The organism is Arthrobacter sp. zg-Y20 (assembly GCF_030142075.1).
Taxonomy (GTDB): domain Bacteria; phylum Actinomycetota; class Actinomycetes; order Actinomycetales; family Micrococcaceae; genus Arthrobacter_B.
In genome coordinates this window covers 2,680,022-2,795,364 of the sequence record NZ_CP126241.1, presented here as the reverse complement: position 1 = coordinate 2,795,364, position 115,343 = coordinate 2,680,022, and the positions used below count along the sequence as shown (strand labels likewise).

Sequence of the window (115,343 nt, the reverse complement as noted above, 5' to 3'; positions counted from 1 at the left end):
CCCCCAACGGGACCGGCGCGTGGCAGGGCCGGGCGCGGTCCGACAGACCACAACTGCACAAGGAGAAAAAGCAGATGGCAAAGCGCAGCAAAGCATATGAAGCAGCTGCAGCCAAGATCGATGCGGACAAGCTGTACGCACCGGTCGAGGCTGTAGAGCTGGCCAAGGACACCAACCCGTCCAAGTTCGACGCAACCGTTGAGGTGGCTTTCCGCCTGGGCGTTGACCCCCGCAAGGCTGACCAGATGGTCCGCGGCACGGTCAACCTGCCCAACGGCACCGGCAAGACGGCCCGCGTCCTCGTTTTCGCAACCGGCGAGAAGGCTGAAGCAGCAATCGCTGCCGGCGCCGACTTCGTTGGTTCCGACGACATGATCGAAAAGGTCGCCGCAGGTTGGACCGACTTCGACGCAGCAGTGGCTACCCCGGACATGATGGGCAAGGTCGGCCGCCTGGGCCGCGTGCTCGGCCCGCGTAACCTCATGCCGAACCCGAAGACCGGTACGGTAACCCCGAACGTCGCCAAGGCCGTTTCGGACATCAAGGGTGGCAAGATCGACTTCCGCGTCGACAAGCACTCCAACCTGCACTTCATCATCGGCAAGGTGTCCTTCGATTCCCAGAAGCTGGCTGAGAACTACGCAGCCGCCCTGGAAGAAGTCCTGCGCCTGAAGCCGTCGGCTGCCAAGGGCCGCTACATCCAGAAGGCCACCGTGTCCACCACGTTCGGCCCGAGCATTGCCGTTGACCCCAACGTCACCAAGGTTCTCGCAGACGCATAGTCTTCGAGCATCTTCGGAAGGGTTTCCTTCTGCTTGAGGCGGCCGCAGCTTTTCGCTGCGGCCGCCTTTTTGCTGTCCGGCAGGGGCCGCGTTTTTGGCACCGGCGCCGTTCTCCGGCAGGATGTGGGCCATGACACAGATTTCCATCGAGCATGTTGCGGTCCCGGCAAGCCTGGACGGGCCGGGCGGCGCGGACTTCCTGGCCATCGCAGACCTGATGAATACCCAGCAGCGCGAGATCTGGGGCAATGATGATTTCTACGGAACGCCGCAGTCCCAGCTGGCAGGCCGGAGCGGCACTCCTACCCGGCGGCGCTTGATCCTGGCCGCACGGGCCGTGGAATCGCGAGAAATTCTGGGTGTGGTCCAGCTGAACCTTCCGCTCACCGACAACCTGCACACCGGAAACGTCAATGTTGTGGTCGCCCCGGATGCCCGGCGGCAGGGGGTGGGCACGCAGTTGTATTTCGCCGCCGAGCAGCTGGCCGCCGCCAACGGCCGCCGCATGCTGATGACGGAGACCGAGCACCTCGTGGGGGTCGGCAAAGCCGATGTTGACCCGGACCGTGAAGACTTGGCGGGCACCGATACGGCACGGTTCATTCCGAACGACGCCGCGGCCTCCTTCGCCGCCAAGCTCGGCTTCCGGCTGGAACTGGTGGACCGTGTCAGCCGCCTGGACCTCTCGGATTACGACGGCGGAAACGCGTTGCAGGAGCAGGCCGCCGCGGCAGCGCGCGCCGGCTATGAACTGGTGTTCTGGCGCGGCGCCTGCCCGCAGGACCTCGTCGGGGCGTATGCGCAGCTGCGGCAGAAGATGAGCACAGATGCACCCCAGGGCGGCCTGGATCTGGCCGAAGAGGCCTGGGACGAGGCGCGGGTGCGGGAGGCCGAGGCCCGGGAAGTAGAGATGGATTACGAGTCGCTGGTCTGCGCCGCCCGGCACGCCGGTTCCGGGGAGCTGGCCGGGCATACCGTCCTGGAGGTCTTCCGGAACAACCTTTCCGTGGCCTACCAGGACGACACCTTGGTGCTGGGAGGCCACCGGGGCCACCGGCTGGGGATGCTGATGAAGGCCGCGAATCTGGCGCGCCTGCGGGAAGCCGTTCCCGGGGCCGAGCGCGTGTACACCTGGAATGCCGAGGAAAACCGGTACATGCTCTCCATTAACGAGCAGCTGGGATTCCGTGCCGTCGGATACGCGGGGGAGTGGCAGAAACAGCTGGCCTCCGCCTGATCCGCCGGGATTTGTCCCCTGCCCGAATGTCCCGTACTCTTGAACTACCAAAGACCGTCGGTCGATGTGCATTCAATCCCACCGTGAGGCTGAACCTTCAGTTCTCTGCGTGTGGACTACGGTTGGAAATACATCCGAAAGTCCCTTGCCTAAAGGGCGGCCTGCGCAGGTGAACGAACTGCACTCCGGATTAGTCCGTAGAGTGAAGCCCCGTGCATCTGCCCGGGGCGTTTTTTATGTTCGGGACCCGATCCACCGGCACTATTTCCCCGGAAGGAGGGTTATGGCAACGCCAACAAAGGTGTCAGCAGTCGAGGAGATCACCACTGATTTCAAGGAATCGACCGCTGCTGTCCTAACCGAATACCGCGGGCTCACCGTTGCACAGCTCAAGGAGCTGCGTCGTTCGCTCGGCCAGGACACCAAGTACTCGGTCGTTAAGAACACCCTGACTGGCATTGCAGCCAAGGAAGCCGGCATCGACGCGTTCGAAGGCCAGCTTGCCGGACCTACTGCAATCGCCTTCATCAAGGGAGACGCAGTTGCAGCTGCTAAGAGCCTGACGGATTTTGCCAAGTCCAACCCGCAGCTCATCATCAAGACCGGTATCTTCGAGGGCAATGCCCTGGATGCCTCCGGTGTAGCCGCACTGGCTGCTCTTGAGTCCCGTGAGTTCCAGCTTGCACGCGTCGCCGGTGTCCTCAAGGCACCGATGTCCATGCTGGCACGCACGGCTGATGCACTGCGCCTGAAGCTCGAAGAGGAGAGCGGCACTCCCGCTGCTCCCGCTGCAGAAGAGGCTCCGGCCGCTGCAGAAGAAGCTCCGGCCGCAGAAGCAGCCACCGAAGAGTAAAACCTCTTCTCATCCAATCTCCGGTGCCTGCGCGCACCAACTATAGGAAGGACGCCACACCATGGCGAAGCTGACCAACGAAGAGCTCATTGAAGCCTTCAAGGAACTGTCCATCATCGAGCTCTCCGACTTCGTGAAGCTCTTCGAAGAGACCTTCGACGTTACCGCTGCTGCCGTTGCCGTTGCCGGTCCCGCCGCCGGTGCCGCTGAGGCCGCTGAAGAGAAGACTGAATTCGACGTCATCCTCGAAGCTGCCGGCGACAAGAAGATCGCAGTGATCAAGGAAGTCCGTGCCCTGACTTCCCTGGGTCTGAAGGAAGCCAAGGACCTGGTTGACAGCGCTCCGAAGGCCATCCTCGAAGGTGCCAACAAGGAAGCCGCTGACAAGGCCAAGGAAGCTCTCGAAGCTGCCGGCGCCACCGTCACCGTCAAGTAGTTTTCCTTTTCGCAGCCTCGGCTGTGAAACACAGAAAGACCCCGTCCTCCGGACGGGGTCTTTCTGCATCCCCAGTGTCCATATCCCCAGTGTCCATATGCCCGGTGTCCACCTACCAGCAGCCGCGGGAAGCGGCACGAAGCAAGGGAACCACTTACCAATGCGGCAGCTACTGATCCTGGGACCGCTGGCAGCGGCCGCGGCGGCGTGTGTGCTCAGCGGAGCGTTGCCGCCTGCCGAGTTCAGCGCGCTGATGGGCCGTATCGGTCCCATCATGGTGTTCGTGACGGCGGCGACCGTCGTGAGCTACCTTGCTGACGCCGCAGGACTCTTCCGGGTGCTGACCCGGTTCACTGCCCGGCTGGGGCGCGGCCGGACCTTTGCCCTGTGGGTGCTGGTCCTGGGCCTGACCTCGGCCTCCAGCATCTTCCTCTCATTGGACACAGCCGTTGTGCTGATCACTCCGCTGGTCGTGGCGCTGGCTGTGGAGGCCAGGCTCCCTCCCATTGTTTTCGCGCTCAGCACGGTCTGGCTGGCCAACACCGCGTCCATGCTGCTGCCCGTTTCGAACCTCACCAACCTGCTGGCCCAGGAAAAGGCCGATCTGCACCCCCTCGAATACGCGGCGACCGTCTGGGCTCCGGCGGCCGCCGGCATCCTGGTGCCCGCGGCGCTCCTGTGGCTTGCCTTCCGGCGCTTCCTGCGCGGCAGGTACACGGGCCCGTCCGAGCCGGTTACGGTGCCGGACCGCGGGCTTCTCGTGCTGAGCGGGGCAGTAGTGGCCCTGCTGCTGCCGGCTCTCGTCAGCGGCATCCACGTAGCCATTCCTGCCTCCGCCGCGGCCATCATCCTGGCCGCGGGATTCCTGGTCCGGCAGCGGAGCGCGTTTGCCTGGGACATGGTTCCGGTGATGCCGGTGGTCCTGGCCGTGAGCCTGTTCGTCCTGGTCCAGACGGCCCACAGCCACGGGCTGGCCACCCTGCTGGCGCAGGCCGCGGGCTCGGGGGAAGGCTTTGGCGATCTGCTGCAGCTGGCCGGTGCGGGTGCCGTTGCGTCCAACGCGGTGAACAACCTCCCGGCCTACCTTGCGCTGGAACCGGCGGCGGACACTCCCGTCCGCCTCGCCGCGCTGCTGGTGGGGGTCAATATGGGGGCGATCGTGACGCCCTGGGGTTCCCTCGCGACCCTGCTCTGGTATGACCGGATGCGCTCCATGGGGGTGGCCGTACGCTGGGGCCGTTTTATTGCAGCGAGCTCAGTTGCCGCCGTCGTCACCGTGACGGCGGCGACGGCGGCCCTGTCGCTGGCGGCCTAGGATTCTTCGCGGAACAGCAGGAGGGCTTCACCCTGCCCGCCGCCGCCGCACAGTGCGACGCCGGCCCGGCCGGAACCGCGCCGGAACAGCTCGTGTGCGGCGGTCAGGGCCAGCCGGGCACCGGACGCCCCGATCGGGTGGCCCAGGGCAATTGCCCCGCCGTGCAGATTGCACTGTTCCAGGTCCATGCCCAGTTCATTCAGGGACTGAACGGCCACAGCGCCGAAGGCTTCGTTGATCTCGATGAAGTCCAGGTCCGAGACGCTCCATCCGGCCCGTTCGAGCGCGGCGGAAAGTGCATTGGACGGCTGTGAATGCAGGGTGTTGTCCGGACCGGCGACCTGGCCGGGCAGTCCAACGGAGGCGAGGATTTCCAAACCGTTCGCCTCGGCGTAGCCGCGGGTGGCTAGGACCAGGGCCGCTGCGCCGTCGGAAAGCGGTGAGGAGTTGCCGGCCGTAATGGTTCCCTCCGGGTCGAAGGCCGGGCGCAGGTTCGCGAGGGTGTCCACGGTGGTGGCGGGGCGTACGCCTTCATCGAGTGTCAGCACCAGCGGCTCGCCCTTGCGCTGCGGAACGGTGACGGGGACGATCTCGGCGTCGAAGATCCCCGCTTCCATGGCCGCCGCCGCCCGTTGGTGCGAGGCCGCGGCCACTTCGTCCTGTTCCAGCCGCTTAATCGCCAGTTTGGTGTTGCCCCGCTCCGTGGAGATTCCCATGGAGTCGTTGTCGAAGGCATCGGTCAGGCCGTCGTGGGCCACGGAGTCAAGCGCGGAAATGTTCCCGTAATTCCAGCCCTGCCGGGCACCGGGCAGCAGGTGCGGGCCGCGGGACATGGATTCCTGGCCGCCGGCCACCACAACGGTGGCCTCCCCGCCGCGGATCAGGCGTGCGGCATCGATGACGGCGGCCAGGCCGGAGAGGCAGACCTTGTTCACGGTAACGGCGGGAACGTCCCAGCTGATGCCCGCCTTGATCGAGGACTGGCGGGCAGGGTTCTGCCCGCAGCCGGCCTGGACCACGTGGCCCATGATGACGCTGTCTACATCCGCAGCAGGGACGCCGGACTTCTCCAGCGCGCCGGCGATGGCGAAGGCGCCCAGTTCAACGGCGGTAAAGGGGGCAAGCTGGCCGTTGAGCCGGCCCTGCGGGGTGCGCGCTCCACCAACGATTACCACTTCGGTCACGGCTGCTGCCCCGGGGGCTGCGGAGTTGCTCATGGCTGGTTCAGTCCTTTGTGTTGTATTCGTCATCGAATGCTGGATCAAGGGTACGCCAACCGCCGGGCCGGGGAGAGGGATCTCACACGGTTAGGCGCCCGCCTGGGCCGGCGGGCGCCCCGGTGCGCCGGGAGGCACCCCCGGCCACCACATTCGGGGAATCTTGCGGTAAGGTATCTGTATCCGATGCGTGAACGGTGCGCCGGTGTCTTGTCTGTTACCGATTGTCTGTTACCGATTGTCGGTTACCGACTGTTGTTGGATTGCTATTGGTCTGTTCCGGACGGTTATTGCCTGTTACTCCCCGAATACACGGGATCCTAAGCGGGGTCCTACGCGAGGTTGCAGCCGGGATTGCGCTCCCGGTGCCATCCGACGCGGGTTGAGTGCAGCAGGCTTGACGAAACCGGGTAGACTTGTATGCCCATAATGCCCTATAGTGGATATTTGCTTCCTCCTGTTAACCTTCAGCCTTCATATAGCGGTGGGCTATGTTCCGTGCCGGGCAGTATCCGTAACCCTCGGATGTGCCCTTTGCCGGACACCGGGACGCACACGGACTCGGTCCGTGCAGTGCAGGGGAGGAAGCGCGAAACACGCCTGAAGGTCTGTGGAAGGATCCCTCTTGGTCGCCTCGAGCACCTCTAATAACGAAACCGCTACTAATCCGGAGAACGCAGCTTCCCGGATTTCATTCGCAAAGATTCACGAACCGCTTGACGTTCCCAATCTTCTTGCCCTGCAGACAGACAGCTTTGACTGGCTCGTCGGCAACGAGCGCTGGAAGGCGCGCGTGGAAAAGGCACGGGAGACCGGCGAACAGGGTATTGCCACCACCTCCGGTCTGGCTGACATCTTCGAGGAAATCTCCCCGATCGAAGACTTCCAGGGCACCATGTCCCTGAGCTTCTCGGAGCCGGAGTTCGCCGACCCGAAGTACACCATGGCCGAGTGCAAGGACCGGGACGCTACGTACTCGGCTCCGCTGTACGTGAAGGCCGAGTTCATGAACAACAACACGGGCGAAATCAAGCAGCAGACCGTGTTCATGGGCGACTTCCCCCTCATGACTGACAAGGGAACGTTCGTCATCAACGGCACCGAGCGTGTTGTTGTTTCCCAGCTGGTCCGTTCCCCGGGTGCCTACTTCGAGCGCACCGCGGACAAGACCAGTGACAAGGACATCTACACCGCGAAGATCATTCCTTCCCGCGGTGCATGGTTCGAACTGGAAATCGACAAGCGCGACCAGGTGGGTGTCCGCCTGGACCGCAAGCGCAAGCAGTCCGTCACCGTGCTGCTCAAGGCGCTGGGCTGGACCGAAGGACAGATCCTCGAGACCTTCGGCGAGTACGACTCCATCCGTGCCACCCTGGAAAAGGACCCCACGGAAACCCAGGAAGATGCCCTGCTGGACATCTACCGCAAGCTGCGTCCGGGCGAGCCGCCCACGGTCGAGGCTGCAAAGACGCTGCTGGAAAACCTGTACTTCAACCCGAAGCGCTATGACCTGGCCAAGGTTGGCCGTTACAAGATCAACCGCAAGCTGGGCATCGACAAGCCCCTGACGGACTCCGACGCATCGGTCCTGAACAATGACGACATTGTCGCCATGATCAAGTTCCTGGTGGCACTGCACGCCGGTGAGAAGACCGTTCCGGGCAAGCGCGACGGCAGCGACGTCGACATCCGCGTGGAGGTCGACGACATCGACCACTTCGGCAACCGCCGCATCCGCGCCGTCGGCGAACTGATCGAGAACCAGATCCGTACGGGCCTGTCCCGCATGGAGCGTGTGGTCCGCGAACGGATGACCACCCAGGACGTCGAGGCCATCACGCCGCAGACCCTGATCAACATCCGTCCCGTTGTGGCTGCCATCAAGGAGTTCTTCGGAACGTCCCAGCTCTCGCAGTTCATGGACCAGAACAACCCGCTTGCCGGACTGACGCACAAGCGCCGCCTGTCCGCGCTGGGCCCGGGTGGTCTGTCCCGTGACCGTGCAGGCATGGAAGTCCGAGACGTCCACCCGTCCCACTACGGCCGCATGTGCCCCATCGAAACCCCTGAAGGCCCGAACATCGGCCTGATCGGTTCGCTGGCTTCCTACGGCCGCATCAACGCCTTCGGCTTCATCGAGACTCCGTACCGCAAGGTGGAGAACGGCGTCGTCACCGACAAGGTCGACTACCTGACCGCCGATGACGAAGTTGAGCGCACCATTGCCCAGGCAAACGCTCCGCTGCGCGCCGATCAGCACTTCGAAGAGGACCTGGTCCTCGTCCGTGCCCGCGGCGGTTCCGGCGAGCCCGTCCTGGTCGAGCCCGACGAGGTCGAGTACATGGACGTCTCCCCGCGCCAGATGGTGTCGGTGGCCACGGCCCTGATTCCGTTCCTGGAGCACGACGACGCCAACCGCGCCCTCATGGGTGCGAACATGCAGCGCCAGGCTGTGCCGCTGCTCCGTTCCGAGCGCCCCGTTGTGGGCACCGGCATGGAGAAGTACACCGCAGTTGACGCCGGCGACTCCGTGACCGCCAAGAAACCCGGTGTTGTCACCGAGGTTTCCGCTGACCTCGTTACCGTCATGAACGACGACGGCACCGAGACCAGCTACCCGATCATGAAGTTCGAGCGCTCCAACCAGGGCAACGCCTACAACCAGCGCGTGCTGGTCTCCGAAGGCGCCCGGGTTGAGGTCAACAGCATCATCGCCGACGGTCCCGCAACGGACCAGGGTGAACTGGCCCTTGGTAAGAACCTGCTCGTGGCATTCATGTCATGGGAAGGCCACAACTACGAAGATGCCATCATCCTGTCCCAGCGCATGGTCTCCGACGATGTCCTGACCTCCATCCACATTGAGGAGCACGAGGTTGACGCCCGCGACACCAAGCTTGGTGCCGAGGAAATCACCCGCGACATCCCCAACGTCTCCGAAGAGGTGCTGTCCCAGCTCGACGAGCGCGGCATCATCCACATCGGTGCAGAGGTTGAAGCCGGCGACATCCTGGTTGGCCGCGTCACGCCGAAGGGCGAAACGGAACTGACCCCCGAAGAGCGCCTGCTGCGCGCCATCTTCGGCGAGAAGAGCCGCGAAGTACGCGACACCTCCCTGAAGGTTCCCCACGGCGAGTCCGGAACCGTCATCGGCGTGCGTATCTTCGACCGCGACAACGACGACGAGCTGCCCCCGGGCGTGAACCAGCTGGTCCGCGTCTACGTGGCGCACAAGCGCAAGATCACGGACGGCGACAAGCTGGCCGGCCGCCACGGCAACAAGGGCGTCATCTCCAAGATCCTCCCGATCGAAGACATGCCGTTCATGGAAGACGGAACCCCGGTCGACATCATCCTGAACCCGCTTGGTGTTCCGGGTCGAATGAACGTTGGCCAGGTCCTGGAAATCCACCTGGGCTGGGCTGCCAAGCAGGGCTGGAAGATCGAGGGCGAGCCGGACTGGGTCAAGGACCTGCCGAACCTGCCCCGCGAGACCGGCCCCACCACGGTTGCCACTCCGGTGTTCGACGGCGCGAGCGAGGATGAGATCGTCAACCTGCTCGACTCCACCAACGTGACCCGTGACGGCAACCGCCTGATCGGCGCCTCGGGCAAGGCCCGGATGTACGACGGCCGCTCCGGCCAGCCGTTCCCGGACCCGATCTCGGTTGGCTACATGTACATCCTGAAGCTGCACCACCTGGTGGACGACAAGATCCACGCACGTTCCACCGGGCCGTACTCCATGATCACGCAGCAGCCGCTGGGTGGTAAGGCACAGTTCGGCGGCCAGCGCTTCGGTGAAATGGAAGTCTGGGCCCTGGAGGCGTACGGCGCCGCCTACACGCTGCAGGAACTGCTCACGATCAAGTCCGATGACATCCATGGCCGCGTGAAGGTCTACGAAGCCATCGTCAAGGGCGAAAACATCCCGGAGCCCGGTGTTCCGGAATCGTTCAAGGTCCTGATCAAGGAAATGCAGTCGCTCTGCTTGAACGTGGAAGTCCTCTCCACCGAAGGCAACACGATTGAAATGCGTGACTCGGATGAAGAAGTCTTCCGGGCCGCGGAGGAACTGGGTATCGATCTGTCCCGCGCAGAGCCCAGCTCCGTCGAAGAGGTTTAGCTGGTAGATCCGCCCGGGAGTCCGTCGGGCGGTTCGGAACGGCGGCAACGAAATTCCTTGCTCGCAGAGCTTGCAGGAATATTAAAGCCGCCTAACCCGAACCGTCCGGCGGACGCAGGGTGGGTCACCTTCAGTCTTTTCCGCACCCGAGACATTCAGATTTAGAGAACAAGAGAGAACAGGGACCCATGTCCAACGATTCCACGTTCGGCCTCATGCGAATCGGCCTTGCCACCGCGGATGAAATCCGTGGCTGGTCTTACGGCGAAGTCAAGAAGCCGGAAACTATCAACTACCGAACCCTGAAGCCGGAGAAGGACGGTCTTTTCTGCGAAAAGATCTTCGGTCCGTCCCGTGACTGGGAGTGCTACTGCGGCAAGTACAAGCGCGTGCGCTTCAAGGGCATCATCTGTGAGCGCTGCGGCGTCGAGGTAACCCGTGCCAAGGTCCGCCGCGAGCGGATGGGCCACATCGAGCTCGCCGCTCCCGTGACCCACATCTGGTACTTCAAGGGTGTCCCCTCCCGCCTGGGCTACCTGCTGGACCTGGCACCGAAGGACCTCGAGAAGGTCATCTACTTCGCTGCCTACATGATTACCTCGGTTGACGAAGAGAACCGCCACGCCGAACTGCCGAACCTGCAGGCCGAGCACGACCTGGAGCGCAAGCACCTCGTCGACCAGCGCGACTCCGACATCGCTGCCATCGCCAAGGACCTCGAAGGCGAGCTTGCCCGCCTGGAAGGCGAAGGCGCCAAGGCTGCCGACAAGAAGAAGGCCCGGGACTCCGCCGACCGCCAGATGGCCAAGGTCCGCCGCGATGCCGACAACAACATCGAGCGCCTCGAGCAGGTCTGGGACCGGTTCAAGAACCTCAAGGTCGGCGACCTGGAAGGCGACGAAGGCCTCTACCGCGAACTGCGGGACCGCTACGGCCTGTACTTCGAAGGCTCCATGGGTGCCGAAGCCATCAAGAAGCGTCTTGAAGACTTCGACATGCAGGCCGAGTCGGAGAACCTGCGCGACATCATCCAGAACGGCAAGGGCCAGCGCAAGACGCGTGCCCTGAAGCGCCTGAAGGTTGTCAACGCATTCCTGACCACCTCCAACAGCCCGCTGGGCATGGTCCTGGACGCCGTCCCGGTCATCCCGCCGGAACTGCGCCCGATGGTCCAGCTCGACGGCGGCCGTTTCGCGACGTCCGACCTCAACGACCTGTACCGCCGCGTGATCAACCGCAACAACCGCCTGAAGCGCCTGCTGGATCTCGGTGCCCCCGAGATCATCGTGAATAACGAAAAGCGCATGCTTCAGGAAGCTGTTGACTCCCTGTTCGACAACGGCCGCCGCGGCCGTCCGGTCACCGGACCGGGCAACCGTCCGCTGAAGTCGCTGTCCGACATGCTCAAGGGCAAGCAGGGCCGCTTCCGCCAGAACCTGCTGGGTAAGCGCGTTGACTACTCCGGCCGTTCCGTCATCGTGGTTGGCCCGCAGCTGAAGCTGCACCAGTGCGGTCTGCCCAAGCAGATGGCCCTGGAGCTCTTCAAGCCGTTCGTGATGAAGCGCCTGGTTGACCTCAACCACGCCCAGAACATCAAGAGCGCCAAGCGCATGGTCGAGCGTTTCCGTCCGCAGGTCTGGGACGTACTGGAAGAGATCATCACCGAACACCCGGTGCTGCTCAACCGTGCACCCACCCTGCACCGCCTCGGCATCCAGGCCTTCGAGCCGCAGCTTGTTGAAGGCAAGGCCCTTCAGCTGCACCCGCTGGTCTGCGGCGCCTTCAACGCTGACTTCGACGGTGACCAGATGGCAGTGCACCTGCCGCTGAGCCCCGAAGCCCAGGCTGAAGCACGCATCCTCATGCTGTCCTCGAACAACATCCTGAAGCCGTCCGACGGCCGCCCGGTCACCCTGCCCTCGCAGGATATGATCATCGGCCTGCACCACCTCACCACCAAGCGCCCCGGTGCTGTTGGCGAAGGCCGTGTGTTCGGTTCGATGTCGGAAGCCATCATGGCCTTCGACATGGGCGAGCTGCACCTGAACTCGCTGGTGAAGATGCGTGTTGACGGCTTTGTCCCCAGCGCAAGCCAGCCCGCTCCGGAAGGTTGGGAAGAGGGCACTCCTGCCCTCATCGAAACCTCCCTCGGACAGGTCATCTTCAACCAGACGCTGCCTGCGGATTACCCGTGGGTGCCGGAAGTTGCGGACAAGGGCCAGCTCTCCGCGATCGTCAACGATCTCGCCGAGCGGTACCCGAAGGTCGTTACGGCTGCCACGCTGGACAACCTGAAGGACGCCGGTTTCTACTGGGCCACCCGCTCGGGCGTTACCGTCGCCATCTCCGACATCGCGGCTCCGATCGACAAGCCGGCCATTATGGAAGGCTACGAAGCCCAGGCCGCCAAGGTTGAAAGCCAGTACGGCAAGGGCCTGATCGCTGAAGACGAGCGCCGCCAGGAACTGATCGACATCTGGAACAAGGCCACCAACGAGGTTGCTGCTGCAATGCGGGCGAACATGCCCGAATTCAACAACATCAACCGCATGGTGTCCTCCGGTGCCCGTGGTAACTGGCTGCAGGTCCGGCAGATCGCCGGTATCCGCGGCCTGGTGGCTAACCCTAAGGGTGAGATCATCCCCCGCCCGATCAAGTCCTCTTACCGTGAGGGCCTGTCGGTGCTGGAGTACTTCATCGCCACCCACGGTGCCCGTAAGGGTCTTGCCGATACCGCCCTTCGTACCGCCAACTCGGGTTACCTGACCCGTCGCCTGGTGGACGTTTCCCAGGACGTTATTGTCCGCGAGGAAGACTGCGGTACCGAGCGCGGCCTGAACGTGACCATCGCGGTTCCGGATGCCAACGGCGAACTGCAGCTGCACGAAGAGGTCGAGAACTCGGCCTACGCCCGTACGCTGGCCACCGACGTCACCGATGACCAGGGCAACGTCCTGGCCAAGGGCGGCGACGATGTTGGCGACGTGCTGATCGCGAAGCTGTTCGAAGCCGGTGTCACCGACATCAAGGTCCGCTCCGTACTCACCTGTGAGTCCGCCGTCGGTACCTGTGCACTTTGCTACGGCCGCTCCCTGGCCACGGGTAAGACCGTGGACATCGGCGAGGCCGTGGGCATCATCGCCGCACAGTCCATTGGTGAGCCGGGTACCCAGCTGACCATGCGTACCTTCCACACCGGTGGTGTTGCTTCCGCTGAGGACATCACCCAGGGTCTGCCCCGTATCCAGGAGCTCTTCGAAGCACGTACCCCCAAGGGCGTTGCTCCGATCTCCGAGACCGCGGGCCGGGTCACCATCGAAGAGACCGACCGCCAGATGCGCCTGGTTGTCACTCCCGATGACGGCTCCGAGGAAATCGCGTACCCGGTCCTGCGCCGTGCCCGCCTGCTGGTTGCCGACGGCGACCACGTCGAGGTTGGCCAGCAGCTGGTCTTCGGTGCGGTGGATCCCAAGCAGATCCTCCGTATCCTCGGCCCGCGCAAGGCACAGGAGTTCCTGGTGGACGAAGTCCAGCGCGTGTACCGCAGCCAGGGTGTGGGCATCCACGACAAGCACGTCGAGGTCATTGTCCGCCAGATGCTGCGCCGCGTGACCGTGATCGAGTCCGGCGACTCCGATCTGCTCCCGGGTGAGCTGACCGAACGCCGCCGCTTCGAAAGCGAGAACCGCCGCGTGGTTTCGGAAGGCAAGAAGCCTGCTTCGGGCCGTCCGGAACTGATGGGTATCACCAAGGCCTCCCTGGCCACCGAGTCCTGGCTGTCCGCAGCTTCCTTCCAGGAAACGACCCGCGTCCTGACGCAGGCCGCCATGGAAGGCAAGAGCGATCCGCTGCTCGGCCTCAAGGAGAACGTCATCATCGGTAAGCTGATCCCGGCCGGAACGGGCCTGCCCCGTTACACCGAGGTCACTGTCGAGCCGACCGAAGAAGCAAAGGCCAACCTGTTCACCGGCCCGAGCGCCTTCAGCGACTTCGATTACGCCGGAGTCGACGGCGGCCTGAGCCCCGAGTTCCATGCCATCCCGCTGGATGACTACGACATGGGCAGCGACTTCCGCTAAGGAAAGCGCGCACTAACGGCAGGTCCCGCACCCTCAAGGGTGCGGGACCTGCCGCGTTTAACCCGGAGCTGCGCTGTACGGGGGAGCCACTTTGGCTCTCCCGTGTGCCCGCAGCCACACTTGGAGGTAGTGTCCGCTACAAGATTCCAAGGGAGTAATCAATGGGCGCAGGGCGCACTATCCTCAAGACGCAGGTCGGCATAGTGGGCGCAGGCCCGGCCGGGCTGATGCTCTCGCATCTGCTCTCCACCTCCGGCATCGGCTCCATAGTGGTGGACAAACGGGACCACGAAACCATCCGCACCACCCACCGGGCCGGCATCCTGGAACACGGCAGCGTCCGGATGCTTACCGAGACGGGCGTGGGCAGCGGGGTCCTGGATAAGGGCACCCGGCACGAGGGCATCGACCTGCGCTTCGGCGGCGAAAGCCACCGCCTCGACTTCGAGGACCTGGTGGGGGAGTCCGTCTGGCTGTACCCGCAGAACGAGGTCTTCACCGACCTGGCGGCGGCCCGGGCCCGGGACAACGGCGACGTCCGGTACGGCGTCTCTGACACCGCCGTGGCGGACCTGGCCACGGACGTCCCCAAGATCCGCTTCACCGATGCGGCGGGGACCGGGTACGAGATCCACTGCGACATCCTGGTTGGCTCCGACGGCTCCGGCGGGATCTGCAGGCGCTCCATTCCCGCCGAGGCACGCACGGACAACTTCATCGAGTACCCCTTCGCCTGGTTCGGAATCCTTACCGCTGCTCCGCCCAGCGCCCCGGAGCTGGTCTATGCCAACTCCGACCGCGGGTTCGCGTTGATCAGCCAGCGTTCGGACACCGTGCAGCGGATGTATTTCCAGTGTGATCCGGACGAGGATCCGGCGGCATGGAGCGAAGAGCAGATCTGGGATGAACTGCAGGCCCGGGTAGACGGCCCGGACGGTTTTGGGCTGCAGCGCGGATCCATTTTCGACAAGTCCGTGCTGAAGTTCCGCAGCTACGTCTGCGAACCGCTGCGGTACGGGAACCTGTTCCTTGCCGGCGACGCCGGACACACTGTCCCGCCCACCGGTGCCAAGGGGCTTAACCTGGCCCTGGCCGATGTCCGGGTCCTCTTCGAAGCCGTCGATTCCTTCTACGCAACCGGCTCGCGGGATCTGCTGGAGGGCTACAGTGACAAGGCCTTGCAGCGGGTATGGCGGGCGCAGAACTTCAGCTACTGGATGACGTCCATGCTGCACACGCGGGCTGACGCCGGCCCGTTCGAACGCAAGCGTGCGCTGGGTGAACTGGGCGGCGTCGTCGGCTCCCGGCACGGCAGCGCCTATCTCGCCGAGGCGTACACCGGCTGGCCCAACGCCTAACCCGTTCGCATTGCGAACACCTGTACTTGAAGTGAACAGACAGTGTAGTGTGGTCCCCACCACGTGGATGCTTGGAGAATAGCCGGAGCGCGACGGTGCGTTCCACCGAAAGGAAAACCATGGAAATGGAAGAGGATCTTTTCTCGAACAGCCATGTCGTTGAAAAACCGGACGCTGCAGAGGCCACCCAGGACCAAATCTCGGCCGAGATCGGCAGTATCCACGCGGCCTACGGCAAAACGCTGGACGACGGCGCCGCGGAGGAAACCCAACCCCGCGTGGACTTCTCTCCCTACCGCAGTTCCCTCCTGCGCCACCCCACCAAGGATCCCCGCCATGTGGATCCGGAAACCATTGAACTGTGGTCCCCGGCCTTCGGGCACCAGGACGTCCACGCGCTGGAGAGTGACCTGACCATCCAGCACAACGGCGAGCCCATGGGGGAGCGGATCATCGTGCGCGGCCGCATCCTCGACGGCGACGGCCGGCCGGTGCGGAACCAGCTGGTGGAAATATGGCAGGCCAACTCCGCCGGGCGCTACATCCACAAACGGGACCAGCACCCGGCGCCGCTGGATCCGAACTTCACCGGTGTGGGCCGCTGCCTCACCACGGATGACGGGTTCTACGAGTTCACCACCATCAAGCCCGGACCTTACCCGTGGAAAAACCACCACAACGCCTGGCGGCCGGCGCACATCCATTTCTCGCTCTTCGGCACCGACTTCACCCAGCGGATGATTACCCAAATGTACTTCCCCGGCGATCCGCTCTTTGCGCTGGACCCGATCTACCAGTCCATTACCGACCAGTTGGCCCGGGACCGGCTGGTGGCAACGTATGACCACAACATCACCGCCCACGAATGGGCTACCGGCTATAACTGGGACATTGTGCTCAGCGGCAGCAACCGCACGTGGATGGAAGACGAGGATGCACAACCATGAGCGAGCAGAAGCTGACGGCCACGCCCGGGCAGACTATCGGGCCGTTCTACGGCTACGCCCTCCCTTTCGAGAAGGACAACCAGCTGGCGGCGCCGGGCATGCCCGGCAGTGTGCGGCTGCAGGGCACGGTCACGGACGGCGCAGGGGACCCCGTTCCCGACGCCCTGCTGGAAATCTGGCAGGCCGACGCCGCGGGCAACATTGCGCAGCGCGCAGGTTCGCTCGTCCGTGACGGGTACACCTTCACCGGCTGGGGACGCACGGCGGTGGACAATGCCGGAAACTACACATTCACCACGGTGAATCCCGGTCCTGCCGAGACAGGCTCCGCGCCCTTTATTTCCGTTGTCATTTTTGCCCGCGGCCTTCTGAACAAGCTGCACACGCGGATGTACCTGCCGGACGATGAAGCGGCCCTGGCCCGCGACTCCCTGCTGTCCTCGCTCCCCGAGGAGCGCCGGCGTACGCTCATTGCCACCCGTGAAGCGGACGGCGGGCTGCGCTGGGACGTCAGCCTCCAGGGCGAGAATGAAACCGTTTTCCTGACCTACCCGGGAGCCTAGGCATGGATGCTGCACAGAGCGCCGACTACGGGCTGCTCGCGCCGGTCTGGGCAGGGACGCCCGCGGCGGAGCTGACCGGAGACCGGCAGCTGCTCCAAACCCTCCTGGATGTTGAACTGGAATGGGTGCGGGTGCTGGCCGCCGCCGGCCGGGCCGGCCCCTCCGCTCCCGAAGCGGTGGCCGAGGCAAGTGACGCGTCCCAGTACGACGCCGCGTCCCTGGCCGTGCGTGCCCAGGGCGGCGGGAACCCGGTAATACCGCTGCTGGCCGACCTGCGCGCACGGGTGCGGTCCGGGCCGGGGGGAGCTGCAGCGGCCGCCGCAGTCCACCGCGGCGCCACCAGCCAGGACGTTATGGACACCGCGCTGATGCTGATGTCCCGCCGCGCACTGGACGTCATTGCGGCCGACGCGGACCGCGCCGCCGCAGGGCTGGGAAACCTGGCCCGGGAGCATGCCGCAACGCTGTGCGTGGCCCGGACCCTGACCCAGCATTCGACGCCGTCAACCTTCGGCCTGCGCGCCGCCCAGTGGCTGCACGGCGTCGGGCAGGCCACCACGAACCTGCGCACCGCGGCCGCTGCCCTGCCCCTGCAGTGGGGCGGTGCCTCGGGTACCCTCGCTGCCCTCACCACGGCGGCTGCCGGCGCACAGCCCGAAGGTGGACGGATCAGCAGTTTCGACCTCACCGAACGCCTTGCTGACGCGCTCGGGCTGTCCCACCCCGTGGCGCCGTGGCAGACCAACCGGCTTCCCGTCACCGCCCTGGGCAACGCCCTGCAGGACTTCACCGCTGCCGCCGGGAAAATGGCCAACGACGTCCTGCTGCTCAGCCGCCCCGAGATCGGCGAGGTATCCGAACCCCGTGCCGCCGGGCGCGGCGGTTCCTCGGCCATGCCGCAGAAGCAGAACCCGGTCCTGTCCGTCCTGATCCGCAGCGCCGCGCTGGCCGCGCCTGGCCACGGGGTGCAGCTGCAGGCCGCCGCGGCGGCAGCAGACGACGAGCGTCCCAGCGGGTCCTGGCACGTGGAGTGGCAGGCCCTGCGCTCCATGCTGCGCCTGGCCGGGGGAGCGGCCGCCCACCTGGCTGAACTGGCCGAGGGGCTGCAGGTGCACACCGGGGCGCTGGCTCGGAACCTGGACAGTGCCGGGCCCCTGGTGGTCAGCGAGAAGATCATGGCCGTTGCGGCGCCGCTGCTCGATGACCACATGGAGCGCAACGGCATGCCGGGAAGCGGCAAGGAGATGATCTCCGAGGCAGTTGCCGCCTCGCTCAGCTCCGGGGAGCCCTTCGAAAAGCTGCTGCGCGGCGTCGTGCCGGTGCAGGTGCTCTCCGACGCGGACCTGTTGTCCCTCCTCGACCCCGCCCAATACCTTGGGGAGGCGGCAGCGCTGATTGAACGGATCACCGCCGCCTACCCCGGAAAGCCGAGCGCATGAGCATCCCCGCCATCAAGGCAACCCGCCTCACCGGGCCCGGTGCTCCCGTGCTGATCGCCGGGCCTTCGCTGGGAACGGCAGCCCTGCCGCTATGGAACCGGGCGGCAGCAGCCCTGGACACCTTTACGGTTATCGGCTGGGATCTTCCCGGCCACGGCGCCAGCCCCGCCGCAGAGGACGGCTTCAGCATCGACGACCTGGCGGCGGCCGTCGCGGACCTCGTCCGCGGTGCCCGCCGTTCCGGGGACATTGCCGCCGGCGTCCCGGTGTTTTACGCCGGTGTGTCCCTGGGCGGCGCCGTGGGACTGCAGCTGGGCCTGGACCACGGCGACCTGTTCGACGGGCTAGCCGTGATGTGTTCGGGTGCCAAGATTGGCGACGCCGAGGGCTGGGAGGAGCGTGCGGACACCGTGCGCGCCCAGGGCACCCCCACGCAAATCACGGGGTCCGCACAGCGCTGGTTCGCGCCCGGCTTCATGGAGCGCGAACCAGCCGCCGCCGCAGCCCTGCTGCACTCGCTGCAGGATGCAGACCGGTTCTCCTACGCTTACTGCTGCTCCGCTCTCGCCAACTTCGACGTCCGCGAACGCCTGCCGGACATCACGGTGCCGGTGCTCGCCGTCGCCGGCGCCGAAGACGCCGTCACGCCGCCCTCGTTTGCAGACCTGATCGCGGACCGTGTCACCAACGGCACAGCCGCCGTCGTCAACGAGGCCGCCCACCTGGTCCCGGCCGAACAGCCGGCCCAAACCGCGCAGCTGCTGAAGGACTTCTTCGGCGCCCAGTACCTGGAAGGGATCTAGCCCGTGATCGCAGACGGAGACAAGAGCCGGCAGGACGTGTACAACGAGGGCATGGCCGTCCGACGGGAAGTCCTCGGCCCCGAGCACGTGGACCGTGCCAACGCCGGCAAGGACGGGTTCACCGCCGACTTCCAGGACCTGATCACCCAGTACGCGTGGGGCACCATCTGGACCCGGCCGGGCCTGCCGCGCACTATGCGCAGCGCCGTCACCCTCACCGCCCTGATCGCGCACGGCCACTTGGAGGAGTTCGCCATGCACGTCAGGGCGGCCCTGCGCAACGGCCTCAGCCGCGACGAGATCAAGGAGATTGTGCTGCAGTCCGCCATCTACTGCGGCGTCCCGGCAGCCAACTCGGCGTTCAAGACGGCGCAGGGCGTGTTCCGGGACATCGACGCCGAGGCGTAGCCGCGCAACGAGCCAGACCCAACAGTCCGAACGTTCCGATTCCAGTTTCTTCGCAGCACGTTTCAAAGGAGCACCGGTGAACCAGACATATATCTACGACGCAGTTCGTACCCCTTTCGGGAAATTCGGCGGCGCCCTCGCCGGCGTCCGCCCCGATGACCTGGCCGCCCAGGTGATCCGGGCAGCCGTCTCCCGGGCACCGGAACTGGACCCGGAACGGATCGATGAAGTGGTCTTCGGCAATGCCAACGGCGCGGGTGAGGAAAACCGCAACGTTGCGCGCATGGCGGCCCTGCTGGCGGGACTGCCGACCTCCATTCCGGGCACCACCGTCAACCGGCTCTGCGGGTCCTCGCTGGATGCGGCAATGATTGCCTCCCGCCAGATCAACACCTCGGAGGCGGACCTGATGCTCATCGGCGGCGTGGAGTCCATGAGCCGCGCCCCCTGGGTGTTGCCCAAGAACGAGTTGCCGTATCCCGCCGGTGACGCCGCCCTTGCCTCCACGACCTTGGGCTGGCGCCTGGTCAACCCGGCCATGCCGAAGGAATGGACGGTGTCCCTGGGCGAGGCCACCGAGCAGCTTCGGGAGAAGTACGGCATCACCCGCGAACGGCAGGACGAATTCGCCGCCGCCTCCCATGCCTCGGCGGCCCGGGCATGGGACGAGGGCAAGTACGCGAACCTGACCGTCGCCGTCGACGGCGTGGACTTGGCCAGGGATGAAAGCATCCGCGCAGGGTCCACCACGGAGAAGCTCGCCACCCTGCGCACTGTCTTCCGCCCGGCGTCCGACGACGCGTCCGGCGGCACAGTGACCGCCGGCAACGCCTCGCCCCTGAACGACGGCGCCTCCGCGGCCTGGGTGGGCAGCGAAAGTGCGGCCGGGATCCTGGGGCTGGCGCCGCTGGCCCGCATCGCAGGCCGCGGCGCCGCCGCCAATGAACCGCAGTTCTTCGGCTACGCACCGGTGGAAGCAGCCAACACCGCACTGAAGCGCGCCGGCATCAGCTGGGGCGATGTTGGCGCCGTGGAACTGAACGAGGCCTTTGCCGCCCAGTCCCTGGCATGCCTGGATGCGTGGGACGTGGACCCCGGGATCGTCAACGCCTGGGGCGGTGCGGTAGCGATCGGGCACCCGTTGGGGGCTTCCGGCGCCCGCATCCTGGGCACCTTGGCCCGCCGGCTGCAGGAATCCGGGGAACGCTGGGGCGTGGCCGCCATCTGCATCGGCGTCGGCCAAGGCCTCGCCGTCGTGCTGGAAAACGCCAATTGACCCGCCCCGCCGCTCAACCGTAAGGAAGACACCGTGCTCAAGATAGTCCAGGACGCAGATGAGGCCGTGGCGCCCATACACGACGGCGCCACCGTGATGATCGGCGGGTTCGGCCGTGCCGGGCAGCCCGTGGAACTGATCGAAGCGCTGCTGCGCCAGGGAGCAGCCAACCTGACCGTCGTGAACAACAACGCCGGCAACGGGGAGCAGGGCCTGGCAGCGCTCATCGGCGCCGGGCGGGTGAAGAAGATCGTGTGCTCCTTCCCCCGGCAGTCCGACTCGCAGATCTTCGACGCCCGATACCGGGCCGGGGAGATTGAACTGGAACTGGTGCCGCAGGGCAACCTGGCCGAACGCATCCGGGCCGCCGGCGCCGGCATCGGCGGTTTCTTCACGCCCACGGCCTTCGGCACGCCGCTGGCCGAAGGCAAGGAAACCCGGATGATCGACGGCCGCGGCTACGTCTTCGAAACGCCGCTTCATGCCGACTTTGCCCTGGTCAAGGCCCTGCGGGCGGACCGCGCCGGCAACCTCGTGTACCGCAAGACCGCACGGAACTTCGGTCCGATCATGGCTGCGGCGGCGAAGCACGCCATGGTGCAGGTCCGCGAGATAGTGGACACCGGGCAGATAGACCCCGAGACCGTCGTGACCCCGGGAATCTACGTCAACACCCTGGTCCGCGTGGACCGGGAGAAAGCACCGGCCGCAGCATGAGCACCACGGAAAAGCTGGACAAAAACGCACTGGCAGCCCTTGTAGCTGCGGACATCGCCCCGGGGTCCTTCGTGAACCTGGGCATCGGACAGCCCACCCTGGTGTCGGACTTTTTGAAGCCGGAGCAGAACATCACCCTGCACACCGAGAACGGCATGCTCGGCATGGGACCCCAGGCGCACGGTGACGAGGTGGACCCGGACCTGATCAACGCCGGCAAGATTCCGGTGACCGAACTGCCCGGCGCCTCCTACTTCCACCACGCCGACTCCTTCGCCGTCATGCGCGGCGGCCACCTGGATGTGTGCGTCCTTGGCGCCTTCCAGGTATCTGCCTCCGGTGACTTGGCCAACTGGCATACCGGGGCGCCGGACGCCATCCCCGCCGTCGGCGGCGCCATGGACCTGGCCACCGGGGCCAAGGACGTCTACGTCATGATGAACCTGTTCACCAGGGACGGTGCGAGCAAGCTGGTGAAGGAATGCAGCTACCCGCTGACCGGCGTCGGCTGTGTCACGCGCGTCTACACTAATGAGGCGGTCTTCCTGCTGAAGGAAGACGGGGTCCACGTCCGCGAGACCTTCGGCACCACCTTCGAGGAACTGGCCGCAGCAATGGACATTGAGCTGATTCGCGGCAACGCCGGCAGCTAGGCCTACACCATGGGGGATAAATGAGCGGGACCGCACCGGCCAGCGACCAGTACGTCCAGTCCCTGGCCCGGGGCCTGCAGGTGATCCGCGCGTTCGACGCCGAGCACGTGCAGATGACGCTCAGCGACGTCTCGCGCCGGACGGGCCTGACCCGTGCCACGGCCCGCCGTTTCCTGCTCACCCTGGTGGAGCTCGGCTATGTGCGGACCGACGGGCGGACCTTCGAGCTGACGGCGCTGGTGCTGCAGTTGGGGTATTCCTACCTGTCGGGCCAGTCCCTTCCCCAGCTGGCCCAACCGGTCCTGGAGGACCTTTCACGGGCGATTTCGGAGTCCACCTCCGCCTCCATCCTGGACGGCAACGAGATTGTGTACATAGCCCGAATCCACACCCGCCGGCTGATGACCGTGGGCATCAGCGTGGGCACCAGGTTTCCGGCCTACGCCACCTCCATGGGGCGGGTGCTGCTGGCCGGCCTGTCCGGGGACCGGTTCGAAGAGTACCTGGCCACGGTTGAGCTGCGGCCGCTGACTGACCGGACGGTGACCGATCCGGACCGGCTCCGGAGTATGGTTGCCCGGGTGCGGGAACAGGGCTGGGCCATTGTGGACCAGGAACTGGAGCAGGGCCTGCGCTCGGTGGCCGTACCGATATTCGACCCCCGCGGGCAGGTGCTGGCTGCGCTGAACACCTCCATGCAGGCAGGCCTCGGAACCGAAGCGCCTACACTGGAGGAAGCAGCGGCCAGGGTTGTGCCGCACCTGCAGCAGGCGTCGGCCACCATTACGGCCGCCCTGGCGGCGCAAAGCTAGCGGGACAGGGCCAAGCAGAATGTGATCCCTGCCGCACTTTCGTCCGGCTCCGCTTAAGTCTGCTAGACTGAAAGCCAATTGTTTGTGTGGCAGTGGATGAAGGCCGCTCGCGTGCCCTCCGTGGTGAGATACTCGGAGGAATGCATTCCGGAAGGAATGGGCGGGCCTGTTTCCGGGTTGCGGGCTTCTTGCGCAACGAATGCCACACTTTTGCACGCCTACGGTCGCTTTCGGCGAGAGTATCGGAACTTCTCGGGGCATTGCGGCAACGACTTTAAGCGCGTCGCCCCCTGGTTGGTTTCAGCCGGCAGCGGGGCGGGGCAACCAGAGAATTATCTCGAGAAAAAACGGAGAACACGAAAGTGCCTACGATTCAGCAGCTGGTCCGCAAGGGCCGCTCACCCAAGGTCTCCAAGACCAAGGCTCCTGCCCTCCAGGGCAGCCCGATGCGCCGTGGTGTCTGCACCCGCGTTTACACCACCACCCCGAAGAAGCCGAACTCGGCTCTGCGTAAGGTTGCACGTGTCCGCCTCAACGGCGGCATCGAAGTAACCGCTTACATCCCCGGTGTGGGTCACAACCTTCAGGAACACTCCATCGTGCTGGTGCGCGGCGGCCGTGTGAAGGACCTTCCCGGTGTCCGCTACAAGATTGTCCGCGGTGCCCTCGATACCCAGGGTGTCAAGAACCGCAAGCAGGCTCGCAGCCGCTACGGCGCGAAGATGGAGAAGAAGTAATATGCCCCGCAAGGGTCCGGCCCCCAAGCGGCCGCTCGTACTGGATCCCGTCTACGGCTCCCCGCTGGTCACGCAGCTGATCAACAAGGTTCTGATCGACGGCAAGAAGTCCACCGCAGAGCGCATCGTCTACGGTGCACTTGCAGGCGCTCAGGAGAAGACCGGACAGGATCCGGTTGCAGCCCTGAAGAAGGCCATGGACAACATCAAGCCCAGCCTTGAGGTTAAGTCCCGCCGCGTTGGCGGCGCCACCTACCAGGTTCCCGTTGAGGTCAAGCCGGGCCGTGCAACCGCACTGGCCCTGCGCTGGCTGGTTGGCTACTCGAAGGCCCGCCGCGAGAAGACCATGACCGAGCGTCTCCGCAACGAAATCCTGGACGCTTCCAACGGTCTCGGTGCAGCTGTGAAGCGCCGCGAGGACACCCACAAGATGGCTGAGTCCAACAAGGCCTTCGCGCACTACCGCTGGTAAAAAGCCTGGCCGACGGCGGCCCCTCCTTCGAGGCCCTGCATTCCGCTTAGGCGGGGTGCGGGGCCCGAAGCAGATAAACGCAGTCGAACCGGCAAACACCAAATATAGGGAGAAACCGTGGCACTTGACGTGCTTACCGACCTGAACAAGGTCCGCAACATCGGCATCATGGCCCACATTGATGCCGGCAAGACGACTACAACCGAGCGCATCCTGTTCTACACGGGTGTCAACCACAAGATTGGCGAGACCCACGACGGTGCGTCCACCATGGACTGGATGGCACAGGAGCAGGAGCGGGGTATCACCATTACCTCCGCAGCTACCACGTGTTACTGGGACAACAACCAGATCAACATCATCGACACCCCGGGTCACGTTGACTTCACTGTCGAGGTTGAGCGGTCCCTGCGCGTCCTCGACGGCGCCGTCGCTGTCTTCGACGGCAAGGAAGGCGTTGAGCCGCAGTCCGAGACTGTTTGGCGTCAGGCCGATAAGTACGATGTGCCGCGCATCTGCTTCGTCAACAAGATGGACAAGCTGGGCGCTGACTTCTACTTCACCGTAGACACGATCATCAACCGCCTGGGCGCCAAGCCGCTGGTTCTCCAGCTGCCGATCGGCTCCGAGAGCGAATTCGAGGGCGTCGTTGACCTCATCGAAATGCGTGCCCTGACCTGGCGCGGCGACGCCAAGGGTGACGTGACCATGGGCGCCAAGTACGAAATCGAGCCGATCCCCGCAGACCTGCAGGAAAAGGCCGAAGAGTACCGCGCACAGCTGGTCGAGACCGTTGCTGAAGCCAGCGACGAACTGATGAACAAGTACCTCGAAGGCGAAGAGATCAGCATTGCGGAGCTGAAGGCCGGCATCCGCAAGCTGACCATCAACTCCGAGGTCTACCCGGTTCTGTGCGGCTCTGCCTTCAAGAACCGCGGTGTGCAGCCGATGCTGGACGCCGTCGTCGACTACCTGCCCAGCCCGCTGGACGTGCCGAACATCAAGGGCCACGACATCCGCGACGAAGAGGTCATCCTCGAGCGCGCCGCTGATGCCAACGCTCCGTTCTCCGCCCTGGCTTTCAAGGTTGTCACGCACCCGTTCTTCGGCCGCCTGACCTACATCCGCGTGTACTCCGGTCACGCTGCTTCCGGCGCCCAGGTCATGAACGCGACCAAGCAGAAGAAGGAGCGCATCGGAAAGCTCTTCCAGATGCACGCCAACAAGGAAAACCCGGTCGAGGAAATCACGACGGGCCACATTTACGCCGCTATCGGCCTGAAGGATACGACCACGGGCGATACCCTGTGCGACCTGCAGGACCCGATCGTGCTGGAATCCATGAGCTTCCCGGAGCCCGTGATTTCCGTGGCCATCGAGCCGAAGACCAAGGGTGACCAGGAGAAGCTCTCCACGGCCATCCAGAAGCTCTCCGAAGAGGACCCGACCTTCCAGGTCTCCCTCGACGAAGACACAGGTCAGACGATCATCGCCGGCATGGGCGAGCTCCACCTGGACATCCTGGTGGACCGCATGCGCCGCGAGTTCCGCGTGGAGGCCAACGTGGGCAAGCCCCAGGTGGCTTACCGCGAGACCATCCGCCGTGCAGTCGCCAAGCACGACTACACGCACAAGAAGCAGACCGGTGGTTCGGGTCAGTTCGCAAAGATCCAGATCGCGATCGAGCCGCTGGATACTTCCGACGGCACGTTCTACGAATTCGAGAACAAGGTCACCGGTGGTCGTGTTCCGCGCGAATACATCCCCTCCGTTGACCAGGGTATCCAGAGCGCCCTCACTGACGGTGTGCTCGCCGGTTACCCGGTTGTCGGCATCAAGGCCACGCTGCTTGACGGCGCGTACCACGACGTCGACTCCTCGGAAATGGCGTTCAAGATTGCCGGACGCCAGGCCTTCAAGGAAGCTGCACGGATGGCCAACCCGGTCCTGCTGGAACCGCTGATGGATGTAGAAGTCCGCACCCCTGAGGAATACATGGGTGAAGTCATCGGTGACATCAACTCCCGCCGCGGCCAGATGCAGTCCATGGAAGATGCAGCCGGCGTAAAGGTCATCCGGGCGCACGTCCCGCTGTCCGGCATGTTCGGTTACATCGGCGACCTGCGGTCCAAGACCCAGGGCCGCGCCGTGTACTCCATGTCCTTCAACAGCTACGCCGAGGTCCCGAAGGCAGTTGCCGACGAGATCATCCAGAAGACGCGCGGCGAGTAAAACTTGGAGGGTGGAACGGTTTACGCCGGGACACCCGCCGTGTGTGCCCGGTCCGGGTTTCGGCCCGGACCGGGCGCATAGCCAAACTGAGCGGCCTCGCCAGGCTGCTGCGGAAATCGGCAATTTCATCAAATAAACAGCCCCCAGTAGACTTACATCAGTTTCAGTTGCGAAAAGCGCGGCTGGAGATTGAGTCTTCTAACTCTCTAGGAGGAACCCGTGGCGAAGGCAAAGTTCGAGCGGACTAAGCCGCACGTCAACATCGGCACCATTGGTCACGTTGACCATGGCAAGACCACGTTGACCGCTGCCATTTCGAAGGTGCTTGCTGACAAGTACCCTGATCTGAACGAAAAGCGCGATTTCGCTGCTATCGACTCTGCACCTGAAGAGCGCCAGCGCGGTATCACCATCAACATCTCGCACATCGAGTACCAGACCGAGAAGCGCCACTACGCACACGTAGACGCTCCCGGCCACGCTGACTACATCAAGAACATGATCACTGGTGCAGCTCAGATGGACGGCGCAATCCTCGTGGTTGCCGCTACCGACGGTCCGATGGCCCAGACCCGCGAGCACGTTCTGCTCGCCCGCCAGGTGGGCGTTCCCTACCTGCTGGTCGCACTGAACAAGTCCGACATGGTTGACGACGAAGAACTGCTCGACCTCGTGGAAATGGAAGTTCGCGAACTGCTGAGCTCCCAGGAATTCGACGGGGACAACGCTCCCGTCGTCCGCGTTTCGGGCCTGAAGGCCCTGGAAGGCGACCCCAAGTGGGTTGCTTCCGTCGAAGAGCTGATGGACGCCGTTGACAACAACGTGCCGGACCCGATCCGCGACAAGGACAAGCCGTTCCTGATGCCGATCGAGGACGTCTTCACGATCACCGGTCGTGGAACCGTTGTCACGGGCCGCGCCGAGCGCGGTACCCTCGCCATCAACTCCGAGGTCGAGATCGTCGGCATCCGTCCGGTCCAGAAGACCACGGTTACCGGTATCGAGATGTTCCACAAGCAGCTTGACGAAGCATGGGCCGGCGAGAACTGTGGCCTGCTGCTCCGCGGCATCAAGCGCGAAGACGTAGAGCGTGGCCAGGTCATCGTGAAGCCGGGTTCCATTACCCCGCACACCGATTTCGAGGCCAACGTCTACATCCTGTCCAAGGATGAAGGCGGACGCCACAACCCGTTCTACTCGAACTACCGCCCGCAGTTCTACTTCCGTACCACGGACGTAACCGGCGTCATCACCCTCCCCGAGGGCACTGAAATGGTTATGCCCGGCGATAACACTGAGATGACCGTTGAGCTCATCCAGCCGATCGCTATGGAAGAGGGCCTCGGCTTCGCTATCCGCGAAGGCGGCCGCACCGTTGGATCAGGCCGCGTCACCAAGATCATCAAGTAATTTTGATGTTCTAGCCTGAACCTTTTCGGTTCTTAGCAGGGCCCCGTTGCTTATGGCAGCGGGGTCCTGCTGCGTTTAAACCCGGGGGTTTCAACTCCGGACGCCGCCGGGGTGCGGGCCAGGGACCGGATAAGATCCGTGGCTGCGGCCAGTCCCTGTTCGAAGGCACGCACGGCGTTGAGCCCCGACGCGTCACGTGCCCCGCCGATAACGGTAAACGGTGCACCGGCCGCCTCGAGGTGCCCCTGCAGCGGGTTGTGCGGCACCTGTCCGGCGGCCAGGACGACGGCGTCGGCCGGCAGCACTGTCCGGTTTCCCGCCTCGTCCCGGACCAGGAGCCCGCCGGAGCGCAGTTCCAGGGGAACGGTGTGGGCCATGGTGCGCACCCCCGCTTCCCGCAGTTCCTGCAGGACTGCCCAGCGGGTTGACGGGCCGATGCCCGCACCGATCCGCGCGCCGCGGCGCAGGATGGTGACCCGGCGGGGTCCGGTCCCGGCGTACTCCACCAGGAGGCGGGCCAGGTCGACGCCGATTCCGCCTGCCCCGATAACCACCACCCGGTTGCCGAGCAGCTCAGCGTCGGCAAAGGCACGGCGGTAGTCCAGTACGGGGATGTTTCCGGTACGGGGCAGCGGTACCGGCCGCGGACGGACACCGGTTGCCAGCAGGACGTGCGCGTAGCCGGCCAAGACCGGGGCCGTGGGGGCGGTCCCGCACCTGATCCGGACACCCAGCCGCGGTAGTTCGTTGCCGAAGTAGCGGATGGTCTGCAGGAAGTCCGCTTTCCCCGGCACCTGGCCGGCCAGCCGGAACTGCCCGCCGATGCCATCTGCTTCCTCATAGAGGTCCACCCGGTGCCCGGCGTCCGCCAAGGTGGCTGCTGCCTGCATCCCTGCCGGTCCCGCACCCACTACGGCCACCGCGGCACTGTTTCGGAGTTCCCGCCGGCGGAGCAGCGGGAAGTAGTTCTCCCGCCCGGCCCTCGGGTTGACCAGGCAGGAGACCGGGTCGGCCCCCAGCGAGCGGTCAATGCAGGCTTCATTGCAGGCGATGCAGGTGTTCACCAGCCGCGCATCTCCGCGCCGGGACTTCGCCACGATGTCCGGGTCGGCGAGGAACGGCCGCGCCATGGAGACCAGGTCGGCGTGGCCGGCAGCAAGCGCCTGTTCTGCCAGCGGCAGTGAGTTGATCCGGTTGCTGCCAATCACCGGTACCGGCACGTCGGCTGCGGCCAGGGCTGCCCGGATGCCGCCGGCAATCCCCATCCAGTGGCCGTGGGGAACCATCGCCTGCACGGACGGCACGGTGGATTCGTGCCAGCCAATGCCGATGTTGAGGGCGTCGGCTCCGGCCCGGGCCAGCTCAACGGCCAAGTCAGCCGACTCTCCGATGCTGCTGGAGCCCTCCACGAAGTCGGCGCCCGAGGTGCGGAAAATCACCGGGAAGGTGCTGCCGACGGCGGAGCGCACCGACTGCAGCACCGCCAGCGGGAAGGCCTGCCGCCGCACAGGATCGCCGCCCCAGCGGTCCCGGCGCAGGTTGGTCAGGGGCGAGGCAAACTGGTTGATCAGGTAGCCTTCGGACCCCATGATCTCCACCGCATCGAATCCGAGTTCCCGGGCCCGGGCCGCTGCGGCAGCGAAGTCGGCGAGCGTGTCCTCGATCTGCGGTCCGGTCATCTCTGCGGGCATGGTCCGGGAGAAACCGGAGAATACCTGTGACGGGGCGGCCGGGCGCAGTCCGTAGGTGGATTCGAAGGCGTACCGCCCGGCGTGGAAGAGCTGGAGGGCCAGCCGCCCGCCTGCTTCATGGACGGCGTCGAGCACCGGTGCCAGCACCGCAGCGGCTTCCGGCTCGTTGATCAGCAGGTAATTGGGGCCGCCGGCACCGGTTCGGTTAACCGCAGCGCCGCCCGTCACGATCAGCGCGGCACCGCCCGCTGCACGTTCCCGGTAGAACGCTGCGAGGGAACCGGCGTCGTCCTCCCGGTTCAGGTGCATGGAGCCCATCACTATCCGGTGCGGCAGGAGCAGCGAACCAATGGAAACGGGGGAGAAGACCCTGGTGAGGGACACTTCCGGCACGCGGGCAGCGGGCATTAGCGCAGGGCGGCCGGTGATGCTGCGGGATCGGGGACGGCGGCCGCGACGCCGTCGTCGGCAGCCGGTGCCTGCGCGCGGCGGAACAGGTCGCGGGCAATTACGGTCTTCTGGATCTCGTTGGTTCCTTCTTCGAACCGCTGGGCACGGGCGTCCCGGTAGACCCGTTCAATGGGCATGCTCTTCCAGTAGCCGATGCCGCCGTGCACCTGCAGGGCCTTGTCCGTGACCCGGGTGAGCATGTCCACCGCGGTGAGCTTGGCCATGGAGGACAGCGAGGGGGCAGACTCGCTGCCGTCCTGCCAGGCTTGTGCCGCCGTCATGGTCAGGGCCCGAGCGGCTTCGATGTCGGCGGCGTTTTCAGCCAGGGCGAAGGCGACGGCCTGCCGGGCAGCCAGCGGCTGGCCGAAAGTGGTGCGTTCCAGGGCATAGGCGACTGCAAGCTCCTGGGCGCGCCGGGCCAGGCCCACGCAGCTCATGGCCACCGAGATGCGGCTGGGGGTCAGGAAGCCGCCCAGGGCCACGGCCAGCCCGTCGCCTTCCGCGCCCAGCCGGTTTGCCACCGGAACCGGTGTGTCGGTGAAAGACAGGGAGGCATGGTCGGTGCCCCGCACGCCCATGGTTTCCGAAGTGTCCTCCACCACGGTGCCGGGGGCATGCCGGTCCACCAGCAGGGCGACGGTGCCGTCCCGCCCGGTGGTGCCGGCCAGCCGGGCGAACAACAGCCAGTAGTCGCAGCGCACGCCGAAGGTGATCAGGTGCTTGCGGCCGGTGAGATAGTACGTGTCGCCCTCCCGCCGCACACTGGAGGTGATGTCGGCGCCGGTGCCGTTGCCGGGCTCGGTGAGCGTGAAGGCGACCACCAGGTCGCCGGCGACGGCGGGACGCAGGTATTTTTCCCGCTGCGGTTCGCTGGCATGCGGGTTCATGGCCCGCCAGGTGCCGTTAACCACGTGCACGATCATCCGGATGGAGGCATGCGAACGGGAGAAGACTTCCATCAATCCCATCCACTGGACGAAGCTCACGCCCCGCCCGCCCAGGTCCGCCGGTGCCGCAAGGGAGAGGAAACCTGCTTCCCGCAGTTCCTTCCACAGGGCATCGGGCACCCGCCCGGTGGACTCGATGCGCTCCGCCCATGCTTCACCGGGGCCTTCCACCCAGGCGGTCACGGCTGAAAGCAGGTCCCGGTATGCCGAATCCGGGACGCTGCTGCCCCGTCCGTCTGCGGTGATGGCTGTGCTGGTCACTGTGGACTCCGATTCACTCATAACGCTCATATTGCTGGTTGGGGGAGGCACTAATTTGCCGGGTGCTTCAGCCGGAGACGGAGGGGTCCCGGCCGTTCCCGCCTGCCGGGGCGAAGTTCCGGGCCATGTCCCGCAGGAGGAATTTCTGGACTTTGCCCACGGCATTGCGCGGTATCGCATCCATCAGCTCCAGGCGTTCGGGCCAGTAATGCTTGGACACCTGGTGCCGGTCCAGGAAGACGGTGAGGTCAGCCAGGCTCAGGGGAGCTCCTGGAACCGGCACCACGAAGGCACAGGCCCGTTCGCCCAGCCGTGCGTCCGGCATGGCCGCCAGCGCAATGTCCAGCACAGACGGGTGCCGGAACAGCAGTTGCTCAATCTCAGCCACCGGGATCTTCTCGCCCCCGCGGTTGATGATGTCCCGGACCCGGCCGGTGACGCGCAGGTACCCGGCGCTGTCCATTACGGCAGTGTCGCCGGTCCGGTACCAGCCGTCTTCGGTAAAGACTTCCTTGGTCAGGTCCGGGCGGTCGAGGTAGCCGTCAAAGACCGTGGGGCTGCTCAGTTCGAAGTTTCCTTCGACACCGGCCGGAAGCAGCCGACCGTCATCGTCAACAATCCTGGTTCTTACTCCGGCCAGGGGACGGCCGTCGGTTCCCCATACCTTCGCGGGTTCGTCCTGCGGCGCGGCCAACGTGCCCAAACAGGTTTCAGTGGTGCCGAAGGCCCCGCAGATCCCGGCACCCAGCACGCGTGTGGCCCGTTCGGCCAAATAGCGCGGCACGGCGGCACCGGTGCTGACGAAAATGCGCAGGCTGGGCGGAGCTGTTGCCCCGGCGTCCACTGCCTGCACCAGGTCCGTGAGGAACGGGGTGGCAGCCTGCACAAACGTGGCGCGCCAGCCGTGCATCAGCTGCAGGGCACGTCCCGCGTCCCAGACCGGCTGCAGGATCTGCGGGCAGCCCAGGACAAAGGACAGCCACATGCCGTACAGGAAGCCGGTCTGGTGCGCCAGGGGCGAGGGGATGAACACTGCGTCGTCACTGGTCAGGCGCAGGTGCGCCGCTTCCATGGCTGCGGCCCGGCTCAGCGTTCCGTGCCGGTGCACAACGCCCTTGGGCTCGCCGGAGGTGCCGGACGTGAACAGCAGCTGCGCGGCGTCGCGCGCCGTGGGGGAGTACCGGGAGAGGGTGCCGGGATCGGGCCGGGCCTGTGCCAGGGTCTGGTGCCAGTCACTGAACCGCGGCCCGCCGTGGACCTTGGGGAGGGGATCCGCGCTGCCCGGAGCGCGCAGTACCAGCACGTCCCGCACGGGCAGGCCCGGTTCCGGTCCGGCCGGGGCGGGTTGCCCGACCAGTCCGGCCAGCTCCGCAGCGGGCCGGCGGCCGCGGAATTCCTGCAGGGTGACGAATACGCGGGCGTGTGCACGCTGCAGTGCCAAGGCCACTTCGCGTTCGCGGAAGATGGGCATCAGCGGCGCCGCCACCGCGCCGATGCGCAGGGAGGCCACGGTGAGAATCACGAATTCACTGCAGTTGGGCAGCTGGAAGGCCACGCGGTCTCCCGGCTGTACCCCCAGCTCCAGCAGCGCTGCGGCGGTACGGTCGGCTGCCGTGTCCAGCTCCGACCAGGTCAAGTGCCCTGATCCCTTGGCACCGCCGTCGACCACCGCCGTCTCGCTGGGACGTTCCGCAGCCCACCTGCGCACCCAATCCGGCCCGGTGACTGCAGCGGCGGCCTCCACAGCGGCCGGGGTGGCGATGGTCCGGGCACTGCTGCCGCGGGCCGTGCGCGCCGGACGGGCCAGGCGCGCACGGCGGATGACTCCGTCCTGCACCTCCATGCGCAGTCCGAAGGCAGTCATGGCGGCCAGGTACTCCGGGTAGGAAATCCGATACGCATTGGGATATGTGAGGGTGCTGCGGCCCTCTGCTGCGGAGGCTGCAACGGCAAGGGACATCAGGACGCGGTGGTCGTTAAAGGAGGAAAGGTCCGACCCGTTCAGGCCGCGCACACCGCGGATCACCAGGGAAGAACCTTCCACGCTGAGGTCTGCGCCCATCGCGTTCAGCTGCAGCATGGCAGCTACCCGGTCTGATTCCTTCATCCGCACGTGGTCAACGTGGTGGAAGACGCTGCGGCCGCCGGTGAAACAGGCCATGACCGAGAGGATGGGAAGCATATCCGGTACGCGGCGGCAGTCCACCTCCACCGGTTGCAGCCGCAGCCCGCCGTGCCGGATACGGACTGCGCCGGCGGCAGGATCCAGCTCCAGGGGCACCCCCATGGAACGCGCCAGGTCAAGGAAGTCCGCTTCCGGGTGGTCGGAACCGGAGGAGGAGGCGGAGGACAACCCGGCCAGCGTAATGTCTGCGGGATGGAGCGCGGCCGCGGCGACGCCGAAGGCGGCCGACCCGATGTCCGGCGGCATGCGCAGATTCGCGGGTACCGCCTGCTGGTTGGGCGGAATCCGAAAACGCCGGAAGTCCGGATCGGCGTCGACCTGCAGTCCGAATTGCCGCATCATGGCGATCGTCAGCTCTATGTAGCTGCTTTCATTCTGAGCGCCGTCCACGAACACCGTCGTTTCCGTGCGGGCGAACGGGGCCAGCAGCAGCAGGCCGGAGACCCATTGGGACAGGGTTCCGGGGATGTGCACTTCACCGCCGTGCGGGCGGCCGCTGCGGACCCGTATCGGCGGACAATCGTTGGTGGAGGAAACATCCAGGCCCATGTCGCGCAGGGCGGCGAGCAGTGCCCCGATGGGCCGGCGCTGGAAGTACTTCTGGCCCGTCACTGTGACGTCCCGCCCGGCCAGCGCAGCCAGCCCCACCATGAAGTACAAGGTAGTTCCCGAACTCCCCGCCGATACGGTGTCCCGCTGCGGCCGGTAGGCTCCCCCGTGCACCACGAATGTGTCGCCCTCGATCTCAATGCCGGTGCCCAGCTGGCGCAGCATGGCCACTGTGTACTGCACGTGCCGGGCATCCGTGAGACCGGAAATCCTGCTGCTGCCGGATGCCAGCGAGGCCAGGATCAGGGCGCGGTGGGCGTGGTACTTGGAGTTGGGAACCTGCACTGTGCCGCTGATGCCGGCGTGCGTTCCGAGGACCGAAAGATACATGGCCGCACGGCCTTCCTGTTGTCTGCGTGCCTACCCCTGCCACCCCTCGTGCGCCGACGCTACCAGCTTGGTATCCGGGTCGGAACAGCCTCCCGCGGTCCGGTTCCGCCGTGAAGCGAATCGGCTGCGCTGCGGTAGGGATCAGCGGTGGAAACGGGTGGCCCGGCCAAGCCGGGCGGGGCGGAAGCGGCCGGACGGGACCTCTCCTCCACACAGCGGCGACGGACCGGGATGCAGGTCCTTTGTCCACGGGAGCGCCCCTTGCCGGGGAAGTGAGCGCCGTCACCCTAGGATAGGCAAGAGCCAATACCGGCTGGAGCACAAAAACCGGAAGGAAGCAGATCGATGGGGGTCTTCCTGCTTTTCCTGGCTGCAATCACAGCCAGCTATTTCATAGGCCGTTCAGCGGGCCGCAAGGCAGCGCGCGGAATGGACAGTATGGGCAGGCCCTTGCCGCCACCGGACCAGATCTATGACGAGGGGTACCGGGCCGGCTACGCCGGCGCTGCGGCACAAGCAGCGCACGCTCCACAAGCGGCCCAGACCACTGCCGGCGACCATGCAAAACCGCACGTGACGGCCGCTCCACCGGCTTTTGCGCCACCGAACTCCGCTCCGGCTAACTCTGCCAACGTGAATTTTGCCCAGTCTGCTCATTCGGTGCTGCCGTCAGCGGCGCCGGTTCCGGCCGGCGCCAGCGCGGCATCTATCGCAGCCGATCCGTCCTTGGTTGCGCGGCGGGGACAGGGCATGCCGCCGGCACCGCCCGCGGTGCCGGCGCCAGAACCGCCGCGGGCCAAGACCGAGGCTGAACTCCGCGAGGAGAAACGCCGCCGGGACCTGCGGAACATCAACATCACGCTGTACTCCGCCAGCCTGTTGCTGGTGGCAGCTGCCGCCCTGTTTATCGGCCTGGCCATACCCGAGCAGGCGCGCTTCTCCGGCGTGGTTGCGGTGACGGCACTGTTTTACGTCTCGGGACTTGTGATCCATGCCCGCAGCCGGCGGCTCCGTCCGGCAGCCGTCGCCTTCACCGGTACCGGACTGGCACTGATACCGGTTGTGGGACTGGCGCTGTTCAACCTCGTCCTCCATGACGGCCCGGCCGCCTGGCTGTTCACTTCCGTTGCCGGAACCGCCGCCTTCGCCTATGCCGCAGCAAAGATCGAAAGCCGGGTGGTGGCCTACCTGGCGCTCACGTTCCTGTTGTCTTCGGGATTGGCCTCCGGTGCCGCCCTCCGCTGGGGAATTGTTTGGTATTTCCTGTCTACGGTCATCCTCGCGACCCTGATCAGCCTCGCGGCAGTCCGCCGCCCCAAATGGTTGAACAACCTTTATCTGGACGCCTTTGTCCGCTCCCACCGCTACCTCGTACCGGCCACCGCGGTTGCCTCAGCCTGGATTTCAGATGATCTGGGCGCCGCGCAGCTGGCAGTCCTCTTCCTCGCCTTCGCCTGTTACTACGCGGTCATGCTGTGGCAGGGCCCGGACCGCCACATGCTGGTAAACAGCTACGGACTGCGTGCTGCGGGCACCGTGGGGCTCACAGCCTTGTTCTACTCATTCACCGACAGCGGCCAAGCCACGTTGCTGGCCTTTGCCGTACAGGTCCTGGCCCAACTGGCGGGCGTCCTGCTGCGGCGTCCGGTTTACGGCGCCGCTGCACTGATGCAAGCCGCATCCAGGGCAGCGGGCCTGCCGCTGGACAATGAGGACGAGGCCAGGCGGCACCGCAGCAGCGGAACCGGCGCTCCCCAAACCGCAGGGGCCGTGGGTGGCCAGGGCGGAAGCCTGCCTGAGCTGTCCGGTGCGGATACTCCCGGGGCCGCTTCAGTCAGCCTGGTTAAAAAGCCGGCACGGACAGTGCAGCAGTCGGCCGGGCGCTTTTTCCGCGTGGATGTTGCGGTGCTGCTGGCGGTTCAGGCCGGAGCAGGGGTGCTGGCAGGCCTGGCCTACGCCTTTGCCATGTGGGGCGGGAACATGGTTGTGTTCGCCGGTACGGCCCTTGTGGTTCTGCTGGCCTACCTTGCCGCCGGCTGGAAGGTTGGCGGGGTGCTGGAGTTCGGGGTTGCCGTCCCAGTGCTTCTGGTGCTGGTTCCCACGGCTGTGGAGCCCCGGGTATCCCTGTGGCCGGCAGTGCTGGTTACCGCAGCCCTCACTGCCTACCTGGTCATTCGCGCAGTACGCAGCGGCCCCGGTCGGAGAGCGGTGTTTGTCCTCGCGGCACGCGCAGCCGCAGTCCTGCTGGTGCCTCTGGTGCTCCTGGCATCCCTGGCAGAGTCCGTTGGAGCGGATCCGGGTGCTTGGGCCCTCGCCGGAACGGCCGCGGCCCTGGCAGCGAATCAGGTAATGACGGTGCTGCGCCTCCGGCAGGGGAAACCGGAATACCGGCCGGGTATAACAGCCTTGTCAGCCGCGGCTGGAACTGTGCTGCTGGCCTGCGGCCTGCGCGGGGCCGAGGACCCGGGGCTCGCTTTGGCCGGCCTGTGGGTACTGGTAGCCGCAAACGTTCTGACCTCGGTACTGCACCCGAGGGGGCGGTACCTCGCTGCAGGCCCGGCAGGTTTCCTCCCGGCGGCCCTTATCGGGGCGGGCGTCCTGGGACTGCGGGGCTACGAACTGCTGACGGCAGCCGCACTGGCGTACTGCGTTGTGCTGTTCGCCAGGATTTCTTCGCACTGGCAGCGCCCCCCGGTCACGCCACGCCGCCCGCCGTTGCGAGGGGCCCACCTGCTGGCTGCGCAGGCCCTGGTTGTTGTCCTCTCCGGGCTGGTGGCTGCGGATGTGACCGGAAATGTGCACCGGATCTTCGCTGCCCTCGCGGTGAGCATCGGTGTGCTGCACCTGCTGCGGACCCTGTTTGCCGCCCGCATAGAGCCGATGGGACTGGCCGGCGCCGGCCGGTGGGGCGGCCTCGCCGCATCCGCGGCGGTGCCCGGGGCGTATGCCCTGCTGCCGCGGGGGACCGGCGACCCGGGCAGCTTGCTGTTCCTGATCGCCTGCGCTGCTGCGGTCGCGGTGGTTACGCAGGTGGCTGCCGCCGTCCGCCTCCGCCGGGGGCGGCCGCTGCCGCTGGCTGCGGAATTGATCACTGCCGCTGCCCTCATCGCAGTCCTTGCCGCGGCTGCGTCACGCGGCGTGGAAGGCCCTGCGGCCTGGAGCCTTGCCTTGCTGTGGGCGGCCCTTGCCGCCAACGCAGCTGCTTCGCTGTTGGTCCCGGACAGGTTCGAGCCGGCTGCACCAGCCGGGTTTGCCGCGGCGGCTGCCGTGGGTGCCGGGCTCCTGGGCCTGCGCGGCTACGAACTGCTGGTCCTGGCCGGCCTGGCCTATGCCGCCGGTCTTGCAGTGAACCGCAGGCAGCCGAACCGGGGCTTGTACCTGCTGGCGGTTCAGGGACTGCTGATCGTCTTGGCCGTATTGGCGGTTGCGGACCTTGGTGGCGATGCGCACGGCTTGGTGGCAGCAGGAGCGGCAGCAACGGCGGCGCAGCACCTGGTGCGAACGGCGCTACACCGACGCCTTGACGGCGGCGGCTACTCCGAAACATCACTGTGGATCAGCTTGGCCCTGCTGGTCCTGGCACCCGGTTTTTACGCCCTGCACACTGGCACGGAAGCCCGCCGGGACGTGGCGGCAGTTCTGCTGCTGCTGCTCCTGGCCGCAGCGGTACCTGCCTTCGCCCGGCGGCACCGGGCTTCCGAAGCACGCTCTGGATGGATACTCTATCCGGCAGCCCTGGCGCTGGGGGCGTTGCCGCTGGTCCTTTCCGGCCTGCCTGATTTGGCGGAGAAGGGCTTGCTGCCCGAACCGGTGCTCAGCTCGGAAGCCGCGGGCCTGGTTCTGCTCGCCCTCGGTGCGGCAGCGCTGTGGGGAGAGACCCGGCGGTCCTGGCACGCGGATACCAGGATGCCGCTGCTGGCTGCGTCGGCGGGGTACGCGGCTGCCGTCCTGTTCACAGCCGGGGCCACCGGAAACGCGTTCCTCGCATCCGCTGGCTTCGCCGTGGGCGGGGCAGTGTGCCTGGTCCTGTCCTACAGCCGGGCACAGCCATGGGCAGCATTGGGAACCCCGCCGCTCCTGTTCGCCGCGGCACTATGCCTGTCGGCTGCAGTGGGGGACAGTTACTCCAAAGGTCTTGGGGCGGCCGGGTACAGGTTCCTCGCTGCCGCCTGGGCGGCAGCTGCCCTGCTTCAGCTGCTTCGTGCGTTCCTTCCGGCAGGACGCAGCTGGGACCAGCGCGACGAAAGCGCACCGGACAGTGCCGTGCAGGTGCCCGGCGCCGGTTCCGGTTCACCTCAGTTGCTGAGGCGTCGGATCATGGGTTGTGCCTCTGCACTAGTCGCTGCGATGGCCGCAGTTCCCGCCATGGCGTCGGATTCAACTGCCGTGGCGGGGTCCGTGACCGTCATCGCGGCCGCGGCCCTGGCACTCCCGGAGCTTCCCCGGCAGTGGCGTGAACAGGCAATGCAGGGAGGAGCCGTCCTCACTGCCTTGGCGGTTCAGCGGATTAGCTGGCTGGTGCTGGGCGGGGTGAACGTCTTCTGGTCCGTGCAGTACTGGGCGTGCGTGCTGGCCGCGATGGCCGGCTACGAGTTCCTGCGAAGGCGCGAACAGCGCGGAACGGCCTTCCTGACGGTTTCTGCCGCCATCCTCTCCGCGAGCGGGTTGCTCACCGTCATCAGCGGAGGCGGAGGCAAGCAGCTGTGGGCACTGGTGGCCCATGCCGGCCTGCTCGCCTTCGGACTGCTGGCCAGCCGGCGGCTGTTCACCATGTGGGGAGCGGCAGGTGTGGTGCTGGCCGTGCTGTGGTACCTGCGCGGCTATACCTTCCTCCTGCTGGCACTGCTGGGTGTCGGACTGATCGCGCTGGCTGTATGGCGGCTCACCCGTGTCCGTTCCGACGCCGACGGCACGGAGCAGAACCGAACGCATCACTCGGACCCAATTGCACCGGCCGGGGGAGCGGCGGGCCCGGGGCTTATGCAGCCGGCGCCGGGAGGAGCGCCCTCTTCGGGGACGATGCAGGCGGCGCCCTGGACGCAGCCGGTGCCCGGGGCGCCCCCGGCACCGCCACTGCCGGAAAACGGTCCGGACCCGGACAGCCAAGCCCCGGAAGCCCCGGGCGCGGGTGGGCGCACCCTCTGACACGAAGTTCCATCCTCCGCTAGGCTCGGAGGATGGAACTTCTCATTCTTTTGGTCATTGCGGCAGCCGTCGCCGCCGGTGTGGGCTGGACCCGGAAGAACTTCCGTTCCGAAATCGACCGCACCAAGCGGATCCGCCGGTCCAACCGGGACGGCATGCCCTGAGTCCAGGAGATGCGGCCTGCCACGGACACCGTTTCAGGGAGCCGCGGCGCCTGGGTTAGACTGTTGGAAGTTGACGCTCCGCTGGCCCTTTGGAAACATCGGCCCTTGGAAACCTCGGGCAGGGAAACCTCAGGCCCGGGCGGCAGCAGCCAGATAGTGCAAGGTATGCCGCTACACCGGCATTGCCTTGTCGTAGGTGCGGTGCCTGATTGGCCATCCGTGCCCAAGTCTGGCAGACTAGAGAAGTTGTTCAAGCGCTTTTGTGCCCACACGCGCCCTTGCTCCTGCTGAACTGCAGGAAACAGGCAGTGGTGAGATTGCGTCCCGGCCAGGATAATGCCTGGTGCAGGGTCGGATCCTTCAGGGGAAGAGCCCATATATAACCCGCCCCTATTCTTTCTCGGGGTCGTCGGTCTCAACACCGCGACACGCCCGAGCGCGGGGGTCGGAGCCTCGACAGGGTGAGGAACCCGGATTCATCCGGATTCAGTCTGTTGGAGGGGTGCCAGGCCGTAAGGCAGTTCGGCGCAAAAACTGTACAGAGAGCATTACTCGAAGAAAGAGGCACGACGCCATGGCGGGACAAAAAATCCGCATCCGGCTGAAGTCGTACGACCACGAGGTCATCGACGTATCAGCACGGAAGATCGTTGAGACGGTCACGCGTGCAGGCGCAACGGTAGTAGGCCCCGTGCCGCTGCCCACGGAAAAGAACGTTTACGTTGTTATCCGTTCGCCGCACAAGTACAAGGACAGCCGCGAGCACTTTGAAATGCGCACGCACAAGCGCCTGATCGACATCATTGACCCCACGCCTAAGGCCGTTGACTCGCTTATGCGTCTTGACCTGCCTGCAGACGTGAACATCGAAATCAAGCTGTAGGGGGGGAGCGGATAATATGTCTACTTCACTTACACGCCAGGTAAAGGGACTGCTGGGCACCAAGCTCGGCATGACCCAGGTCTGGGACGAGAACAACAAGCTCATCCCCGTTACCGTCGTCCAGGCTGACTCCAACGTCATCACGCAGCTGCGCAGCGCGGAAAAGGACGGCTACACCGCCGTTCAGATCGGCTACGGCCAGATCGATCCGCGCAAGGTGACCAAGCCGCTGGCCGGCCACTTTGAAAAGGCCGGCGTCACGCCGCGCCGCCACGTAGTTGAACTGCGTACCGCAGATGCCGACACCTACGAGCTGGGCCAGGAACTCTCCGTTGAGATTTTCGAAGCCGGCCAGAAGGTCGACGTCACCGGAACCTCCAAGGGCAAGGGCTTTGCCGGTGTCATGAAGCGTCACGGCTTCCACGGCGTCGGTGCCTCCCACGGTGCACACAAGAACCACCGTAAGCCGGGTTCCATCGGTGGCGCATCCACCCCGGGACGCGTCTTCAAGGGCGTTCGGATGGCAGGCCGCATGGGCGCTGTCAAGCACACCACCATGAACCTCACGGTTCACGGTGTGGACGCCGAGAAGTCGCTCCTGCTGATCAAGGGTGCCGTTCCCGGCGCCCGCGGCCAGGTCGTCCTCGTACGCACCGCCGTGAAGGGAGCTTAGTCTCATGGCTAACGAAACCACTGTTGAATTCCCCGCAGAGATCTTCGACGTTCAGACGAACGTACCGCTGCTCCACCAGGTGGTAGTTGCTCAGCTTGCAGCCGCCCGCCAGGGTACGCACAAGACGAAGACCCGCGCCGAGGTTAGCGGTGCAGGCCGCAAGCCCTTCAAGCAGAAGGGCACCGGCCGGGCTCGCCAGGGCTCGATCCGTGCGCCTCACATGACCGGTGGCGGCGTTGTCCACGGACCGACGCCCCGCGACTACAGCCAGCGCACCCCCAAGAAGATGAAGGCTGCTGCACTGCGCGGCGCCCTGTCTGACCGGGCACGCAACGGCCGTATCCACGTCCTCGAATCCCTGGTTGAAGGCACCAAGCCTTCCACCAAGGACGCACTGAGCGCCCTGCGTTCGGTTTCCGACCGCAAGAACCTGCTCGTTGTTATCGAGCGCGCCAACGATGTTGCTGCACTGTCCGTGCGCAACGTCCCGGAAGTTCACGTGATCTACGTAGATCAGCTGAACACCTACGACGTGCTGGTTTCCGACGACGTGGTCTTCACCAAGGCTGCCTACGACGAGTTCGTCGGCAAGAACACTGTCAAGGAGGACGCCAAGTGAGCGCGACCACCGCTAAGGACCCGCGCGACGTAGTGCTTGCACCCGTCGTCTCGGAAAAGAGCTACGGCCTGATCGACGAAGGTAAGTACACCTTCCTGGTCGACCCCCGCTCGAACAAGACCGAGATCAAGCTGGCCGTGGAGAAGATTTTCTCCGTCAAGGTCGACTCGATCAACACCATCAACCGTGCCGGTAAGCGTAAGCGCACCAAGTTCGGATGGGGACAGCGCAAGAGCACCAAGCGCGCAATTGTCACCCTCAAGGACGGCACAATCGACATCTTCGGCGGTCCGCTCAGCTAGGGCGGAGACCACTTTAACGAGGAATAAATAATGGGAATCCGTAAATACAAGCCGACTACCCCGGGCCGTCGCGGCTCGAGCGTAGCCGACTTCACCGAAATCACGCGGTCAACGCCGGAAAAGTCGTTGGTACGTCCGCTGCCCAAGAAGGGCGGCCGTAACAACACCGGTAAGATCACGACCAGGCACAAGGGTGGTGGACACAAGCGTCAGTACCGTCTGATCGACTTCCGTCGCCACGACAAGGACGGCGTCAACGCTCGCGTTGCCGAGATCGAATACGATCCGAACCGTACCGCCCGCATTGCGCTGCTGCACTACGTTGATGGCACCAAGCGTTACATCATTGCTCCGAACAAGCTCAAGCAGGGCGACTTCGTAGAGGCCGGCGCCGGGGCTGACATCAAGCCCGGCAACAACCTGCCGCTGCGCAACATCCCCGTGGGTACCACCATCCACGCCGTTGAACTGCGTCCGGGCGGCGGTGCCAAGATGGCCCGCTCCGCCGGTGCTTCTGTTCAGCTCGTTGCCAAGGAAGGCCGCTTCGCCCAGCTGCGTCTGCCCTCCGGTGAAATCCGCAACGTTGACGTCCGCTGCCGCGCCACGATTGGCGAGGTCGGCAACGCCGAGCAGTCCAACATCAACTGGGGCAAGGCCGGCCGTATGCGCTGGAAGGGCGTTCGCCCGACCGTCCGCGGTGTCGCCATGAACCCGGTTGACCACCCGCACGGTGGTGGTGAAGGTAAGACCTCCGGTGGACGCCACCCGGTCAACCCGAATGGTAAGCGCGAAGGCCGTACCCGCCGCCCCAATAAAGAGAGCGACAACCTCATTGTGCGTCGCCGTCGTTCCGGCAAGAACAAGCGATAGGAGCCTGGAAACATGCCACGCAGCCTGAAGAAAGGCCCCTTCGTCGACCAGCACCTGTTCCTTAAGGTAGCGGCCGAAAACGAAAAGGGCACCAAGAACGTCATCAAGACGTGGTCCCGCCGTTCGATGATCATCCCCGACATGCTCGGGCACACGATCGCCGTACACGATGGACGTAAGCACATTCCGGTGTTTGTCACCGAGTCGATGGTCGGGCACAAGCTCGGCGAATTCGCTCTGACGCGGACATTCCGCGGCCATGTGAAGGACGACCGCAAGGGCAAGCGCCGCTAGGCGCTGCTCTTTCGGCAGAAGACGAGAGAAGGAAAGCAATGGAAGCCAAGGCAATTGCGCGTCATATCCGCGTAACGCCTATGAAGGCCCGGCGCGTCGTCAACCTTGTTCGTGGCAAGCAAGCGAATGAGGCTCTGGCAATTCTGAAGTTTGCCCCCCAGGCAGCTTCGGAGCCGGTATTCAAGGTAGTTCAGTCGGCTATGGCCAATGCACGAGTCCTCGCGGACCGTGACGGCGTGGCCTTCGACGAAGGTGACCTCTACATCAGCGAAGCATTCGTTGATGAAGGACCCACCATGAAGCGGTTCCAGCCGCGGGCCCAGGGCCGCGCCTACCGCATCAACAAGCGGACCAGCCACGTCACCGTGGTAGTCGCAACCCCTACGAACGAGGAGGAACGCTAAGTGGGACAGAAGGTAAACCCGCACGGGTTCCGACTCGGCATCACCACTGACCACGTATCGCACTGGTTTGCTGACAGCAACAAGCCGGGCCAGCGTTACAAGGACTTCGTCCGCGAGGACATCAAGATCCGTCAGCTGATGTCCACTGGCATGGACCGCGCCGGCATCGCCAAGGTTGAGATCGAGCGCACCCGTGACCGTGTCCGTGTGGATATCCACACTGCACGTCCGGGCATCGTGATCGGCCGCCGCGGCGCCGAAGCGGACCGCATCCGCGGCGAGCTGGAAAAGCTCACCGGCAAGCAGGTTCAGCTGAACATCCTCGAGGTCAAGAACCCCGAGATGGAAGCCCAGCTTGTTGCCCAGGGTGTTGCTGAGCAGCTCTCTTCCCGCGTGGCTTTCCGCCGTGCGATGAAGAAGGCCATCCAGTCCGCACAGCGTGCAGGTGCAAAGGGTATCCGTATCCAGTGCTCCGGCCGTCTGGGCGGCGCCGAAATGAGCCGTTCGGAGTTCTACCGCGAAGGCCGTGTGCCCCTGCACACCCTCCGCGCGCAGATCGACTACGGCTTCTTCGAGGCCAAGACCACCTTCGGCCGCATTGGTGTGAAGGTTTGGATCTACAAGGGTGACGTCACCGCTAAGGAACTGGCTGCACAGCAGGCTGCTGCACCGTCCCGCGGACGCTCCAACGACCGTCCGGGCCGCGGCCCGGCAGCCGACCGTGGCGACCGCGGCGGCGACCGCCGTCGTCGCAACGACCGCGGCGACAAGGCCGCCGCGCCTGCTGCAGAGGCTCCGGCCGCTGAGGCAGCTGCCCCCGCAGCAGAAGGAGGACAGGCTTAAATGCTTATCCCACGTCGAGTCAAGTTCCGTAAGCAGCACCACCCGGGTCGCTCCGGCGCTGCAACCGGCGGCACTGCCGTCAGCTTCGGCGAGTGGGGTATCCAGGCTCTGACGCCTGCATACGTCACCAACCGCCAGATTGAAGCTGCACGTATTGCCATGACACGCCACATCAAGCGTGGCGGAAAGGTCTGGATCAACATTTATCCGGACCGTCCGCTGACGAAGAAGCCGGCCGAAACCCGCATGGGTTCCGGTAAGGGTTCTCCGGAGTGGTGGGTTGCAAACGTCAAGCCGGGACGGGTTCTGTTCGAACTCTCCGGTGTTTCTGAAGAGGTAGCTCGTGAGGCACTGCGCCTGGCGATCCATAAGCTGCCGTTGAAGGCACGCATTGTGCGTCGCGAGGGTGGTGAATAGAAATGGCAGTTGGATCAAAAGAGCTGACAACTGAGCAGCTGGACGGCTTCGATAAGGACCGTCTCGTCGAGGAACTGCGCAAGTCCAAGGAGGAGCTGTTCAACCTCCGCTTCCAGTCGGCCACCGGCCAGCTGGAAAACCACGGTCGTCTGCGTGCAGTCAAGCGCGATATCGCCCGCATCTACACGGTGCTGCGTGAGCGCGAGCTGGGCATTCGTCCCGAGGTTGCCGCTCCCGTTGAGGAAGCAGCACCCGAGGCACCGAAGAAGTCCAAGAAGAAGGCTACTGAGTCTGAATCTGAAGCCAAGGTCGCTGAGGATGATGCCAAATGAGCGAAAACAAGAATGAGGCAGCAGTGACAACTGACGCAAACGGAGCCGATGCCCGCGGGTACCGGAAGACCGCACGCGGCTACGTGGTCTCGGACAAGATGGATAAGACCATCGTTGTCGAGGTTGAAGACCGCGTGAAGCACGCCCTTTACGGCAAGGTTATCCGCCGGACTTCAAAGCGCAAGGCCCACGACGAGCAGAACGACGCCGGCATCGGCGACCTCGTTCTGATCGCCGAGACCCGGCCGCTGTCTGCGACCAAGCGGTGGCGCCTGGTCGAGATCCTCGAGAAGGCCAAGTAACCTAGTAGTAAGAAGTACCGGCCGGCCAGCCGGTGTGTCCTTCGGTCCCAGCGGACCAAGGGCACGCCGGCCCCGTCCAAGCGTGAGGGGCCCCGGCCGCGTTATCGTCTTCGATTTCGCTTCCGGGGCCTTTTCGCGATAAACTTGAAATCTTGTCTGTGCGGTGCGGAAGTGTGTCCGGAGTGCGGCCCGAATCTGGGGCCTGATCCGGCCCGGCTTCCTCACCGCCGAATGAGACAAAAGCCCGATAATCTTGTTCGACGCCGTAAAGGCAGCCTGCACTGGCGTGCGGCCTGCCGGCCAGGCGTTGAGTACCAGTATTACGGGGTCCACCCATATCCGTTCCGCAAGGCTCAGTACTGAGAACCGGCGCGACGACAGGAGTAATAAGTGATTCAGCAGGAGTCGCGACTGAAGGTCGCCGACAACACGGGTGCCAAGGAAATCTTGACCATCCGCGTTCTCGGTGGATCCGGCCGTCGCTACGCAGGCATTGGCGACACCATTGTTGCCACCGTCAAGGATGCAATTCCCGGCGGCAACGTCAAAAAGGGCGACGTGGTCAAGGCCGTCATCGTCCGTACCAAGAAGGAACGCCGCCGCCAGGACGGTTCCTACATCAAGTTCGATGAGAACGCTGCAGTGATCTTGAAGAACGACGGCGACCCCCGCGGTACCCGTATCTTCGGCCCGGTCGGCCGCGAACTTCGCGACAAGAAGTTCATGAAGATCATTTCGCTGGCTCCGGAGGTGCTGTAGTCCATGGCAAAGATCAAGAAGGGTGACCTCGTTCAGGTCATCACCGGTGCAAAGGCTGAGCGCGGCGGAGACCGCGGTAAGCAGGGCAAGGTTCTGAAGGTCTTCCCCGAGAGCAACCGCGTTCTCGTTGAAGGCATCAACCGCGTCACCAAGCACACCAAGGTTGGCCAGTCCTCCCGCGGTTCCAAGACCGGCGGCATCGAGGTTGTCGAAGCCCCGATCCACGTTTCCAACGTCGCAGTCGTCGACCCGGAGACCAAGAAGCCGACCCGCGTTGGCTTCCGCACTGAAACCGTCGAAAAGAATGGCCGTGAGCGCACTGTGCGTATCCGCGTGGCCAAGGGCTCTGGGAAGGACCTCTAATGACTGAGACTGTCACCAAGATCGTTCCCCGTCTGAAGACCCGCTACGCAGCGGAGATCAAGCAGACCCTGCAGGACGAATTCAACTACTCAAACGTCAACCAGGTTCCCCGCCTCGTCAAGGTGGTCGTGAACATGGGTGTTGGAGATGCCGCCAAGGACTCCAAGCTCATTGACGGTGCGGTCCGGGACCTCACCCAGATCACGGGCCAGAAGCCCCAGGTCACCAAGGCACGCAAGTCCATCGCACAGTTCAAGCTGCGCGAAGGCATGCCGATCGGCGCGCACGTTACCCTGCGCGGCGACCGCATGTGGGAATTCGTAGACCGCTTGGTCACCCTGGCCCTGCCCCGTATCCGTGACTTCCGCGGCCTGAACGGCAAGCAGTTCGACGGCAACGGCAACTACACGTTCGGTCTGACCGAGCAGTCGATGTTCCACGAAATCGATCAGGACAAGATCGACCGCGTACGCGGCATGGACATCACCGTGGTTACCACCGCAAAGACCGATGACGAGGGACGCGCGCTGCTGAAGGCGCTCGGCTTCCCGTTCAAATCCGAAGATTAATTACTACGTAACAGGTCCGACGGACACCCGTGAGGCAACGCCGCACGGAACTCCTGCAGGAAACCGTTACGAGGGAGGGCAAGAGCCCAAATGACAATGACAGATCCTGTCGCAGATATGCTCACGCGTCTGCGCAATGCAAACTCGGCATACCACGATTCCGTGTCCATGCCCTACAGCAAGCTCAAGGCGCGCGTTGCTGACATCCTGAAGGCCGAGGGCTACATTGCCGGCTGGAAGGAAGAAGAAGCCGAGGTCGGCAAGAAGCTGACCCTGGACCTCAAGTTCGGTCCGAACCGCGAGCGTTCCATCGCCGGTGTACGCCGCATCTCCAAGCCCGGTCTGCGCGTTTACGCGAAGTCCACCAACCTGCCGCACGTGCTGGGTGGCCTGGGTATCGCAATCCTGTCGACGTCGTCAGGTCTCCTGACCGACCGCCAGGCCGCCAAGAAGGGCGTAGGTGGGGAAGTCCTCGCCTACGTCTGGTAGCAGGGAAGGGAAAGAAAAATGTCACGTATTGGACGTCTGCCCATCCCGGTTCCTGCCGGAGTAGATATCGCCATCAACGGCAACGTTGTGTCCGTCAAGGGCGCCAAGGGCGAGCTCAGCCACACTGTGCCCAGCCCGATCACGGCTTCCCTGGAAGACGGCATCATCACCGTTGTCCGACCGAACGACGAGCGTGAATCCCGCTCCCTCCACGGCCTGACCCGCACGCTGATCAGCAACATGATCACCGGCGTGACCGAGGGCTACAAGAAGGACCTGGAAATCGTTGGTACCGGTTACCGCGTTGTAGCAAAGGGTGCGGACCTCGAGTTCGCCCTGGGCTACAGCCACCCGGTTCCCGTCACGGCCCCGGAAGGCATCACGCTTACCGTGGTAGGCCCCACGAAGGTCACCGTGTCCGGTATCGACAAGCAGCAGGTGGGCGAGGTTTCCGCCAACATCCGCAAGCTGCGTAAGCCCGACCCCTACAAGGGCAAGGGTATTCGTTACGCCGGCGAGATTGTCCGCCGCAAGGTCGGAAAGGCTGGTAAGTAACCATGGCCATCAGCATCAATAAGAAGCGAAACAGCAAGAGCAAGTCTGCCCTGCGCAGCCGTCGCCAGCTGCGTATCCGCAAGCGGATTTCCGGCACCGGGGCCCGTCCCCGCCTGGTGGTTAACCGCTCTGCCCGCCACATCTTCGTCCAGGTTGTCGATGACACCCGTGGCGTAACCGTGGCTTCCGCCTCCACCATGGAAGCGGATCTGCGTGCACTGGAAGGCGATAAGACCGCCAAGGCCAAGCGCGTTGGCGAACTCGTCGCTGAGCGGTCCAAGGCCGCCGGCGTTGAAGCCGTTGTCTTTGACCGCGGTGGTAACCGCTACCACGGCCGCATTGCTGCAGTTGCAGACGGCGCACGTGAAGGTGGGCTGGCACTGTGACCGAGGTAAACAAGGAAAAGGAAAATCAGGTGACTGAAGCTACAGCTGCTGAGGCAACTGAGACCAAGGACGCCGCAGCAACCGGTACCGACGACCGCCGCGGCGGACGTCGCGGCGAGCAGCGCTCCGGCTCCGACCGTGGAGGCCGCGGCGAACGCGGTGGCCGCGGTGGCCGCGACGGCGGACGCAACGATGATAAGGACAAGTTCATTGAACGCGTCGTTACCATCAACCGCGTTGCCAAGGTGGTCAAGGGTGGCCGTCGCTTCAGCTTCACCGCCCTCGTTGTTGTCGGTGACGGCAACGGCATGGTCGGCGTTGGCTACGGCAAGGCAAAGGAAGTTCCCTCCGCTATCGCAAAGGCTGTCGAAGAAGCCAAGAAGTCCTTCTTCCGCGTCCCGCGCATCGGTGGAACCGTCCCGCACCTCGTCCAGGGTGAAGCTGCTGCAGGCGTAGTCCTGCTGCGTCCGGCTTCCCCGGGTACCGGCGTTATCGCCGGTGGTCCGGTCCGCGCCATCCTCGAATGCGCCGGAATCCACGACGTTCTGTCCAAGTCGCTCGGATCCTCCAACGCCATCAACATCGTGCACGCCACGGTTGATGCGCTGAAGCGCCTCGAAGAGCCCCAGGCAGTGGCAGCCCGCCGCGGCCTGCCGCTGGACCAGGTTGTTCCGGCCGCAATGCTCCGCAACATGCAGAAGGCAGGTGCCTGATGATGACGACTCCGAAGAACGTCGCCGTTAGCTCGGCGCGGCTCGAAATCACTCAGATTAAGTCCACCATCGGTGGTAAGCAGAATCAGCGCGACACGCTGCGTTCACTGGGCCTGAAGCACATCGGCGACTCCGTCGTCCGTACTGCAGACGCCGTGACCGTTGGCATGATCAACACGGTTCCGCACCTCGTGAAGGTTGAGGAGGCGAAGTAACATGCCCGAAGAAATCAAGACTCTGAAGGTCCACCACCTGCGTCCGGCACCCGGTGCCAAGACGGCCAAGACCCGCGTTGGCCGCGGTGAAGGTTCCAAGGGTAAGACGGCAGGCCGCGGTACCAAGGGTACGGCTGCCCGCTACCAGGTCAAGGCCGGTTTCGCAGGCGGGCAGCTTCCGCTGCACATGCGCCTGCCGAAGCTGCGCGGCTTCAAGAACCCGTTCCGGGTCGAGTTCCAGGTTGTAAACCTGGACAAGATCTCGGAGCTGTTCCCCGAAGGCGGCGCCGTGACCATCGAAGCACTGGTTGCCAAGGGTGCGGTTCGCAAGAACCAGCCCGTGAAGGTTCTCGGCTCCGGCGATATCACCGTCAAGGTTGATATCTCCGCCAACGCCTTCTCCGCCAGCGCTGCAGAAAAGATCGCCGCAGCAGGCGGATCCACCACCGAGGTCTAAGACTTCCGTGGCGGGCCTGTTTCCCTCCCCGGCCGGACGCACCGAGCGTGCCGGCAGGGGAGGGGTGCACGATCCCATGTTTCACCCCTGAACTCCTGGCGGGCCGGCGAACGGTCCGCCGGGAGTTCAGTTCTGTTTAACGCAACTACCGCGCCCCGTACGCCGTTAACGCAGTACGGGGTCGGAGCGGCTAGACTCTGTTTCTGTCACAAGTCCGCATGGGACTTTCCAACCTTCAGGAGGACGCTTGCTTAGCGCTATTGGCCGGGCTTTCCGGACGCCAGACCTGCGACGCAAGCTGTTGTTTACGCTGGGTATCATCACTATCTTCCGCATGGGTGCTTTTATCCCGGCCCCGGGTGTTGACTACGGCAATGTGCAGCAGTGCTTGGATCTGGGTGCCACCTCGGGTGGCATATATGAATTCGTCAACCTCTTTAGCGGCGGCGCCCTGCTGCAGGTTTCCATCTTTGCGCTCGGGATCATGCCGTACATTACGGCGAGCATCATCGTGCAGCTGCTGCGCGTGGTCATTCCGCACTTCCAGGCGCTGCATGACGAAGGCGCCCAGGGCCAGTCGAAGCTGACGCAGTACACCCGCTACCTGACCATCTTCCTTGGCTTGCTGAACGCAACCACGGTGGTTTCCCTGGCGCGCACGGGTGCCCTGTTTGGCAACCAGTGCCCGTACGACATCATTCCTGACCAGGGCATCGTCACGATCCTCCTGCTGATCATCACCCTGACCGCCGGAACCGGCGTCATCATGTGGATGGGCGAAATGGTCACGGAGAAGGGCGTGGGCAACGGCATGTCGCTGCTGATCTTCACCTCCATCGCAGCGTCCTTCCCCAGCGCCCTCGGCGCCATCATCACGTCCAAGGGCTGGACCGTGTTCCTCGGCGTGCTTGGCATCGGCATCCTCGTAGTGGCCCTGGTGGTCCTGGTCGAGCAGTCCCAGCGCCGTATTCCGGTGCAGTACGCCAAGCGCATGGTCGGGCGGCGCACAGTGGGCGGCACCAACACCTACATTCCGATCAAGGTCAACATGGCCGGCGTGATTCCCGTGATCTTCGCGTCCTCCATGCTGTACCTGCCCACGCTGATCGCGCAGTTCAACACCCCCAGCACCGGCTCGCCTGCCGGCTGGGTCGTGTGGATCAACAACCACCTGGTCAGCGGCGAGCACCCGCTCTACATGGCGGTCTACTTCCTCCTGATCGTCTTCTTCACGTACTTCTACGTCTCCATCACGTTCAACCCGGACGAGGTTTCGGAGAACATGAAGAAATACGGCGGCTTCATCCCCGGCATCCGGGCCGGCCGCCCCACCGCCGAGTACCTGCAGTACGTGCTCTCCCGGATCACGCTGCCCGGCGCCCTGTACCTGGGCTTTGTCGCCCTGATCCCGCTGATTGCTCTGGTCGTTGTTGGAGCCAACCAGAACTTCCCGTTCGGCGGAACGTCAATCCTCATCATGGTTGGTGTGGGACTGGAAACGGTTAAGCAAATTGACGCGCAGCTCCAGCAACGTCACTACGAAGGGTTATTGCGATGACAAGAATGCTCATTATCGGGCCTCCCGGGGCCGGTAAAGGAACTCAGGCCGCCCGGATATCGGACCGCCTCGGTGTCACGGCAATATCGACCGGAGACATCTTCCGCTCCCACGTCAAGGAGCTCACGCCCCTGGGCGTAGAAGCCAAGAAGTTCATCGACGCCGGAAACTTCGTCCCGGACAGCGTCACCAACGGCATGGTCCGCACCCGCCTGCAGGAGGACGACGTCGAGCGCGGTTTCCTGCTGGACGGTTACCCGCGCACTGTGGCGCAGGTCGAGGAACTGGACGACATCCTGGCCGGCAACGGCCAGAAGCTCGACGCCGTGCTGCTGCTGACCGCCGACGACGACGAACTGGTGGCGCGGCTGCTCAAGCGGGCCGAGCTTGAAGGCCGCAGCGATGACACCGAAGACGTCATCCGCCACCGGCTGGACCTCTACAAGCAGCAGACGGCCGACGTCGTTGCCCGCTACGAAGACCGGGGGATCGTCACCCGCGTGGACGGCCTCGGCGCCATCGACGAGGTCACGGAGCGGGTCATGGACGCGCTGAAGGACCTGCGCTGACACATCCGGCACGTGGCGAATGCCAGGCAGCGCCAAAGAGTTATCCGCTAGGAAGTTAGAAGACACATGTTCGGCCAGCCCCGGATCCAGTACAAGACAAATGAACAGATGCGCATCATGCGCGAAGCCGGCCTCGTGCTGATCTCTGCGCTTGACGCCGCCGTCAAGGCCGCCGATGTGGGCGTGAGTACCCGCGAGATCGACGCAGTATTCGCGGGGGTCCTGCGGGAAAAGGGAGCCACCTCCAATTTCCTGGGCTACCACGACTACCCGGCCACGGTCTGCACGTCGGTGAACGAAGAAGTTGTCCACGGCATCCCGGGGGACCGGGTGCTGCAGGACGGCGACATCATTTCCATCGACGGCGGCGCCGTGGTCCGCGGGTGGCACTCGGACTCGGCACGCACCGTGATTGTGGGTACCGCAGACCCCGAGGACCAGCGGCTCTCCGACGTCACCGAGGAAGCCATGTGGCACGGCATCGCCGCAGCCGCCAAGGGCAGGTTCGTGGGGGATATCGGAGCAGCCGTGGATGACTACGTCAGCGGGGTACCCGGCAAGCGGCTGGGGATCCTGGAGGACTATGTCGGCCACGGCATCGGCACCGAAATGCACCAGGCCCCGGATGTGCTGAACTACCGCACCGGCCACAACGGTCCGAAGCTGCGCCCGGGAATGTGCCTGGCCATCGAACCGATGCTTGTCCGCGGGAAGATCACCACCCGCACCTTGGATGATGACTGGACCGTAATCACCGAAGACGGCAGCCGGTCCAGCCAGTGGGAGCATTCCGTGGCAATTCACGAAAAGGGTATTTGGGTGCTGACCGCGCCCGACGGCGGTGCCTCCAGGCTTGAGCCGCTCGGCGTCACTCCGGTTCCCATCCCGTAGCGGGCGATCCATTGCCCTTGCAGGCCCCGTTCCGGTTTGGAACGGGGCCTGCTCTCGTAGGGGAGCATCGGCTATCCAGGCAGGATTCGGACTGGACAGGTGGAGCGATTTAACTTATGGGTCCTCTTCCCGTAGAGTTATCTGTTGGTTGTCTCTACATTCGTGCCCGGAATACCCGCCGTCGATGCCCTGTGCAGCGGAAGCGGTCTGCGGCACAGGTAGGGGAACCACAATCGAAAACCGTTCCCGGCTCAGGCCGGGGGCACAGACGTTAGCGGAGGATATGGCCAAGAAAGACGGCGTCATTGAGATCGAGGGCTCGGTCAACGAAGCCCTGCCCAACGCGATGTTCCGCGTTGAGCTGGCCAACGGCCACATTGTGCTCGCACACATCTCGGGAAAGATGCGTCAACACTACATTCGCATCCTCCCAGGAGACCGCGTTGTAGTGGAACTTAGCCCGTACGACCTCACCCGGGGTCGGATCGTCTACCGCTACAAATAAACCGCTGCAAAGACGGACGGCGGACCGGCCCAGCCGGCCTGCCCCACGTTGAAGCTCAACCCTGCAACCACGCAAAGGAACACCATGAAGGTACAGCCGAGCGTCAAGCAGATCTGCGATAAGTGCAAGGTGATTCGCCGTAACGGTCGAGTCATGGTGATCTGCGAGAACCCGCGCCACAAGCAGCGCCAGGGCTAATCAGCCGCTCTTCCGCCGAGGCCTGCAAGGGCAGCGGCAAGAGGGCCCCTTACACAGGGATCAGCCCACGCGTAGTTAATTGAATATGGCAGTGCAGCGTCAATACGCGTGACGCATACCCCCGGTACGGAGGCCGGGGACCTGGCAACAGGGACGCACTGCTTCAGACCTCCGGTAATAACCAAAGGAGAACCGCCGATATGGCACGTCTCGCTGGCGTTGACATTCCCCGCGAAAAGCGGGTAGTGATTGCGCTTACCTACATCTACGGCGTGGGCAAGACCCGTGCAGAGCAGACCCTTGCAGAGACCGGCATCAGCCCGGAAACTCGCGTCAAGGACCTCACCGACGCTGAACTCGTTCAGCTGCGTGACTACATCGAGGGCAACTTCAAGGTTGAGGGTGACCTCCGCCGTGAGGTGGCCGCCGACATCCGCCGCAAGGTCGAGATCGGCAGCTACCAGGGTATCCGCCACCGTCGTGGCATGCCCGTCCACGGTCAGCGCACGAAGACCAACGCTCGTACCCGCAAGGGCCCGAAGCGCACCGTTGCCGGTAAGAAGAAGGCCGGCCGCTAAACAGCGGTCTTACGGCCACGGCCCGAATCCGGGCCACCTAAACCAAACTCTTTGTAGGAGAAGTAATGCCCCCCAAGACTCGTGGAGCGGTCCGCAAGCCGCGTCGCAAGGATAAGAAGAATATCGCGCTCGGCCAGGCGCATATCAAGAGCACCTTCAACAACACCATCGTGTCCATCACGGACCCGTCCGGTGCTGTTATCTCATGGGCTTCCGCCGGTGAGGTTGGCTTCAAGGGCTCCCGTAAGTCCACCCCGTTCGCTGCTCAGATGGCTGCTGAAGCCGCTGCAAAGCGCGCACAGGAGCACGGCGTCCGCAAGGTCGACGTCTTCGTGAAGGGCCCGGGCTCCGGTCGCGAGACCGCCATCCGTTCGCTGCAGGCCACCGGCCTGGAGGTTGGCTCCATTCAGGACGTCACCCCGAGCGCGCACAACGGCTGCCGTCCCCCGAAGCGCCGCCGCGTCTAATCAGTCATTCGGTTCCGGTTCCCCCGGCGGGCAGGCCACTTCGGTGGCCGGCCCGCCGGAGGCCCACCGGTCCCGGGCACGTGGCTGTTAGCCGTCCAAGACGCCCGCGGAAGACCCGTCGTCGTCGTTTCCACCATTTGTGTTGCGTCATATAGCGGATGCTCGCTGAAAGGAAATGCAAGTGCTCATTGCACAGCGCCCTACCCTCACTGAAGAAGTCGTAGCCGATAACCGCTCACGGTTCATCATCGAACCCCTGGAGCCCGGTTTCGGTTACACCCTCGGTAACTCCCTCCGTCGTACCCTGCTCTCCTCCATCCCCGGTGCCGCTGTAACCAGCATCCGGATTGACGGCGTGCTGCACGAGTTCACGACGGTTCCCGGCGTCAAGGAAGATGTCACTGAGATCATCCTGAACGTCAAGAACCTCTCGGTTTCCTCCGAGCACGACGAGCCCGTTGTGGCGTACCTGCGCAAGCAGGGCCCCGGCGTGGTGACGGCTGCGGACATCGCTCCGCCGGCCGGCGTGGAGTTCCACAATCCCGACCTGCACATCGCCACCCTGAACTCGAAGGGCAAGTTCGAACTCGAACTGACCATCGAGCGCGGCCGCGGCTACGTGTCGGCCAGCCAGAACAAGTCCGGTGACCAGGAGATCGGCCGCATCCCGGTCGACTCCATTTACTCGCCGGTCCTGAAGGTGACCTTCCGCGTGGAGGCCACCCGTGTTGAACAGCGCACCGACTTCGATCGCCTGATCGTTGACGTTGAGACCAAGGATGCCATTGCACCGCGCGACGCCGTCGCCTCTGCCGGCACCACCCTGGTTGAACTGTTCGGCCTGGCACGTGAACTCAACACCGCCGCTGAAGGTATCGAAATCGGCCCGAGCCCCACGGATGCCGCACTGGCAGCCGACATGGCCCTGCCGATCGAAGACCTCGAGCTGACCGTGCGTTCTTACAACTGCCTCAAGCGCGAAGGCATCCACACGGTGGGTGAACTCGTTGCCCGCTCCGAGGCTGACCTGATGGACATCCGCAACTTTGGTGCGAAGTCCATCGATGAGGTGAAGGCAAAGCTGGTTGAACTGGGTCTGTCCCTGAAGGATTCCCCTCCCGGGTTCGACCTGGCCGCCCGTGCCGCAGCTATTGAAGAGGACGAGTCCGAATACTCGGACGACGAGCTCTAACTGAAGCAAATTCTTGCCGGCGGGCTTTGAAAGCACCGTACGGCACCGTTTGAGGAGAAAATGTAATGCCTACACCCACCAAGGGTAAGCGCCTCGGAGGCAGCCCGGCACACCAGCGCCTGATGCTGGCCAACCTTGCCGCGCAGCTGTTCGAGCACAAGCAGATCACCACCACGGTGACCAAGGCCAAGCGTCTGCGTCCCTACGCAGAACGCCTGATCACGTTCGCTAAGCGCGGGGACCTGTCCTCACGCCGCCGCGTCCTGGCCCTGATCTCCGACAAGGGCATCGTCCACGAGCTCTTCACCGATATTGCTCCGGCAGTGGCGAAGCGCGACGGCGGTTACACCCGCATCACCAAGATCGGCAACCGCAAGGGCGACAACGCTCCCATGGCTGTCATCGAACTGGTCCTGGAACCGCTTTCGGCCAAGCAGTCGGTTGTGGCCGAGGCCAACACCGCAGCTGCCGTAGCCGCTCCGGCTCCGGTCGAAGAGTCCGCCGATTCGGCTGAGTCCGCTGAGTCTGCTGAATCAGCAGAGTCTGCCGATTCTGCTGACGAGGCAGTCGTTGTTTCCGAAGAAGCACCCGAAGCAGTCGTGGAGACCGAAGAGAAGAAGTAATTCTTCGCTGACGTCCCGGTGCCCTTAATATGGGTGCTATGACTCTTGAAAGGCCCGCCCTCCCTGAACCGGACGGCGGGCCTTTCCGCGTCCGGATGGACCTTGCCTATGACGGGGCGCCCTTCTCCGGGTGGGCCGCCCAGCCAGGCCTGTGGACCGTTCAGGGCCTCGTGGAGGATGCCCTGGCAGTACTGCTGCGCCGGCCGGTCCGTATTACCGTAGCGGGGCGGACCGACGCCGGCGTGCATGCCCGCGGGCAGGTGGTGCACTTCGATCTCACTGCCGCGGAATGGTACGGACTGGCCCGCGGAAGGGACCTGGATCCGGGTGTCTCCCTGCGGCGCAGGCTGCACGGAGTGCTGAACAAGGAGCTGACAATGGCGGCGCGGGAGGCCGGCCAGCAGCGGCGCGCAATAGATGCCCATGGCGGCGCCGTGGAGGTACTGTCGGCAGTCCCGGCCCCGGCAGGCTTCGACGCCCGTTTCTCGGCCCTCTGGCGGCGGTACAGCTACCGGATATGTGACCTTCCCGAGAACCGGGACCCGCTGTCACGGCACACCACCCTCTGGTTCAAGGCACCCCTGGACATCGGGTTGATGAACCAAGCAGCGGACGGGGTACTGGGGATCCGGGACTTCCTTTCCTTCTGCAAGCCGCGCACCGGTTCCACCACCATCCGTGAACTGCAGGAGTTCAGTTTCAGCCGCGGCGCCGACGGGGTGATCACCACCCACATACAGGCGGACGCGTTCTGCCACAACATGGTCCGCTCGCTGGTAGGCGGCTCCCTGCTCGTCGGATCGGGGGAGCGGCGTCCGCAGTGGCTCGCCGACCGCCTCGCCGCCAGGATCCGGGACTCGAAATCGCTCCTCGCGCCGCCCCATCCGCTGGTCCTGGAAGAGGTCCGCTACCCGGCAGATGCGGAACTCGCCGGCCGGGCGGAACTGACCCGGGCACACCGCGAATAGCGCCGCGGCGGGCAGCCGGCGTAAAATGAGGGCAAATCCCATATCCCGGCGCTGCGGCAGCTTTTGACCAACCTACGTAAGCAGGCTATTGTTTATAGTCGTTGTGCGTGTCCTACCTCGATAGGCCTATGCCCACGGGAGCGGCTCAGTTGCAGAGCCACCTGGCCCCGGGGAAATAGCCGAGATATCAGGACCACTGGTTACTTCAGTCCTCACCTGACCATCCGGTAACGCATAGAGAAGCTGCACTGTCCATGGCACCATGGCCAGCGCGCCACCTAAGAAGAAGAAACGAAGGCAAACACCGTGCGTACGTACACCCCGAAGCCCGGCGACATCAACCGCCAGTGGCACGTCATTGACGCCACCGACGTTGTCCTAGGCCGTCTTGCCAGCCAGACCGCAACACTGCTGCGCGGAAAGCACAAGCCGACCTTTGCTCCCCACATGGACATGGGCGATTTCGTCATCATCATCAACGCTGAGAAGGTTGCCCTCACCGGCGCCAAGCTCGAACAGAAGCGTGCCTACCGCCACTCGGGTTACCCGGGCGGCCTGTCCTCCGTCAACTACGCCGAACTGCTGGAAAAGAACCCGGTGCGCGCAGTTGAGAAGGCCATCCGCGGCATGCTGCCCAAGAACTCCCTGGCTGCTGACCAGATCAGCAAGCTGAAGGTCTACCGCGGTGCCGAGCACCCGCACGCCGCTCAGCAGCCCAAGACCTTCGAAATCACCCAGGTCGCCCAGTAGTTCTGGCCCGCCAACTAAAGAATTAATTCAAGGAGAATCGTGGCTCAGAACACTGAAGAGCTGAATGAAAACACCGAGGAGCTCACCAGCTACACCTCGGAATCCTCTGACTCGGTCCAGACCGCTGTCAAGGAACGCCCCGCCCTGACCGTCCCCGGCTCCGCCGTCGGACGCCGCAAGCAGGCCATTGCCCGCGTGCGCGTTGTCCCGGGTACCGGCAAGTGGATCGTCAACGACCGCGAGCTCGAAGACTACTTCCCGAACAAGCTGCACCAGCAGGAAGTCAACGAGCCGTTCAAGCTTCTTGACCTCGAAGGCGCCTACGACGTCATCGCCCGTATCCACGGCGGTGGCCCCTCCGGCCAGGCCGGTGCGCTGCGCCTCGGCGTTGCCCGCTCGCTGAACGAGATCGACCGCGAGAACAACCGCCCGGCCCTGAAGAAGGCAGGCTTCCTGACTCGTGACGCCCGCGTCATCGAGCGCAAGAAGGCCGGTCTCAAGAAGGCCCGCAAGGCCCCGCAGTACTCCAAGCGCTAAAAAGCGCCTACCCAAACTGCATTCGCTGGAGCGAATGCAGTTTGGGGCCCTCGGCGCTTTTTGGCGCTTGGCTCCACAAGCGCCCGGAACACTTCGTTACAGAAGCGCCGGTCAGGGTTCTATTGCACAAAAAGGCAGTCGCTGCGGCGGCTGCCTTTTGTGTGTCACGGGAGCCCGCGGCAGAGGTGGGGCGGATTACCCCCACGCGTGTTTTTAGCCGCGCCGGGGGCCCTATCGGGGTGCCCGTTTCGGAGTCGGGACCGCACCGGTGGCAGAATGGGGCAGTAAGTTGCCCGTGTGCGGCTACCCGCTGTGGCTACAACCTGCTTGAGGATACGCAATGACTAGATTGTTTGGAACGGACGGTGTCCGTGGACTGGCCAATGGGCTGATCACCGCCGAAGTGGCCATGGGGCTCGCCCAGGCCGCCGCCGTCGTACTCGGCCACCGCCGCGTGGGCGAGGGCCGGCGTCCGGTGGCAGTGGTCGCACGCGACCCGCGGATCAGCGGTGACTTCATTTCCGCTGCCATGGAGGCAGGGCTGGCCAGCTCGGGCGTAGACGTCTTTGATGCAGGCGTGCTGCCGACCCCGGCCGCCGCGTACCTGGTGGCGGACCTCGGCGCCGACTTCGGCGTCGTTATTTCCGCATCCCACAATGCCGCCCCCGACAACGGCATCAAGTTCCTGGCCCGCGGCGGGCAGAAGCTGGATGACGCCGTCGAGGACGAGATCGAGGCGGAAATGTCCCGCCCAAGCCTGCGCCCCACCGGCAGCGAAGTGGGACGCATCCACCGCTTCGCCGACGCCGAGGACCGCTACGTGGTCCACCTGCTGCAGACCCTGCCCAACCGGATTGAAGGTCTCAAAGTTGTCCTCGACTGCGCGCACGGTGCCGCCAGCGGCTGCTCCCCGCAGGTCTTCGCCGACGCCGGGGCCGAGGTAGTGGTTATCGGAGCAGAGCCGGACGGCCTCAACATCAACGACGGCTACGGCTCCACCCACCTGGAGCAGCTGCAGGCCGCAGTTGTGGAGCACGGTGCGGACCTGGGCATTGCCCACGACGGCGACGCCGACCGCTGCCTGGCAGTTGACCACGAAGGAAACGTGGTGGACGGGGACCAGATCATGGCCATCATGGCCGTGGCCATGAAGGAAGCCGGCAAGCTCAAGGACAACGCCCTTGTGGCCACCGTCATGAGCAACCTGGGCTTGAAGCTGGCGCTGCGCGAAGCCGGCATCGCGCTTATCGAGACCGGAGTCGGCGACCGTTACGTGCTCGAAGGCATGCGCAGCGGCGGTTACAGCCTCGGCGGCGAGCAGTCCGGACACGTGATCTTCTCCGAATACGCCACCACCGGCGACGGCGTGCTCACCGGGCTGCAGCTGGCCGCCCAGGTGGCACGCACGGGCCGCACCCTGAAGCAGTTGGCCGGCGTCATGGAGAAGCTCCCGCAGGTTCTAATCAACGTCAAGGGCGTGGACAAGTCCGCCGTTGAAAGCAATGAACCCGTCCGGCAGGCCGTGGCCCAGGCGCAGGCAGAGCTGGGGGAGACGGGCCGCGTGCTGCTGCGTCCCTCCGGCACGGAGCCGGTGGTCCGGGTCATGGTGGAAGCGGCCGACACGGGCACTGCCTCCGCAACGGCCCGCCGCCTGGCCGATGCCGTGGAAGCCAACCTGGCGCTGAACGCCGGCGCCGCCGTCTAGCTTTCCGGCCCGCCGGACCTACGTCTTACGCAGCAGCATCCGCGTCACTGAGTGGTCCGCGTCCTTGGTCAGTACCAACTGGGCGCGGCCCCTCGTGGGCAGGACGTTTGTCACCAGGTTCGGTTCGTTGATCCGCTTCCAGATGTCCAGGGCGGTGGCACGGGCCTGCTCGTCCGTGAGCCCGGCGTACCGGTGGAAGTACGACGCCGGGTCCGCGAAGGCCCCGCTGCGCAGCGACTGGAACCGCTGGACGTACCACTCCTCGATGTAGGACGTGCGGGCGTCCACATAGATGGAAAAGTCGAAGAAGTCGCTCAGGGCCAGGCCCGCCCGCCCGTCCGCCCGGGTGCGTGCCGGTGCCAGGACGTTCAGGCCTTCGACAATCAGCACATCCGGGCGGCGAACCACCACTTCCTCGTCCGGCACGATGTCGTACGTCAGGTGCGAGTACTTCGGCGCCCGCACCTCCTCGGCGCCGCTCTTCACCGCACTGACAAAGCGCAGCAGCCGGCGGCGGTCGTAGGACTCCGGGAAGCCCTTGCGCTGCATCAGCCCCCGGCGCTCCAACTCCGCATTGGGATAGAGGAAACCGTCGGTGGTGATCAGTTCCACGTTCGGCGTTTCCGGCCACCGCCGCAGCATCTCGCGCAGCACGCGCGCCGTGGTGGACTTTCCCACCGCCACGGACCCGGCGACACCGATCACGAAGGGAGTGCGCGTGGTCTTTTCACCCAGGAACGTGGTGGTGGCGCTGTGCAGGCGCCCGGCGGCCGCGACGTAAAGGTTCAACAGCCGGGACAGGGGCAGGTAGACCTCGCGGATCTCCTCGAGGTTCAGCTGGTCGCCCAACCCGCGCAGGCGCAGGATGTCATCCTGGTTCAGAGGGGACCGGATCTCATGTGAGAGCCGTGACCAGGTTTTGCGGTCCAGCTCAACAAAGGGAGTGACACTGCCCTCGGGGGAGTGGTCGGGAGAGGGCTTCGCATGGCGTTCTGTCACCCTAGGAATTCTGCCCTGAAGCGCCTGCATTCCCAAACGGCCGCGGCGGCGGATCCCGCCGCGCAGCGCGGGCAGCCCGTCCGGGTTTTCAGCACTGCGACCACCTGCCGGTACTCTTATGGGTATGTGTGGAATTATTGGATATGCAGGCCGCCCGGGTGCCGTAAGCGGTACTGAAACTGCCGGCCACGGGGCCCTCGACGTTGTGATGGAAGGCCTGCGGCGGCTTGAATACCGCGGCTATGACTCGGCGGGCGTAGCTGTCCTGACCCCCCTGGGCATTGAGTACCGCAAGAAGTCCGGCAAGCTGGCCAACCTGGTGGCCGAACTCGAGGCTGCTCCGCTGCCGGCCGCCACCACCGGAATCGGCCACACCCGCTGGGCCACCCACGGCGGCCCGAGTGATGAAAACGCGCACCCCCACCTGGCGGACAACGGCCGCCTGGCCGTGATCCACAACGGGATCATCGAGAACTTCGCCGAGCTCAAGTCCGAGATGCTGGCCGCCGGCGCCGTGTTCGTGTCCGAAACCGATACCGAGGTAGCGGCGGCACTGCTCGCTTCGATCTACCGCGGCGAGGGCGGCGGGGACCTGACCCGTTCCATGCAGCTTGCCTGCCAGCGCCTGGAAGGCGCTTTCACCCTGCTGGCAGTGCACAACGATTCCCCCGGCACCGTGGTGGCAGCCCGCCGCAACTCCCCGCTCGTCGTCGGGCTGGGCGAGGGTGAGAACTTCCTGGGCTCGGATGTGTCCGGCTTCATTGACTTCACCCGCCGGGCCGTTGAACTGGGCCAGGACCAGGTTGTGACCATCACGCCGGACTCCGTGGATATCAGCGATTTCTTCGGGAAGCCCGCCGAAGGCACCGAGTTCCACGTGAACTGGGACGCTGCAGCTGCTGAAAAGGGCGGTTACGACTCCTTCATGGAGAAGGAAATCAACGACCAGCCGCAGGCAGTCGGCGACACCCTGCTGGGACGTTCCGACGCCGACGGCCGCCTGACCCTGGACGAGCTGCGCGTCAGCCCCGAGGACCTGAAGGCCGTCAACAAGATCATGGTCCTGGCCTGCGGCACCTCTGCCTACGCCGGGCAGGTTGCCAAGTACGCCATCGAGCACTGGTGCAGGATCCCCGTGGAGGTGGAACTCAGCCACGAGTTCCGTTACCGCGACCCCATCGTCGACTCCAACACGCTGATCGTGGCCATCTCCCAGTCCGGCGAGACCATGGATACCCTCATGGCCGTGCGCTACGCGAAGGAACAGGGCGCCAAGGTCCTGGCCATCTGCAATACCAACGGCTCCACCATTCCGCGTGAATCCGACGCCGTGCTCTACACGCACGCCGGACCGGAAATTGCCGTCGCATCCACCAAGGCGTTCCTGGCCCAGATCACCGCGGCGTACCTGCTGGGCCTGTACCTGGCCCAGATCCGCGGCAACAAGTTCCAGGGCGAGATCAAGGACATCCTGGCCGACCTGGCCAAGATCCCGGACAAGATCCAGCAGGTGCTGGACAACTCCGGCCAGATCAAGGACCTCGCGCAGCTGATGGCGGATACCGGTTCGGTGCTCTTCCTCGGCCGGCACGTCGGTTTCCCGGTCGCCATGGAAGGCGCCCTGAAGCTGAAGGAACTGGCGTACATCCACGCCGAGGGATTCGCTGCCGGTGAGCTCAAGCACGGTCCGATCGCCCTGATCGAGGAAGGCCAGCCCGTTTTCGTGGTGGTCCCCTCACCCCGCGGACGGGACTCCCTGCACGCGAAGGTGGTCTCCAACATCCAGGAGATCCGTGCCCGCGGCGCCAAGACCATCGTCATCGCCGAAGAGGGCGACGACGCGGTCAAGGCCTACGCCGAGCACATCTTCTACGTGCCGGAAACGCCCACGCTGCTGGCTCCGCTGCTGACCACCGTGCCGCTGCAGATCTTCGCCTGCGAACTGGCCACGGCCAAGGGCTTCGATGTGGACCAGCCGCGCAACCTTGCCAAGTCCGTCACCGTGGAATAGGGAGCTGCTGCGTGATTATTGGAATCGGCGTCGACGTTGTGGACGTGCCGCGCTTCGGGCGGCAGCTTGAACGCACGCCCGGGCTCCGGGCACGGCTGTTTGCGCCGGCGGAGCGGGAACTGAACCTCCGCTCCCTGGCGGCCCGTTTCGCCGCCAAGGAAGCCGTGGCCAAGGCGCTGGGGGCTCCGGCCGGCATGAACTGGCAGGACTGCCAGGTCCGGCTGGATCCGGCCGGTGCTCCGCAGCTGCAGATCGACGGAACCGTGGCCGCCGTGGCAGCGGGCAAGGGCGTGCGCACCTGGCACCTCTCGCTCAGCCATGACGGTGACGTGGCTACAGCAATGGTCATTGCCGAGGGCTAGGCTTTAGCGCATGATCAGTGCGTACACCGGGACGTCCGTCCGCCGTGCCGAGCAGCCCTTGCTGGCCGCCGGGCAGGGTGCCGAACTGATGCAGCGTGCAGCCTACGGGCTGTACGCTGCCACGGCCGCCGAGCTGGCTGCCCGACGCCGGATCTACGGTTCGCGCGTCGTCGTGCTGGCCGGGAGCGGCAACAATGGCGCAGACGCGCTGTATGCCGCGTCCCGTCTGGCCGCCCGCGGTGCGGCCGTGACGGCATTGCTGACATCTCAGGCAGCCCACTCCGAGGCCCTGGCGGCCGTCCGTGCCGAGGGCGGCCGGGTGGCAACCCTGGACGACCACAACGCTCCCGCCCTGGTTCGGGCCGTGCTGGCAGCGGACGCCGTCATTGACGGGGTCCTGGGTACCGGCGGCAGAGGCGGTCTCCGGGGTCCGGTACAGGTACTGGCGGAGGCGTTGAACTATCGCCCGCCGGGCTCCGGCCCCTTAGTGGTTGCCTGCGACCTGCCCAGCGGCGTGGACGCTGATTCCGGGCAAGCACCCGGTACCTGCCTGCACGCCGACCTGACCGTTACCTTCGGTGCGGTCAAAACGGGGTTGCTGGCCGGACCAGGTGCGGCGGCGGCCGGCCGGATCCGCTGCATCGATATTGGGCTGGGCCCGTACCTGGGCGCCCCCGAGGCTTTCCGGCTGCAGGACGAAGACCTCCCCGGGCTGCTGCCCGTACCGGGTCCCCGGGACCACAAATACAGCAGGGGTGTGCTGGGCATCGCCGCAGGCTCAGCCACCTACCCGGGCGCCGCGCTGATGGCCACGGGAGCAGCCCTGGCTACCGGGACGGGGATGGTCCGCTACCTCGGCCCCGACTCCGTGGCCCGGCTGGTCAACCTCACGCATCCTGAAGCGGTCTGCAGTACCGGCACGGTCTCGCTCACGCACGTCCAGGCCTGGCTGGCCGGCCCCGGAGCCGGGGAGGACGAAGCCCAGCACCGGCGCGCGGCCGACGCCATGTCTTCGGGGCTTCCGGCAGTGATCGATGCCGATGCGATCGGCGGCGTGCGTCCCGGACTGCATGCCGGCGTCGTCCTGACTCCGCACGCCGGCGAGCTCACCGCGCTGCTGCGCTCCCTCGGCGAAGAGGCGGACCGGACGGGCATCGAAGCAGATCCCGTCCGCTGGGTCCGCCGGGCCGCGGAACTCACCGGTGCCACGGTGCTGCTCAAAGGCTGGGCCACGCTGGTCGCGGCGCCCACCGGCGAGTTGTACAGCCAGGCGGAAGCCACCCCGTGGCTGGCGACGGCGGGAAGCGGCGACACGCTTTCGGGAATCCTCGGCGCCCTGCTGGCCACCGACCGCACGCCTGGCGCCGAACGAGAGCCGGGCCACTACGCACGGCTGGCCGCAGCGGCCGCAAGCCTGCATGGCCGGGCAGGTGTCCTGGCGTCCGCCGCCGGACCCGTGGAACCCTCGCAGCTTGGCCCGCTGATCCGGTCGCTGGTCGCGGAATTCACCCCACGGCGAAACCCAAAATTCAAGTAAACACCGCGTCTGGGGTACAAAAGTAAGCAGACATATTAATTTTGGTGTTGTCAGGAACTAGTTCAGGAGCACTACATGGAAGTTTGGCCGGGAGATGCCTACCCGCTGGGCGCGACCTACGACGGAAACGGCACTAACTTTGCGCTGTACAGCGAAGTCGCAGACTCTGTCACGTTGTGTCTGTTTGATGAGGACGGCACCGAGCACCAGGTCCGGCTGACCGAGGTCGACGGGTATGTCTGGCACTGCTACCTGCCGCAGGTGCTGCCCGGCCAGAAGTACGGTTACCGCGTAGACGGGCCGAATGACCCGGAGAACGGCAACCGGTGCAACCCCAACAAGCTGTTGCTGGATCCTTACGCCAAGGCCGTGGCCGGTGAAATCGACTGGGACCAGTCGCTCTTCGGCTACAACTTCGGTGACGAGCATTCCCGCAACGACGAGGACTCCGCCGCGCACATGATGATGGGCGTCGTGATCAACCCGTTCTTCGACTGGGACGGCGACCGCAGGCCGAAGGTTCCCTACCACCAGTCGGTCATCTACGAAGCGCACGTCAAGGGCCTGACCGAGCTGCACCCCGATGTGCCCGAAGAACAGCGCGGCACCTACGCCGGCGTTGCGCATCCTTCGGTGATCGCCCACCTGCAGAAGCTGGGCATCACCGCCATCGAACTGATGCCGGTTCACCAGTTCGTCAACGACTCGACCCTGCAGGAAAAGGGACTGTCGAACTACTGGGGCTACAACACCATCGGTTTCTTCGCCCCGCACAACACCTACAGCGCCACCGGCGATCAGGGCCAGCAGGTACAGGAATTCAAGGCCATGGTGCGTGCACTGCACCTGGCCGGCATCGAAGTGATTCTGGACGTGGTCTACAACCACACGGCCGAGGGCAACCACATGGGCCCCACGCTGTCCTTCCGCGGCATCGACAACGCCTCCTACTACCGGCTGGTGGAGGACGACAAGCAGTACTACATGGACTACACGGGCACGGGCAATTCGCTGAACGTGGGCAACCCGCACTCGCTGCAGCTGCTGATGGACTCGCTGCGTTACTGGGTCACGGAAATGCATGTGGACGGTTTCCGCTTTGACCTGGCCTCGACGCTGGCCCGAGAGTTCTACGACGTGGACCGCCTGTCCGCCTTCTTCGAATTGGTGCAGCAGGACCCGGTAGTGTCACAGGTCAAGCTGATCGCCGAGCCGTGGGACGTTGGCCCCGGCGGCTACCAGGTAGGCAACTTCCCTCCGCAGTGGACCGAATGGAACGGCAAGTACCGCGACACGGTCCGCGATTTCTGGCGCGGAGAGCCCTCCACCCTGGGCGAGTTCGCCTCCCGCATCACCGGCTCGGCGGACCTGTACGAGTCCTCCGCCCGCCGCCCGGTGGCGTCCATCAACTTCGTCACCGCCCACGACGGCTTCACGCTGCAGGACCTCGTGTCCTACAACGAGAAGCACAACGAGGCCAACGGTGAGGACAACAACGACGGCGAGTCCCACAACCGCTCCTGGAACTGCGGTGTGGAGGGGCCCACGGATGATCCCGCGGTCCTGTCCCTGCGGGCCCGCCAGCAGCGCAACTTCCTTGCCACCCTGCTCCTGTCCCAGGGCGTGCCCATGATCGCCCACGGCGACGAGCTGGGCCGCACCCAGCAGGGCAACAACAACACCTACGCGCAGGACTCCGAGCTCAGCTGGATCAACTGGGAGACCATGGATGCTCCGCTGATGGAATTCACGGCAGCGGTGAACACGCTGCGCGCCGAGCACCCCACGTTCCGCCGGCGCCGGTTCTTCGACGGCCGTCCCGTGCGGCGCGGCGAGGGCGAGGCGCTGCCGGACATCGTCTGGCTGAACGAGGACGGTTCCACCATGTCCCCGGATGACTGGGACACTCCGGTGGCCCGGTCCCTGGGTGTCTTCCTCAACGGACAGGGCATTTCCGGGAAGGATACACGCGGACAGCGCATCACCGACCTGAACTTCCTGCTGTACTTCAACGCCCACGACGAGGCCGTGAAGATCACCCTTCCGTCCAAGGAATACGCCCCCATGTGGGACCTGGTGATCGACACTGCCGGAGAATACGCCGACTCGGAACCGGTGGCCGCTGACGGCCAGCTGACCGTGGCTGCCAAATCCATGGTGGTCCTGCGGGCCCACGCGGAGGAAGAGGAGCACGACCATTCGGTCGCCGCCTCCCTGGCAGCGCTGGCCGGATCCAAGGCGCACATGTCCGAGGGTGCGGTATGAGGACCCCGCTGTCCACCTACCGGCTGCAGATCCGCCCTTCTTTCACCCTGTACGACGCCGCTGAACTGGTGCCGTACCTCGCGGACCTCGGCGCGGACTGGGTGTACCTCTCGCCCATCCTGACCGCTGAAGAGGGGTCCGACCACGGCTACGACGTGGTTGACCCCTCCGCAGTGGATCCCGCCCGCGGCGGTGCGGACGGACTCCGGGCCCTGTCCGACGCCGCCCACGCAGCGGGCATGGGCGTGCTGGTGGACATTGTGCCCAACCACATGGGTGTTGCCACCCCGGCGGCGAACAAGTGGTGGTGGTCCGTGCTGGCCGAAGGCCGCGCCTCCCGCTACGCCGAAGCGTTCGACATTGACTGGGATGCGGCAGACGGAAAGCTGCGCCTCCCCGTCCTGGGCGACGGCGAAAACGAACTGGAGCAGCTGAAGCTGGTAGACGGCGAGCTGCACTACTACGACAACCGCTACCCGGTGGCACACGGCACGGCGTCCGTTGGCGACTCGGCCGTGGATGTCCATGCCCGCCAGCACTACGAACTGGTGAACTGGCGCCGCGCCGACAACGAACTGAACTACCGCCGGTTCTTCGGGGTCAACACGCTGGCCGGCATCCGCGTGGAGGAGCAGTGGGTCTTCGACGAGGCCCACGCCGAAGTGAAGCGCTGGTTCGACGAGGGCCTGGTGGACGGCCTGCGGATCGACCACCCGGACGGCCTCGCCGATCCCAAGGGGTACCTCGCCCGGCTGCGGGAACTGACCGGAGGTGCCTACATCCTGGTCGAAAAGATCCTGGAGCCGGGGGAGGAGCTTCCCGCGGACTGGGAGACCGAAGGCACCACCGGTTATGACGCGCTCGCCGACGTCGACCGGCTGTTCGTGGATCCGGCCGGCGAGGACACCCTCACCGCCATGGTTCCCCTGGAGCCGTACGCCGACATGATCCACGGCACCAAGCGGGCCATCGCCGACGGGCTGCTCCACTCCGAGGTGCAGCGGCTGGTGCGGCTGCTGCCGGCCGGTTCCGGACTGGATTCCGCAACGGCCGCCGATGCGCTGGCGGAACTGCTGGCGTGCTTCCCGGTCTACCGGAGCTACCTGCCTGAAGGCGCCGGTTACCTGACCGACGCCGTTATTGCCGCCACGGTCCACAGGCCGGATCTTGCCGCGGCCCTGCAGACCCTGCACGGCCTACTGGACCCGCTGCCCGGCGCCTCCGCTCCGGTGTCTCTGCAGGACCTGGGCGAGCTGGCAGTGCGTTTCCAGCAGACCTCCGGCATGGTCATGGCCAAGGGCGTGGAGGACACCGCGTTCTACCGCTATTCCCGGCTGACCTCGCTCAACGAGGTGGGCGCGGACCCGGCGCACTTTGCCGTGGCCCCTTCGCAGCTGCATGCCCGGCTGCTCCGCCGGCAGCTGGAACAGCCGGCAGCCATGACGGCACTGACCACCCACGACACCAAGCGCAGCGAGGACACCCGGGCCCGGATCTCGGTCCTGGCCGAGGTCCCGGACCAGTGGAGCGAAACCTTCACCCGTCTTGACGCCCTGGTGCCCATGGGCGACGGGCCGATGGCCAACCTGCTCTGGCAGGCCATCGCCGGCGCCTGGCCGCTGAGCCGGGAACGGGCCCATGCATATGCCGAGAAGGCATCGCGGGAAGCATCAGCCAGCACCACCTGGACCGCGCCCAACGCTGAATTCGAGGACCGGATGCATGCGGCCGTGGACGCCGCGTTCGACAACGCGGAGGTAAACGCGCTGATCACCGGTTTCGTGGAGCGGGTCAGGGAAGCCGGTTACAGCAATTCGCTTTCGGCCAAGCTCCTGCAGCTGGCCATGCCGGGAGTGCCCGACGTGTACCAGGGCACCGAATTCTGGGACCGCTCCCTGGTGGACCCGGACAACCGCCGTGCGGTGGACTACGCCCGGCGGCGCCGGACGGCGGCATCATTTGCCGACGCCGGCGTTCCGGCCGTGGACGAGGAAGCCGCGGCCAAGCTGCTGGTCACCTCCCGTGCCCTGCAGCTCAAGCGCGGCCGCCCCGAACTGTTCACCGGCTATGTGCCGGTGGCCGTGCACGGACCGGCTGCGGAACACCTGTTCGGATTTGACCGCGGCGGCGCGGTTGCCCTGCTGACCAGGCTGCCGCTGGGACTTGAACAGGCCGGCGGCTGGCAGGATACCGCCGTCGTGCTGGCTCCGGGCACGTACCGGGATGTCATCACGGGCAGTACGCACCGCAGCAGCGGCCGGCTGGCCGCAGCGGAACTGTTTGGCACCTATCCGGTGGCACTGCTTGTTCGGGAGGACGGGGAATGAGGACCACTTTCGAGGTGTGGGCGCCCAAGGCCAACACCATGACGCTGCTGGCCGACGGCCGGCGCCTGTCTATGAGCCGCGGCGAGAACGGCTGGTGGCACGCCCAGCACGCCGAGCTCACCGAAGACGTCGACTACGGCTACCTCATCGACGATGCGGAAACTCCGGTTCCCGATCCCCGCTCCCGCCGGCAGCCCGAAGGAGTCCACGCCCTCTCGCGCACCTTCGACCCCGATCTGTTCCAGTGGCAGGACTCCGGCTGGGTGTCCCCGGGGCTCGACGGCGGCGCAATCTATGAAATGCACGTGGGCACCTTCACCCCCGAAGGCACGCTGGACGCAGCAATCGGCAAACTGGACTACCTGGTGGACCTGGGCGTCCGCTTTGTGGAACTGCTGCCGGTCAACGCCTTCAACGGTACGCACAACTGGGGTTACGACGGCGTGCTCTGGTACGCCGTGCAGGAAACCTACGGCGGGCCCGAGGCTTACCAGCGCTTTGTCGACGCAGCCCACCGCAAGGGCCTGGGCGTCATCCAGGACGTGGTGTACAACCACCTCGGACCCAGCGGCAACTACCTGCCGATGTTCGGCCCCTACCTCACGGAGGGGAAGTCGAACACATGGGGCGACTCGGTGAACCTGGACGGGCCGCTGTCCGACGCCGTCCGCCAGTACATCGTGGACAACGTGCTGATGTGGTTCCGCGACTATCACGTGGACGGGCTGCGCCTGGATGCGGTGCACGCCCTGCACGACGAACGGGCCGTGCACATCCTCGAGGAAATGGCAGCAGCGACGGAGAACTGCGCAGAGACCCTGGGCAAGCCGCTGTTCCTTATCGCGGAGTCGGACCTGAACAACCCCCGTCTCATCACCCCGCGCAGCGTCAACGGCTACGGCCTCACCGGCCAGTGGTCCGATGACTTCCATCATGCAGCCCACACCAACCTCACCGGTGAAAAGGGCGGCTACTACGCGGACTTCGACTCGGTCGGGGCGCTGGCGAAGGTCCTGCAGGAGGGGTTCTTCCACAACGGCACATTCTCTTCCTTCAGGGAACGCGGGCACGGCCGTCCGCTGGACAAGGACGTGGTGACCGCGCGCCAGCTGGTCACCGCCATCCAGAACCATGACCAAATCGGCAACCGGGCGGCAGGCGACAGGCTCAGCGCGACCCTGGGGTACGAGCAGCTCGCCCTTGGCGCGGTGCTGAGCCTGGCCTCCCCGTTCACCCCCATGCTGTTCATGGGGGAGGAGTTCGGTGCGTCTACCCCGTGGCAGTTCTTCACCTCCCATCCGGAACCGGAGCTGGGGAAAGCCACGGCGGAGGGCCGTCTGAAGGAATTCGAGCGGATGGGATGGGATCCGGACACGGTTCCCAATCCCCAGGATCCGGCAACCTTCACCAACTCGAAGCTGGACTGGTCCGAGGTGGAGCAAGGGAACCACGGACGGCTCCTGGACCTGTACCGCCGGCTCCTGACGCTGCGCCGGGAAACCCCCGACCTGATGGACCCGGACCTGCGCAACGTCAGGGTGGACTATGACGAAGCGGGACGCTGGCTGGTAATGCAGCGCGGGTCCACCACGGTGGTCCTGAACTTCGCGGACACCCCCCGCGAGGTGCCGGTTCCGTTCGGGAAGCAGGTCGATATCCTGCTGGAAACCGGCCCGTCAGAGGTTTCCGGCGACGGCGTGCAGCTGCCCGCGTACGGCGCAGCCATCCTGGCCTGATAGCAGCACCGCAGCGTCCACTGCAGCCGGTGTCCCGCAGGTTATTCTCCTGCCGGGCGCCGGCTGCAGCGGATTAAGCCGTCCCGGAGACGGGCCGGGCCGGGGGGCACCGTGAGCGAGGCAACAGTGGCAGTATGGTGCCCATGACTTATGTTGCTGCAGAGAACCGATATGAATCCATGCCCTACCGCCGCGTCGGACAGAGCGGACTCCAGCTCCCGGCCGTCTCGCTCGGGCTGTGGCACAACTTCGGTGATGACAAGCCCTTCGAAACGCAGCGGGCCATCCTGCGCCGTGCGTTCGACCTGGGAGTCACCCACTTTGACCTGGCCAACAACTATGGCCCGCCCTACGGTTCCGCAGAGACCAACTTCGGCCGGCACATGCGCGACGATTTCCGTCCGTACCGCGACGAGCTGGTGATTTCCAGCAAGGCCGGTTACGACATGTGGCCCGGCCCCTACGGAAACTGGGGATCCCGCAAGTACCTGCTCTCTTCCCTGGACCAGTCCCTGGCGCGCATGGGCCTGGATTACGTGGATATTTTCTACAGCCACCGCCCCGACCCGGAAACCCCGCTGGAGGAAACCATGGGTGCCCTGGACACGGCAGTGCGCTCCGGCCGGGCGCTTTACGCGGGCATCTCCTCCTATTCGCCGGAACGGACCATTGAGGCGGCACGCATCCTGCGGGAAATGGGCACCCCGCTGCTCATCCACCAGCCCTCCTACTCGATGCTCAACCGCTGGGTGGAGGACGGCGAGCCCGACCTGTTCGCCGCACTGGATGAAGTCGGCGCCGGCTCCATCGCCTTCTCGCCGCTGGCCCAGGGGCTGCTCACCAACAAGTACCTGGGCGGCGTTCCGGAAGATTCCCGTGCCGCCGCGGGGAAGTCCCTGGACAAGTCCCAGCTCTCGGAAGAAAACCTGGAACGGGTCCGCGGGCTGAACAGCATTGCCGAATTTCGCGGCCAGAGCCTGGCGCAGATGGCCATCGCCTGGGTCCTGCGCACCCGGGCCGACGGCGCGTCCATCACCTCCGCGCTCATCGGCGCCTCAAGCGTCAAGCAGTTGGAGGACTCGCTGGCTGCGGTTAACAACCTGGAGTTCAGCGCGGACGAACTGCACCGCATTGACGAATACGCCGTCGACTCCAAGATCAACCTCTGGGCAGCGGCCCTCGAAGCGTAAATGGCGGAAGTTACCATCCGGACGGCCCGGCCGGGCGACTGGCCGGGCATCTGGAACCTGATGGAGCCCATTGTGCGTGCCGGCGAGACGTACTGCTGGGACACCGGCACCGACGAACCGCAGGCCCGGGAGCTGTGGCTGGAGCCGGCGCCCACGGAGGTGTTCGTGGCGGAGCTGGACGGGACGGTGGCCGGCACCGCCCAGCTGCATCCGAACCGGTCCGGAAACGGCAGCCACGTGGCGAACGCGTCCTTTATGACCGGGGCACAGTTCAGCGGCCGCGGCATTGCCCGCGCCCTCGCGGAACATGTCCTCGCGGAGGCCTCCCGGCGCGGGTACCGGTCCATGCAGTTCAACGCCGTGGTGCAAACCAATACCCGGGCCGTACGCCTCTGGGAGTCGCTGGGGTTCCGCATCCTGGCCACCGTGCCCGAAGCCTTCGACCATCCCGTCGCAGGGCTTACCGGACTGCACATCATGTACCGCTCCCTGCAGCGCCCCGGCGGACGGACCGGTACAGGGGTGGAAGAATAGGTACGTGAACTATGCAGAATCCCAGTCCCACGCAGAACGGTCGGCCGTCATCGACCTCGCTGCGATCCGCCACAATGTCCGCCACCTGTCCCACGTTGTCAGCCCCGCACGGGTGATGGCGGTAGTGAAGGCGGACGGCTACGGGCACGGTGCAGTGCAGACCGCCCGGGCAGCGGTCGAGGCAGGCGCGGCATGGCTGGGGGTTGCGCACATCAGTGAAGCGCTGGAGCTGCGGGCCGCGGGTATTACCGAACCGGTCCTGGCCTGGCTGCATACCCGGGACGCGGACTTCGGCGAAGCGATCCGGGCCAATGTGGATGTCGGGGTGTCCGGCTGGGACCTGGACGCCGTCGTCGCAGCCGCGCGGGAACTCCAGATACCCGCCCGCGTGCACCTGAAAATCGACACCGGGCTGGGCCGCAACGGCTGCCCGGAGGACCTTTGGGAGGCCTTCGTTGGGCGCGCCCTGGCCTACCAGGAGGAGGGCCTGCTGCGCGTAGTGGGCATCTTCTCGCACTTTGCCGTGGCCGATGAGCCGCACCGCCCGGAAACCGACGAGCAGCTGCAGAAGTTCCGCATTGCCGTCGCCGTGGCAGAAGACGCCGGTGTGGACCGCGAAGTGCGGCACATCGCCAACACTCCCGGAGCGCTGTCCCGGCCCGACGCCCACTTCGACCTGGTCCGCATTGGCCTGGGCATGTACGGGCTGTCCCCGTTCGCGGGGCAGACACCGGCCGAGCTTGGCCTGCGCCCGGCAATGACGCTGAAAACCACCATTGCGGCCTGCAAGGAGGTCCCCGCCGGGCAGGGTGTGTCCTACGGGCTGCACTACCGGACGAAGGAACCCACCACCCTGGCGCTGGTGCCCCTGGGCTACGCCGACGGCGTTCCGCGGGTGGCCACCGGCGGTCCGGTACAGGTGGACGGGCAGGTTTACCCGGTGGTGGGCCGCATCGCCATGGACCAGATGGTCATTGACCTGCACCGGACGGGAATCGCCGGGACCCCCGAGTCGCTTGTGGGCCACGAAGCGGTCCTCTTCGGCGGGGAAGGCGCGCCCGGCGTGGACGAATGGGCGTCGGCCGCCGGCAGCATCAACTACGAGATCATCACTCGGATCAGCGGCCGGGTGCCCCGCCGGTATGTGGACAGTGCTGCGGGCGAGCCGGCCCCGGCCGACGCACCTCCCATTGCCTTGGAAGCGGCTGAGCAGAATGCGGGCGGTCCGGCTGCGCAGAAGGTACAGGCCCAGTGACGCAGGCAGCCGCCTGGGAGGCGGAGTACACCACCACCGGTGCCGGTGAAACGAAGGCACTCGCCGCACGCCTTGGCGCCCTGCTGCAGCGCGGTGACCTGCTGCTGCTGACAGGGGAACTCGGCGCCGGCAAAACCACGTTCACGCAGGGCCTGGGCGAAGGCATGGGCGTACGCCCGGGCATCATTTCGCCCACCTTCGTGCTGGTGCGCGAGCACCCCAACATGGCCGGCGGTCCGGACCTCGTCCACGTGGACGCCTACCGGCTGGGTTCCGAAGGGGAGGTCGACGACATCGACCTGGAGGCCTCCATGGACCGCTCGGTCACCGTGGTCGAGTGGGGTGCCGGACTGGTGGAGCACCTCTCCGACAGCCGGCTGGAAATCACCCTGGTCCGCGCCGTCGGCGGGGCCTCCTCCGGGCCGGACGGGCCGGGCACCGACTTCTCCGCAGAGGACACGGACGAAGAGCGGCTGATCCGTCTGGCCGGCTACGGTCCGCGGTGGGCCACGGCCCCGGACCTGGGCTGAAGGGAGCGCCCGGCACGCGCCGGTAGAATGGTACCCGTGCTGATTCTCTCCATCGATACCTCCGCCATAGCCAGTGCGGCTCTGCTCAACGGGGAAGGGGAGGTCCTGGGCTCCTTTGCCACCGCCGACACCCGCTCCCACGCCGAAGTCCTGGCTCCCGGCATCGCCGCCCTGCTGGCTGAGGCCGGTGTCGCCGGAGCGGACCTCGACGCCGTGGTGGTGGGCGTCGGCCCGGGACCGTTCACCGGACTGCGCGCCGGGATCGCAACGGCCCGCACCCTCGCCTTCGCCTGGGATAAACCGCTGCACGGGGTGATGAGCCTGGACGCGATCGCCGTGGACGCCGCCCTGGACGCGTGGCGCCTGGGCATCGACGAGTTCGCCGTCGCCACCGACGCTCGCCGCAAAGAGGTCTACTGGGCCAGCTACCGAAGCACCGGCGGAACACCCGAACTGCTCGAGGGGCCGCACGTCGGGGACCCGGCCGCAGTACCGGCGCTGCCCGTCTACGGTGCCGGTGCCGGGCTCTATCCCGAAATCCTGCATGCCGTGGAGGACTTTGCCGCCGCCCAGCCCACCGCCGAAGCGTTGGGCCGAACCGCCGTCGTCCGGCTGGCCCGGGGCCTGCCCCTGCTGGCGAGCACCCCGCTGTACCTGCGCGAATCCGATGCCAAGGTTCCCGGCCCGCGGAAGCGCGCCCTGTGAGCGCCCCCGGCGTACGGCTGCGGCCCATGACCGCCGAGGACATTCCCGCCGTGGACGCCCTGGAACGCCGGCTGTTCCCGGTCGACGCGTGGCCGCTGCAGATGTTCCACGACGAACTGGCGCAGACCGAGACGCGCTCCTACTACGTGGCCGAAGACGCGGACGGCACGGTGATCGGCTACGCCGGGCTGATGTGCGTGCTGCCGATCGCGGACGTCCAGACCATTGCCGTGGTACCCGAGAAGGAAGGCGCCGGCATTGGCTCCCGGTTGCTGGCCATGCTCGTGGACGAGGCCCAGCAGCGCGGCGCCGAAGACGTGCTGCTGGAAGTACGCGATGACAACCCCCGCGCCCAGCGCCTCTACCGCTGGTTCGGCTTCGAACAGATCCACATCCGCCCCCGCTACTACCGCGACGGCGCCAGCGCCCTGATCATGCGCCTGCCGCTGGCCGCGTGGTCCGGTGCACCAGATAAGAAGGACAGCAAATGAACCGCACCGAACCCCTGGTGCTTGGCATCGAATCCTCCTGCGACGAGACCGGCATCGGGATTGTCCGCGGCACGGCGCTGCTGACCAACACGGTGTCCTCCTCCATGGACGAACACGTCCGCTTCGGCGGGGTCATTCCGGAGATCGCGTCCCGGGCGCACCTGGACGCCGTGGTGCCGGCCCTGCAGGCCGCCCTGGCCGAAGCAGGCGTCAGCCTTGCCGAGCTCGACGCCATTGCGGTGACCTCCGGCCCCGGCCTGTCCGGTGCGTTGATGGTGGGCGTCAGCGCCGCCAAGGCCCTGGCCCTGGCCACCGGCAAACCGCTGTACGCCATCAACCACCTCGTGGCGCACGTGGGTGTGGGTGTGCTCGACGGCGGGGCGCTGCCGGAGAACCTCGGGGCGCTGCTGGTTTCCGGCGGGCACACCGAAATCCTGAAGGTGGCTTCCCTGACCGACAACGTGGAACTGCTCGGCTCCACCATCGACGACGCCGCGGGCGAGGCCTACGACAAGGTGGCCCGCATCCTCGGCCTGGGGTACCCCGGCGGACCGGCCATCGACCGGCTGGCCCGCGAGGGTGATCCGTTGGCCATCCGCTTCCCGCGCGGACTCACCCAGCCCAAGTACATGGGGACGCCGGATGCGCCCGGGCCGCACCGTTACGACTGGTCCTTCTCCGGGCTGAAGACGGCCGTGGCCCGCTGCGTGGAGCAGTACGAGGCCGCGGGGCAGGAACCGCCGGTGGCTGATATTGCAGCGTCCTTCCAGGAAGCCGTGGTGGACGTCATCACCGCCAAGGCAGTGCTGGCCTGCACCGAGCACGGCATCACGAACCTGCTGCTGGGAGGGGGAGTGGCCGCCAATTCGCGGCTCCGGGCACTGACCGGTGAACGGTGCGCCGCTGCCGGAATCACCCTGCGGGTACCGCCCATTTCGCTGTGCACCGACAACGGGGCCATGGTGGCGGCGCTGGGAGCCCAGGTGGTCATGGCCGGCGGCGAACCCTCCGGCATCGGCTTCGGCACGGACCCGTCCCTGCCGGTGACCACAGTCCACCTGCCGGCCGGCGCCTAGGCGCCGCGGAGCTGGGCGATCCCGTCGAGGACGACGGCGCGCAGGTCGCCGTCGTTCTCCGCAGCCACCCGCCGCTGCCGCTGGTAGCCGGCACCGCGCTCGATGATGGTCCGCACGTCGGCCAGTTCCGCGCTGCATCCCAGCTGCTCCGCAACCGGTTCCAGCCGGGGCAGCACGTCTTCGAGCAGGTGCTCGGTGACCAGCTTTTCGTTGCCCTCCGCGTCCAGGATCACGATGGCTTCCAGCCCGTAGCGGGCCGCCCGCCATTTGTTTTCCTGCACATGCCACGGGGGCATGGTGGCAATGGTGCCGCCGGCGTCGATGATCGAGGAGAATTCGTGGACCAGGCACTGGGTCAGGGCGGCTATGGCACCCACGTCCTGCAGGTTCGCCAGTCCGTCGCATACCCGCATTTCAATGGTGCCCAGGCCGGGGACGGGCCGGATATCCCAGCGGATTTCACTGATGGAGTCAATGACCCCGGTGGTGAACATGTCCGCGACGTAAGCCTCGTATTCGGTCCAGGAACCGAACTGGAACGGCAGTCCGGCGGTGGGCAGCTGCTGGAACATCAGGGCCCGCTGGGAGGCGTAGCCCGTGTCATCCCCGGACCAGAACGGCGAGGAAGCGGAAAGGGCCTGGAAATGCGGGAAGTAGTTGACCAGGCCGTCGAGGACGGGCAGCACCTTGTCCCGGCTGTCCAGGCCCACATGCACGTGCACGCCGTAGATCAGCATCTGCTGGCCCCACCACTGCGTGCGGTCAATGAGTTTGGCGTAGCGTTCCTTGTCCGTGACCGGCTGGGAGCGCGGCGTGCTGAACGGGTGCGAACCGGAGCAGAACAGTTCCACGCCCATCGGGTCGGTGACCCGGCGGACCGCCTCCAGTGAACGGGTGAGGTCGGCCTTGGCTTCGGCCACGGTGGTGCATACGCCGGTCACCAGCTCCACGGTGTTTTCCAGCAGTTCCTGCTTGATGTGCGGATGCTCTTCATCGGCCCGCAGTGCAGGATCATTGGCGTTGACACCGGACAGCACCTGGTCCGCTACTGAGACCAGGTCGCCCGTACGGCCGTCCACGAGGGCGAGTTCCCACTCGACTCCAAGGGTTGACTGCGCGGACTTGGCGAACTCGATTTCCAAACTGTCTCCTGCTTCATGCATTACCAACTAACAGCGCCCGGACCCGCATCTTTGCGCTTGAGAACCTTCCCAATCCTATCGCCGCGGACAGCACCGGCAGACCTGTTACGCCGAACCGGTCCTGCGCCGCGGCACCGGCGCGAGCTGCAGCCGTGCCGGCAGCCATAATGGACAGATGCCGATCCTGAACAAAGACATGACCCTGTGCATCTCCCTGGCCGCCAGGCCGAGCAACATCGGAACCCGTTTCCACAACTACCTGTATGACGAGCTGGGCCTGAACTACGTCTACAAGGCCTTTGCCCCCACCGACTTGGCGCAGGCCATTGCCGGGGTGCGCGGGCTGCCGATCCGGGGCGCGGCAGTGTCCATGCCGTACAAGGAGGAGGTGATTGCACTGGTGGACCGGATGGACCCTTCTGCCAAGGCCATCGACTCCGTGAACACCATCGTCAACGACGACGGCGTGCTCACCGCTTACAACACGGACTACCTCGCCATCGCCCGGCTGCTGCGGGACCACAGCGTCCCGGCCTCGCACTCAGTGCTGCTGCGCGGGTCCGGCGGCATGGCCAAGGCTGTCGCCGCGGCCCTGCGGGATGCGGGCTTCTCCGACGTCACCGTGGCGGCCCGCAACGAGGCCGCCGGGCGGACGCTGGCGGACCTGTATGACTTCGCGTGGCAGCCGGACCCGGGAACCTCGACGGCGGACCTGCTCATCAACGTGACACCGCTGGGCATGGCGGGCCGGGACGAGGACGTGCAGTCCTTCACTGACGACGCCGTGGCTGCCGCGAAGGTGGTGTTCGACGTCGTCGCGCTGCCTGCCGAGACCCCGCTGATCACGGCCGCGCGGGCTGCCGGCAAACCGGTCATCACTGGCGCGGAGGTCATTGCCATCCAGGCCGAGGAGCAGTTTGTGCTTTACACGGGTGTGCGGCCCACGCCTGAGCAGGTCCGGGCGGCCAGCGAGTTCTCCCGCGCCTGAGGGAGCGTCCCTGCCGGCCGCCGGCGGCTCCCGGTATGCGGCTCAGGCGGCGGGGACCGGCTCCACCACCAGGGCCACACGGTCTTCCCCGATCCGGGTGAGGACCAGTGTGGCCTTGTTGTCCGCTTTGCCCGGTCCCTTTCCGGAACCGGCGAGCAGGGCCTTGCGTACTTCCTCGGGCGTCACGGACATGCCGCGCTTTTTGATGTCCAGCACGCCGATGCGGTTTTCCTTCACCCAGGCCTTCAGCGCCTTGACGTTGTAGGGGCGCACCTCGAGGATGCGGTAGGCCCGGGCAAACGGCGTCTCGCGCAGCTCAGGTGCGCAGATGTAGGCAATGTGCTCATCCAGCAGATGCCCCTCCAAGGTGCGGGCGACATCGGCCACCAGCCCGGCTCGGATCACGGCGCCGTCGGGTTCGTAGAGGTAGCCCTCGGCCGGACCCACCTGCACGTCCTGGGCGCCGGCGTCGTAATCCACCGGCGAGGTCAGTTCAGCGGCACCGGCGGCGCCGATAACCAGCGCCGCCCGGCGGACGCCGTCGCGGCGGAGCGCGTTGAACCACAGCGTGGCTTCCGTGACGTCGCCGTCTACGGAGACCCACTGCGCTTCGCAGTTCGCCGGCAGCGCCTCGTGCGGAATGCCCGGGCCCATCTTCACGCCTACCGGCAGCCCGGAATCGGCCAGGGACTCCACAAAGGACAGGGGAGGGGAAAAGGCCTCCGGGTCAAAGATGCGGGTGGTTCCCGACGTCGAGGTGGTGCGGCGCGCGGGATCCAGCCACACGCCGTCGAATCCGGTCAGGTCGAACTCCTCCGCCCGTCCCTGCACCACGGTGGCCTCGGGCCAGGGCATCAGGTTGATGGTGGCCGCGGCGGCCGTAACCTCGTCGAGCTCCACGGAGGTTACCTGTCGGTCCAGCGTGGCCAGGGCCAGGGAATCGGCGCCGATTCCGCAGCCGAGGTCGGCCACCTTGGCCAGGCCGGCCGCCTGGTAGCGCTGGGCATGCAGGGCCGCAACATTGAGCCTGGTGGCCTGCTCCAATCCCGGGGCGGTGAAGACCATGTGCTCCGCGAACGGGCCGAACTTTGCCCGGGCCTTCATCCGCAGCTTCGCCTGGGTCAGCACGGCGGCCACCAGCTCGGGGGAATGCCCGGCCTTGCGCAGCTCCGTGTTCAGCTTCAGGGACTCGGATTCGAGATACGGGGGGAGCGAGTTCAGCAGCTGCCATCCCTCGGGGGTCAGAACGTGTGCAAGGGAAGTATCAGGCATGCCCACCAGCCTAGTTCTTCTGCGTGCAGCCGCGTTAGCTGTAGGTTGGGCGGCATGACGAAGATCTCCGCCGAGCCGCTGGCCGCACTGCGGGAGCGGACCAGCTGGAAATGGCAGACGTATCCGCAGGACGTGCTGCCCCTGTTCGTGGCCGAAATGGATTATCCGCTGGCCAAACCCGTGCAGCAGGCCGTCATCGACCGGGTGCTGGCATCGGACACGGGTTACATCGCCGGGCCCGGTATGGTGGCGCAGGCCTTTGCCGGGTTCGCTGCCCGGACCTGGGGCTGGACGGTGGAGCCGGGGGATGTCCGGTGCACTACGGACGTGAGCGTGGCGATTGTGGAATGCCTGCGGCAGACGGTGCCGGTGGACGGCAGTGTGGTGATCACCCCGCCGGTGTATCCGCCGTTCTTCGAACTGCCAGTGGAAGCTGATGCCTCCGTGGTGGAAGTGCCGCTGCTGCCCAGCGCAGAGGGCTGGACGCTGGACCTGGCCAACATCGAGCGCGCCTTTGCCCGCGGCGCTGATGCCCTGTTGCTGTGCAATCCGCACAACCCGCTGGGACTGGTCCACTCCGCCGGCACCCTGCGTGCGCTCGCCGACCTGTCCGCGAAGTACGGCGTGGCCGTGATCAGCGACGAAATCCATGCGCCGCTGACGTATTCGCCAGACTCCTTCACCCCGTACCTCACGGTGTCCGACAACGCGCGGGAGTTCGGCATCTGCGTCACCGCCGCCAGCAAGGCCTGGAACATTGCCGGCACCAAGTGCGCCGTGATGGCGGCGGCAAGTGAACGGACCCGGCTGCAGCTGGACTCCATGCCGGCGGAAGTGTCCGCCCGCACCAGCATCCTGGGCCTGCATGCCACAACAGCGGCGTACAACGACGGCGGCCCTTGGCTGGCCGGGGTGATGGAATCACTGGCGGAAAACCGGATACTGCTGGGGGAGCTGCTGGCGGAGCATTTGCCCGGGGTCGGCTACCGTGCGCCGTCGGCCGGCTACCTTGCCTGGCTGGACTTCGGTGCGGCGGGCTGGGGTGATGATCCGGCTGCGTTCGCCTTGGACCATGCGCGGGTGGCGTTGGAACCGGGACTGCGGTTCGGCCGGCAGGGTGCCGGATTCGCCCGCCTGAATTTCGCCTGTTCATCCGAGGTGCTTACCGAGGCCGTGTCACGGCTGGCCGCCTCGGCCGCCCTGCGGTAGCCGGGCCGGTATATGCAGCATTTCCATGGGTAGTTCTGCCCATGGTAAAAGGCGGTGATCGCCGGTAATGTTCCGTTCCGGACAATGCACATTGTTTTGCGGCCTGTAAATGAACTATCGGGGGATCAGTAAATCATGGGTCTGAACGGTTACAGCATAGATGTTGCTACGTGCTCGGGGATATTGGCGAGGGCGCGTGATGACGAAGGCATTTGGAATGCAATCAGAGCGGTCGACGTCGCCTACGATGACGCCGCTAACAGTTGTGGGAGCGCTGCCGTGGCAGCAGCGCTTATCGAAGTGGGCGAAATGCTTTCCCAGCAGGGACAATTCGCGGCTGCCCGTGTGGAAAATGCCGTGGACGGTGTGGGGCAAGCGGTCAGCGCATACATCCAGGGCGACATGGACATGGCCGAATCGGGCCGGCGGAGCGTGAACCAGGTACCGCAACTGGATCACGACCCGGCAGCCTCGGGTGCCCGCAGCGTTTCGGCGGTGTCCTGACATGGCCATCGACACAACAGGCTTGTCCGGCTGGCCCTCGCCGGCGCACCTGCAAGCCGGGGCCAGGGGACTCTCAGATGCCGGCCCGCAGCTTGAAAACGCCATCCTGGATGTCTCGGCGACATGGAATGGTTTGCAGACTGCGTATATTGCCCCTGAGGCCGACCAGGTGTACGGCGTGTTCTCCGACATCACGCCGCACGGCAACTTCGTCAGTGCTGTTTCGGTGCAGGCCGCAAGGGCCTTGGAGGCGTTTGCCGACGGCATTGCCGCGTTGGAAGGAGCGCGGGCTGTCCTGTGGGCCGATATCGCCGGCCATAATGCTTTCGTCAACAGCGCAGCCTGCACCGAGGAAGACGCACCGCAGATGCGTGCCGCGGGCGATCTGCTCCAGGGCCGGGTCAACACCCTTGCCGCCGAAATCCTCCAACTGGAACAGGAATGCGTTCAGGCCCTTTCCGAGGCCACGGGGGAAACCAATCCGCTCTTCTCCTTCGCGTCGACTGAAAACGGTGGATTCATCCTTAATACGGTTGATACGTTGCGCGGCGGCGCGAAATCCCGGGGTGCACACTCGGCTGCAGGCCCCCGCAACTACTACGATCTCCGGCCCGAGGTCAACGAAAAGCTGTATAACGCCTCGCAGCGCTACGCAAGATACGTGGATGCGAACCCGGACAAGTGGGCGGTGGTTCCAGATGAATTCCGTGATGCCACGAAGATCAGCAAGGCGGCGCGTGCAGCCGGTCCCGTGATGGTGGTTGGCGGGGGCCTGCTAACTTTCGGTAATGAACGCCAGGACGAGATTAACCGGTTGCGGGAAGCAAATCCCGGGATGTCGGAGGCGGACATTGAAGGGCAGGCGAATGAGAAAGCCATTTTCCGTGCCGGGACGAGTGTGGTCGCGGGTCTGGGTGCAGGCTATGCGGGTGCCGCAGTCGGTACGATGATCGGCGGCCCGGTGGGGACCGTAGTGGGCTTTGGCGTTGGCATGGCCATTTCATGGGCGGTGGACACCGAGTTGGATATCTTTGGTGGCCGTAGCTTGACACAGGCGGCAGGTGACAAAGCCCGGGACGTCTGGAATTCCGTTACCGAGAACGAAACGGTTGTGAAGGCAGCCGCCAAGGCCAAAGAGCTGGCCAGTGATGCCAAGGAGGCTGTGGAGGGTGCCATTGGCAAGGCCGGCGCAGCTATGTTCAAGAGCGTATTCGGACGATGACCCGGACCTGGGGTATCTTCCAATTCTGCGCCGCATTCCAGCGTGTGCCGCAAGAGCCCACAGACACAGATAGGTGATCCCCTTGAAACAGGACCTTTTCCTTGCGATTTTTTCCCTGCCCTTCGGCGGGTTTCTGATGGTGGTTGGGCTCTTGGTCTATAACGGTCGTTTCCTGGCGTTCAGGGCGGGTCTGAACAGCTTTTCGAGTGGTGAGCCTGCGCTGGCGTCCACCTACATTGGACTTTTTTTCATCCTCATCCCGTTTTGGGACATGGTCGATACAGCCAACCTGAATGAATTTGTCGAGCTTGTCGTCGCCTTTGTGATTCTTGGTAGCGGTGTCGTGGGGGTGATTGGTGGTTTCTGGATGCCGAATTTCCTCAAGCCCCGGTTTATCCGGGAAGAAAATGCCGAGCGAAAACGGGCGCGGCAGGCCGATCGGAAGCGGCGGAAGGAAATCCAAGCCGGATCCGTAAGCGCTGAGTGAACGCCTGATCCGCTTACCGGCGCGCCGGCTTTATTCGTCGACAACTATAGGGGCACACCCATTGGAACTGTTTTCAGGTTTTTCTCCGGTCAGCTTTCGCGGGGTGAACGCTGCCCTTCCTCCGGGCTGGGTGCAGGAGGAAGGCCCCGATGACACCTGGGTACTGGCGCACCCACCGGTACCGGAGGGCCATTTCCGCCCCAACCTTGTGATTCGCATCGGGCGGAACGATGGCCATCCGCTGGAATGGGTGGCCACCACGGGGCTTGCCGCCACCATGGCTCAGTTCGCCGCACTCCACGTTCTGTCCGTGGACGAATGGCCCAAAGTTTTTGACCCGTCGCTGGGGCGGGCCGTCCCCGGACGAAGGCAGCGTTTCGTCTATCAGGGAGAAGGCCAAACCGTATGCGTGGACCGGTGGATCTGGGTGCTCGGCGCGGGCCTGGTCGAAGCGACCGGCAGCTATGCCCTGGAGGACCACACCGGACAAAAGACCCTCATCGAATACCTGGTTGACCAACTGACAATCACCGGCCACGGCAGTAACCGGATTCCGGACGGAGCGGAGCTGGACCGGGACAGGGATCCCCGTCCCGACGTTTTCGCCTCGGAGCAGCGTGGAACCTCTCTCGAGGACCTCACCCGGGTCAGCGCTGAACAGCCTTACCAACCGGAGGGGTGGCTGTTGACCACTGCTGCCGCCGACCTCCTGCAGAGCCTTCAAGGACGGAAGAAACTGGGCCGGTTTGATCTTGCCGGCAACCGGTCTGCAGCGGCCGAACTGGTGGAGGCCGGGCTGCTGACCGCCGAGGGGGTTATCACGGAGAACGGTGCTGCCTGCCTCTATCCGCTCACCGATCCCACCGCCAGGCTGTCCCTTACAGCCCGGCGCGGTAACGAGGAAACAGCGGCAGACGTATGGATTGGTGAAGGACTGGCCTTGTTGGTCGCCGGTCCGTCGTTCTTCGGTCCGTCCTCCGAGCCGGCTTATGGGCCCGGGGAACGCGAAGTCCGTATACTTCCCCCCGCCCTTCTGCCGTTGGTCCTGGCATCATGGGCCGGCGTGGCTCCGGCATGGGCCATGCGGCATGATCCGCTTGTCGTGAGCGAAGGAGTGTTCCACGCGAGGGTAGCTTCCTCGTCTGTCCCTGCCCCCAACGCCGGGGAAGCGGAGCACCGATTGTGGGCCGCCCAGTGGACGAGCTGGGACATTACCCATATCGAGGCCAATGCCGGCTTCCGCTGGCTTCATGCCGGCGAGGCAGGCCACTACTCGGTGATCCCGGCCGACGGCGGTATCCGGCTGGATGCGCAGCCGTCCTCCCTGGTCTGGGATGCCATCGCCAGAACGGTTCATACTGCAGCAACGGGAGCACCGCTGGATCTCGGTGCGGATGTCCCTTCCGCATGGCTGCACGCCCGATCCCACGAGGACATTGTCCACCGCCCGGGGAACGGGGCGCCCACCCGCTGAGCAGTGGCGGAAGGCTGGAGGCGTCCGGAGGGCTAAGCCGCCGGAGCCAGGATGCTCAGCTGCCGAGGTGCAAGTGCCTCCGTCTCCGGCCGCCCCGTCAGCACCGGCAGTTCGCCCGTTTCGGAGCTGCGGGTCAGGCCGGCCATGGCGCTCTCGGTGACAACGGCCCGGCGCAGGTCCAGGACTACGTTGAGGCCCGGAAGGGTGGCGTTGGCTCGGCGCGCCAGCACGTACAGCACCCTGCAGTTCTGGTCAGTGACCCGCCCGTGCACCACCAGCCGTGCCTGCTGGAGATCGAGGTCGAGCCGGATGGCCACACGGAGCTTGGGGTCCACGGCAGGTCCTTTTCTTGCGGGCGGCGGAAGCTTGGGGTCCCAACCTAGGAGAACGGTCTGGGACGGCGCAATACAAGGGGCGGTTAACTGGCCGCCGGGCCTGCGTATTTGCCGTTGGGCTTCATGGTGCACGGTGCGGGGCAGGTAGTCGATGGGTAGTTCTACCCATCGACGGTTTTTGCCTCCGCCCGTACGTTGGAACCACACGTCAATCAGGGGGCAGCAACAATGCCGGTATACGGCCGCACCACCGGGGAAATTAGTGCCCTGCACAGTACCGCCCGGCACAGTATCGCCCGGCACAGTACCGCCCGGCACAGTATCGTCCGCACACAGCCGGCTGGGCCCTTTCCCGCACCCGCTCCCGCTCAGGGGACACTCCCGGAAGCGCTGGACAGTTTCATGCTTTCAGCATCGGCGCTGGAGTTACTGGCGGCCATGGTTTCGCGCGCGGCCTTGGAACGGCGTCGTCGGAGGCTACAGCCGGCTGCGGTGGCCGAACTGCAGGACGCGGACCTGCTGACTGCAGATGCTTTCCTCACCGCCCGGGGACACCGCCTGGCCGGGCCCTGGCGACGGGCCGATAGAAGGCTGGCACTGTGCAGCCGCAATTATGGCAGCAGCACCAGGCTGGACATCTGGACCGGAGAACGCGAGGCACTGCTGCTTACGGGAACCGACGTGCTCACGGGACCGGATTTGCTCTCCGGGCCCCGCGCGTCCAGCGGAAACGAGCAGCTGTCCCTGCTGCCGTTGGGCAGCCTGACACCTGTACTGGCCCGCCGGGCCGCGTCACCGCACGCAGGGCCCGGATCCGCCGCCGCACCGGGAGGGCATCAGGTCCTGGTTCTTGACGCGCGGGAGTATGAGGACCGGCTGAACGGTTTCCGGTTGCCGTCCCCGGAGGGAGCCGGCGCAGAGATCCGGGACATGCTGGAAACGGACTGGACGGAATGGACCCTGGCCGACCAGTCCTCGGGGCAGGGATTCACCTGGATCAGCGCTGCCGGGGCCGGCATATGGGCTGCACAGTCACTGCCCGGGGGCGGCACGGCGCTTGAGGCGATTGCATCTTCCACGCTCCAGGACATCCTCATGTGCCTCGTTTATGCTCTCCCCGAGCAGCTCGGATCTGCGCTGCCGGCGAGCCGCGGCCGTGGCGGGCGGAAGCAGCAGCAACGCGGGCAGGGCCGCTGATCGGGGCCGGTCAGGCGAAGTACACGCCTATCCGGTTGCCTTCAATTTCCTCGATCCGGATATCGATGTCGTAAATGTCCTTCAGGACTTCCGGGCGCATGATGTCCGACGGCGGCCCCTGATGAATCAGCCGGCCGTCACACATGGCGATGATGTCGTCCGAATAGCAGGACGCGAAGTTAATGTCGTGGATGACCAGCACCACGGTCTTGCCGAAGTCATCGGTAAGCCGGCGCAGCAGCCGCATCATTTCCACGGAGTGCTTCATGTCCAGGTTGTTCAGCGGCTCATCCAGCAGCAGGTAGTCCGTGTCCTGGGCCAGCACCATGGCAATGAACGCGCGCTGGCGCTGGCCGCCGGACAGCTCGTCCACGAACTTGTCCGCCAGGGCAGTTAGGTCCAGGTACTCCATGGCGGTATTGATGTGGGCCTTGTCCGCAGGCCCGGGACGTCCGCCGTTGTGCGGGTAGCGGCCAAACCCGACCAGGTCCCGCACAGTCAGGCGGACAGTGAGCTGGTTGTCCTGGCGCAGGATGGCCATCTTCTTCGCGAGGTCGCGCCCCGGCGTGGTGACGACGTCGAGCCCGTCCACGGTGACCGTCCCCGAGTCCATCCCCAGCAGCCGGCTGATCATGGAAAGCAGCGTGGATTTGCCGGCGCCGTTGGGCCCAATGATCGAGGTGATGCCGCCTTCCTTGATTTCGCAGCTGACACCGTCCACCACGACGGCGGAGGAGTAGCGTTTGGTCACGCCGGAAACGGAAATCATGATGCGGGGCCTTTCTGGCGGTGCAGCGGGGACGGGATCATTTCACCGATCCCCGCAGGAGCAGGATGAGGAAGACAATGCCGCCCACGAATTCAATGACGATGCTCAGGGCGGTATCGAAGTCGAAGATCCGCTCCAGCACCAGCTGCCCGCCCACCAGGGCAATGATGCCCAGGAGCACGGCAATGGGCAGGACAGCTGCGTGGCGGAACTGGGCGCACAGCTGGTAGGCCAGGGACGCGACGAGCAGGCCGAAGAAGGTCACCGGGCCCACCAGGGCGGTGGACACCGCCACCAGCACGGAGCAGATGACCAGCGTGGCGGTCACCGCGCGCTTGTGGTCCACGCCAAGGTTCACTGCGGTTTCCCGGCCCAGCGCCAGCACGTCGAAGGAGTGCCGCATGCGCCAGGCCATGGCACTGACGACGGCGACGGCAACGGCCGAATAGCCGAGCAGCCCGGCGTCCACGTTGTTGAAACTGGCGAAGAACAGGTCCTGCAGGATGATGAATTCGCTCGGGTCGATCAGCCGCTGCAGCAGCGAGGAGAAGCCGCGGAACATGGTGCCGAAGACAATGCCGACCAGCAGCATCAGGTGCAGCGACTTGCCCCCGCCGGTGAACAGCCAGCGGTACAGCAGGAAGGAGAAGCCCACCATCAGCAGCACTTCGATGCCGAACCGGGCGGGGGCGCCCAGGGACAGCAGCGCCCCGCCGCCCAGGGCGAAAACGAGCACGGTCTGGATCAGGACGTACAGGGCGTCGAAGCCCATGATGGAGGGGGTGAGGATGCGGTTGGCAGTCACGGTCTGGAACAGCACCGTGGAGACGCCGACGGCGTAGGCCACCAGGATCATGGAACCCACCTTCACGGCACGCCGGGGCAGGATGTAGCCCAGGTTGCCGCGGAGCTCGATGGTCATGAACACGGCGACGAGGGCCGCAGCCACCACGCCCAGGGTGATGATCCAGAATTTCGCCGGCACCGTCCGGACCGGCCGGCGCCGGTGCTCCGTGAGGGCTGCGGGCAGCACGCTGGGGGAGGACTCAGGCACGGGAACCCCGTTTGCGCAGCAGAAGGTACAGGAAGATGACACTGCCGACGGCGGACACAATAACGCCTACGGGAATTTCATACGGGTAGCGGATGGTGCGGCCGATGATGTCGCACAGCAGCACGAAACCAGCACCGAACACGGCAACCCAGGGAACAGCCCGGCGCACGTTGTCACCGATCAGCAGCGAGACCAGGTTCGGCACGATCAGTCCCAGGAAGGGTATGGAGCCGACGCTGACCACAACCACGGCACTGATCAGGGACACGATGACCAGGCCCAGTGCCATGACCCGGTTGTAGTCCAGGCCGAGGTTGGTGGTGAAATCCGCCCCCATGCCGGCCACGGTGAAGCGGTCTGCGGCAAGGTAGCCGATCAGGGTCAGGGCGCCCACAATCCACAGCAGCTCGTAGCGTCCGCGCAGGACACCTGAGAAGTCGCCGATCATCCAGCTGTTGAGGGTCTGCAGCAGGTCGGTGCGGTAGGCGAAGAACGTGGTGACGGCGGAAATGACGCCGCCGAGCATGATTCCCACCAGGGGGACAATCAGGGTGTTGCGCAACGGAATCCGGCGCAGGACCAGCAGGAACAGTGCGGTCCCGGCAGCGGCGAAGACCGAGGCCGCGGACATCTTCAGGAACATGGACGCACCCGGCAGCAGCACCGTGACGGCGAGGATGCCCAGCTGCGCCGATTCCACCGTTCCCACAGTGGAGGGCTCCACGAACTTGTTGCGGGCCATCAGCTGCATGATCAGGCCGGCCACGCTCAGGGCCATGCCTGCCAGGACGATGCTCAGGGTGCGGGGGAGTTGGCTGGCCCAGAAGAGCATCTGCGTGGTGGGATCCCCGGCAAGCAGCGAGGACAGGGACAGGTCGCCCACGCCCACAAAGAGGCTGAGGGCTGCCAGGAGGATAACAATGCATACACCCGCGGCGAGTCCGGAGGCCGAACGCACAAAGCGCCGCCGTTCAACGGCGGCGGGGGCTGGTGCCGGCTGCGCGGCGGTAGCGGTCATAGTGATGTCCAGTTCCTCCGCGGCCCGGCACAGGTGCCGGGCCGCGGAGCGGGGGAGGCGCGGCTAGAGGGCGTCGTGGATGGTAGAAACCATCGAGTCGACGTTGTTCAGGCCGTATCCGACCAGGTACCAGCTGGCGGAGTCCAGCATGGTGATGTTGTTGTTCTGAGCTGCCTTGGTGCTCTTGACCAGTTCGTTGTCCAGCACGGCGGACGCGGCTTCGCCGGATTCGCCGACGGCAACGTCCCGGTCAATCACGAACAAGTGGTCGGGGTTGGTGTCGGCAATGTAGTTGAAGGACACGGACTCGCCGTGGGCGCCTTCGGTCTTCACTTCGGCAGCGGGCTCGACGCCGAGGACGTCATGGATGATGCCGAAACGCGAGCCGGCGCCGTAGGCGGTCATTTCGCCGCCGCTGGTCATCACGATCAGGCCGTTGCCGGCGTCGGCTGACAGCTTCTTGGTGTCCCCGACCTTGGACTCCAGCGCCGAGAGCTTGTCCTCGACCATGTCGTCCTTGCCGAAGATCTTTCCGATGGTCCGGGTGTTTTCCTCGAAGGAGTTCCACGCATCGGTGTTGTCGACACTCAGGTCGATGGTCGGGGCGATCTTGTTCAGTTCCTCGTAGGAATCCGCAACGCGGCCGGAAATGATGATCAAATCCGGTGCCTCGGCGCTAATGGCTTCGAAGTCCGGTTCCTTCATGCTGCCGATCTTGGTGATGTCATCCGCCGCGTACTTGGACAGGCTCTCAGGGAAGTTGGCCGCCGGGACGCCGTCGACGTCAATGTCGAGGGCATCCATCGTGTCCAGTGCACCGAGGTCGAAGGTGTAGACGGTCTCGGGGTTCACCGGTACTTCGGTGCTGCCCTGCGCGTGCTCGACCGTCACGGTGGAGGCCTGCGTGGACTCGGCGTCGGCTTCTGCGGCTTCGGTGGAGCAGGCGCTGAGGGCCAGGAGGGACACAAGGGCGGTTCCGGCCAGCAGGCGGGACGTGGTGATCATGGGGGCTCCGGTAAGAGTCGTGGTGCCTGTTTCGGAAATAGGGCACAGAAATGTTTTCTAATGATGCGCGCAGATGAAAACTATCCGCTTAGGTAAGCCTAAGCAAATTAGCTTTCCGGCATTAGCCGCGCAATGGACCGCCGGAGACGGCGGGAATCGGCCCGCGCTGGCACTCACCTTGACCGAGTGCTAACCGTTGCATAAAGTCTCACTTAGCACTCCGAACGTGAGGGTGCTAACTCCCGAAGGGACAGCGCGAACCGGCACCGCGACGACGGCCAGCGCCAACCAACGGCCCCATTCTGTTAGAAACTACGCAAAGGAGAGCCCGAGTGTCGGTCTCTATTAAGCCCCTTGAAGATCGTATTGTTGTCCGCCCCCTCGAGGCCGAGCAGACCACTGCTTCCGGTCTCGTTATCCCGGACACTGCCAAGGAAAAGCCCCAGGAGGGCGAAGTAGTTGCAGTTGGACCCGGCCGCGTTGACGACAACGGCAACCGCATCCCGGTTGACGTTGCCGAAGGCGACGTAGTCATCTACTCCAAGTACGGCGGAACCGAAGTCAAGCACGGTGGCCAGGAGTACCTGGTGCTGTCCGCCCGCGACGTGCTGGCCGTCGTCGTAAAGTAGTTCCCCCCGGAAAACCCCGGCCACATCCTGGCCGGGGTTTTCTGATGCAGGTGCAGATGTAGTTGTCGGAAAGGACACACACATGGCAAAGCAGTTGGAGTTCAATGACTCCGCCCGTCGCTCGCTGGAAGCCGGCGTTGATAAGCTCGCCAACGCAGTCAAGGTGACCCTCGGCCCGCGCGGCCGCAACGTCGTCCTGGCTAAGTCCTGGGGCGCTCCCACCATCACCAACGACGGCGTCACGATTGCCCGCGAAGTCGAGCTCGATGACCCGTACGAGAACCTTGGCGCACAGCTGGCCAAGGAAGTAGCCACCAAGACCAACGATGTTGCCGGCGACGGCACCACCACGGCCACCGTCCTGGCGCAGGCCCTGGTCAAGGAAGGCCTGCGCAACGTTGCCGCCGGTGCTGCTCCCGGGCAGCTCAAGCGCGGCATCGAGGTGTCCGTGGACGCCGTTGCCAAGCGCCTTCTGGAGAATGCCAAGGAAGTTGAAGGCAACCAGGTGGCCCACGTGGCCGCCATCTCCGCGCAGAGCACCGAGATCGGCGAACTGCTGGCGCAGGCCTTCGACACCGTCGGCAAGGACGGCGTGATCACCATCGAGGAGTCCTCCTCAACGCAGACCGAACTGGCCATCACCGAAGGCATGCAGTTCGACAAGGGCTACCTCTCGCCGTACTTCGTCACCGACCCGGAGCGCCAGGAAGCCGTCCTCGAAGACGCGCTGATCCTGATCAACTCCGGCAAGATCTCCTCGGTTGCCGAGTTCCTGCCGCTGCTGGAAAAGGCGCTGCAGACCTCCAAGCCGCTGTTCATCATTGCCGAAGACGTCGACGGCGAAGCCCTGTCCACCCTGGTGGTCAACAAGATCCGCGGCACCCTGAACGTGGTTGCCGTCAAGGCTCCGGGCTTCGGCGACCGCCGCAAGGCCATGATGCAGGACATCGCGACCCTCACCGGCGCACAGGTGGTCAGCCCCGATCTGGGCCTGAAGCTGGACCAGGTTGGCCTGGAGGTCCTGGGTTCGGCCCGCCGGATCACCGTCACCAAGGACAACACCACCATTGTTGACGGCGCCGGTTCCGAAGTCGACGTTGCCGACCGCGTTGCACAGATCCGTGCGGAGATTGAGCGCACGGATTCTGACTGGGACCGCGAGAAGCTGCAGGAACGCCTGGCCAAGCTCTCCGGCGGCATCGGCGTCATCCGCGTCGGCGCAGCCACCGAGGTGGAGCTGAAGGAAAAGAAGCACCGCATCGAAGATGCTGTTTCCTCCACCCGTGCAGCCCTGGAAGAAGGCATTGTGGCCGGCGGCGGTTCCGCGCTGGTCCACGCCTCGCAGGTCCTGGACACCGACCCGGAGGTCCTGAAGCTCGAAGGCGACGCCGCCACCGCGGTTTCGCTGGTGCGCCGCGCACTGGCCCAGCCGCTGCGCTGGATCGCTGAAAACGCCGGCGCCGAAGGCATGGTTGTAGTCGCCAAGGTCGGTGAGCTGAAGGTCAACAACGGCTTCAACGCCGCCACCGGCGAGTACGAGGACCTGATTGCCGCCGGCATCATCGACCCCGTCAAGGTCACCCGCTCGGCCCTGCGCAACGCCGCTTCGATCGCTTCGCTGGTGCTCACCACCGAAGCCCTCGTGGTGGAGAAGCCTGCCGAGGAAGACGAGGACCACGGCCACCAGCACTAGCTGAACAGCCGCCCTCACCAGGCACCTGGCCCCGCCCCGGAACCCTTCCGCGGCGGGGCCTTGCGCTGTCCGGGCGGCGGTGCCGGGCTTACGCAGCGGGTAAACTCTTCCGGTTATATGTTCCAGAACAGAAGGGCAGCGGGTGCCGGACACACACCAGCAGGAGCGGCGCTACCGGCCCGAAGTGCAGGGCCTGCGCGCCCTCGCCGTGGTGCTGGTGATGGTTTACCACGTGTGGCTGGACCGGGTTTCCGGCGGCGTGGATATTTTCCTGCTCCTGTCCGCGTTCCTGCTCACCGGGTCCTTTGTACGGAAGATGGAAGCCGGCCGGCCGCTGGCGCTGGGCCGGTATTGGCTGCACCTGTTTCCCCGGCTGCTGCCCTCCGCGGCGGCAGTGCTGCTGGCCGTGCTGGCTGCGGCCCGCGTCCTGCTGCCGGCCAGCGACTGGACGGGCGTGTTCCGGCAGGCCTGGTCCTCACTGTTTTATGTGCAGAACTGGACCCTGGCCCACGGCTCGGTGGATTACTACGCCCGCGACCACAGCAGCGCCAGTCCGCTCCAGCACTTCTGGTCACTGTCGGTCCAAGGCCAGGTGTTCATCCTCTGGCCCCTGCTCTTTGCCCTGGCTGCCGGGGCCGCGGCGGCCTTCGGATGGCGCTTCCGCCCGGTACTGCTGGCAGTGTTCGGCACGGTCTTTACCCTCTCCCTGGCCTTTTCCGTCCGCGAAACTGCCGTGAACCAGGCCTACGCCTACTTCGACACCCGCACCCGCCTGTGGGAGTTCGCACTGGGGTCGCTGCTGGCCCTGGCACTGCCGTACCTCAACCTGCCGCGCCTGCTCCGGATTATTATGGGCTGGGTCGGCCTGGCTGCCATGCTCAGCTGCGGCGTGCTGCTCCAGGTCCAGCAGCAGTTCCCCGGATATATTGCCCTCTGGCCCCTGCTGGCCGCCGCCATGATCATTGTGGCGGGGCAGACCGGCAGCAGGGCGGGGGTGGACCGTTTCCTTGCCGCACCGCCCCTGGTGAAGCTGGGCAACAGCTCCTACGGCCTGTACCTGTGGCATTGGCCGGTCCTGGTGTTCTGGCTGGTGTATTCCGGGCAGGATTCCGCCGGGCCGGTAGACGGTGCACTGGTCATCGCAGCGTCCCTGGTCCTGGCCGTGCTCAGTACCCGGTTCGTGGAAGCGCCCGTGCGGTCCTTGTCCTGGAGCGGAGCCGGACGATGGCGTTCCGCCGTCGTAATTGCCGCCCTGCTGGCCGTGGTGGCTGCACCCCTGGCCGGCTGGCAGCGGCAGGTGCACGGGACTCAGATCAAGGTCATGAGCCAGGGCGTGGCGGAAAACCCGGGTGCCCTGGCCCTGGATCCGGCCTTCGTGGAGTCCGTGCCGGCTGAAGCCGTGCTCAAACCGGCCGTGAGCAGCATCGGCAGTGAATGGGCGGACTTCGACGGCGCCTGCGCGCCGGAGTACGCGCCTGCCGATCCGCTGCTGGGCAAGTGCCTGGAAATCGGGTCGCCGGAAGGCGCCGAGCGCACCATCGTGGTCCTCGGGGACTCGCATGCCCAGCAGTGGATGGCCGCGATGGGTCCTGTGGCCCGGACGAACTCGTGGCACCTGATCGCCGTGCTCAAGCCCGGCTGCCGCTACGGCGGCGACGTGCCGGAGCGCAGTGCCGAATGCAATTCCTTTAATGCCGCCGCCGCACGGTACGTGCTGGAAAGAACTCCCGACGCCGTCTTTACGGTGGCATCGCTCACACGCGAAAGCTCGCCGGAGGAGATCCTGGTCCCGGGTTACGACGACGGCGTGCGGCCTTTCGCCGAGGCGGGGATCGGCGTTATCGCCCTGCGCGACAACCCCCGTTTCGACTACGACATGGTCAAGTGCCTGGAAAGCAACGAGCTGGATCCGGCGAGCTGCAGCATGCCGCGCAGCCGGGTCCTGGCCCCGGTTTCCCCGCTTGAGGGCTTATCCGAGCGGATTCCGGGGACAGCTGTGGTGGATATGAGCGACCGGCTGTGCACGGAGGGGGAGTGCCCGGGCATCGTGGGCAACATGCTCGTGTACATGGACCACGACCATCTGGGCAAGACCTACCTGGAGACCACCGCGCGGGTCCTTTCCCAGCGGATACTGGCGACCACCGGCTGGGACGGTGAACCCGTTCCGGCCGAAGGTTACCAACCCGTGGAATAGGGGCACGGGCGCTTTCGTTTTAGGATAGGTACAGGCTACATCGGGCCTTTTCCTTCCTCTCATTCCCCGAAAGAGGCGCAGCTTTGAGTCAGCAGTACCCAGAACATGATCCGTTCGGCTTCGTCGGCCTGACGTACGACGACGTCCTCCTGCTGCCCGGCCCGACGGATGTTATCCCCTCCGAAGCAGACACCAGCTCGCGGCTGTCCAAGCGCATCACCGTGCAGACCCCGCTGCTTTCGGCCGCCATGGACACGGTGACCGAGTCCCGCATGGCCATCGCAATGGCCCGCCAGGGCGGCCTCGGCGTCATCCACCGCAACCTTTCCATCGCTGACCAGGCCGAGCACGTGGACCGCGTCAAGCGCAGCGAATCGGGCATGATCACCAACCCGGTCACCATTTCCCCCGGCGCCACCCTGCGCGACCTCGATGACCTGTGCGCACACTTCCGCGTTTCCGGCCTGCCGGTTGTCGACGAGGAAAACACGCTGCTGGGCATTGTGACCAACCGCGACACCCGGTTCATTCCGGTCTCCGAGTACCCCAACCGCAAGGTCGAAGAAGTAATGACGCGGATGCCGCTCATCACCGGCCGGGTGGGGATCAGCGCCGAGGAAACCGTGGAGCTGCTCGGCAAGAACCGCATCGAGAAGCTGCCGCTGGTGGACGACGACGGCAAGCTGCAGGGCCTGATCACCGTCAAGGACTTCGACAAGGCGGAGCAGTACCCGCTGGCCACCAAGGACGATGAAGGACGGCTGCGCGTGGGCGCCGCCATCGGGTTCTTCGGCGACGGGTACGAGCGTGCCATGTCCATGGTGGAGGCCGGCGTCGACATCCTCGTGGTGGACACCGCCAACGGCCACAGCGCCGGTGTGCTGGAAATGATCGCCCGCCTGAAGAAGGATCCGGCCGCGGCACACGTGGACATCATCGGCGGCCAGGCGGCCACCCGCGAAGGCGCCCAGGCACTGATTGACGCCGGTGCCGACGCCATCAAGGTGGGTGTGGGCCCCGGCTCCATCTGCACCACCCGCGTGGTGGCCGGCGTCGGGGTACCCCAGATCACCGCCATCTACGAAGCGTCCAAGGCGGCCATTCCCGCCGGCGTGCCGCTGATCGCCGACGGCGGCCTGCAGTACTCCGGCGACATCGGCAAGGCCATTGTGGCCGGCGCCGACACCGTTATGCTCGGCGGCCTGCTCGCCGGTTCTGCCGAAAGCCCGGGTGACCTGGTGTTCGTCAACGGCAAGCAGTTCAAGTCCTACCGCGGCATGGGCTCCCTGGGTGCCATGCAGTCCCGGGGCAAGAACACCTCCTACTCCAAGGACCGCTACTTCCAGGCCGACGTCCCCAGCGACGAAAAGCTGATCCCGGAAGGCATCGAGGGCCAGGTGCCCTACCGCGGGCCGCTCTCGGCCGTGGCCCACCAGCTGGTGGGCGGCCTGCGCCAGACCATGTTCTACACCGGCGCACGCACCATCCCCGAACTGAAGGCCAAGGGCAAGTTCGTCCGGATCACCCCGGCCGGCCTGAAGGAATCCCACCCGCACGACATCATGATGACTGTCGAGGCACCGAACTACGGTTCACGCCGCTAACCGGTTTCCGGCCAAGGGCAGCTCCTGCGCACTGCGCGGCGGCTGCCCTTGGTGTTTAAGCCTCCCGTCACACACTGGGATAACCTAGGGAGTGTGAGTAACGAGATTGAAATTGGCCGTGGCAAGCAAGGGCGCAGAGCCTACTCCCTGGATGACGTGGCAATTGTGCCCTCGCGGCGTACCCGTGATCCGCAGGACGTCTCGATCAACTGGCAGATAGACGCCTACCAGTTCGAGATGCCGGTCATCGGCGCGCCCATGGACTCGGTCATGTCCCCGGCCTCCGCCATTGCGCTGGGCAAGCTGGGCGGCCTGGGTGTGCTGAACCTCGAAGGCCTGTGGACCCGGTACGAAGATCCGCAGCCGCTGCTGGACGAAATTGCCGAGCTCAGCCGCGACAACTTCAATCCCGCCGCCACCGCCCGCCTGCAGGAAATCTACGACGCTCCCATCCGCGCCGAGCTGATCAGTTCCCGGCTGGCCGAGATGCGCGACGCCGGCGTGACGGTTGCCGGTTCGCTCACCCCGCAGCGCACCCAGGAGTTCTACAAGACGGTCCTGGCTGCCGGCGTCGACGTTTTCGTCATCCGCGGCACCACCGTTTCGGCCGAGCACGTGTCCAAGAACGTGGAACCGCTGAACCTGAAGCAGTTCATCTACGAACTCGATGTCCCCGTAATTGTCGGCGGCGCTGCCGGCTACACCCCGGCCCTGCACCTGATGCGCACCGGCGCCGCCGGCGTGCTGGTCGGCTTCGGCGGCGGAGCCACCACCACCACCCGCCGCGCCCTGGGCATCCACGCCCCCATGGCTACGGCCATCTCCGACATTGCCGAAGCGCGCCGGGACTACATGGATGAGTCCGGCGGCCGGTACGTGCACGTCATTGCCGACGGCGGCATGGGCACCAGCGGCGACATCATCAAGGCCTTCGCCATGGGCGCCGACGCGGTAATGCTCGGTTCCGCTCTGGCCCGCGCCGAAGAGGCGCCGGGGCAGGGCTGGCACTGGGGCCAGGAAGCCCACCACAGCGAGCTGCCGCGCGGCGACAGGGTCCGGCTGGACACCGTGGGACCGCTTCGGGAAGTCCTGTGGGGCCCCTCCCACCACACCAACGGCACCTCGAACCTGATGGGCGCGCTGCGCCGGGCCATGGCGACCACCGGGTATTCGGACCTCAAGGCGTTCCAGCGTATTGAGGTGTTGGTTTCGCCGTACCAGTACAACCTGTAATAACCGCCGCTCATTGCCTAGAGTGGACGCAGCTACGGCAGGACCCTAGAGAGGAACCTTGACCATGTCTGCAGACGCCCTGAGCCCCGAGTACCGGATTGATGCGATGGACCGGCTGCGGTCCACCGCGCAACCCGGAAATGAACTGGACATCCTGATTGTGGGTGGCGGCGTCGTGGGCGCCGGAGCAGCCCTGGACGCCGTAACGCGGGGCTTGAAGGTGGGCATGGTGGAGGCCCGTGACTGGGCGTCGGGAACATCGTCACGGTCCTCCAAACTCATCCACGGCGGCCTGCGCTACCTGGAAATGCTGGACTTCGCCCTCGTGCAGGAGGCACTGAAGGAGCGCGGCCTGCTGCTCCAGCGGATCGCCCCGCACCTGGTGAAGCCCGTGGCGTTCCTGTATCCGCTCACCAAGCGGGTCATCGAGCGGCCCTACGTGGGTGCAGGCATCTTCCTCTACGACACCATGGGCATGACCTCTGGCAATTCCCGGGGCGTGCCCATGCAGAAGCACCTGACCCGCAAGCAGACCCTGCGCATGGCCCCGAGCCTGAAGGATGACGCGATGGTGGGTGCCATCCGCTACTACGACGGGCAGGTGGACGACGCCCGGTACGTGGCCAACATGGTCCGGACCGCGGCGCATTACGGGGCAGCCGTGGTCAACCGCCTGGCCGTGGTCGAGTTCCTGCGCGAGGGGGAGCGGGTGGTTGGCGCCCGCGTCCGCGACCAGGAGACTGGTGCCGAGTTCGATATTGCCGCCAGCCAGGTGGTCAACGCCACCGGTGTATGGACGGACGAAACCCAGGCCCTGGTCACCGACCGCGGCCAGCTGAAGGTCCGGGCCTCCAAGGGGGTGCACCTGGTGGTCCCCAAGGACCGCATCCAGTCCACCGTGGGCATGATCCTGCGGACCGAGAAGTCCGTGCTGTTCGTCATCCCGTGGGGACGGCACTGGATCATCGGCACCACCGACACTGACTGGAACCTGGACAAGGCCCATCCCGCGGCTACCTCGGCGGACATCGACTACATCCTTGAGCATGTGAACCTGGTGCTGAAGACGCCGCTGGGGCGCGCGGATGTGGAGGGGGTCTACGCCGGGCTCCGGCCGCTGCTGGCCGGGGAGAATGACTCCACGGCCAAGCTGTCCCGCGAGCACGTGGTGGCCCACCCCGTGCCCGGCCTGGTGGTGGTGGCCGGCGGAAAATGGACCACCTACCGCGTGATGGCCAAGGACGCCGTTGACGAGGCCGCCCGGGCGCTGGACGAAAAGGTGCCCGAAAGCTGCACCCAGACCATCCCGCTGCTGGGAGCGGTGGGCTACGCGGCGGCCTGGAACCGGCGGCACCGGACCGCCGACGAGTACGGGGTGCACGTAGCCCGGGTTGAACACCTGCTCAACCGGTACGGCTCCATGGCCTACGACGTGCTGGACCTGATCCGCGAGGATCCGGCCCTGGCCGAACCGCTGCCCGGCGCCGACGACTACCTGCGCGCCGAGGTCGTCTACGCCACCACGCATGAGGGCGCCCGGCATGTGGAGGACGTCCTGGCCCGCCGCACACGCATCTCCATTGAGACCTGGGACCGCGGGGTGTCCGCTGCGCCGGTGGCCGCCGAGCTGATGGCTCCGCTGCTGGGCTGGGACGTGGCCCGGACCGAAAGCGAAGTGGCGCATTACGCGGCCCGGGTGGAGGCTGAACGGCTCAGCCAGGAACAGCCCGACGACAAGAGTGCCGACGCCGCCCGCCTGGCCGCTGAAGACATTGCCCCCAGGATCTAGGCGGAATCGGAAACCTTGGCTGAAGAACTTTCACTGAACGAAGCGGGGGCGGTGCTCACCGAACCTGCGCTGGTGATCCTGGAAATGGAGGCAGCGGACCGGTACGACGCCGCGGCGCAGTTGGCGGCGCGGCTCTATGACACCGGGCGGATCAGTAACTTGGAGGGCTTCCTGGAGCAGGTGCGTGCCCGGGAACACCAGATGGCCACCGGGCTGCCCGGCGGGATCGGGCTGCCCCACGCCCGCAGCGAGTACGTCCGCGAGACATCCATCGCCGTGGGCATAGCCCGGTACGGGCACAGCGTGGATTTCGGTGCCGCCGACGGCCCGGCAACTGTGATCTTGCTCATCGCCACACCTTCTGCGTCCTTCTCCCAGCACCTGGAAGTGCTGGCCACCATTGCGCGGTCCCTGTTCCGGCCCGCGTTCAGGGATTCCCTGCGCCGGGCCAACGATGCCGAGGTTATTGCGGAACTGATCAATTCCTCCCTGGTGTTCTTCGACCACTAGGCACCAGCCAAACGCCATTGGGTTTTCTACAGCCGGACGAAGTACCGTTAACGCGTGCTCAAAACTGCCCTGCAGCCGCGCTGGATAGCCGGCCTGCTCTTTGCCCTAGCAATCTCGACGGTCTTTGTGCTGTTGAGCCAATGGCAGTTCTCCAGCGCCGAACCGGAGGAGTCCACCGGCCCCCGGGCCACCGAAGACGTCCGCCCGCTGACCGAAGCCTTCACCCCCGGCAAACCGATCTTCGAATCCGAAGCCGACCAGATGGTCTCCTTCACCGGGCATTTTGAACCGGAAAAATCCGTCCTCGTGGAGCAGCGGCTCCAGGACGGACAGGAGGGCTACTGGGTGGTCACCGCCTTCAAGGTCGACGGTGCTCCGGCCGGCGAAGTGATCCCCGTGGTCCGCGGCTGGGTCCAGGACCCCGACGACGCCGAGCCGGCCCCGGCCGGTGACGCCGCCGTCGTCGGCCGCCTGCTGCCCACTGAGGCCCCGGTGGCCAAGACCCCCGCAGAGGGCCGTGTTCCATCGCTGTCCACCGCCGAGCTGATCAACCTGTGGGACACCCCGTCGTATTCGGCGTTCGTGACCGCGCATGAGCTCACGGTCGACGGCGTGGCACCGGAGACGGGCAGCATGCAGCCCGTGCAGGTTCAAGCCCAGCCGGAGGAAACCCCGGTCAACTGGCTGAACATTTTCTACGCCCTGGAATGGATTGTTTTCGCCGGTTTCTCCGTGTTCCTGTGGTGGCGGCTGGTGGCCGACGACTACCGGCGCAGCCTTGAGGACGACGAATACGAAGACGAGTATGACGACGACGATGCAGAACCCGAAGCCGACCACCCCAGCAGTGAGGTAACCAAGTGAGCGAATCCGCAGGCACCGCCAAAGCAACCCCGAAGAAAAAGAAGCGCCGGTTCGGGGGTACGCACGCCCAGATCCGCTCCGCCCTGGGGTTCTACAAGGTCTTTGCCTACGTCACCGGCGTGCTGCTGCTGGCCCTGGTGGTGGAGATGGTCGCCAAGTACGGCTTCAATACCGAAATCATTGTGGGCGGGGTCAACCTGTCCATCGGCGTGCTGATCCTGCACGGCTGGATGTACGTGGTTTACCTGCTTTCGGACTTCCGGCTGTGGCAGCTGATGCGCTGGCCGTTCTCCAAGTTCATCCTCATCGCCCTCGGCGGCGTTGTGCCGTTCCTCTCCTTTATTGTCGAGGGACGCGTCCACAAGCAGGTCCTGGCCGAGCTCGACGCCCATCCTGAAGCGGCCAAGCGGTACTAAGCGGACCTGCCGGCCGGCGGATGCAGCAAAGCGTCCGCCGGCCGGTGTGCATGCCCGGCGGCGGGCCGACTATCCTTGAAACGTGACTAATCCCGCGACTGACCCCATTGAAGAGCGGCCCGTCCTTGTTGTGGACTACGGAGCACAGTACGCCCAGTTGATTGCCCGCCGGGTGCGCGAAGCCGACGTCTACTCCGAGGTGGTTCCCCACACCTACACCACCGAGCAGCTGCTGGCGAAGAACCCGGCTGCCATCATCCTTTCCGGCGGCCCCTCCAGCGTTTACGCCGAAGGCGCCCCGACCGTGCACACCGACCTGTTCGAAGCCGGCGTGCCCGTATTCGGCATCTGCTACGGCTTCCAGGCCATGGCTGCCGCCCTGGGCGGCAAGGTGGCCAAGACGGGCCTGCGCGAGTACGGCTCCACCGATGCCCGCGCCGTCGGCGGTGCCCGGTCCATCCTTGAGGGCACCCCCGAGGAGCAGAACACGTGGATGAGCCACGGCGACAGCGTCCAGGAAGCCCCGGAAGGCTTCGACGTGCTCGCCAGCACTGCCGGAGCACCGGTGGCGGCCTTCGCGAATGAGGAAAAGGGCCTCTACGGCGTGCAGTGGCACCCCGAGGTCAAGCACTCCGCCCACGGCCAGACCGTGCTGGAGAACTTCCTCTTCAAGGGCGCCAAGCTGGACCGCAGCTGGACCACGGGCAACATCGTGGAAGAGCAGGTTGCCCGCATCCGCGCCCAGGTCGGCACTTCCCGGGTTATCTGCGGACTCTCCGGCGGCGTCGACTCCGCTGTAGCCGCCGCCCTGGTCCAGCGCGCCGTCGGCGACCAGCTGACCTGTGTCTTCGTGGACCACGGGCTGCTGCGTGAAGGCGAAGCCGAGCAGGTGGAACGCGATTTCGTGGCCGCCACCGGCGTCAACCTGTATGTGGCCAACGAGCAGGAGCGCTTCCTGAGCGCACTTGCCGGGGTGTCGGATCCGGAGACGAAGCGCAAGATCATCGGCCGCGAGTTCATCCGGGCCTTCGAAGAAGCCGAGCGGGCCATCATGGCCAAGGCCGAAGCCGAGGGCGAGCCCATCCGCTTCCTGGTCCAGGGCACCCTGTACCCCGACGTCGTCGAGTCCGGCGGCGGTGAAGGCGCAGCCAACATCAAGAGCCACCACAACGTGGGCGGGCTGCCCGAGGACATGAAGTTCGAACTCGTGGAGCCCCTGCGGGCGCTGTTCAAGGACGAAGTCCGCGCCGTGGGTGCCGAGCTCGGCCTGCCCGCCGAAATCGTGGGACGCCAGCCGTTCCCCGGCCCCGGCCTGGGTATCCGCATTGTCGGCGAGGTCACCAAGGAACGCCTGGACCTGCTCCGCCGTGCCGACGCCATTGCCCGCGCCGAGCTGACCGCTGCCGGCCTGGACAACGAGGTGTGGCAGATGCCGGTGGTCCTGCTCGCCGACGTGCGCAGCGTGGGCGTGCAGGGCGACGGCCGGACCTACGGCCACCCCATCGTCCTGCGCCCGGTCTCGAGCGAAGACGCAATGACAGCAGACTGGTCACGCCTGCCGTACGACCTGCTGGCACGTATTTCCAACCGCATCACCAACGAGGTAGACGGAATCAACCGCGTAGTGCTGGATGTCACGTCCAAGCCACCCGGAACAATCGAGTGGGAATAGCGTAAAAAGCTGGGGACGGCCATTTTGGCCGTCCCCAGCTTCGTATCCGGTGCTGCCCGGTACCGTCCCCGGTGTTGGCCCCTCTGTTTGTCCCCCGCGTTGCTATGTTCGGGAAACCGTGCCCGACGCGATAGTTTTGAACGTATGCCAATTTGGTCGAAAACGCGCGGAAGTGCAGAAAAGAGGGCACTAGTGTCTGAGCAGAATACCGGGGAGAATCCCTCGGACTTCCTGCTGCCGTGGCTGGGACAATTGGGACAGCACGCCGGAACGGACACTTTGCTGCATTTCACCCCCTCAGCCGCGAACAGCATCGACCTGACGCACGCGCATCCCTCCGGCCTGGCCCAGCTGCTGGCCGGCCGCCGCACCCGCCTGTCCACGCTGCTGCGGGACCCGGATCAGTATGGTGCCGCCATGAAGGCCGGGCGCCTGCTTCGCGCCAAGATTTACGAGCTGGGCACCGACCGCGGCATCGACGTTGGGTACATGGCCGCCGGTACCGCCTCCTGGCGGTACGCCTCGGACGAGGCACTGCGCCCCGAGTCGCTCACCGCGCCGGTGCTGCTGACCCCCGTGGCCCTGACCATCCATGCCTCCCAGGATGACTACGAACTCCAGCTGACCGAAAAGGCAGCACTGAACCCCGCGCTGGTACGCCACCTGCAGCAGGAACAGGGCCTGGACATCGACGTCGACGCCCTGACCCGCCTGGCCTACGGCACCGCCCGCTTCGATCCGCACCCGGTGCTGGAACGGCTCCGGGCCGTCACCGGCAGCGTCCGCGGCATCAACATCGAGCACCGGCTGCTGGTATCCACCTTCGCCGACCTCGCGGACCTCGCCGAGGACCCGGCGCTGGACCCCGCGCACCCGATCCTCCGCGCGCTGATCGACGCCGCCCGCGACGGTTCTGCCGCGCCGGCCTCCGCCCGGCCGCTGGACCTGCCGCCGCTGGACGACCGCGACCCCGCAGACGAACTGCTGATCCTCGACGCGGACCGGCAGCAGCAGGAAGTCCTGGACCTGGTCAATGCCGGGCAGTCCCTGGTGGTCTCGGCTCCGGCCGGCACCGGGCAGACCCAAACGGCCCTGAACGCCGTCGCGGCCCTGGCCAACGCGGGCAAGTCAGTGCTCGTGGTCGCCGAACGCCGCGGCACCCTGAACCAGTTCGTGTCCGAACTCGATGCCCTGCAGCTGGGCTCCCTGGTCCTGCAGGTCAACGCAGGCCTCACCCAGCAGCAGCTCAAGGACCAGCTGATCCGGGCCATCGTGCGCAACGAGAAAGCCCAGGCCCCGGAAGTAGCGGGCCTGCACAAGGTCCTGCTCGAAAACCGGCACCAACTGCGGGACCACGTCAAGTCCCTGCACAACGTGCGCCGCCGCTGGGGCTGCTCGCCGTACCAGGCCATGCAGTCCCTGGCGGAGCTGACCAGCATGAGCCCCGCGCCGGCCACCACCGTCCGGCTCAAGCGGAGCGTGCTGGACAGCATCACGGACCGCACTGAGCTGACCGGACGCCTGCGCCGGGCCGCCGAACTGGGCAGTTTCAGCCGCGCGGCCACCACCAGCCCCTGGTACGGTGCCAAGCTGCTCAACCGCAAGGAAACCGAAGAAGCCTACGCGCTGACCCAAACCCTTGCCACGGATCTGCCCGCCCTGCGCGCGAAGGTCCAAGACGTAGCCGAGCACTCCGAAATCCGTTTGGGCGAAACCTTCGCACAGTGGGGCGAACAGCTGGAACTGCTGGTCGCCGTGCGCGAAAGCCTGGACAAGTTCACGCCGGATATTTTCGACCGCCCGGTCACCGACCTGATTTCCGCCACCGCCTCTTCTTCCTGGCGGCGCGAGCGCGGAATCGACATGAGCTCGATGACCCGTTCCCGCCTGCGCCGGGTGGCCAAGGAATATGTGCGTCCCGGCGTCCACATCTCGGACCTGCACGCGTCCCTGACCGAAGTGCAGCAGCAGCGGGCCACCTGGACCCGGTACGCCACCACCCAGCGCCACCCCTCGGTACCCACCGGCCTGGCGGAGATCAACCGGTCCTACGTGTTGGTCAAGAACCAGCTGGACACCCTGACCGGGATCCTGGCCGAGACGCCGCTGCACCCTGACCTGGCTTCCCTGCAGCTGGATGAGCTGGAGAAACAGCTCAGCGAGCTGGCAGGGGACCGCCAAACACTGGAAACGCTGCCCGAGCGCACCCTGCTTCTGGATGAAATGCGGGCCCAGGGCCTGGGCGAACTGCTGGATGACCTGGCCGAACGGCAGGTCCAGCCCAAGCACGTGGGTTATGAACTGGAACTGGCCTGGTGGCAGTCCGCGCTGGAAGCCATGATCAGCGGTGATGATTACCTGGCCATGTCCGACGGCAACAGCCTGCGCCGCCTGGAAGCGGAATACCGGCTCGCGGACAATGCCCACATCGCCTCCGGCAGTGCCCGCCTGCGCTGGAGCCTGGCCTCACGCTGGCGTTCCGGCGTCGACCGCTCCGCGGGAGCTGCCAACCAGCTGCGCGAGCTGATCAAGGACGGCGAGCTGTCCCTGGACAGCCTCTGCGAGCAGTCCGAGGAACTCGTCTCGGCCCTGCTGCCCGTGTGGGCTGCCAGCCCCCTGGTGCTGCCGATGGTCCTGCCCGAGGACCGGCGCTTCGACACGGTGGTCCTGCTGGATGCCGAGTCCACCAGCCTGCAGTCCGCGGTGCCCGCCCTGGCCCGCGCCTCCCAGGTCATTGCCTTCGGCGACAGCTGGCTGGGCGGACCGCGGCCGTTCACCATTGGTGTGGAACCGGCCGGGGCGCCGCTGCAGCACGTTGAACTGCTCAGTGCGTTTGACGCACTGGAGCGTGTGCTGCCCACCCGAACCCTGTCCACTGTGTACCGGGGGACTGACAAGGCGCTGCTGCGCCAGCTCAGCGACTCCTTCTATGACGGCCGGCTCTCCATGGTGCCGAGCGCTGAAGAGGTCACCAGCGGCCACCGTTCCCTGTCCGTGGAATACCTGGCCGACGGCACCGGCATGCCCAGTGCCGACCATGAGGGTGTGGAAAGCGTGGCGGCCGAGGTCAACCGCGTGGTCGACCTGGTCTTTGAACACATCCGCCGCCGCCCGCACCACTCCCTGGGCGTTATCACGGCCAGCCCGCGCCATGCCGTCCGGGTAGCCGAGGCCATCCGTGTACAAATGGCCAACTTCCCCTGGGCAGCTGACTTTTTCACCGCCAAAACCGAGTCCTTCCGGGTGGTTCCGGTGGACCGGGCCGTGGGAATGGTGCGCGACTGCGTGATCTTCTCCCTGGGCTTCGGCCGCACCCCGCACGGCCGTGCGCTGCACAACTTCGGCCCTCTCTCGGCACCGGACGGACGCAAGAAATTCGTCACGGCCATGACCCGCGCCCGCTACAAGCAGCATGTACTCACCTGCTTCCAGCCGGCGGACCTAGACCGGACCCGGCTGGGATACGGAGCGCTGGACTTCTACGAACTGATCAAACGCGAACTGGAGCCGGAAACGGCCAAGGCCGTGGAAGGACCGGCAACCGGTGGCATCATGGAAGAGGACCCGCTGGTCGCGGACCTGGTCGAGCGCCTGCGCGGACGGGGCGCCAAGGTGTGGGACCACTACGACGGCGCCATCGACATTGTCGCGGCCGCGCCCCTGGCCGGAGACTCGGCCAGCATGTCGGTTCCGCTGGCTATCGAGTCCGACGGCACGGACCGGTACCGGGCCATGTCCGTCCGGGAACGCAGCCGCCTGCGTCCGCAGCTGCTGGAGCGCCGCGGTTGGCGGTACATGCCGTTGTGGACCATTGAGGTCTTCAGCGATCCGTCGGCCTGCGCCGACTTGGTCGGCCGCTACCTGGGCCTGCCCGAAACGGACAATGCGGCACCGCAGCCGGTGAACCGCGGAGCGGCGGCCGGCAGCACCGGCACGCAGCCGGGCGGCAGCGCCACCGTCACGGTGACCCCGCACGGCAGCAGCCGGATGCGCGATCGGAGGGCCGGATCCCTTCCGGAGAGCACGCAAGGAGAATGAAGCAGTGATGAAGCACCAGGAGCCGCACGGTTCCGGTGACGGCAACGAGCAGCCGTCGCCGGAGCATGCGGCACCGCGCCGGCGGGGCAACCGCCGTGCAGGATCGATCGGGCCATCAGGGCTGGTTCCCTTCAAGGCCAAGGAGGACGATCCCAGGGTGTGGGGCGATGGTCCGGAGGACCGTGACTCCTGGCTGCTGGAGCAGCGGCCGCCGCACTGGGGCTGACTCCCTTCCGCCCGCGGGGGGCTACCCTCCCGTGAGGACCAGGTATATCCCGCCGGTTCCGGACGCCGCAGTAAGCCGGGCCGCGTCCTCACGGTCGGCGGCAACCACCACCAGGCCTTCGCCGGCGCCTGCCGTCCAGTCGCCGGCTGCGGAGCCGGCACCGGGGAAACCTGCCCCGGGGGAGGCGCCGGAGACCCACAGCACCGGAACCGCCGTAGCAAGAACCACAGCGCCGTCCTGCGCAGTACTGTCCTGCGCTGCCGCGCCCGCGCTGTAGTCCGCCTCGCCGGACGCCGCCACCACGGTGACCAGTTGACCCGGCCCCAGCAGGCCGAGCACCGAAGGATCAGCCGGGCGAAGGGGGACGGCAACCGTGCCGGGTGGTGCCCCTGCCAGCAGTCCCGAACCGGCGAGCGAGATTTCAGTAACGGGACTGCCCCGTAACAGCGGCGTGGCCAGGCGCCGCCCCACCAGCGGTTCGAGAGTGTCATGGGCGCCGGGCGGAACAGCTTCGGAGGGGATGCTGGCAGTTGCCAGTGATCCGGCCTCCAGCACCGCGCCGGCCGGCAGGTCCCGGGCGGCACGGACCACCACGGTCCGCTCCGCGTCCGGCGGAATCAGTGCCTGGACCGCGACGCCGGCAGCAGCGCAGCAGGCCAGGGCAGCCAACAGCCTGCGGCGGCGCGCGACAAAGCGGCGCAGGCGTCGTCGTCGGCTGTGTGGATGCACGCCCACGGCGCGGTCGCCGGTGAAAAGAGACGGGGCGGAACCTGGGGGGCCGGGAACAATCCGGCGTCGAAAAGGCATGCCGCCACGCTAGGCGTGGTGCGGCCCTCCAAAGGCGCCGGGGGAGCGGCGGGGTGGCGGCGATGCCCGCCCGCGGAGGGAAGGCCTGCTGTGGAGGCGGGGTCGGCCTAGGCGGGGGAGGAGGTTGCCGCGGCGGAAGAAGTGCCGCTTTCGGCCTTGGCGGCCGGCGCCGGGCCGGCGTCGGCCTTGGCAGGTGCAGCCGGGACGGAGGAAGCTGCGTCGCGGGAATCGGTGCGGTAGAAACCGGATCCCTTAAAAACAACTCCAACGCTGTTGAATTTCTTGCGAAGACGGCCGCCGCATTCGGGGCAGACCGTCAGGGAATCTTCGCTGAAGGACTGCTGGATATCGAACGAATGGGAGCAGTCCTTGCAGGCGTAGGCGTACGTGGGCACTCTGTAATCCTCCTTGGCACTCTATGGCCTTGAGTGCTAAGTATACATGCGTTAAACCGGTACTTTCCGCCAAGCAGCAGGGGTCAGCACAGCGTCCACGGCCGCATCGAGGGGGGTTGTTTCAAAGGTGCCGGCAGGGACGAATTCCTGCTCGAAGACCACGGCCACCGCGGGTGCTGCGTTGCCGTCGGCCCGCAGCTGCGCCAGGAACCGGTCGTAATAGCCGCCGCCCTTTCCCATCCGGCCCCCGGCGTCATCGGCGGCAAGTGCGGGAACAAACACCAGGTCGAGGCCGGGCAGATCGGCGGCCGCGTAGCGCGGTCCGGCCGGTTCCATCAGGTTCGGATAGATCCCGGGCACCATGTCGATACCGGGTGTCCAAGAGCACCACGACAACTGGCGGCCGGGTTCGCAGACCGGCGCCACCACGTGGAAGCCGGCTCCGTGCAGGGACGGCAGCAGCAGGCCGGTTCCCGGTTCGGTGCCAACGGAGAGGTAGCAGGCGACCGTAGCGCCGGCGGGCAGCAGCTCGCAGACGCCGTCCAAGCCCCGGACGGCGAGGCCACGGGCCGCTGCGGTCCGCTCGGCATCCGTCAGCCCACGGCGGTTCTGCAGGAATTCCTGCCGTGCCTGGTCCTTTGTCAGTTGGCGCATAAGGCCTATTGTCCCAATAGCACGCTTATTTGGTGCAACCTGAGCACACTTGGGTAGTCTTACGACTATGACGACGTCGCGCCCCACCATAACCAAAGCCGTAATCCCCGCCGCTGGTCTCGGTACCCGCTTCCTGCCCGCCACCAAGGCAATGCCGAAGGAAATGCTCCCGGTGGTGGACAAGCCCGCCATCCAGTACGTGGTTGAAGAAGCCGTTAACGCGGGCATGTCGGACATCCTGATGATCACCGGACGGAACAAGCGTTCGCTCGAGGACCATTTCGACCGCGTGCCGTTCATCGAGAAGACCCTGGAAGACAAGGGCGACTTCGACAAGCTCGCAATGGTGCGTGCAGCGTCGGAGCTCGGCGAGATCCACTACCTCCGCCAGGGCGACCCGAAGGGACTGGGCCACGCCGTGCTGCGCGCAAAGCTGCACGTGGGCGACGAGCCCTTCGCGGTCCTGCTGGGCGATGACCTCATTGACGCCCGGGACGAGCTGCTCGAACAGATGGTGGCCGTCCAGGCCAAGACCGGCGGGTCGGTGATTGCCCTGATCGAGGTCGACCCCGAGCAGATCAGTGCCTACGGCTGCGCCGACATCACCGTAGTGGAAGGCGAGGACTACGTCCGCGTCAACGAGCTTGTCGAAAAGCCAGACGCCGCTGACGCCCCGTCCAACCTGGCCGTGATCGGCCGGTATGTGCTGCACCCCTCCGTCTTCGAGGTCCTGGAGCAGACCGGCCCGGGCCGCGGCGGGGAGATCCAGTTGACCGACGCACTGCAGACCCTTGCTTCCGCCGAGGGAGAAGGCGCGGGTGTATACGGTGTGGTCTTCCGTGGACGCCGCTACGACACCGGCGACAAGATGAGCTACCTCAAGGCCGTGGTGACCCTGGCCTCCGAGCGTGAGGACCTGGGCCCCGGACTCCGCGAGTGGCTCAAGGACTTCACCGGTACGTTCGAAGCCTAGAACCCGCGATGCAGGGTCCTGCGTGGCCGGTGAGGCTGGAGAGCGACGACGTTGTGCTCCGGCCGATCCGGCACCGCGACCGGCGTGAATGGACTGACGTCCGTGCACGCAATTCAGCGTGGGTCGGTCCCTGGGAAGCGACCAATCCCGTACCGGGCGGCGAACCGCCCACCTATGGGGAGATGGTGCGCAGCCTCAATAGGCAGGCGCGGCAGGACTCCGCGCTGCCGTTCGTGATTACCGAGCGGCAGGATCCTGCCCGCGCTCCGGCTATCGTGGGGCAGTTGACGGTCTCCAGCATTGTGTGGGGATCCGCGCGGATGGCTACGCTGGGCTACTGGGTGGACCAGGCGCGTGCCGGCCGCGGCATTGTCCCCACCGCCGTCGCCCTGGCCACTGATTACTGCTTCTCCGCACTGGGCCTGCACCGGATGGAAATCAATATCCGGCCCGAGAACCGGCCCAGCCTGCGGGTGGTGGAAAAACTCGGTTTCCGTGATGAGGGAATGCGCCTGCGCTACCTGCACATCGACGGAGAATGGACCGACCACCGCAGTTTTGCCCTGACCGCGGAGGAAGTGCCGGAGGGGCTCTTGAACCGGTGGAATGCCCGCCGGCACGGTTAGGCAACTTTTTTCACACCGGACACGCCGACACACCGCACTGAATGCGGGGGCCGGTGCCCGGGAGCTTCTACCGTCGTAGATGTGGACTTCCCTCTTAACAGCTCCCTGAACAGCTCTTTGGCGCTGGCACTTGCCGTGGCGCTGTGGCTGTTCTGGGTGGGTCCCTATTTCTTCCGGCGACCAGCCGCCGAATCGCTGGCGGCTGGATTCTCCGCCGCCGCCGTCACCACCGTCCGACCGCCCGCCTCGCCGGGCACAGGGTTCCAGGGGAACATCATGAATACCAGCAGCCACACACCCAGCGGGGGCGGGTTCCCACACGGCCGGGAGCCGGGAACGACGGCGCGTGCGACGTCGGCGGCGCCCCTGCGGATCCGGACCGGCAGGACCGTCCTGGCGGTTGTCGGGTTCATTGCGCTGCTGGCCATTCCCTTGGGTGCGGTCCTCGCAGCCGTCACCTCGGTTTCCTGGCTGCTGCCGGTGGCCGGGCTTGCCGTAACGGCAGTGGTGGTGTCCGCCCTGCGTTCGCTCGCGCTGCGGGACCGCCGCCGCCGGATGGAGAACGCCTTCCGTGCCGCCATGGGTCCGTTGCCGCAGAACCGTGCAGCCGTTCAGGACAGCAGCGCCGACGGTGCAGCAGTTGGTACCGCCGCCCGGGCAGTACCAGCCGAACCACAGAAAGAAACCGTCCTCTTCGACCGTGAATCCGCCGCTTCCCCTCACACCGGTGCTTCCACGGAAACGGGCGTTTCGACCGAAATGGACACCGCCCCGGGCGCCGAAGCAGCTCCCGCCGCCGCAGCACCGACAGCTCCTGCCCCGTTCACTGCGGAGGAACTGCGCGCGGAGGCCCTGAAGGTGGCCGCTGCGGCTCAGCCGGTCAAGCCCGGCACCACCCCGTGGCAGCCGGTGGAGGTTCCCAAGCCGATCTACGTGGACGCGCCCAAGGCTGAACGCCGCGCGCCCGAACCCATTGCCCTGCCCGAGCCCCCTCGTCCCCTCACGAAGACTCCGCTGCGCCCGGGCGCTGTCCCGGCTCCGGCCGCCCAGGAACGGCCGGAAACCGGCAAAATCAACCTCGACGACGTTCTGCAGCGCCGGCGGGCCTAGCGCCGCACGCGGCCCAGCGATGGCATCCGGGAGTTCCGGTCCCGGCCGGGCGTCCGACGCCGTGGCAGTTTTTGCCGGTGCGGCCATGCGCGGGCCTCTTCAGCAGATGCTGGCAGACCGCGGACTGCGGCTGCGGGAATGGGCCCACCTGCGCAGCCACCACCGTCCCGGAGGAGCAGTTTCGGCCCTCTACCGCGTCCGGTGCGGCACCGGGAACCCCGGCAGCAAAACCGGGCCGGATGACTTGACCCTCCATATTGGGGTTACCACTGCCGCTGTCACAGCCATGGATACCGCCCCGGGCCTTACCCGGGCACGGATCGCCGGACTGGACCTGCGCATGTGGCTGCATCCGCATGACCCGGTGCTGGCGTCACTGCCTTGGGCCGTGGACGCCGGGGCCGTGGGTCAGGACGTCTTCGGAACCGGCAGCCCGGCCCGGTTGTCCCTGGTGGCTTACCGGCCGTTGCGCCGGGCCGTGGTGCGGGCTGAGCATGCCGGCAGTACGGCCTACCTGAAGCTCCTGCCGAAGCCGCTGCTGCCGGGACTGAGGCAGCGGCACCAGCTGCTCGCTGCGGCGGGCCTTCCCGTGCCGCCGCTCCTTGCGGTGCCCCCTGTGCACGCCGGTGATGCGGTGGCCCTGGGCGGACTGGCCGGCATCTCGCTCTTCCGCCTTCTGGCCTCAAGTACTGCACTCCCGGCGGGGACCGCTATCCCGGCACCGGAGACCCTTCTGCAGTTGTTGGATGAGCTTCCCGCTGCCGCACTGGAGCTTCCGCACCGGCATGCCTGGGCGGAGCGGGCGGGTGACTATGCCTGCACCGCGGCCGCGGTGCTGCCCGCCGAGGAAGGCCGGATCCGGGAACTGGCAGCTGGCATCCAGGAGGTCCTGGTGTCCGCCCCGGCCGGTCCAACCGTGCCCGTCCACGGGGATTTCCACGAAGGAAACCTGCTGGTCACCGGTTCCGAGGTGACGGGTTTGCTGGACGTGGACGGGCTGGGTCCGGGCAAACGCGCCGATGACCTGGCCTGCATCATGGGGCACCTGTCCGTCCTTGCGGCTGCCCATCCGCACCTGCCGCACCTGGGCGAAACATTGCTGCGCTACCGGCTGGTCTTCGAAGAAGCGGTTGATCCGGCATCCCTGGCCGCCCGGACCGCCGGAGTGGTGCTGACGCTGGTGGCCGGCTCCCGCCCGGTGCGCGGAACGAGCCGCGTCCAGCAGGCCCGTCTCAGGCTGGAGACCGCCCGGCAGCTGCTGCGGACGGCGCAAGGCTGACCGGAGGCAACGCGCGCCGCCGGGCAGGGAAGGGATCACTCGCGGGGCGGAACCAGCTTTTCCAGCAGCGGCTCGGTGCGGTAGGGAATGTGCTCATGCAGGGCCAGCACGGTTTCGGTCCGAATGACCCCCTTGATCCGCAGCACCGACCGCAGGGCCTGCTGCAGCTGCTGGGTGTCGGTGGCGGTGAGCCGGCACCACACGTCTCCGCGGCCGGATATTTCGTGTACCTCCAACACCTGCGGCAGGGTCCGCAGCCCGGCAATGACGCCGTCCAGTTCGCGGTGGGTGACCTCAATGGTCACGAAGGCCTGGACGTCGTAGCCGAGCTGGGACAGGTCCACGTCGCGCCCGGCCGGGCGGATGACGCCGGCCCGCATCAGGTGCCGCACATGGCTCTGCGCAGTGTTGCGGGCTACGCCGAGCTTTTCGCTCAGGTCGCTGATCTGGACCCGGGGGTCCCTTACCAGTTCCAGCAGCAGGCGGCGGTCCAGTGCGTCCAGATTGGCCATTTAGCGCATCTCCGGTCAGTGTGGGGCGGTCATATTGAGCAGATCAATCAAATGTTCACTCTAGTCTCTACTGACTGGTCGCTGACACTTCATCCTGTAGGAGCATTAGCTACAAATAGGACGGAAGTACCCAGTGACAGTGCTCAGTGAGCTGCGCATGCAGCCCGCCGCCCGGACCACCCGGAAGGAGTGGGACGCCGCCATACGTCCCCGGCTTATCCTGACGCTGGCGGTGATGAGCACCCTGCTGATCGGCGCCAACCTGGCCACCCCGCTGTATCCGCTGCTGGGGGACTCCCTTGGGCTGTCCTACTTCGGCGTTACGCTCGCCTTTGCCTCCTACGTGCTGGTCCTGGTGGCCGGTCTGCTGCTGGTGGGCCACTGGTCCGATTACATTGGCCGCCGCGCCGCGCTGGTGGTGGCCGGCGTCGTTTCCCTCGCCGGGGGACTGGTCTTCGGCACTGCCACCGGCGTCGGCGCCCTGATGGCGGGCCGCGCCCTGCAGGGTGCTTCCGTGGCCTTGGCCACCGGAGCCAGCTCCGCCGCGCTGCGGGAACTGCTGCCGCATAAGCCCGAATGGGCCACCCGCTTTACGCTGCTGGTGTCGGCTGGCGGGGTGGCGGCGGGCCCGGTGATCGGCGGCGTGCTGTCGCTGCTGCCGGCACCCACCATGACGCCGTTCCTGATCCACTCCGCCGTCCTCGCCGCCCTGCTGGTTCCGCTGTGCCTGCTCAAGGCCCGCCCCGCCATTTCGCTGAGCGAGGGCCGGCCGCTGGCCATGC

109 protein-coding genes (1 of these 109 cut by a window edge) are annotated in these 115,343 nt (G+C 65.7%); 93 read left to right on the top strand and 16 right to left on the bottom strand.

Annotated features, from left to right (window positions below; genetic code table 11):
• The first annotated feature begins 74 nt into the window (after positions 1–74).
• The 5 genes from rplA to QNO06_RS13315 all read left to right on the top strand — a co-directional run bounded on the left by rplA (position 75) and on the right by QNO06_RS13315 (position 4,623).
• Positions 75–782: a 50S ribosomal protein L1 gene (gene rplA / locus QNO06_RS13335; protein WP_227912779.1), complete on the top strand. Its 708-nt coding sequence runs from the start codon at positions 75–77 to the stop codon at positions 780–782.
• A 130-nt stretch (positions 783–912) separates the two neighbouring features.
• Positions 913–2,019 (top strand): GNAT family N-acetyltransferase, encoded by a 1,107-nt coding sequence (locus QNO06_RS13330; RefSeq protein WP_227912780.1) that lies wholly within the window; start codon positions 913–915, stop codon positions 2,017–2,019.
• A gap of 283 nt (positions 2,020–2,302) precedes the next feature.
• Positions 2,303–2,872, top strand: a complete 570-nt coding sequence (gene rplJ, locus QNO06_RS13325) for a 50S ribosomal protein L10 (RefSeq protein WP_227912781.1) — start codon at positions 2,303–2,305, stop codon at positions 2,870–2,872.
• 61 nt (positions 2,873–2,933) lie between these two features.
• Positions 2,934–3,308, top strand: coding sequence for a 50S ribosomal protein L7/L12 (gene rplL, locus QNO06_RS13320; RefSeq protein ID WP_227912782.1), 375 nt, complete (start codon positions 2,934–2,936; stop codon positions 3,306–3,308).
• 160 nt (positions 3,309–3,468) lie between these two features.
• Positions 3,469–4,623, top strand: coding sequence for an SLC13 family permease (locus tag QNO06_RS13315; RefSeq protein WP_227912783.1), 1,155 nt, complete (start codon positions 3,469–3,471; stop codon positions 4,621–4,623).
• On the opposite strand, the gene QNO06_RS13310 is transcribed toward QNO06_RS13315, so the two are convergent.
• Positions 4,620–5,840, bottom strand: a complete 1,221-nt coding sequence (locus QNO06_RS13310; RefSeq protein ID WP_227912784.1) for an acetyl-CoA C-acetyltransferase — start codon at positions 5,838–5,840, stop codon at positions 4,620–4,622. The genes QNO06_RS13315 and QNO06_RS13310 overlap by 4 nt on opposite strands.
• A gap of 625 nt (positions 5,841–6,465) precedes the next feature.
• On the opposite strand from QNO06_RS13310, the gene rpoB reads away from it, so the two are divergent.
• The 16 genes from rpoB (at position 6,466) to tuf (ending at position 27,872) form a co-directional block, all read left to right on the top strand.
• Complete coding sequence (gene rpoB / locus QNO06_RS13305) at positions 6,466–9,966, top strand: DNA-directed RNA polymerase subunit beta (protein ID WP_227912785.1); 3,501 nt, start codon at positions 6,466–6,468, stop codon at positions 9,964–9,966.
• A gap of 188 nt (positions 9,967–10,154) precedes the next feature.
• The gene (locus tag QNO06_RS13300) at positions 10,155–14,045 is read left to right on the top strand and encodes a DNA-directed RNA polymerase subunit beta' (protein WP_227912786.1); all 3,891 of its coding nucleotides are present in this window, start codon (positions 10,155–10,157) and stop codon (positions 14,043–14,045) included.
• A gap of 161 nt (positions 14,046–14,206) precedes the next feature.
• Complete coding sequence (locus QNO06_RS13295) at positions 14,207–15,403, top strand: 4-hydroxybenzoate 3-monooxygenase (RefSeq protein ID WP_227912787.1); 1,197 nt, start codon at positions 14,207–14,209, stop codon at positions 15,401–15,403.
• 125 nt (positions 15,404–15,528) lie between these two features.
• A complete protein-coding gene (pcaH, locus tag QNO06_RS13290) occupies positions 15,529–16,350 on the top strand; it encodes a protocatechuate 3,4-dioxygenase subunit beta (RefSeq protein ID WP_227912788.1) in 822 nt (273 codons plus the stop codon).
• On the top strand, positions 16,347–16,913 hold the full coding sequence (pcaG, locus tag QNO06_RS13285; protein WP_227912789.1) for a protocatechuate 3,4-dioxygenase subunit alpha: 567 nt from the start codon (positions 16,347–16,349) through the stop codon (positions 16,911–16,913). Before pcaH ends, pcaG begins: the two co-directional genes overlap by 4 nt.
• A gap of 2 nt (positions 16,914–16,915) precedes the next feature.
• Positions 16,916–18,352 carry a lyase family protein gene (locus QNO06_RS13280; protein WP_227912790.1) on the top strand — a complete coding sequence of 479 codons (1,437 nt, stop codon included), beginning with the start codon at positions 16,916–16,918 and terminating at the stop codon, positions 18,350–18,352.
• The gene (locus tag QNO06_RS13275) at positions 18,349–19,155 is read left to right on the top strand and encodes an alpha/beta fold hydrolase (RefSeq protein ID WP_227912791.1); all 807 of its coding nucleotides are present in this window, start codon (positions 18,349–18,351) and stop codon (positions 19,153–19,155) included. The genes QNO06_RS13280 and QNO06_RS13275 overlap by 4 nt, the downstream gene beginning before the upstream one ends.
• 3 nt (positions 19,156–19,158) lie before the next feature.
• The gene (pcaC, locus tag QNO06_RS13270) at positions 19,159–19,563 is read left to right on the top strand and encodes a 4-carboxymuconolactone decarboxylase (RefSeq protein ID WP_227912792.1); all 405 of its coding nucleotides are present in this window, start codon (positions 19,159–19,161) and stop codon (positions 19,561–19,563) included.
• A gap of 76 nt (positions 19,564–19,639) precedes the next feature.
• A complete protein-coding gene (locus tag QNO06_RS13265; RefSeq protein WP_227912793.1) occupies positions 19,640–20,839 on the top strand; it encodes a thiolase family protein in 1,200 nt (399 codons plus the stop codon).
• Positions 20,840–20,872: 33 nt separating this feature from the next.
• Positions 20,873–21,556, top strand: a complete 684-nt coding sequence (locus QNO06_RS13260) for a 3-oxoacid CoA-transferase subunit A (RefSeq protein ID WP_227912794.1) — start codon at positions 20,873–20,875, stop codon at positions 21,554–21,556.
• Positions 21,553–22,209 (top strand): 3-oxoacid CoA-transferase subunit B, encoded by a 657-nt coding sequence (locus QNO06_RS13255; RefSeq protein ID WP_227912795.1) that lies wholly within the window; start codon positions 21,553–21,555, stop codon positions 22,207–22,209. Before QNO06_RS13260 ends, QNO06_RS13255 begins: the two co-directional genes overlap by 4 nt.
• A gap of 20 nt (positions 22,210–22,229) precedes the next feature.
• Entirely contained in the window at positions 22,230–23,021 is a 792-nt protein-coding gene (locus QNO06_RS13250; RefSeq protein WP_227912796.1) for an IclR family transcriptional regulator domain-containing protein, read from the top strand.
• Positions 23,022–23,383: 362 nt separating this feature from the next.
• On the top strand, positions 23,384–23,758 hold the full coding sequence (gene rpsL, locus QNO06_RS13245) for a 30S ribosomal protein S12 (RefSeq protein WP_104052742.1): 375 nt from the start codon (positions 23,384–23,386) through the stop codon (positions 23,756–23,758).
• Position 23,759: 1 nt separating this feature from the next.
• Positions 23,760–24,230 (top strand): 30S ribosomal protein S7, encoded by a 471-nt coding sequence (gene rpsG / locus QNO06_RS13240; protein ID WP_227903869.1) that lies wholly within the window; start codon positions 23,760–23,762, stop codon positions 24,228–24,230.
• A gap of 117 nt (positions 24,231–24,347) precedes the next feature.
• Complete coding sequence (gene fusA, locus QNO06_RS13235; protein WP_227912797.1) at positions 24,348–26,462, top strand: elongation factor G; 2,115 nt, start codon at positions 24,348–24,350, stop codon at positions 26,460–26,462.
• A gap of 219 nt (positions 26,463–26,681) precedes the next feature.
• Complete coding sequence (tuf, locus tag QNO06_RS13230; RefSeq protein WP_227892319.1) at positions 26,682–27,872, top strand: elongation factor Tu; 1,191 nt, start codon at positions 26,682–26,684, stop codon at positions 27,870–27,872.
• A gap of 50 nt (positions 27,873–27,922) precedes the next feature.
• Here the strand turns inward: tuf and QNO06_RS13225 are convergent, their stop codons facing one another.
• From QNO06_RS13225 to aroA, 3 genes are read right to left on the bottom strand one after another with little or no spacing between them, the layout of a single operon-like run.
• A complete protein-coding gene (locus QNO06_RS13225) occupies positions 27,923–29,971 on the bottom strand; it encodes an oxidoreductase (protein WP_227912798.1) in 2,049 nt (682 codons plus the stop codon).
• The gene (locus QNO06_RS13220; RefSeq protein WP_227912799.1) at positions 29,971–31,242 is read right to left on the bottom strand and encodes an acyl-CoA dehydrogenase family protein; all 1,272 of its coding nucleotides are present in this window, start codon (positions 31,240–31,242) and stop codon (positions 29,971–29,973) included. Before QNO06_RS13220 ends, QNO06_RS13225 begins: the two co-directional genes overlap by 1 nt.
• Positions 31,243–31,288: 46 nt before the next feature.
• Complete coding sequence (aroA, locus tag QNO06_RS13215) at positions 31,289–34,345, bottom strand: 3-phosphoshikimate 1-carboxyvinyltransferase (protein ID WP_227912800.1); 3,057 nt, start codon at positions 34,343–34,345, stop codon at positions 31,289–31,291.
• Positions 34,346–34,978: 633 nt separating this feature from the next.
• On the opposite strand from aroA, the gene QNO06_RS13210 reads away from it, so the two are divergent.
• The 35 genes from QNO06_RS13210 (at position 34,979) to glmM (ending at position 60,640) form a co-directional block, all read left to right on the top strand.
• A complete protein-coding gene (locus QNO06_RS13210) occupies positions 34,979–39,490 on the top strand; it encodes a hypothetical protein (protein WP_284162464.1) in 4,512 nt (1,503 codons plus the stop codon).
• Between the two features lie 32 nt (positions 39,491–39,522).
• Complete coding sequence (locus tag QNO06_RS13205) at positions 39,523–39,654, top strand: hypothetical protein (protein WP_269437385.1); 132 nt, start codon at positions 39,523–39,525, stop codon at positions 39,652–39,654.
• Positions 39,655–40,228: 574 nt separating this feature from the next.
• On the top strand, positions 40,229–40,537 hold the full coding sequence (gene rpsJ / locus QNO06_RS13200; protein WP_146361073.1) for a 30S ribosomal protein S10: 309 nt from the start codon (positions 40,229–40,231) through the stop codon (positions 40,535–40,537).
• 16 nt (positions 40,538–40,553) lie between these two features.
• Entirely contained in the window at positions 40,554–41,210 is a 657-nt protein-coding gene (rplC, locus tag QNO06_RS13195; protein ID WP_227912802.1) for a 50S ribosomal protein L3, read from the top strand.
• Positions 41,211–41,214: 4 nt separating this feature from the next.
• Entirely contained in the window at positions 41,215–41,829 is a 615-nt protein-coding gene (rplD, locus tag QNO06_RS13190) for a 50S ribosomal protein L4 (protein ID WP_227912803.1), read from the top strand.
• Entirely contained in the window at positions 41,826–42,131 is a 306-nt protein-coding gene (gene rplW / locus QNO06_RS13185) for a 50S ribosomal protein L23 (RefSeq protein ID WP_066295939.1), read from the top strand. The genes rplD and rplW overlap by 4 nt, the downstream gene beginning before the upstream one ends.
• Before the next feature lie 30 nt (positions 42,132–42,161).
• Positions 42,162–43,001: a 50S ribosomal protein L2 gene (rplB, locus tag QNO06_RS13180; protein WP_146361090.1), complete on the top strand. Its 840-nt coding sequence runs from the start codon at positions 42,162–42,164 to the stop codon at positions 42,999–43,001.
• Positions 43,002–43,013: 12 nt separating this feature from the next.
• Positions 43,014–43,295 (top strand): 30S ribosomal protein S19, encoded by a 282-nt coding sequence (rpsS, locus tag QNO06_RS13175; protein WP_104052734.1) that lies wholly within the window; start codon positions 43,014–43,016, stop codon positions 43,293–43,295.
• Positions 43,296–43,333: 38 nt separating this feature from the next.
• Positions 43,334–43,699: a 50S ribosomal protein L22 gene (gene rplV / locus QNO06_RS13170; protein WP_227912804.1), complete on the top strand. Its 366-nt coding sequence runs from the start codon at positions 43,334–43,336 to the stop codon at positions 43,697–43,699.
• Positions 43,700–44,542, top strand: a complete 843-nt coding sequence (gene rpsC, locus QNO06_RS13165) for a 30S ribosomal protein S3 (RefSeq protein WP_227912805.1) — start codon at positions 43,700–43,702, stop codon at positions 44,540–44,542.
• Positions 44,543–44,959 (top strand): 50S ribosomal protein L16, encoded by a 417-nt coding sequence (rplP, locus tag QNO06_RS13160; protein WP_146361096.1) that lies wholly within the window; start codon positions 44,543–44,545, stop codon positions 44,957–44,959.
• A 2-nt stretch (positions 44,960–44,961) separates the two neighbouring features.
• Positions 44,962–45,291, top strand: coding sequence for a 50S ribosomal protein L29 (gene rpmC / locus QNO06_RS13155; protein ID WP_269437386.1), 330 nt, complete (start codon positions 44,962–44,964; stop codon positions 45,289–45,291).
• Complete coding sequence (gene rpsQ / locus QNO06_RS13150; RefSeq protein WP_146361100.1) at positions 45,288–45,593, top strand: 30S ribosomal protein S17; 306 nt, start codon at positions 45,288–45,290, stop codon at positions 45,591–45,593. Before rpmC ends, rpsQ begins: the two co-directional genes overlap by 4 nt.
• Positions 45,594–45,983: 390 nt before the next feature.
• Positions 45,984–46,352, top strand: coding sequence for a 50S ribosomal protein L14 (rplN, locus tag QNO06_RS13145; protein ID WP_055239356.1), 369 nt, complete (start codon positions 45,984–45,986; stop codon positions 46,350–46,352).
• 3 nt (positions 46,353–46,355) lie between these two features.
• Positions 46,356–46,715 carry a 50S ribosomal protein L24 gene (gene rplX, locus QNO06_RS13140; RefSeq protein WP_227912806.1) on the top strand — a complete coding sequence of 120 codons (360 nt, stop codon included), beginning with the start codon at positions 46,356–46,358 and terminating at the stop codon, positions 46,713–46,715.
• Positions 46,715–47,284 (top strand): 50S ribosomal protein L5, encoded by a 570-nt coding sequence (rplE, locus tag QNO06_RS13135; RefSeq protein WP_227912807.1) that lies wholly within the window; start codon positions 46,715–46,717, stop codon positions 47,282–47,284. The genes rplX and rplE overlap by 1 nt, the downstream gene beginning before the upstream one ends.
• Before the next feature lie 90 nt (positions 47,285–47,374).
• Positions 47,375–47,773, top strand: coding sequence for a 30S ribosomal protein S8 (gene rpsH, locus QNO06_RS13130; RefSeq protein ID WP_146361106.1), 399 nt, complete (start codon positions 47,375–47,377; stop codon positions 47,771–47,773).
• Positions 47,774–47,791: 18 nt separating this feature from the next.
• Positions 47,792–48,328, top strand: coding sequence for a 50S ribosomal protein L6 (gene rplF, locus QNO06_RS13125; protein WP_227912808.1), 537 nt, complete (start codon positions 47,792–47,794; stop codon positions 48,326–48,328).
• A 2-nt stretch (positions 48,329–48,330) separates the two neighbouring features.
• The gene (rplR, locus tag QNO06_RS13120) at positions 48,331–48,714 is read left to right on the top strand and encodes a 50S ribosomal protein L18 (RefSeq protein WP_227912809.1); all 384 of its coding nucleotides are present in this window, start codon (positions 48,331–48,333) and stop codon (positions 48,712–48,714) included.
• A 29-nt stretch (positions 48,715–48,743) separates the two neighbouring features.
• Entirely contained in the window at positions 48,744–49,427 is a 684-nt protein-coding gene (gene rpsE / locus QNO06_RS13115) for a 30S ribosomal protein S5 (protein WP_227912810.1), read from the top strand.
• A gap of 2 nt (positions 49,428–49,429) precedes the next feature.
• Positions 49,430–49,642 (top strand): 50S ribosomal protein L30, encoded by a 213-nt coding sequence (gene rpmD, locus QNO06_RS13110; RefSeq protein WP_227912959.1) that lies wholly within the window; start codon positions 49,430–49,432, stop codon positions 49,640–49,642.
• Between the two features lies 1 nt (position 49,643).
• Entirely contained in the window at positions 49,644–50,099 is a 456-nt protein-coding gene (rplO, locus tag QNO06_RS13105) for a 50S ribosomal protein L15 (RefSeq protein ID WP_227912811.1), read from the top strand.
• A 247-nt stretch (positions 50,100–50,346) separates the two neighbouring features.
• Positions 50,347–51,657, top strand: coding sequence for a preprotein translocase subunit SecY (secY, locus tag QNO06_RS13100; RefSeq protein ID WP_227912812.1), 1,311 nt, complete (start codon positions 50,347–50,349; stop codon positions 51,655–51,657).
• Positions 51,654–52,226: an adenylate kinase gene (locus QNO06_RS13095; RefSeq protein ID WP_227912813.1), complete on the top strand. Its 573-nt coding sequence runs from the start codon at positions 51,654–51,656 to the stop codon at positions 52,224–52,226. Before secY ends, QNO06_RS13095 begins: the two co-directional genes overlap by 4 nt.
• Before the next feature lie 66 nt (positions 52,227–52,292).
• Positions 52,293–53,117 (top strand): type I methionyl aminopeptidase, encoded by an 825-nt coding sequence (gene map, locus QNO06_RS13090; RefSeq protein WP_227912814.1) that lies wholly within the window; start codon positions 52,293–52,295, stop codon positions 53,115–53,117.
• Positions 53,118–53,400: 283 nt separating this feature from the next.
• Complete coding sequence (gene infA / locus QNO06_RS13085; RefSeq protein WP_055239372.1) at positions 53,401–53,622, top strand: translation initiation factor IF-1; 222 nt, start codon at positions 53,401–53,403, stop codon at positions 53,620–53,622.
• A gap of 84 nt (positions 53,623–53,706) precedes the next feature.
• A complete protein-coding gene (gene rpmJ / locus QNO06_RS13080; protein WP_012397712.1) occupies positions 53,707–53,820 on the top strand; it encodes a 50S ribosomal protein L36 in 114 nt (37 codons plus the stop codon).
• 200 nt (positions 53,821–54,020) lie between these two features.
• The gene (rpsM, locus tag QNO06_RS13075; RefSeq protein ID WP_146361124.1) at positions 54,021–54,398 is read left to right on the top strand and encodes a 30S ribosomal protein S13; all 378 of its coding nucleotides are present in this window, start codon (positions 54,021–54,023) and stop codon (positions 54,396–54,398) included.
• 65 nt (positions 54,399–54,463) lie between these two features.
• Complete coding sequence (gene rpsK / locus QNO06_RS13070) at positions 54,464–54,865, top strand: 30S ribosomal protein S11 (RefSeq protein WP_049829160.1); 402 nt, start codon at positions 54,464–54,466, stop codon at positions 54,863–54,865.
• 181 nt (positions 54,866–55,046) lie between these two features.
• The gene (locus tag QNO06_RS13065; protein WP_227912815.1) at positions 55,047–56,057 is read left to right on the top strand and encodes a DNA-directed RNA polymerase subunit alpha; all 1,011 of its coding nucleotides are present in this window, start codon (positions 55,047–55,049) and stop codon (positions 56,055–56,057) included.
• Positions 56,058–56,122: 65 nt separating this feature from the next.
• Positions 56,123–56,680, top strand: coding sequence for a 50S ribosomal protein L17 (gene rplQ / locus QNO06_RS13060; RefSeq protein ID WP_227912816.1), 558 nt, complete (start codon positions 56,123–56,125; stop codon positions 56,678–56,680).
• A gap of 38 nt (positions 56,681–56,718) precedes the next feature.
• The gene (locus tag QNO06_RS13055) at positions 56,719–57,648 is read left to right on the top strand and encodes a tRNA pseudouridine synthase A (RefSeq protein WP_227912817.1); all 930 of its coding nucleotides are present in this window, start codon (positions 56,719–56,721) and stop codon (positions 57,646–57,648) included.
• 306 nt (positions 57,649–57,954) lie between these two features.
• Positions 57,955–58,398: a 50S ribosomal protein L13 gene (gene rplM / locus QNO06_RS13050; RefSeq protein ID WP_146361130.1), complete on the top strand. Its 444-nt coding sequence runs from the start codon at positions 57,955–57,957 to the stop codon at positions 58,396–58,398.
• A 39-nt stretch (positions 58,399–58,437) separates the two neighbouring features.
• A complete protein-coding gene (gene rpsI, locus QNO06_RS13045; RefSeq protein ID WP_227912818.1) occupies positions 58,438–58,935 on the top strand; it encodes a 30S ribosomal protein S9 in 498 nt (165 codons plus the stop codon).
• 340 nt (positions 58,936–59,275) lie between these two features.
• On the top strand, positions 59,276–60,640 hold the full coding sequence (gene glmM, locus QNO06_RS13040) for a phosphoglucosamine mutase (RefSeq protein ID WP_227912819.1): 1,365 nt from the start codon (positions 59,276–59,278) through the stop codon (positions 60,638–60,640).
• 18 nt (positions 60,641–60,658) lie between these two features.
• Here the strand turns inward: glmM and coaA are convergent, their stop codons facing one another.
• Positions 60,659–61,639 (bottom strand): type I pantothenate kinase, encoded by a 981-nt coding sequence (gene coaA / locus QNO06_RS13035; RefSeq protein ID WP_442860161.1) that lies wholly within the window; start codon positions 61,637–61,639, stop codon positions 60,659–60,661.
• A gap of 124 nt (positions 61,640–61,763) precedes the next feature.
• On the opposite strand from coaA, the gene glmS reads away from it, so the two are divergent.
• The 13 genes from glmS (at position 61,764) to tsaD (ending at position 77,658) form a co-directional block, all read left to right on the top strand.
• The gene (gene glmS / locus QNO06_RS13030; RefSeq protein ID WP_227912821.1) at positions 61,764–63,650 is read left to right on the top strand and encodes a glutamine--fructose-6-phosphate transaminase (isomerizing); all 1,887 of its coding nucleotides are present in this window, start codon (positions 61,764–61,766) and stop codon (positions 63,648–63,650) included.
• 11 nt (positions 63,651–63,661) lie between these two features.
• Positions 63,662–64,012, top strand: coding sequence for a holo-ACP synthase (locus QNO06_RS13025; RefSeq protein WP_227912822.1), 351 nt, complete (start codon positions 63,662–63,664; stop codon positions 64,010–64,012).
• Between the two features lie 10 nt (positions 64,013–64,022).
• Complete coding sequence (locus QNO06_RS13020; RefSeq protein WP_227912826.1) at positions 64,023–65,549, top strand: NAD(P)H-hydrate epimerase; 1,527 nt, start codon at positions 64,023–64,025, stop codon at positions 65,547–65,549.
• Positions 65,550–65,624: 75 nt separating this feature from the next.
• Positions 65,625–67,814, top strand: a complete 2,190-nt coding sequence (gene glgX, locus QNO06_RS13015) for a glycogen debranching protein GlgX (RefSeq protein WP_227912828.1) — start codon at positions 65,625–65,627, stop codon at positions 67,812–67,814.
• On the top strand, positions 67,811–70,141 hold the full coding sequence (treY, locus tag QNO06_RS13010) for a malto-oligosyltrehalose synthase (protein WP_227912830.1): 2,331 nt from the start codon (positions 67,811–67,813) through the stop codon (positions 70,139–70,141). The genes glgX and treY overlap by 4 nt, the downstream gene beginning before the upstream one ends.
• Positions 70,138–71,877 (top strand): malto-oligosyltrehalose trehalohydrolase, encoded by a 1,740-nt coding sequence (treZ, locus tag QNO06_RS13005; protein WP_227912832.1) that lies wholly within the window; start codon positions 70,138–70,140, stop codon positions 71,875–71,877. Before treY ends, treZ begins: the two co-directional genes overlap by 4 nt.
• A 143-nt stretch (positions 71,878–72,020) precedes the next feature.
• On the top strand, positions 72,021–73,067 hold the full coding sequence (mgrA, locus tag QNO06_RS13000; protein WP_227912834.1) for an L-glyceraldehyde 3-phosphate reductase: 1,047 nt from the start codon (positions 72,021–72,023) through the stop codon (positions 73,065–73,067).
• A complete protein-coding gene (locus QNO06_RS12995; protein WP_227912836.1) occupies positions 73,068–73,601 on the top strand; it encodes a GNAT family N-acetyltransferase in 534 nt (177 codons plus the stop codon).
• 4 nt (positions 73,602–73,605) lie between these two features.
• Positions 73,606–74,856 carry an alanine racemase gene (gene alr, locus QNO06_RS12990; protein WP_227912837.1) on the top strand — a complete coding sequence of 417 codons (1,251 nt, stop codon included), beginning with the start codon at positions 73,606–73,608 and terminating at the stop codon, positions 74,854–74,856.
• Positions 74,853–75,386, top strand: a complete 534-nt coding sequence (gene tsaE / locus QNO06_RS12985; RefSeq protein ID WP_227912839.1) for a tRNA (adenosine(37)-N6)-threonylcarbamoyltransferase complex ATPase subunit type 1 TsaE — start codon at positions 74,853–74,855, stop codon at positions 75,384–75,386. The genes alr and tsaE overlap by 4 nt, the downstream gene beginning before the upstream one ends.
• A gap of 36 nt (positions 75,387–75,422) precedes the next feature.
• Positions 75,423–76,091 carry a tRNA (adenosine(37)-N6)-threonylcarbamoyltransferase complex dimerization subunit type 1 TsaB gene (gene tsaB / locus QNO06_RS12980; RefSeq protein WP_227912840.1) on the top strand — a complete coding sequence of 223 codons (669 nt, stop codon included), beginning with the start codon at positions 75,423–75,425 and terminating at the stop codon, positions 76,089–76,091.
• A 26-nt stretch (positions 76,092–76,117) separates the two neighbouring features.
• Positions 76,118–76,582 carry a ribosomal protein S18-alanine N-acetyltransferase gene (rimI, locus tag QNO06_RS12975; protein ID WP_227912960.1) on the top strand — a complete coding sequence of 155 codons (465 nt, stop codon included), beginning with the start codon at positions 76,118–76,120 and terminating at the stop codon, positions 76,580–76,582.
• Positions 76,579–77,658, top strand: a complete 1,080-nt coding sequence (gene tsaD, locus QNO06_RS12970) for a tRNA (adenosine(37)-N6)-threonylcarbamoyltransferase complex transferase subunit TsaD (protein WP_227912842.1) — start codon at positions 76,579–76,581, stop codon at positions 77,656–77,658. The genes rimI and tsaD overlap by 4 nt, the downstream gene beginning before the upstream one ends.
• Here the strand turns inward: tsaD and QNO06_RS12965 are convergent.
• The gene (locus tag QNO06_RS12965) at positions 77,655–78,800 is read right to left on the bottom strand and encodes a glutamate--cysteine ligase (RefSeq protein WP_227912843.1); all 1,146 of its coding nucleotides are present in this window, start codon (positions 78,798–78,800) and stop codon (positions 77,655–77,657) included. The genes tsaD and QNO06_RS12965 overlap by 4 nt on opposite strands.
• Positions 78,801–78,975: 175 nt before the next feature.
• Between QNO06_RS12965 and QNO06_RS12960 the strand changes: the two genes are divergently transcribed.
• A complete protein-coding gene (locus QNO06_RS12960; protein WP_227912844.1) occupies positions 78,976–79,788 on the top strand; it encodes a shikimate 5-dehydrogenase in 813 nt (270 codons plus the stop codon).
• Positions 79,789–79,830: 42 nt separating this feature from the next.
• Here QNO06_RS12960 and QNO06_RS12955 read toward each other — a convergent pair whose 3' ends face one another.
• On the bottom strand, positions 79,831–81,060 hold the full coding sequence (locus QNO06_RS12955; protein ID WP_227912845.1) for a class I SAM-dependent methyltransferase: 1,230 nt from the start codon (positions 81,058–81,060) through the stop codon (positions 79,831–79,833).
• 54 nt (positions 81,061–81,114) lie between these two features.
• Here QNO06_RS12955 and QNO06_RS12950 point away from each other — a divergent pair, with 54 nt between their 5' ends.
• From QNO06_RS12950 to QNO06_RS12930, 5 genes are all read left to right on the top strand, one after another.
• Positions 81,115–82,269, top strand: a complete 1,155-nt coding sequence (locus QNO06_RS12950; protein WP_227912846.1) for a MalY/PatB family protein — start codon at positions 81,115–81,117, stop codon at positions 82,267–82,269.
• Between the two features lie 135 nt (positions 82,270–82,404).
• Positions 82,405–82,773: a DUF6507 family protein gene (locus QNO06_RS12945; protein WP_227912847.1), complete on the top strand. Its 369-nt coding sequence runs from the start codon at positions 82,405–82,407 to the stop codon at positions 82,771–82,773.
• Between the two features lies 1 nt (position 82,774).
• On the top strand, positions 82,775–83,995 hold the full coding sequence (locus tag QNO06_RS12940) for a hypothetical protein (protein ID WP_227912848.1): 1,221 nt from the start codon (positions 82,775–82,777) through the stop codon (positions 83,993–83,995).
• 82 nt (positions 83,996–84,077) lie between these two features.
• Positions 84,078–84,482 (top strand): hypothetical protein, encoded by a 405-nt coding sequence (locus tag QNO06_RS12935; RefSeq protein ID WP_227912850.1) that lies wholly within the window; start codon positions 84,078–84,080, stop codon positions 84,480–84,482.
• A 103-nt stretch (positions 84,483–84,585) separates the two neighbouring features.
• Positions 84,586–85,956 (top strand): hypothetical protein, encoded by a 1,371-nt coding sequence (locus tag QNO06_RS12930; protein WP_227912852.1) that lies wholly within the window; start codon positions 84,586–84,588, stop codon positions 85,954–85,956.
• 32 nt (positions 85,957–85,988) lie between these two features.
• Here the strand turns inward: QNO06_RS12930 and QNO06_RS12925 are convergent, their stop codons facing one another.
• On the bottom strand, positions 85,989–86,291 hold the full coding sequence (locus QNO06_RS12925) for a hypothetical protein (protein WP_227912854.1): 303 nt from the start codon (positions 86,289–86,291) through the stop codon (positions 85,989–85,991).
• A 402-nt stretch (positions 86,292–86,693) separates the two neighbouring features.
• On the opposite strand from QNO06_RS12925, the gene QNO06_RS12920 reads away from it, so the two are divergent.
• Positions 86,694–87,488, top strand: coding sequence for a hypothetical protein (locus QNO06_RS12920; protein ID WP_227912859.1), 795 nt, complete (start codon positions 86,694–86,696; stop codon positions 87,486–87,488).
• A 10-nt stretch (positions 87,489–87,498) separates the two neighbouring features.
• Here QNO06_RS12920 and QNO06_RS12915 read toward each other — a convergent pair whose 3' ends face one another.
• The 4 genes from QNO06_RS12915 to QNO06_RS12900 form a co-directional block, all read right to left on the bottom strand.
• Positions 87,499–88,257: an iron ABC transporter ATP-binding protein gene (locus QNO06_RS12915; protein WP_227912860.1), complete on the bottom strand. Its 759-nt coding sequence runs from the start codon at positions 88,255–88,257 to the stop codon at positions 87,499–87,501.
• Positions 88,258–88,294: 37 nt separating this feature from the next.
• Entirely contained in the window at positions 88,295–89,311 is a 1,017-nt protein-coding gene (locus tag QNO06_RS12910) for an iron chelate uptake ABC transporter family permease subunit (RefSeq protein WP_227912862.1), read from the bottom strand.
• On the bottom strand, positions 89,304–90,329 hold the full coding sequence (locus QNO06_RS12905) for an ABC transporter permease (RefSeq protein WP_227912864.1): 1,026 nt from the start codon (positions 90,327–90,329) through the stop codon (positions 89,304–89,306). Before QNO06_RS12905 ends, QNO06_RS12910 begins: the two co-directional genes overlap by 8 nt.
• Before the next feature lie 63 nt (positions 90,330–90,392).
• Positions 90,393–91,334, bottom strand: a complete 942-nt coding sequence (locus QNO06_RS12900) for a siderophore ABC transporter substrate-binding protein (protein WP_227912865.1) — start codon at positions 91,332–91,334, stop codon at positions 90,393–90,395.
• A gap of 332 nt (positions 91,335–91,666) precedes the next feature.
• Between QNO06_RS12900 and groES the strand changes: the two genes are divergently transcribed.
• The 12 genes from groES to QNO06_RS12840 all read left to right on the top strand — a co-directional run bounded on the left by groES (position 91,667) and on the right by QNO06_RS12840 (position 108,205).
• Positions 91,667–91,963 (top strand): co-chaperone GroES, encoded by a 297-nt coding sequence (groES, locus tag QNO06_RS12895; protein WP_146361179.1) that lies wholly within the window; start codon positions 91,667–91,669, stop codon positions 91,961–91,963.
• Positions 91,964–92,045: 82 nt separating this feature from the next.
• Positions 92,046–93,656, top strand: a complete 1,611-nt coding sequence (gene groL, locus QNO06_RS12890) for a chaperonin GroEL (RefSeq protein WP_227912866.1) — start codon at positions 92,046–92,048, stop codon at positions 93,654–93,656.
• Between the two features lie 142 nt (positions 93,657–93,798).
• Positions 93,799–95,853 carry an acyltransferase family protein gene (locus tag QNO06_RS12885; protein WP_227912870.1) on the top strand — a complete coding sequence of 685 codons (2,055 nt, stop codon included), beginning with the start codon at positions 93,799–93,801 and terminating at the stop codon, positions 95,851–95,853.
• A gap of 83 nt (positions 95,854–95,936) precedes the next feature.
• A complete protein-coding gene (gene guaB, locus QNO06_RS12880; RefSeq protein ID WP_227912871.1) occupies positions 95,937–97,457 on the top strand; it encodes an IMP dehydrogenase in 1,521 nt (506 codons plus the stop codon).
• Positions 97,458–97,550: 93 nt separating this feature from the next.
• A complete protein-coding gene (locus QNO06_RS12875; RefSeq protein ID WP_227912872.1) occupies positions 97,551–98,690 on the top strand; it encodes a GuaB3 family IMP dehydrogenase-related protein in 1,140 nt (379 codons plus the stop codon).
• A gap of 64 nt (positions 98,691–98,754) precedes the next feature.
• Positions 98,755–100,479, top strand: a complete 1,725-nt coding sequence (locus QNO06_RS12870) for a glycerol-3-phosphate dehydrogenase/oxidase (RefSeq protein ID WP_227912961.1) — start codon at positions 98,755–98,757, stop codon at positions 100,477–100,479.
• A 15-nt stretch (positions 100,480–100,494) separates the two neighbouring features.
• Complete coding sequence (locus QNO06_RS12865; RefSeq protein WP_227912873.1) at positions 100,495–100,989, top strand: PTS sugar transporter subunit IIA; 495 nt, start codon at positions 100,495–100,497, stop codon at positions 100,987–100,989.
• A 54-nt stretch (positions 100,990–101,043) separates the two neighbouring features.
• Positions 101,044–101,853, top strand: coding sequence for an SURF1 family protein (locus QNO06_RS12860; protein WP_227912874.1), 810 nt, complete (start codon positions 101,044–101,046; stop codon positions 101,851–101,853).
• Positions 101,850–102,269, top strand: coding sequence for a DUF3817 domain-containing protein (locus QNO06_RS12855; protein ID WP_227912877.1), 420 nt, complete (start codon positions 101,850–101,852; stop codon positions 102,267–102,269). Before QNO06_RS12860 ends, QNO06_RS12855 begins: the two co-directional genes overlap by 4 nt.
• An 82-nt stretch (positions 102,270–102,351) precedes the next feature.
• Positions 102,352–103,941, top strand: a complete 1,590-nt coding sequence (gene guaA, locus QNO06_RS12850) for a glutamine-hydrolyzing GMP synthase (protein ID WP_227912878.1) — start codon at positions 102,352–102,354, stop codon at positions 103,939–103,941.
• Between the two features lie 192 nt (positions 103,942–104,133).
• Positions 104,134–107,979 carry a DUF4011 domain-containing protein gene (locus QNO06_RS12845; protein WP_331461475.1) on the top strand — a complete coding sequence of 1,282 codons (3,846 nt, stop codon included), beginning with the start codon at positions 104,134–104,136 and terminating at the stop codon, positions 107,977–107,979.
• Between the two features lie 4 nt (positions 107,980–107,983).
• Positions 107,984–108,205: a hypothetical protein gene (locus QNO06_RS12840; protein WP_227912881.1), complete on the top strand. Its 222-nt coding sequence runs from the start codon at positions 107,984–107,986 to the stop codon at positions 108,203–108,205.
• A 21-nt stretch (positions 108,206–108,226) separates the two neighbouring features.
• Here QNO06_RS12840 and QNO06_RS12835 read toward each other — a convergent pair whose 3' ends face one another.
• The 3 genes from QNO06_RS12835 to QNO06_RS12825 all read right to left on the bottom strand — a co-directional run bounded on the left by QNO06_RS12835 (position 108,227) and on the right by QNO06_RS12825 (position 110,061).
• A complete protein-coding gene (locus tag QNO06_RS12835; RefSeq protein WP_227912882.1) occupies positions 108,227–109,012 on the bottom strand; it encodes an RcpC/CpaB family pilus assembly protein in 786 nt (261 codons plus the stop codon).
• A gap of 107 nt (positions 109,013–109,119) precedes the next feature.
• Positions 109,120–109,407, bottom strand: a complete 288-nt coding sequence (locus QNO06_RS12830) for an FmdB family zinc ribbon protein (protein ID WP_227912884.1) — start codon at positions 109,405–109,407, stop codon at positions 109,120–109,122.
• 51 nt (positions 109,408–109,458) lie between these two features.
• Positions 109,459–110,061, bottom strand: a complete 603-nt coding sequence (locus QNO06_RS12825; RefSeq protein WP_227912885.1) for a 5-formyltetrahydrofolate cyclo-ligase — start codon at positions 110,059–110,061, stop codon at positions 109,459–109,461.
• Positions 110,062–110,128: 67 nt separating this feature from the next.
• Between QNO06_RS12825 and galU the strand changes: the two genes are divergently transcribed.
• The 4 genes from galU (at position 110,129) to QNO06_RS12805 (ending at position 114,049) form a co-directional block, all read left to right on the top strand.
• Positions 110,129–111,034 carry a UTP--glucose-1-phosphate uridylyltransferase GalU gene (gene galU, locus QNO06_RS12820; protein WP_227912886.1) on the top strand — a complete coding sequence of 302 codons (906 nt, stop codon included), beginning with the start codon at positions 110,129–110,131 and terminating at the stop codon, positions 111,032–111,034.
• Positions 111,035–111,042: 8 nt separating this feature from the next.
• Positions 111,043–111,660, top strand: coding sequence for a GNAT family N-acetyltransferase (locus QNO06_RS12815; RefSeq protein WP_227912888.1), 618 nt, complete (start codon positions 111,043–111,045; stop codon positions 111,658–111,660).
• Positions 111,661–111,741: 81 nt separating this feature from the next.
• The gene (locus tag QNO06_RS12810; RefSeq protein WP_227912890.1) at positions 111,742–112,770 is read left to right on the top strand and encodes a hypothetical protein; all 1,029 of its coding nucleotides are present in this window, start codon (positions 111,742–111,744) and stop codon (positions 112,768–112,770) included.
• Positions 112,771–112,789: 19 nt separating this feature from the next.
• Complete coding sequence (locus QNO06_RS12805; protein ID WP_227912891.1) at positions 112,790–114,049, top strand: phosphotransferase; 1,260 nt, start codon at positions 112,790–112,792, stop codon at positions 114,047–114,049.
• A 35-nt stretch (positions 114,050–114,084) separates the two neighbouring features.
• Here the strand turns inward: QNO06_RS12805 and QNO06_RS12800 are convergent, their stop codons facing one another.
• Positions 114,085–114,561, bottom strand: coding sequence for an Lrp/AsnC family transcriptional regulator (locus QNO06_RS12800; RefSeq protein ID WP_227912892.1), 477 nt, complete (start codon positions 114,559–114,561; stop codon positions 114,085–114,087).
• 133 nt (positions 114,562–114,694) lie between these two features.
• Here QNO06_RS12800 and QNO06_RS12795 point away from each other — a divergent pair, with 133 nt between their 5' ends.
• Positions 114,695–115,343: the 5' portion of an MFS transporter gene (locus QNO06_RS12795; RefSeq protein ID WP_227912894.1), read on the top strand. The gene runs 596 nt beyond the window's last position; only the first 649 of its 1,245 coding nucleotides appear in the window; its start codon is at positions 114,695–114,697; the stop codon falls past the right edge of the window.

Bases quoted from the DNA above. Each gene is read 5' to 3' on its own strand.
- rplC (WP_227912802.1), top strand. From the start codon at position 40,554: ATGTCTACTTCACTTACACGCCAGGTAAAGGGACTGCTGGGCACCAAG.
- rplA (WP_227912779.1), top strand. From the start codon at position 75: ATGGCAAAGCGCAGCAAAGCATATGAAGCAGCTGCAGCCAAGATCGAT.
- rimI (WP_227912960.1), top strand. From the start codon at position 76,118: ATGACCGCCGAGGACATTCCCGCCGTGGACGCCCTGGAACGCCGGCTG.
- QNO06_RS12905 (WP_227912864.1), bottom strand. From the start codon at position 90,329: ATGACCGCTACCGCCGCGCAGCCGGCACCAGCCCCCGCCGCCGTTGAA.
- QNO06_RS13225 (WP_227912798.1), bottom strand. From the start codon at position 29,971: ATGCCCGCTGCCCGCGTGCCGGAAGTGTCCCTCACCAGGGTCTTCTCC.
- rplX (WP_227912806.1), top strand. From the start codon at position 46,356: ATGGCAAAGATCAAGAAGGGTGACCTCGTTCAGGTCATCACCGGTGCA.
- rplF (WP_227912808.1), top strand. From the start codon at position 47,792: ATGTCACGTATTGGACGTCTGCCCATCCCGGTTCCTGCCGGAGTAGAT.
- groL (WP_227912866.1), top strand. From the start codon at position 92,046: ATGGCAAAGCAGTTGGAGTTCAATGACTCCGCCCGTCGCTCGCTGGAA.
- QNO06_RS13220 (WP_227912799.1), bottom strand. From the start codon at position 31,242: ATGAGTGAATCGGAGTCCACAGTGACCAGCACAGCCATCACCGCAGAC.
- rplV (WP_227912804.1), top strand. From the start codon at position 43,334: ATGGAAGCCAAGGCAATTGCGCGTCATATCCGCGTAACGCCTATGAAG.
- QNO06_RS12915 (WP_227912860.1), bottom strand. From the start codon at position 88,257: ATGATTTCCGTTTCCGGCGTGACCAAACGCTACTCCTCCGCCGTCGTG.
- rpsQ (WP_146361100.1), top strand. From the start codon at position 45,288: ATGAGCGAAAACAAGAATGAGGCAGCAGTGACAACTGACGCAAACGGA.
- rpsK (WP_049829160.1), top strand. From the start codon at position 54,464: ATGCCCCCCAAGACTCGTGGAGCGGTCCGCAAGCCGCGTCGCAAGGAT.
- QNO06_RS13275 (WP_227912791.1), top strand. From the start codon at position 18,349: ATGAGCATCCCCGCCATCAAGGCAACCCGCCTCACCGGGCCCGGTGCT.
- tsaD (WP_227912842.1), top strand. From the start codon at position 76,579: ATGAACCGCACCGAACCCCTGGTGCTTGGCATCGAATCCTCCTGCGAC.
- QNO06_RS13205 (WP_269437385.1), top strand. From the start codon at position 39,523: ATGGAACTTCTCATTCTTTTGGTCATTGCGGCAGCCGTCGCCGCCGGT.
- QNO06_RS13020 (WP_227912826.1), top strand. From the start codon at position 64,023: ATGATCAGTGCGTACACCGGGACGTCCGTCCGCCGTGCCGAGCAGCCC.
- rpsM (WP_146361124.1), top strand. From the start codon at position 54,021: ATGGCACGTCTCGCTGGCGTTGACATTCCCCGCGAAAAGCGGGTAGTG.
- QNO06_RS12815 (WP_227912888.1), top strand. From the start codon at position 111,043: ATGCAGGGTCCTGCGTGGCCGGTGAGGCTGGAGAGCGACGACGTTGTG.
- QNO06_RS12825 (WP_227912885.1), bottom strand. From the start codon at position 110,061: ATGCGCCAACTGACAAAGGACCAGGCACGGCAGGAATTCCTGCAGAAC.
- rplD (WP_227912803.1), top strand. From the start codon at position 41,215: ATGGCTAACGAAACCACTGTTGAATTCCCCGCAGAGATCTTCGACGTT.
- rplR (WP_227912809.1), top strand. From the start codon at position 48,331: ATGGCCATCAGCATCAATAAGAAGCGAAACAGCAAGAGCAAGTCTGCC.
- map (WP_227912814.1), top strand. From the start codon at position 52,293: ATGTTCGGCCAGCCCCGGATCCAGTACAAGACAAATGAACAGATGCGC.
- treY (WP_227912830.1), top strand. From the start codon at position 67,811: ATGAGGACCCCGCTGTCCACCTACCGGCTGCAGATCCGCCCTTCTTTC.
- pcaG (WP_227912789.1), top strand. From the start codon at position 16,347: ATGAGCGAGCAGAAGCTGACGGCCACGCCCGGGCAGACTATCGGGCCG.
- QNO06_RS12800 (WP_227912892.1), bottom strand. From the start codon at position 114,561: ATGGCCAATCTGGACGCACTGGACCGCCGCCTGCTGCTGGAACTGGTA.
- QNO06_RS13295 (WP_227912787.1), top strand. From the start codon at position 14,207: ATGGGCGCAGGGCGCACTATCCTCAAGACGCAGGTCGGCATAGTGGGC.
- QNO06_RS12805 (WP_227912891.1), top strand. From the start codon at position 112,790: ATGGCATCCGGGAGTTCCGGTCCCGGCCGGGCGTCCGACGCCGTGGCA.
- glgX (WP_227912828.1), top strand. From the start codon at position 65,625: ATGGAAGTTTGGCCGGGAGATGCCTACCCGCTGGGCGCGACCTACGAC.
- QNO06_RS13055 (WP_227912817.1), top strand. From the start codon at position 56,719: ATGACTCTTGAAAGGCCCGCCCTCCCTGAACCGGACGGCGGGCCTTTC.
- QNO06_RS12950 (WP_227912846.1), top strand. From the start codon at position 81,115: ATGACGAAGATCTCCGCCGAGCCGCTGGCCGCACTGCGGGAGCGGACC.
- QNO06_RS12835 (WP_227912882.1), bottom strand. From the start codon at position 109,012: ATGCCTTTTCGACGCCGGATTGTTCCCGGCCCCCCAGGTTCCGCCCCG.
- glmS (WP_227912821.1), top strand. From the start codon at position 61,764: ATGTGTGGAATTATTGGATATGCAGGCCGCCCGGGTGCCGTAAGCGGT.
- QNO06_RS12995 (WP_227912836.1), top strand. From the start codon at position 73,068: ATGGCGGAAGTTACCATCCGGACGGCCCGGCCGGGCGACTGGCCGGGC.
- QNO06_RS12900 (WP_227912865.1), bottom strand. From the start codon at position 91,334: ATGATCACCACGTCCCGCCTGCTGGCCGGAACCGCCCTTGTGTCCCTC.
- QNO06_RS12945 (WP_227912847.1), top strand. From the start codon at position 82,405: ATGGGTCTGAACGGTTACAGCATAGATGTTGCTACGTGCTCGGGGATA.
- QNO06_RS13300 (WP_227912786.1), top strand. From the start codon at position 10,155: ATGTCCAACGATTCCACGTTCGGCCTCATGCGAATCGGCCTTGCCACC.
- QNO06_RS13310 (WP_227912784.1), bottom strand. From the start codon at position 5,840: ATGAGCAACTCCGCAGCCCCCGGGGCAGCAGCCGTGACCGAAGTGGTA.
- pcaH (WP_227912788.1), top strand. From the start codon at position 15,529: ATGGAAGAGGATCTTTTCTCGAACAGCCATGTCGTTGAAAAACCGGAC.
- rplB (WP_146361090.1), top strand. From the start codon at position 42,162: ATGGGAATCCGTAAATACAAGCCGACTACCCCGGGCCGTCGCGGCTCG.
- QNO06_RS13250 (WP_227912796.1), top strand. From the start codon at position 22,230: ATGAGCGGGACCGCACCGGCCAGCGACCAGTACGTCCAGTCCCTGGCC.
- rplL (WP_227912782.1), top strand. From the start codon at position 2,934: ATGGCGAAGCTGACCAACGAAGAGCTCATTGAAGCCTTCAAGGAACTG.
- aroA (WP_227912800.1), bottom strand. From the start codon at position 34,345: ATGTATCTTTCGGTCCTCGGAACGCACGCCGGCATCAGCGGCACAGTG.
- rplJ (WP_227912781.1), top strand. From the start codon at position 2,303: ATGGCAACGCCAACAAAGGTGTCAGCAGTCGAGGAGATCACCACTGAT.
- rplQ (WP_227912816.1), top strand. From the start codon at position 56,123: ATGCCTACACCCACCAAGGGTAAGCGCCTCGGAGGCAGCCCGGCACAC.
- QNO06_RS13315 (WP_227912783.1), top strand. From the start codon at position 3,469: ATGCGGCAGCTACTGATCCTGGGACCGCTGGCAGCGGCCGCGGCGGCG.
- rplP (WP_146361096.1), top strand. From the start codon at position 44,543: ATGCTTATCCCACGTCGAGTCAAGTTCCGTAAGCAGCACCACCCGGGT.
- QNO06_RS12955 (WP_227912845.1), bottom strand. From the start codon at position 81,060: ATGCCTGATACTTCCCTTGCACACGTTCTGACCCCCGAGGGATGGCAG.
- QNO06_RS12920 (WP_227912859.1), top strand. From the start codon at position 86,694: ATGCTTTCAGCATCGGCGCTGGAGTTACTGGCGGCCATGGTTTCGCGC.
- QNO06_RS13255 (WP_227912795.1), top strand. From the start codon at position 21,553: ATGAGCACCACGGAAAAGCTGGACAAAAACGCACTGGCAGCCCTTGTA.
- QNO06_RS12870 (WP_227912961.1), top strand. From the start codon at position 98,755: ATGTCTGCAGACGCCCTGAGCCCCGAGTACCGGATTGATGCGATGGAC.
- rpsS (WP_104052734.1), top strand. From the start codon at position 43,014: ATGCCACGCAGCCTGAAGAAAGGCCCCTTCGTCGACCAGCACCTGTTC.
- rpsJ (WP_146361073.1), top strand. From the start codon at position 40,229: ATGGCGGGACAAAAAATCCGCATCCGGCTGAAGTCGTACGACCACGAG.
- QNO06_RS12940 (WP_227912848.1), top strand. From the start codon at position 82,775: ATGGCCATCGACACAACAGGCTTGTCCGGCTGGCCCTCGCCGGCGCAC.
- QNO06_RS13330 (WP_227912780.1), top strand. From the start codon at position 913: ATGACACAGATTTCCATCGAGCATGTTGCGGTCCCGGCAAGCCTGGAC.
- glmM (WP_227912819.1), top strand. From the start codon at position 59,276: ATGACTAGATTGTTTGGAACGGACGGTGTCCGTGGACTGGCCAATGGG.
- QNO06_RS13095 (WP_227912813.1), top strand. From the start codon at position 51,654: ATGACAAGAATGCTCATTATCGGGCCTCCCGGGGCCGGTAAAGGAACT.
- infA (WP_055239372.1), top strand. From the start codon at position 53,401: ATGGCCAAGAAAGACGGCGTCATTGAGATCGAGGGCTCGGTCAACGAA.
- rpsG (WP_227903869.1), top strand. From the start codon at position 23,760: ATGCCCCGCAAGGGTCCGGCCCCCAAGCGGCCGCTCGTACTGGATCCC.
- QNO06_RS13280 (WP_227912790.1), top strand. From the start codon at position 16,916: ATGGATGCTGCACAGAGCGCCGACTACGGGCTGCTCGCGCCGGTCTGG.
- QNO06_RS12960 (WP_227912844.1), top strand. From the start codon at position 78,976: ATGCCGATCCTGAACAAAGACATGACCCTGTGCATCTCCCTGGCCGCC.
- rpsH (WP_146361106.1), top strand. From the start codon at position 47,375: ATGACAATGACAGATCCTGTCGCAGATATGCTCACGCGTCTGCGCAAT.
- rpmJ (WP_012397712.1), top strand. From the start codon at position 53,707: ATGAAGGTACAGCCGAGCGTCAAGCAGATCTGCGATAAGTGCAAGGTG.
- rplO (WP_227912811.1), top strand. From the start codon at position 49,644: ATGCCCGAAGAAATCAAGACTCTGAAGGTCCACCACCTGCGTCCGGCA.
- rpmC (WP_269437386.1), top strand. From the start codon at position 44,962: ATGGCAGTTGGATCAAAAGAGCTGACAACTGAGCAGCTGGACGGCTTC.
- treZ (WP_227912832.1), top strand. From the start codon at position 70,138: ATGAGGACCACTTTCGAGGTGTGGGCGCCCAAGGCCAACACCATGACG.
- galU (WP_227912886.1), top strand. From the start codon at position 110,129: ATGACGACGTCGCGCCCCACCATAACCAAAGCCGTAATCCCCGCCGCT.
- rplE (WP_227912807.1), top strand. From the start codon at position 46,715: ATGACTGAGACTGTCACCAAGATCGTTCCCCGTCTGAAGACCCGCTAC.
- rpmD (WP_227912959.1), top strand. From the start codon at position 49,430: ATGACGACTCCGAAGAACGTCGCCGTTAGCTCGGCGCGGCTCGAAATC.
- mgrA (WP_227912834.1), top strand. From the start codon at position 72,021: ATGACTTATGTTGCTGCAGAGAACCGATATGAATCCATGCCCTACCGC.